This is a genomic window from Ancylobacter sonchi (assembly GCF_018390695.1).
Classification (GTDB): Bacteria; Pseudomonadota; Alphaproteobacteria; order Rhizobiales; family Xanthobacteraceae; genus Ancylobacter; species Ancylobacter sonchi.
On the sequence record NZ_JAHBGF010000028.1, the window covers coordinates 673115 to 784441 of the forward strand.

Annotated in this window: 111 protein-coding genes and 1 pseudogene (2 of these 112 only partly in view); 50 read left to right on the forward strand and 62 right to left on the reverse strand. The window is 68.1% G+C overall.

The genetic code is table 11. From position 1 onward, the window contains the following. Nucleotides 1-616, forward strand: the 3' portion of a protein-coding gene (locus KHC28_RS18485) for a CaiB/BaiF CoA transferase family protein (RefSeq protein WP_214009788.1). The gene continues 653 nt to the left of window position 1, outside the view; the window shows 616 of its 1269 coding nt (coding positions 654-1269); the start codon falls outside the window, past its left edge; its stop codon occupies nucleotides 614-616. Then, on the forward strand, nucleotides 613-1452 hold the full coding sequence (locus KHC28_RS18490; RefSeq protein ID WP_214009789.1) for an enoyl-CoA hydratase/isomerase family protein: 840 nt from the start codon (nucleotides 613-615) through the stop codon (nucleotides 1450-1452). Before KHC28_RS18485 ends, KHC28_RS18490 begins: the two co-directional genes overlap by 4 nt. Before the next feature lie 52 nt (nucleotides 1453-1504). On the opposite strand, the gene KHC28_RS18495 is transcribed toward KHC28_RS18490, so the two are convergent. After that, nucleotides 1505-2527: an LLM class flavin-dependent oxidoreductase gene (locus KHC28_RS18495; protein ID WP_214009790.1), complete on the reverse strand. Its 1023-nt coding sequence runs from the start codon at nucleotides 2525-2527 to the stop codon at nucleotides 1505-1507. Nucleotides 2528-2672: 145 nt separating this feature from the next. Then, nucleotides 2673-3560, reverse strand: coding sequence for a LysR family transcriptional regulator (locus KHC28_RS18500; RefSeq protein ID WP_214009791.1), 888 nt, complete (start codon nucleotides 3558-3560; stop codon nucleotides 2673-2675). A gap of 88 nt (nucleotides 3561-3648) precedes the next feature. On the opposite strand from KHC28_RS18500, the gene KHC28_RS18505 reads away from it, so the two are divergent. Together KHC28_RS18505 and KHC28_RS18510 are read left to right on the forward strand one after the other, a co-directional pair. Next, complete coding sequence (locus KHC28_RS18505) at nucleotides 3649-4065, forward strand: CidA/LrgA family protein (protein WP_214009792.1); 417 nt, start codon at nucleotides 3649-3651, stop codon at nucleotides 4063-4065. Beyond that, nucleotides 4043-4750, forward strand: coding sequence for an LrgB family protein (locus KHC28_RS18510; protein ID WP_214009793.1), 708 nt, complete (start codon nucleotides 4043-4045; stop codon nucleotides 4748-4750). Before KHC28_RS18505 ends, KHC28_RS18510 begins: the two co-directional genes overlap by 23 nt. A gap of 33 nt (nucleotides 4751-4783) precedes the next feature. On the opposite strand, the gene KHC28_RS18515 is transcribed toward KHC28_RS18510, so the two are convergent. Next, complete coding sequence (locus tag KHC28_RS18515; protein ID WP_214009794.1) at nucleotides 4784-6460, reverse strand: B12-binding domain-containing radical SAM protein; 1677 nt, start codon at nucleotides 6458-6460, stop codon at nucleotides 4784-4786. Between the two features lie 268 nt (nucleotides 6461-6728). Here KHC28_RS18515 and KHC28_RS18520 point away from each other — a divergent pair, with 268 nt between their 5' ends. From KHC28_RS18520 to KHC28_RS18555, 8 genes are all read left to right on the forward strand, one after another. Next, nucleotides 6729-7550 (forward strand): FadR/GntR family transcriptional regulator, encoded by an 822-nt coding sequence (locus KHC28_RS18520; RefSeq protein ID WP_214009795.1) that lies wholly within the window; start codon nucleotides 6729-6731, stop codon nucleotides 7548-7550. A 164-nt stretch (nucleotides 7551-7714) separates the two neighbouring features. Further along, nucleotides 7715-8914 carry a mandelate racemase/muconate lactonizing enzyme family protein gene (locus KHC28_RS18525; RefSeq protein WP_214009796.1) on the forward strand — a complete coding sequence of 400 codons (1200 nt, stop codon included), beginning with the start codon at nucleotides 7715-7717 and terminating at the stop codon, nucleotides 8912-8914. Between the two features lie 11 nt (nucleotides 8915-8925). Further along, complete coding sequence (locus KHC28_RS18530; RefSeq protein WP_214009797.1) at nucleotides 8926-9696, forward strand: SDR family oxidoreductase; 771 nt, start codon at nucleotides 8926-8928, stop codon at nucleotides 9694-9696. Between the two features lie 88 nt (nucleotides 9697-9784). Then, a complete protein-coding gene (locus KHC28_RS18535; RefSeq protein ID WP_214009798.1) occupies nucleotides 9785-10819 on the forward strand; it encodes a TRAP transporter substrate-binding protein in 1035 nt (344 codons plus the stop codon). Nucleotides 10820-10959: 140 nt separating this feature from the next. Then, on the forward strand, nucleotides 10960-11541 hold the full coding sequence (locus tag KHC28_RS18540) for a TRAP transporter small permease (RefSeq protein ID WP_214009799.1): 582 nt from the start codon (nucleotides 10960-10962) through the stop codon (nucleotides 11539-11541). After that, nucleotides 11538-12818 (forward strand): TRAP transporter large permease, encoded by a 1281-nt coding sequence (locus tag KHC28_RS18545; protein ID WP_214009800.1) that lies wholly within the window; start codon nucleotides 11538-11540, stop codon nucleotides 12816-12818. The genes KHC28_RS18540 and KHC28_RS18545 overlap by 4 nt, the downstream gene beginning before the upstream one ends. Nucleotides 12819-12871: 53 nt before the next feature. After that, complete coding sequence (locus KHC28_RS18550) at nucleotides 12872-13909, forward strand: L-idonate 5-dehydrogenase (RefSeq protein ID WP_214009801.1); 1038 nt, start codon at nucleotides 12872-12874, stop codon at nucleotides 13907-13909. A 198-nt stretch (nucleotides 13910-14107) separates the two neighbouring features. Continuing rightward, a complete protein-coding gene (locus KHC28_RS18555) occupies nucleotides 14108-14950 on the forward strand; it encodes a quinoprotein dehydrogenase-associated SoxYZ-like carrier (protein WP_214009802.1) in 843 nt (280 codons plus the stop codon). A 98-nt stretch (nucleotides 14951-15048) separates the two neighbouring features. Here the strand turns inward: KHC28_RS18555 and KHC28_RS18560 are convergent, their stop codons facing one another. The 11 genes and pseudogenes from KHC28_RS18560 to KHC28_RS18610 form a co-directional block, all read right to left on the reverse strand. Next, nucleotides 15049-15369 (reverse strand): hypothetical protein, encoded by a 321-nt coding sequence (locus KHC28_RS18560; RefSeq protein ID WP_312893271.1) that lies wholly within the window; start codon nucleotides 15367-15369, stop codon nucleotides 15049-15051. A 230-nt stretch (nucleotides 15370-15599) separates the two neighbouring features. Beyond that, the gene (locus tag KHC28_RS18565; protein WP_246564945.1) at nucleotides 15600-16313 is read right to left on the reverse strand and encodes a hypothetical protein; all 714 of its coding nucleotides are present in this window, start codon (nucleotides 16311-16313) and stop codon (nucleotides 15600-15602) included. 20 nt (nucleotides 16314-16333) lie between these two features. Further along, the gene (gene pqqE / locus KHC28_RS18570) at nucleotides 16334-17485 is read right to left on the reverse strand and encodes a pyrroloquinoline quinone biosynthesis protein PqqE (protein ID WP_214009803.1); all 1152 of its coding nucleotides are present in this window, start codon (nucleotides 17483-17485) and stop codon (nucleotides 16334-16336) included. Next, nucleotides 17482-18537: pseudogene (gene pqqC, locus KHC28_RS18575) on the reverse strand (pyrroloquinoline-quinone synthase PqqC). The gene pqqE and the pseudogene pqqC overlap by 4 nt, the downstream one beginning before the upstream one ends. Further along, on the reverse strand, nucleotides 18534-19478 hold the full coding sequence (gene pqqB, locus KHC28_RS18580; RefSeq protein ID WP_214009991.1) for a pyrroloquinoline quinone biosynthesis protein PqqB: 945 nt from the start codon (nucleotides 19476-19478) through the stop codon (nucleotides 18534-18536). The pseudogene pqqC and the gene pqqB overlap by 4 nt, the downstream one beginning before the upstream one ends. A gap of 57 nt (nucleotides 19479-19535) precedes the next feature. Then, complete coding sequence (gene pqqA / locus KHC28_RS28025; RefSeq protein ID WP_213354238.1) at nucleotides 19536-19613, reverse strand: pyrroloquinoline quinone precursor peptide PqqA; 78 nt, start codon at nucleotides 19611-19613, stop codon at nucleotides 19536-19538. A gap of 192 nt (nucleotides 19614-19805) precedes the next feature. Continuing rightward, nucleotides 19806-20507, reverse strand: coding sequence for a response regulator transcription factor (locus tag KHC28_RS18590; RefSeq protein ID WP_214009804.1), 702 nt, complete (start codon nucleotides 20505-20507; stop codon nucleotides 19806-19808). Further along, nucleotides 20504-22165, reverse strand: a complete 1662-nt coding sequence (locus KHC28_RS18595; protein WP_246564949.1) for a sensor histidine kinase — start codon at nucleotides 22163-22165, stop codon at nucleotides 20504-20506. Before KHC28_RS18595 ends, KHC28_RS18590 begins: the two co-directional genes overlap by 4 nt. Nucleotides 22166-22283: 118 nt before the next feature. Further along, complete coding sequence (locus KHC28_RS18600) at nucleotides 22284-22550, reverse strand: histidine kinase (RefSeq protein ID WP_246564950.1); 267 nt, start codon at nucleotides 22548-22550, stop codon at nucleotides 22284-22286. Between the two features lie 69 nt (nucleotides 22551-22619). Beyond that, entirely contained in the window at nucleotides 22620-23084 is a 465-nt protein-coding gene (locus tag KHC28_RS18605; protein ID WP_214009805.1) for a cupredoxin domain-containing protein, read from the reverse strand. A 230-nt stretch (nucleotides 23085-23314) separates the two neighbouring features. Then, nucleotides 23315-23512, reverse strand: a complete 198-nt coding sequence (locus KHC28_RS18610; RefSeq protein ID WP_246564951.1) for a hypothetical protein — start codon at nucleotides 23510-23512, stop codon at nucleotides 23315-23317. Nucleotides 23513-24045: 533 nt separating this feature from the next. Here KHC28_RS18610 and fae point away from each other — a divergent pair. After that, on the forward strand, nucleotides 24046-24552 hold the full coding sequence (gene fae / locus KHC28_RS18615) for a formaldehyde-activating enzyme (RefSeq protein WP_214009807.1): 507 nt from the start codon (nucleotides 24046-24048) through the stop codon (nucleotides 24550-24552). Between the two features lie 285 nt (nucleotides 24553-24837). On the opposite strand, the gene KHC28_RS18620 is transcribed toward fae, so the two are convergent. The 4 genes from KHC28_RS18620 to KHC28_RS18635 all read right to left on the reverse strand — a co-directional run bounded on the left by KHC28_RS18620 (nucleotide 24838) and on the right by KHC28_RS18635 (nucleotide 27887). After that, on the reverse strand, nucleotides 24838-25572 hold the full coding sequence (locus tag KHC28_RS18620) for an ABC transporter ATP-binding protein (RefSeq protein ID WP_312893253.1): 735 nt from the start codon (nucleotides 25570-25572) through the stop codon (nucleotides 24838-24840). Next, nucleotides 25569-26294 carry an ABC transporter permease gene (locus KHC28_RS18625; RefSeq protein WP_214009994.1) on the reverse strand — a complete coding sequence of 242 codons (726 nt, stop codon included), beginning with the start codon at nucleotides 26292-26294 and terminating at the stop codon, nucleotides 25569-25571. The genes KHC28_RS18620 and KHC28_RS18625 overlap by 4 nt, the downstream gene beginning before the upstream one ends. An 85-nt stretch (nucleotides 26295-26379) precedes the next feature. Beyond that, on the reverse strand, nucleotides 26380-27390 hold the full coding sequence (locus KHC28_RS18630; RefSeq protein ID WP_246564952.1) for an ABC transporter substrate-binding protein: 1011 nt from the start codon (nucleotides 27388-27390) through the stop codon (nucleotides 26380-26382). A gap of 11 nt (nucleotides 27391-27401) precedes the next feature. Next, entirely contained in the window at nucleotides 27402-27887 is a 486-nt protein-coding gene (locus KHC28_RS18635) for a DUF3280 domain-containing protein (RefSeq protein WP_246564953.1), read from the reverse strand. Between the two features lie 335 nt (nucleotides 27888-28222). On the opposite strand from KHC28_RS18635, the gene pedA1 reads away from it, so the two are divergent. The 5 genes from pedA1 (at nucleotide 28223) to KHC28_RS18660 (ending at nucleotide 33160) form a co-directional block, all read left to right on the forward strand. Next, nucleotides 28223-29467 (forward strand): lanthanide ABC transporter ABC transporter substrate-binding protein PedA1, encoded by a 1245-nt coding sequence (gene pedA1 / locus KHC28_RS18640; protein WP_214009809.1) that lies wholly within the window; start codon nucleotides 28223-28225, stop codon nucleotides 29465-29467. Between the two features lie 95 nt (nucleotides 29468-29562). Next, nucleotides 29563-30555: a PQQ-dependent catabolism-associated beta-propeller protein gene (locus tag KHC28_RS18645; protein WP_214009810.1), complete on the forward strand. Its 993-nt coding sequence runs from the start codon at nucleotides 29563-29565 to the stop codon at nucleotides 30553-30555. A 219-nt stretch (nucleotides 30556-30774) separates the two neighbouring features. Then, complete coding sequence (pedB, locus tag KHC28_RS18650; RefSeq protein ID WP_376772750.1) at nucleotides 30775-31587, forward strand: lanthanide ABC transporter ATP-binding protein PedB/LutE; 813 nt, start codon at nucleotides 30775-30777, stop codon at nucleotides 31585-31587. A 5-nt stretch (nucleotides 31588-31592) separates the two neighbouring features. Next, nucleotides 31593-32474 (forward strand): lanthanide ABC transporter permease protein PedC, encoded by an 882-nt coding sequence (pedC, locus tag KHC28_RS18655; protein ID WP_214009811.1) that lies wholly within the window; start codon nucleotides 31593-31595, stop codon nucleotides 32472-32474. Between the two features lie 26 nt (nucleotides 32475-32500). Further along, entirely contained in the window at nucleotides 32501-33160 is a 660-nt protein-coding gene (locus KHC28_RS18660) for a hypothetical protein (protein ID WP_246564954.1), read from the forward strand. Between the two features lie 31 nt (nucleotides 33161-33191). On the opposite strand, the gene KHC28_RS18665 is transcribed toward KHC28_RS18660, so the two are convergent. From KHC28_RS18665 to KHC28_RS18720, 12 genes are all read right to left on the reverse strand, one after another. Next, a complete protein-coding gene (locus KHC28_RS18665) occupies nucleotides 33192-33788 on the reverse strand; it encodes an HXXEE domain-containing protein (protein WP_214009812.1) in 597 nt (198 codons plus the stop codon). A 195-nt stretch (nucleotides 33789-33983) separates the two neighbouring features. Then, nucleotides 33984-34580, reverse strand: a complete 597-nt coding sequence (locus KHC28_RS18670; RefSeq protein WP_214009999.1) for a PQQ-dependent catabolism-associated CXXCW motif protein — start codon at nucleotides 34578-34580, stop codon at nucleotides 33984-33986. Nucleotides 34581-34657: 77 nt separating this feature from the next. Then, the gene (locus KHC28_RS18675; RefSeq protein WP_214009813.1) at nucleotides 34658-35509 is read right to left on the reverse strand and encodes a substrate-binding domain-containing protein; all 852 of its coding nucleotides are present in this window, start codon (nucleotides 35507-35509) and stop codon (nucleotides 34658-34660) included. 22 nt (nucleotides 35510-35531) lie between these two features. Next, entirely contained in the window at nucleotides 35532-36011 is a 480-nt protein-coding gene (locus tag KHC28_RS18680; protein WP_246565015.1) for a c-type cytochrome, methanol metabolism-related, read from the reverse strand. Nucleotides 36012-36393: 382 nt separating this feature from the next. After that, the gene (gene xoxF5, locus KHC28_RS18685; protein WP_214009814.1) at nucleotides 36394-38199 is read right to left on the reverse strand and encodes a lanthanide-dependent methanol dehydrogenase XoxF5; all 1806 of its coding nucleotides are present in this window, start codon (nucleotides 38197-38199) and stop codon (nucleotides 36394-36396) included. Between the two features lie 449 nt (nucleotides 38200-38648). Further along, a complete protein-coding gene (locus tag KHC28_RS18690) occupies nucleotides 38649-39638 on the reverse strand; it encodes a quinoprotein relay system zinc metallohydrolase 2 (protein ID WP_376772751.1) in 990 nt (329 codons plus the stop codon). A gap of 157 nt (nucleotides 39639-39795) precedes the next feature. Further along, entirely contained in the window at nucleotides 39796-40194 is a 399-nt protein-coding gene (locus tag KHC28_RS18695; protein WP_214009815.1) for a c-type cytochrome, read from the reverse strand. 206 nt (nucleotides 40195-40400) lie between these two features. Continuing rightward, nucleotides 40401-41195: a formylmethanofuran dehydrogenase subunit C gene (locus KHC28_RS18700; protein WP_214009816.1), complete on the reverse strand. Its 795-nt coding sequence runs from the start codon at nucleotides 41193-41195 to the stop codon at nucleotides 40401-40403. Further along, nucleotides 41192-42100 carry a formylmethanofuran--tetrahydromethanopterin N-formyltransferase gene (fhcD, locus tag KHC28_RS18705; protein WP_214009817.1) on the reverse strand — a complete coding sequence of 303 codons (909 nt, stop codon included), beginning with the start codon at nucleotides 42098-42100 and terminating at the stop codon, nucleotides 41192-41194. Before fhcD ends, KHC28_RS18700 begins: the two co-directional genes overlap by 4 nt. Then, nucleotides 42097-43767: a formylmethanofuran dehydrogenase subunit A gene (locus tag KHC28_RS18710; protein WP_214009818.1), complete on the reverse strand. Its 1671-nt coding sequence runs from the start codon at nucleotides 43765-43767 to the stop codon at nucleotides 42097-42099. Before KHC28_RS18710 ends, fhcD begins: the two co-directional genes overlap by 4 nt. A 93-nt stretch (nucleotides 43768-43860) precedes the next feature. After that, nucleotides 43861-45096, reverse strand: a complete 1236-nt coding sequence (locus KHC28_RS18715; protein ID WP_214009819.1) for a molybdopterin-binding domain-containing protein — start codon at nucleotides 45094-45096, stop codon at nucleotides 43861-43863. Between the two features lie 8 nt (nucleotides 45097-45104). Further along, nucleotides 45105-45485 (reverse strand): 4a-hydroxytetrahydrobiopterin dehydratase, encoded by a 381-nt coding sequence (locus KHC28_RS18720; protein ID WP_214009820.1) that lies wholly within the window; start codon nucleotides 45483-45485, stop codon nucleotides 45105-45107. 772 nt (nucleotides 45486-46257) lie between these two features. Between KHC28_RS18720 and KHC28_RS18725 the strand changes: the two genes are divergently transcribed. From KHC28_RS18725 to KHC28_RS18735, 3 genes are read left to right on the forward strand one after another with little or no spacing between them, the layout of a single operon-like run. Further along, nucleotides 46258-47154, forward strand: a complete 897-nt coding sequence (locus tag KHC28_RS18725) for an NAD(P)-dependent methylenetetrahydromethanopterin dehydrogenase (RefSeq protein ID WP_214009821.1) — start codon at nucleotides 46258-46260, stop codon at nucleotides 47152-47154. Nucleotides 47155-47193: 39 nt separating this feature from the next. Then, a complete protein-coding gene (mch, locus tag KHC28_RS18730) occupies nucleotides 47194-48150 on the forward strand; it encodes a methenyltetrahydromethanopterin cyclohydrolase (RefSeq protein WP_214009822.1) in 957 nt (318 codons plus the stop codon). Further along, nucleotides 48147-49094, forward strand: coding sequence for a RimK family alpha-L-glutamate ligase (locus KHC28_RS18735; RefSeq protein ID WP_246564955.1), 948 nt, complete (start codon nucleotides 48147-48149; stop codon nucleotides 49092-49094). Before mch ends, KHC28_RS18735 begins: the two co-directional genes overlap by 4 nt. Nucleotides 49095-49151: 57 nt before the next feature. Here KHC28_RS18735 and KHC28_RS18740 read toward each other — a convergent pair whose 3' ends face one another. Continuing rightward, nucleotides 49152-50105, reverse strand: coding sequence for a LysR family transcriptional regulator (locus KHC28_RS18740; protein ID WP_214009823.1), 954 nt, complete (start codon nucleotides 50103-50105; stop codon nucleotides 49152-49154). Nucleotides 50106-50291: 186 nt separating this feature from the next. Here KHC28_RS18740 and KHC28_RS18745 point away from each other — a divergent pair, with 186 nt between their 5' ends. From KHC28_RS18745 to KHC28_RS18790, 10 genes are all read left to right on the forward strand, one after another. Next, nucleotides 50292-51356: a class 1 fructose-bisphosphatase gene (locus tag KHC28_RS18745; RefSeq protein ID WP_312893255.1), complete on the forward strand. Its 1065-nt coding sequence runs from the start codon at nucleotides 50292-50294 to the stop codon at nucleotides 51354-51356. Between the two features lie 10 nt (nucleotides 51357-51366). Beyond that, entirely contained in the window at nucleotides 51367-52242 is an 876-nt protein-coding gene (locus KHC28_RS18750; protein WP_214009825.1) for a phosphoribulokinase, read from the forward strand. Between the two features lie 83 nt (nucleotides 52243-52325). Beyond that, on the forward strand, nucleotides 52326-54281 hold the full coding sequence (gene tkt, locus KHC28_RS18755) for a transketolase (RefSeq protein ID WP_214010003.1): 1956 nt from the start codon (nucleotides 52326-52328) through the stop codon (nucleotides 54279-54281). 11 nt (nucleotides 54282-54292) lie between these two features. Further along, nucleotides 54293-55378, forward strand: a complete 1086-nt coding sequence (gene fba / locus KHC28_RS18760; RefSeq protein WP_214009826.1) for a class II fructose-bisphosphate aldolase — start codon at nucleotides 54293-54295, stop codon at nucleotides 55376-55378. 115 nt (nucleotides 55379-55493) lie between these two features. Beyond that, on the forward strand, nucleotides 55494-56963 hold the full coding sequence (locus KHC28_RS18765) for a form I ribulose bisphosphate carboxylase large subunit (protein WP_214009827.1): 1470 nt from the start codon (nucleotides 55494-55496) through the stop codon (nucleotides 56961-56963). A gap of 29 nt (nucleotides 56964-56992) precedes the next feature. Next, nucleotides 56993-57412 (forward strand): ribulose bisphosphate carboxylase small subunit, encoded by a 420-nt coding sequence (locus tag KHC28_RS18770; protein ID WP_214009828.1) that lies wholly within the window; start codon nucleotides 56993-56995, stop codon nucleotides 57410-57412. A 208-nt stretch (nucleotides 57413-57620) separates the two neighbouring features. Further along, the gene (gene cbbX, locus KHC28_RS18775; RefSeq protein WP_214009829.1) at nucleotides 57621-58553 is read left to right on the forward strand and encodes a CbbX protein; all 933 of its coding nucleotides are present in this window, start codon (nucleotides 57621-57623) and stop codon (nucleotides 58551-58553) included. An 84-nt stretch (nucleotides 58554-58637) separates the two neighbouring features. Beyond that, nucleotides 58638-59333, forward strand: coding sequence for a ribulose-phosphate 3-epimerase (rpe, locus tag KHC28_RS18780; RefSeq protein ID WP_214009830.1), 696 nt, complete (start codon nucleotides 58638-58640; stop codon nucleotides 59331-59333). 4 nt (nucleotides 59334-59337) lie between these two features. Further along, a complete protein-coding gene (locus KHC28_RS18785; RefSeq protein ID WP_214009831.1) occupies nucleotides 59338-60054 on the forward strand; it encodes an HAD family hydrolase in 717 nt (238 codons plus the stop codon). Between the two features lie 231 nt (nucleotides 60055-60285). Next, complete coding sequence (locus KHC28_RS18790) at nucleotides 60286-62064, forward strand: methanol/ethanol family PQQ-dependent dehydrogenase (protein WP_214010004.1); 1779 nt, start codon at nucleotides 60286-60288, stop codon at nucleotides 62062-62064. Between the two features lie 128 nt (nucleotides 62065-62192). On the opposite strand, the gene KHC28_RS18795 is transcribed toward KHC28_RS18790, so the two are convergent. The 4 genes from KHC28_RS18795 to gloA2 form a co-directional block, all read right to left on the reverse strand. After that, nucleotides 62193-63416, reverse strand: a complete 1224-nt coding sequence (locus KHC28_RS18795) for a DUF1501 domain-containing protein (RefSeq protein ID WP_312893256.1) — start codon at nucleotides 63414-63416, stop codon at nucleotides 62193-62195. Between the two features lie 2 nt (nucleotides 63417-63418). Then, nucleotides 63419-64921, reverse strand: a complete 1503-nt coding sequence (locus tag KHC28_RS18800; RefSeq protein WP_214009832.1) for a DUF1800 domain-containing protein — start codon at nucleotides 64919-64921, stop codon at nucleotides 63419-63421. Nucleotides 64922-65021: 100 nt separating this feature from the next. Beyond that, the gene (gene chrA, locus KHC28_RS18805; RefSeq protein WP_214009833.1) at nucleotides 65022-66389 is read right to left on the reverse strand and encodes a chromate efflux transporter; all 1368 of its coding nucleotides are present in this window, start codon (nucleotides 66387-66389) and stop codon (nucleotides 65022-65024) included. A gap of 132 nt (nucleotides 66390-66521) precedes the next feature. After that, nucleotides 66522-66932 (reverse strand): SMU1112c/YaeR family gloxylase I-like metalloprotein, encoded by a 411-nt coding sequence (gloA2, locus tag KHC28_RS18810; RefSeq protein ID WP_214009834.1) that lies wholly within the window; start codon nucleotides 66930-66932, stop codon nucleotides 66522-66524. Between the two features lie 296 nt (nucleotides 66933-67228). Between gloA2 and KHC28_RS18815 the strand changes: the two genes are divergently transcribed. The 4 genes from KHC28_RS18815 to KHC28_RS18830 all read left to right on the forward strand — a co-directional run bounded on the left by KHC28_RS18815 (nucleotide 67229) and on the right by KHC28_RS18830 (nucleotide 72606). Then, nucleotides 67229-68803: a peptide ABC transporter substrate-binding protein gene (locus KHC28_RS18815; RefSeq protein ID WP_214009835.1), complete on the forward strand. Its 1575-nt coding sequence runs from the start codon at nucleotides 67229-67231 to the stop codon at nucleotides 68801-68803. 78 nt (nucleotides 68804-68881) lie between these two features. Next, nucleotides 68882-69805, forward strand: a complete 924-nt coding sequence (locus KHC28_RS18820) for an ABC transporter permease subunit (RefSeq protein WP_214009836.1) — start codon at nucleotides 68882-68884, stop codon at nucleotides 69803-69805. Then, nucleotides 69798-70961 carry an ABC transporter permease gene (locus tag KHC28_RS18825; RefSeq protein WP_376772753.1) on the forward strand — a complete coding sequence of 388 codons (1164 nt, stop codon included), beginning with the start codon at nucleotides 69798-69800 and terminating at the stop codon, nucleotides 70959-70961. Before KHC28_RS18820 ends, KHC28_RS18825 begins: the two co-directional genes overlap by 8 nt. Nucleotide 70962: 1 nt before the next feature. Next, complete coding sequence (locus KHC28_RS18830) at nucleotides 70963-72606, forward strand: ABC transporter ATP-binding protein (protein ID WP_214009838.1); 1644 nt, start codon at nucleotides 70963-70965, stop codon at nucleotides 72604-72606. A 60-nt stretch (nucleotides 72607-72666) separates the two neighbouring features. Here the strand turns inward: KHC28_RS18830 and KHC28_RS18835 are convergent, their stop codons facing one another. From KHC28_RS18835 to KHC28_RS18850, 4 genes are all read right to left on the reverse strand, one after another. Further along, nucleotides 72667-73443, reverse strand: a complete 777-nt coding sequence (locus KHC28_RS18835; RefSeq protein WP_214009839.1) for an SDR family NAD(P)-dependent oxidoreductase — start codon at nucleotides 73441-73443, stop codon at nucleotides 72667-72669. Nucleotides 73444-73630: 187 nt separating this feature from the next. After that, nucleotides 73631-76813 (reverse strand): efflux RND transporter permease subunit, encoded by a 3183-nt coding sequence (locus KHC28_RS18840; protein WP_214009840.1) that lies wholly within the window; start codon nucleotides 76811-76813, stop codon nucleotides 73631-73633. Between the two features lie 55 nt (nucleotides 76814-76868). Further along, a complete protein-coding gene (locus tag KHC28_RS18845; protein ID WP_376772760.1) occupies nucleotides 76869-78044 on the reverse strand; it encodes an efflux RND transporter periplasmic adaptor subunit in 1176 nt (391 codons plus the stop codon). Between the two features lie 147 nt (nucleotides 78045-78191). Further along, nucleotides 78192-79013, reverse strand: a complete 822-nt coding sequence (locus KHC28_RS18850; protein WP_214009842.1) for an alpha/beta hydrolase — start codon at nucleotides 79011-79013, stop codon at nucleotides 78192-78194. A gap of 170 nt (nucleotides 79014-79183) precedes the next feature. Here KHC28_RS18850 and KHC28_RS18855 point away from each other — a divergent pair, with 170 nt between their 5' ends. Both KHC28_RS18855 and KHC28_RS18860 read left to right on the forward strand, forming a co-directional pair. After that, complete coding sequence (locus KHC28_RS18855) at nucleotides 79184-80107, forward strand: LysR family transcriptional regulator (RefSeq protein WP_214009843.1); 924 nt, start codon at nucleotides 79184-79186, stop codon at nucleotides 80105-80107. Between the two features lie 116 nt (nucleotides 80108-80223). Beyond that, complete coding sequence (locus tag KHC28_RS18860; protein WP_214009844.1) at nucleotides 80224-81144, forward strand: LysR family transcriptional regulator; 921 nt, start codon at nucleotides 80224-80226, stop codon at nucleotides 81142-81144. On the opposite strand, the gene KHC28_RS18865 is transcribed toward KHC28_RS18860, so the two are convergent. The 3 genes from KHC28_RS18865 to KHC28_RS18875 are packed head-to-tail and all read right to left on the reverse strand — an operon-like array spanning nucleotide 81135 to nucleotide 82428. After that, entirely contained in the window at nucleotides 81135-81281 is a 147-nt protein-coding gene (locus tag KHC28_RS18865) for a hypothetical protein (RefSeq protein ID WP_214009845.1), read from the reverse strand. The two genes, KHC28_RS18860 and KHC28_RS18865, sit on opposite strands and share 10 nt — an antisense overlap. Further along, complete coding sequence (locus KHC28_RS18870; protein ID WP_214009846.1) at nucleotides 81281-82183, reverse strand: dihydrodipicolinate synthase family protein; 903 nt, start codon at nucleotides 82181-82183, stop codon at nucleotides 81281-81283. Before KHC28_RS18870 ends, KHC28_RS18865 begins: the two co-directional genes overlap by 1 nt. Nucleotides 82184-82197: 14 nt before the next feature. Beyond that, entirely contained in the window at nucleotides 82198-82428 is a 231-nt protein-coding gene (locus KHC28_RS18875) for a hypothetical protein (protein WP_214009847.1), read from the reverse strand. 200 nt (nucleotides 82429-82628) lie between these two features. Between KHC28_RS18875 and rocF the strand changes: the two genes are divergently transcribed. Next, nucleotides 82629-83558, forward strand: a complete 930-nt coding sequence (rocF, locus tag KHC28_RS18880) for an arginase (RefSeq protein WP_214009848.1) — start codon at nucleotides 82629-82631, stop codon at nucleotides 83556-83558. Between the two features lie 57 nt (nucleotides 83559-83615). Here rocF and KHC28_RS18885 read toward each other — a convergent pair whose 3' ends face one another. The 5 genes from KHC28_RS18885 to KHC28_RS18905 form a co-directional block, all read right to left on the reverse strand. After that, complete coding sequence (locus KHC28_RS18885; protein WP_246564956.1) at nucleotides 83616-84632, reverse strand: polysaccharide deacetylase family protein; 1017 nt, start codon at nucleotides 84630-84632, stop codon at nucleotides 83616-83618. 123 nt (nucleotides 84633-84755) lie between these two features. Beyond that, entirely contained in the window at nucleotides 84756-85868 is a 1113-nt protein-coding gene (locus KHC28_RS18890) for a hypothetical protein (RefSeq protein ID WP_312893258.1), read from the reverse strand. Between the two features lie 64 nt (nucleotides 85869-85932). After that, nucleotides 85933-86553, reverse strand: a complete 621-nt coding sequence (locus KHC28_RS18895; protein ID WP_214009849.1) for an Isoquinoline 1-oxidoreductase subunit — start codon at nucleotides 86551-86553, stop codon at nucleotides 85933-85935. An 11-nt stretch (nucleotides 86554-86564) separates the two neighbouring features. Continuing rightward, entirely contained in the window at nucleotides 86565-87077 is a 513-nt protein-coding gene (locus KHC28_RS18900) for a (2Fe-2S)-binding protein (protein ID WP_214009850.1), read from the reverse strand. Next, nucleotides 87074-89839, reverse strand: coding sequence for a xanthine dehydrogenase family protein molybdopterin-binding subunit (locus KHC28_RS18905; RefSeq protein WP_214009851.1), 2766 nt, complete (start codon nucleotides 89837-89839; stop codon nucleotides 87074-87076). The genes KHC28_RS18900 and KHC28_RS18905 overlap by 4 nt, the downstream gene beginning before the upstream one ends. Before the next feature lie 382 nt (nucleotides 89840-90221). Between KHC28_RS18905 and KHC28_RS18910 the strand changes: the two genes are divergently transcribed. Both KHC28_RS18910 and KHC28_RS18915 read left to right on the forward strand, forming a co-directional pair. Then, complete coding sequence (locus KHC28_RS18910; protein ID WP_214009852.1) at nucleotides 90222-90560, forward strand: hypothetical protein; 339 nt, start codon at nucleotides 90222-90224, stop codon at nucleotides 90558-90560. Nucleotides 90561-90590: 30 nt separating this feature from the next. Then, nucleotides 90591-90845 (forward strand): helix-turn-helix domain-containing protein, encoded by a 255-nt coding sequence (locus KHC28_RS18915; RefSeq protein WP_214009853.1) that lies wholly within the window; start codon nucleotides 90591-90593, stop codon nucleotides 90843-90845. Between the two features lie 70 nt (nucleotides 90846-90915). On the opposite strand, the gene KHC28_RS18920 is transcribed toward KHC28_RS18915, so the two are convergent. Next, on the reverse strand, nucleotides 90916-91287 hold the full coding sequence (locus KHC28_RS18920; protein ID WP_214009854.1) for a response regulator: 372 nt from the start codon (nucleotides 91285-91287) through the stop codon (nucleotides 90916-90918). Nucleotides 91288-91424: 137 nt separating this feature from the next. On the opposite strand from KHC28_RS18920, the gene KHC28_RS18925 reads away from it, so the two are divergent. Together KHC28_RS18925 and KHC28_RS18930 are read left to right on the forward strand one after the other, a co-directional pair. Next, on the forward strand, nucleotides 91425-91724 hold the full coding sequence (locus KHC28_RS18925; protein ID WP_214009855.1) for a DUF3572 domain-containing protein: 300 nt from the start codon (nucleotides 91425-91427) through the stop codon (nucleotides 91722-91724). A gap of 24 nt (nucleotides 91725-91748) precedes the next feature. Continuing rightward, on the forward strand, nucleotides 91749-93104 hold the full coding sequence (locus KHC28_RS18930) for a DNA polymerase IV (RefSeq protein WP_214009856.1): 1356 nt from the start codon (nucleotides 91749-91751) through the stop codon (nucleotides 93102-93104). Here the strand turns inward: KHC28_RS18930 and KHC28_RS18935 are convergent. Then, on the reverse strand, nucleotides 93061-93885 hold the full coding sequence (locus tag KHC28_RS18935; protein WP_214009857.1) for a cell envelope integrity EipB family protein: 825 nt from the start codon (nucleotides 93883-93885) through the stop codon (nucleotides 93061-93063). The genes KHC28_RS18930 and KHC28_RS18935 overlap by 44 nt on opposite strands. A 144-nt stretch (nucleotides 93886-94029) precedes the next feature. Here KHC28_RS18935 and KHC28_RS18940 point away from each other — a divergent pair, with 144 nt between their 5' ends. The 4 genes from KHC28_RS18940 (at nucleotide 94030) to KHC28_RS18955 (ending at nucleotide 97057) form a co-directional block, all read left to right on the forward strand. Next, the gene (locus KHC28_RS18940) at nucleotides 94030-94491 is read left to right on the forward strand and encodes a RidA family protein (protein WP_214009858.1); all 462 of its coding nucleotides are present in this window, start codon (nucleotides 94030-94032) and stop codon (nucleotides 94489-94491) included. Nucleotides 94492-94498: 7 nt separating this feature from the next. Continuing rightward, complete coding sequence (locus KHC28_RS18945; RefSeq protein WP_214009859.1) at nucleotides 94499-95260, forward strand: glycerophosphodiester phosphodiesterase family protein; 762 nt, start codon at nucleotides 94499-94501, stop codon at nucleotides 95258-95260. A gap of 85 nt (nucleotides 95261-95345) precedes the next feature. Then, complete coding sequence (locus KHC28_RS18950) at nucleotides 95346-96557, forward strand: GNAT family N-acetyltransferase (protein WP_214009860.1); 1212 nt, start codon at nucleotides 95346-95348, stop codon at nucleotides 96555-96557. Nucleotides 96558-96634: 77 nt separating this feature from the next. Beyond that, a complete protein-coding gene (locus tag KHC28_RS18955) occupies nucleotides 96635-97057 on the forward strand; it encodes an HIT family protein (protein WP_214009861.1) in 423 nt (140 codons plus the stop codon). 18 nt (nucleotides 97058-97075) lie between these two features. Here the strand turns inward: KHC28_RS18955 and KHC28_RS18960 are convergent, their stop codons facing one another. The 5 genes from KHC28_RS18960 to KHC28_RS18980 form a co-directional block, all read right to left on the reverse strand. Then, a complete protein-coding gene (locus KHC28_RS18960; RefSeq protein ID WP_214009862.1) occupies nucleotides 97076-97429 on the reverse strand; it encodes an AzlD domain-containing protein in 354 nt (117 codons plus the stop codon). Next, nucleotides 97426-98169 (reverse strand): AzlC family ABC transporter permease, encoded by a 744-nt coding sequence (locus KHC28_RS18965; protein WP_214009863.1) that lies wholly within the window; start codon nucleotides 98167-98169, stop codon nucleotides 97426-97428. The genes KHC28_RS18960 and KHC28_RS18965 overlap by 4 nt, the downstream gene beginning before the upstream one ends. A gap of 161 nt (nucleotides 98170-98330) precedes the next feature. Beyond that, entirely contained in the window at nucleotides 98331-100778 is a 2448-nt protein-coding gene (gene clpA, locus KHC28_RS18970) for an ATP-dependent Clp protease ATP-binding subunit ClpA (protein ID WP_214009864.1), read from the reverse strand. 31 nt (nucleotides 100779-100809) lie between these two features. Then, entirely contained in the window at nucleotides 100810-101142 is a 333-nt protein-coding gene (gene clpS / locus KHC28_RS18975; protein ID WP_214009865.1) for an ATP-dependent Clp protease adapter ClpS, read from the reverse strand. Between the two features lie 310 nt (nucleotides 101143-101452). After that, on the reverse strand, nucleotides 101453-101791 hold the full coding sequence (locus KHC28_RS18980; protein ID WP_214009866.1) for a phasin family protein: 339 nt from the start codon (nucleotides 101789-101791) through the stop codon (nucleotides 101453-101455). A 341-nt stretch (nucleotides 101792-102132) separates the two neighbouring features. On the opposite strand from KHC28_RS18980, the gene KHC28_RS18985 reads away from it, so the two are divergent. Continuing rightward, on the forward strand, nucleotides 102133-103878 hold the full coding sequence (locus tag KHC28_RS18985) for an SPOR domain-containing protein (RefSeq protein ID WP_214009867.1): 1746 nt from the start codon (nucleotides 102133-102135) through the stop codon (nucleotides 103876-103878). A gap of 10 nt (nucleotides 103879-103888) precedes the next feature. Here KHC28_RS18985 and KHC28_RS27495 read toward each other — a convergent pair whose 3' ends face one another. Together KHC28_RS27495 and KHC28_RS18995 are read right to left on the reverse strand one after the other, a co-directional pair. Further along, on the reverse strand, nucleotides 103889-104596 hold the full coding sequence (locus KHC28_RS27495; protein WP_246564957.1) for a DnaJ domain-containing protein: 708 nt from the start codon (nucleotides 104594-104596) through the stop codon (nucleotides 103889-103891). Continuing rightward, complete coding sequence (locus KHC28_RS18995; RefSeq protein ID WP_246564958.1) at nucleotides 104593-105351, reverse strand: vWA domain-containing protein; 759 nt, start codon at nucleotides 105349-105351, stop codon at nucleotides 104593-104595. The genes KHC28_RS27495 and KHC28_RS18995 overlap by 4 nt, the downstream gene beginning before the upstream one ends. Before the next feature lie 159 nt (nucleotides 105352-105510). On the opposite strand from KHC28_RS18995, the gene panC reads away from it, so the two are divergent. Next, nucleotides 105511-106362 (forward strand): pantoate--beta-alanine ligase, encoded by an 852-nt coding sequence (gene panC, locus KHC28_RS19000; protein WP_312893260.1) that lies wholly within the window; start codon nucleotides 105511-105513, stop codon nucleotides 106360-106362. Here the strand turns inward: panC and KHC28_RS19005 are convergent. The 4 genes from KHC28_RS19005 to KHC28_RS27770 all read right to left on the reverse strand — a co-directional run bounded on the left by KHC28_RS19005 (nucleotide 106359) and on the right by KHC28_RS27770 (nucleotide 108156). Continuing rightward, a complete protein-coding gene (locus tag KHC28_RS19005) occupies nucleotides 106359-106562 on the reverse strand; it encodes a hypothetical protein (RefSeq protein ID WP_214009869.1) in 204 nt (67 codons plus the stop codon). The genes panC and KHC28_RS19005 overlap by 4 nt on opposite strands. Before the next feature lie 68 nt (nucleotides 106563-106630). Beyond that, nucleotides 106631-107062, reverse strand: a complete 432-nt coding sequence (locus KHC28_RS19010) for a DUF1489 family protein (protein WP_214009870.1) — start codon at nucleotides 107060-107062, stop codon at nucleotides 106631-106633. A gap of 57 nt (nucleotides 107063-107119) precedes the next feature. Next, nucleotides 107120-107794: a glutathione S-transferase family protein gene (locus tag KHC28_RS19015; protein ID WP_214009871.1), complete on the reverse strand. Its 675-nt coding sequence runs from the start codon at nucleotides 107792-107794 to the stop codon at nucleotides 107120-107122. 236 nt (nucleotides 107795-108030) lie between these two features. Beyond that, nucleotides 108031-108156, reverse strand: coding sequence for a hypothetical protein (locus KHC28_RS27770; protein WP_255607342.1), 126 nt, complete (start codon nucleotides 108154-108156; stop codon nucleotides 108031-108033). Between the two features lie 278 nt (nucleotides 108157-108434). Between KHC28_RS27770 and KHC28_RS19020 the strand changes: the two genes are divergently transcribed. Together KHC28_RS19020 and KHC28_RS19025 are read left to right on the forward strand one after the other, a co-directional pair. Next, nucleotides 108435-109148, forward strand: coding sequence for a DUF599 domain-containing protein (locus tag KHC28_RS19020; RefSeq protein ID WP_246564959.1), 714 nt, complete (start codon nucleotides 108435-108437; stop codon nucleotides 109146-109148). Beyond that, nucleotides 109145-109444: a DUF3253 domain-containing protein gene (locus KHC28_RS19025; RefSeq protein WP_214009872.1), complete on the forward strand. Its 300-nt coding sequence runs from the start codon at nucleotides 109145-109147 to the stop codon at nucleotides 109442-109444. Before KHC28_RS19020 ends, KHC28_RS19025 begins: the two co-directional genes overlap by 4 nt. Before the next feature lie 15 nt (nucleotides 109445-109459). Here KHC28_RS19025 and KHC28_RS19030 read toward each other — a convergent pair whose 3' ends face one another. Together KHC28_RS19030 and KHC28_RS19035 are read right to left on the reverse strand one after the other, a co-directional pair. Further along, on the reverse strand, nucleotides 109460-110278 hold the full coding sequence (locus KHC28_RS19030; protein WP_214009873.1) for a YdcF family protein: 819 nt from the start codon (nucleotides 110276-110278) through the stop codon (nucleotides 109460-109462). Beyond that, nucleotides 110278-111327, reverse strand: the 3' end of a protein-coding gene (locus KHC28_RS19035; RefSeq protein WP_214009874.1) for a putative bifunctional diguanylate cyclase/phosphodiesterase. The gene runs 1206 nt beyond the window's last position; 1050 of the gene's 2256 nt are visible here — the last part of the coding sequence; its start codon lies off the right edge, out of view; its stop codon occupies nucleotides 110278-110280. Before KHC28_RS19035 ends, KHC28_RS19030 begins: the two co-directional genes overlap by 1 nt.

The window sequence follows — 111327 nt, forward strand, 5'->3', positions numbered from 1 at the left end:
CCAGTATATCGACGCCTCGCTGTTCGAGGCGGCGCTGGCCTTCTCGGTGTGGGACATCTCGGAATATTGGGGCCGCGGCACTGAGCCCATCCCGCTCGGCACCGCCAACCGCATGAGCGCGCCCTATCAGGCGGTGAAGTCCAAGGACGGCTATTTCGTCATGGGCGCCACCAACCAGAAGCTCTGGCTGCTGCTCTGCGACACGCTCGCTCGCCCCGAACTCGTCGAGGATCCGCGCTTCAAGACCAATCCCGACCGCCTCGCCCATCGCGAGGTGCTGATCGAGGAACTGGAGAAGACCTTCGTCACCCGTACCTCGGACGAATGGGTGGAAGCGCTGCTGGCCGTCGGCATCCCGGCCGGCACCATGTATACCTATCCCGAGGCGTTCGAGAGCGAGCACGGGCGCCATCGGCAGATGCGCATGGAAATCGACCATCCGAACGAGGGCAAGGTGTCGAATATCGGCTTCGCGGTGAAGCTCACCGGCACGCCGCAGGAGGTTCGCCGCCATCCGCCACTGCTCGGCCAGCACACCGACGAGGTGCTGAAGGAGATCGGCCTCGACAGCGCCGCCATCGACGCCCTCACCGCTCGCGGAGCCTTCGCGTCATGAACGCCGTCGCCAAACTCGAAGCCGCCCCCCCCGAAGCCGGCCAGCCGGTGAACCCCGCTCCCGAGGACGGCCAGGGTGCCGTCCGCCTCGTGATCGAGGGAGCGGTGGCCCGCCTCACCTTCGACCGGCCGGCGGCCCGCAACGCCATGACCTGGCGGATGTACGAGCAGCTCGCCGATGCCTGCCGCACCATCGCCGCCATGCCCGAGGTGCGGGTGGCGGTGCTGCGCGGCGCCGGCGGCAAGGCGTTCATCGCCGGCACCGACATCGAGCAGTTCCGCTCCTTTACCTCCGGGGCCGACGGCATCGCCTATGAGGAGAAGGTCGAGCACTATGTCGGCGCGCTGGAAGCGCTCGCCGTGCCCAGCATCGCCGTGGTGGAAGGCTGGGCGGTCGGCGGCGGCATGGCGCTCGCCAATGCCTGCGATTTCCGCGTGGCGACGCCGGGCTCACGCTTCGGCGTGCCGATCGCCCGCACGCTCGGCAACTGCCTGTCGGCGTCCAATGTGCAGCGCCTAGTAGCGGCGCTCGGGGTCAGCCTGGTCAAGCGCATGCTGCTGCTCGCCGAAACGCCGAAGGCCGAGGAACTACCGGCCGGCTATGTGACGGTGGTGCCGCCCGAGCAGATCGACGCTCATGTCGAGGAGCTCTGCACCCGCCTCGCCGCGCACGCGCCGATCACCCTGCGCGTCACCAAGGAGATGCTGCGCCGGCTCGCCCACGATCCCGATGCCGCCGATGCAGATCTGGTTCGCGAGACCTATGGCTCGGCCGATTTCCGCGAAGGCGTCGAGGCCTTCCTCGGCAAGCGCCCGCCGAACTGGTGCGGGGAATAGCGGCGGGTGGCGAGAGGCGCACGCCCCTCGCCGCGCCTTCTTCGCCCGTCGCTCAGCGCCAGCCCATGGCCGGCGCCACATGCGTGAGGATCGCTTCGATCACGTGGGCGTTGTAGGCGACGCCCAGCTGGTTCGGCACGGTGAGCAGCAGCGTGTCGGCCTCGGCGATCGCCTCGTCGGCCTTCAGCTGCGCGACGAGTGCGTCCGGCTCGGCGGCGTAGGATCGGCCGAAGATGGCGCGCGTCTTCTCGTCGATGAAGCCGATCGAATCCGCCTCCTGCCCGGAACGGCCGAAATAGACGCGGTCCTGATCGCTCACCAGCGCGAAGATGCTGCGGCTGACCGAGACGCGCGGCTCGCGTGCATGCCCGGCCTCTTTCCACGCCGCGCGATAGGCGCGAATCTGCGCCGCCTGCTGCACATGGAACGGCTCGCCGGTCTCGTCGTCCTTCAGCGTCGAGCTTTGCAGGTTCATGCCGCGCTCAGCCGCCCAGATCGCCGTCGCATTGGAGCCGGCGCCCCACCAGATCCGCTCGCGCAGGCCTTCCGAATGCGGCTCCAGCCGCAACAGGCCCGGCGGGTTGGGGAACATCGGGCGAGGATTGGGCTGGGCGAATCCCTCGCCCTTCAGCACTTCCAGCAGCGCCTCGGCATGATTCCGGCCCATATCGGCGTCGCCCTGCCCGTCGGGCGGCGCGTAGCCGAAATAGCGCCAGCCGTCGATCACCTGCTCCGGCGAGCCGCGGCTGATGCCGAGCTGCAGCCGCCCGCCGGCGATCAGGTCGGCGGCGCCGGCATCCTCGGCCATGTAGAGCGGGTTCTCGTAGCGCATGTCGATGACGGCGGTGCCGATCTCGATGCGCGACGTCCGCGCCCCGACCGCCGCCAGCAGCGGAAACGGCGAGGCCAGCTGGCGGGCGAAATGATGCACGCGGAAATAGGCACCGTCGGCGCCCAGCTCCTCGGCAGCGACCGCCAGCTCGATGGATTGCAGCAGCGTATCCGCCGCCGAACGGGTCTGCGAATGCACGGAGGGCGTCCAATGCCCGAACGACAGAAAACCGATCTTTTTCACGATGATCCCGCGACTGGGAAAAGGGAAAGTTCGCGCCAAGTCTAGGCCGGCGTCGGCACCGCGCCTATCCGGATCGCGCGAGCAACGGTGCACGGCAGGGATGCGCGCCAGGCATGCGCGTAAAGCATGCTCAAAGCGACTACGCTCAGGCCGGGCGGCCGTGTACCTCTCGCACCAGCGCCAGCCACGCCTTCGCCGCCTCCGTGAGGAAGGCGCCGCGTCGCCAGACCATCGCCATCACCCATGCGGTGCCGGGTTCGTCGAGCAGCACCTGCGCGACCGTCGGCGTGCGGCGCTGCTCGGCGATCAGCCGCGGCAGGAAGGCGACGCCGAGGCCGGCCGCCACCAGCTGCACCATGAAGTCGATCTGGCTGCTCTGTGCCACCACGTCCGGCTCGAAGCCGGACCGCCGGGCGGCGTCGAGGATGATGCGGTGCAGGGTGAATCCGCTGTCGAACAGGATCAGCGGCGTCTCCCTGAGGTCGCTCATGGCGAGGTTGTCGCGGGCGCCGAGCGGATGCGCCGCCGGCAGCAGCGCCACCAGCGGCTCGCCGCCGACCTCCTGCCATTCGAACTCCTCCGCCGTCGGCAGCAGCATGCCGGCGAAGTCGATCTCGCCGGCCCGCAGGCTCGCTTCCAGCTCGTCGCTGCCATGCTCGGTCAGCCGCACCTCGATGCCGGGGTAGCGGCGGCGATAGATGGCGAAGAGCGGGGCGAACAGAGTTGCGCTGCCGACCGGCGGCAGGCCGAGCTTCAGCACCCCGCGCTTCAGGCCGCGAATCTCGTCGAGTTCGGCGAGGAGATCGTCGCGGTCGGCGAGCAGCTTCACCCCCCGGCGATAGACCACCTCGCCCACCGGCGTCAGCACGCTGCGGTGGCCGATGCGGTCGAGCAGCGGCGTGCCGATCTCGTCCTCCAGCTGCTTCACCGCCTTGCTGACGGTGGACTGGGTGGCGAACACCGTCTTCGCGGCTTGCGAGAAGCCGCCCTGCCGCACGACCTCGACGAAGGCGCGAAGGGTTCGGAAATCCATGAAATTCCATAATGGAATAATTTGTAGTCAGTCAATTCATTTTGATCATGATGCATCGCGACATACATAAAGCGGCGAGAGGTATGTCATGTCGTCCCGCACCGTCATCGCCTACGCCACCCATGTGCTGCGTCACAGCGCGCCGCTGCAGGTCGGTGTCGTCATAGGCTTCTGGCTGGCCGGCGAGGGAATCGTGCGGCTGTTCGGCCTGCCTCTGCCCGGCGGCATCGTCGGGCTGGTGATCGTGCTGGCGCTGCTCGCCAGCCGGCGGATCAAGACCCGCAGCATGCGCCGGGGTGCCCAGTGGCTGCTGGCCGACATGCTGCTGTTCTTCGTGCCGGCGGTGCTCGCCGTGCTCGATCATCAGGAGTTGCTCGGCCTCACCGGGTTGAAGATCCTCGCGGTCATCCTCGTCAGCACCGTCAGCGTGATGATCGCCACCGCCTTCACCGTCGACCGCTGCTATCGCTGGAGGGCCGATCATGCCGGATCCGCTCCTCATTGATTCCGCCCTGCGCATCCTGCTGTGGTCGGCTGTCACGGTCGGCTTCTACTGGGGCGCCAAGCAGATTTATCGCCGCTGGCCGCGCTGGTGGCTGTCGCCGCTTTTGGTCACGCCGGTGCTGATCGCCGCCGTGGTGCTCGCGCTGCATGCGAGCTACCGCGACTATATCGGTGGCACGCACTGGCTGGTGCTGCTGCTCGGCCCGGCCACGGTGGCCTTCGCGATCCCGATCTACGAGCAGCGCGGGCTCATCCGCCGGCACTGGCCGGTGCTGCTGATCGGCATGCTGGTCGGCAGCGGCACCTCGGTGCTGACCAGCTGGGCGCTGGCGACGCTCGCCGGCCTCGACGGCCCGCTGCGGCTCAGCCTGCTGCCGCGCTCGATCAGCACGCCCTTCGCCATGGAAGTGTCCGGCGATATCGGCGGCATCCCTGATCTGACGGCGGTGTTCGTCGTGATCACCGGCATTGCCGGCGCGGCGATGGGCGACATCATCCTGGCGCGGGTGCCGATCGGCTCGGCGCTCGCCCGTGGGGCGCTGTTCGGCGTCGGCGCGCATGGCGCCGGCACCGCTCGCGCCGCCCAGATCGGCGAGACGGAAGGCGCCGTCGCCGGGCTGGTCATGGTGCTGGTCGGCCTGCTCAACGTGCTGGCGGCTCCGCTCGTCGCCCAGCTACTCCGATAGGGCTCGCCCCTATCTGAGGAGGAGCGGCCGCGTTCAGGCATGCGCCGCGTGCCGCCCGGGAACGGCGATCACAGGTTCCTCGATCAGTTCCGCCGGCATGATCGCCGGCTCGTGCCAGCGGTCGGCCTCGAGCTCGGCGATGCGGGCGTCGAGTTCGGCGATGACGTGGCGGGAGAACGGATAGAGGTGCAGGAACAGCACCATGTTCATCATCGCCGCCTCCAGCGCGTCGGGATTGCGGCGGGCGCAATCGATGAAGGTGGCCCAGAAGTGCCGGGCGATGTCGGGTCCCTGGAACGTCAGCCGCCCGCAGGCGCGCATCAGCACATGGAGCTCCTTCATCGCCTCGCGCAGGGGCGGCCTGGGGCCCAGCGGACGGCGCTTCAGCTTGCGGGTCATTTCCCGCACCCGCTCGAAGAAGGCCTGCGGCGTGTAGATCTCCTCGATCACCCGCCGATAGTCCTTCAAGATCTCGACGCGCGGACGCAGCGTGGTGAAGTTGAGCCCGCCGGTGCACTGGTCGCCGGCCTCGGGCAACGCGACATTGTAGCCCTCGAACAACCGCCCCTCGCGCCGCAGCCGCCGCATCAGCTGGGTGTTGGGCAGCGCGTGCAGCAGCCCGACCATGGCGACCGGAATGTTGCTGGACTGCACGCAGTCGATCATCGGCGTCGCCATGTCGCCGCGCTCGGTGTCGAAGCCGACGATGAAGCCCGCCGTCACATAGATGCCGGCGGCATAGATGCGCTCGACGCTGTCGGCGATGCTGCGCCGGGTGTTCTGCTTCTTCTGCATCGCGACCAGCGTTTCCTGGTCGGGGCTCTCGATGCCGGTAAAGACGACGAAGAAATTCGCCGCGCTCATCATGGCGAGCAGCTCGGCATCGTCAGCGAGGTTGAGCGACGCCTCCGTCGAGAACATGAACGGATAGTCGTTCGCCTGCTGCCAGCGGGTCAGTTCCGGCAGGAATTTCTTGATCGCCTTCTTGTTGCCGATCAGGTTGTCGTCGACGAAGTCGACATGCCCCCGGTAGCCCAGCTCGCGTAGCCGATCGAGTTCGGCCAGCATCTGGCCGTTGGTCTTGGTGCGGGGCACCCGGCCGTACAGCTCGATGATGTCGCAGAACTCGCAGGTGAACGGGCAACCGCGCGAGAACTGCACGCCGACATAGAGGTAATCGTTGAAATCGATCAGGTCGAAGCGCGGTATCGGGCTCGCCTCGACATTGGCCTTGAACTTCTCGGCGTCGAACCGCCCGGTCCGCGCCCCGCTCTCCCACGCCTCGACGAAGCGGTCGATGATGCCCTCGGCCTCGCCGAGGACGAGAAAGTCGGCACGGGCATAGACCTCCGGGTTGGAGGTCGGGTCCGGCCCGCCGAGGCACACGGGTTTGCCGAGCCCCTGGCAGCGATCGACGACCGCCAGAGTGTCGTTCTGCTGCGGCAGCATCCCGCCGGTGAGCACGAGATCGGCCCACAGTATGTCGTCGTCGCGCAATTCGCTGGCATTGCGGTCGACCAGCCGAAGTTCCCAGCTGTCCGGCAGCAGGGCGGCGAGGGTCATCAGGCCGAGCGGCGGCGCCACACTGCGGGCGCCGTAGAGCTCGTAGGCCGGCTTGAAGTTCCAGAAGGAATTCGGGTTGAAACGAGGAAAGACCAGCAGCACCCGCGGACTGGAACGAGCAATGCAGGCTGCGTCTTGTTCATGCATCTATTGACCTCAATGAAAAACACGGATCAACCGACTGCCAACATTTGCCGTCTTCCGAGGCAGCTTAACAGATTGCTCCTCGCCTCCTATCGAAAATGCATGGCTCGCGGATCACAACATACCGCGCGCCCTTTCCGGACACGAATAAATCGGCTCGGCCTTCCCCGTGCCTTCTGCGGGCGAAGGAGAACAACCAAAAGTGGCCGAAAGCAGCCCGTGCGACAAAGAGGGCTTTGACTCCTCAATCATCATACGTATGATGTTTCGCATGACGCTTTATCGCAGCACCCTCGCCCGGCTCGGCAAGGATATCTGCGCCGGGATCTACCCTCCCGGCCAGGTGATCCCGGCGGAGCCCGTGCTGTGCGTTCATCTCGGGGTCAGCCGCATCGTGGTGCGCGAGGCGATCAAGGGCCTCGCCTCGAAAGGCATGGTCGAGGCGCGCCGCCGCACCGGCACCGTGGTGCTCGACCCCAGTCGCTGGAGCCTGCTCGACCCGGAGGTGATGATCTGGCGCGCCGAGGCCACCGGCATCGACCGCGCGCTGGCCAACGACATCATGGAACTGCGCCGCATCGTCGAGCCCGCCGCCGCCCGGCTCGCCGCCGAGCGGGCGAGCGCGGCGGAACTGGCAGCGCTGCGCGCCGCCTTCGACGCCATGGCCGGCGCCGTCGCCAGCCAGCCCGACTATGTGGCGGCCGACCTCGCCTTTCACAACGTGATTATCCGCGCCTGCGCCAACCCCCTCGTCAGCCAGTTGCAGAGCGTGATGTCGACCGTGCTGCGCATCGGCTTCGAGCGGGTGGCCGCGACGCCCGGCGGCCCGGAACGCTCGCTGCCGCTGCACCGTACCGTCTGCGAGGCGATCGAGCAGCGCCGGGGCCTCGATGCCGAGGCCGCCGTGCTCGGGCTGCTCGACCTGGCGGAGAACGATCTGCGGCAGATTCTCGACGCCGAGGGCTCGATGAGCGCCGAACCGCCGCCCGCCGCGCGCAAGCGCGCCGCCCTATCCCCCCGCCGCCAAGCGGGTGCCAATAACGAAAAGAACAAATCCAGGAAGGAAACCCATGACGATGTCGTTCCGAGCTAGGCCCGCGCCGCCCTCCCGATGGGCCGCCTCTCCCACGGAAATCTTCAGCCGGTAATCGTCGCCGCGCGGCCGCCTGCGATGTCGCGCGTTCCGGTTGCCTTCGTCGGTCCCGCTGACGCGGTCGCGGGCCTGTGTCCTGTGCCGGCTTCACATTCGTTGCGAACATGAAAATCACCGCCATCGAGACCATACGCCTCGCCGAATTCGCCAATCTGCTCTGGGTCCACGTCCACACCGACGAGGGCGTGGTGGGGCTGGGCGAGACCTTCTACGGCGCCGCCGCCGTGGAGGCGCACATCCACGACACGCTGGCCGGCCGCCTCATCGGCCGCGATCCCTTGCGCATCGAGGCGCTGAACCGCGAGATGGTGAACCTGCCGCTGGCGCAGGCCTCGACCGGCGTCGAATACCGCGCCGCCTCCGCCATCGACTTCGCGCTGTGGGACATTTTCGGCAAGGTGTGCAACCAGCCGGTCCACCAGATGCTCGGCGGCCTCGCGCATGACAAGCTGCGGCTCTACAACACCTGCGCCGGCTACAAATATGTCCGCTCGATGAGCATCAAGCCGGTCTCCACCTGGGGCATCGGCGAGGCGGAGGGGCCGTATGAGGACCTCGACGCCTTCATGCACCGCGCCGACGAACTCGCCGAGAGTCTGCTCGACGAAGGCATCACCGCGATGAAGATCTGGCCCTTCGACCCGGCCGGCATCGAAACCGGCGGCAACTACATCACCGCCGAGCAGATGAAGGCGGCGATCGTCCCGTTCGAGAAGATCCGAAAGGCGGTGGGCGACAAGATGGAGATCATGGTCGAGTTCCACTCGCTGTGGAACCTGCCGACCGCCAAGAAGATCGCCCGCGCGCTCGAGCCCTACGCGCCGACCTGGTACGAAGACCCGATCCGCATGAACTCCCCGCAGGCGCTGGCGGAATATGCCCGCTCGACCGATGTCTGGGTCTGCGCCAGCGAGACGCTGGGCTCGCGGTTCGCCTATCAGGACTTCCTGAACGTCGATGCCGCCGGCGTGGTGATGGTCGATCTGTGCTGGACCGGCGGCCTCACCGAGGGCCGCAAGATCGCCGCGCAGGCCGACACCTATCATCGCCCCTTCGCGCCGCATGACTGCACCGGCCCGGTCGCCTTCATCGCGGCGATCCATTGCTCGTTCAGCCAGCCCAACACGCTGATCCAGGAATCGGTCAGGGCGTTCTATCGCGGCTGGTACAACGAGCTCGTCACCGCCATGCCACATATCGAGAACGGCTACGCTTATCCGATGGAGGGAGCCGGGCTCTGCGTCGAATTACGCCCCGAGGTCTTCAAGCGCGACGACCTCACCGTCCGTCGCAGCGCGCTCTGAGGGAGGGTCGCATGTCGCTCGAACTGTTCTCGCTCCAGGGCAAGACCGCCCTCGTCACCGGCTCGGCGCGCGGCCTCGGCCTCGCCATCGCGCGTGGCCTCGGCAAGGCCGGCGCCGCCGTCATCCTCAACGGCACCGATGCCGGCCGGACCGCCGCCGCCGCCGAGACCCTCGCGGCCGAGGGACTGGACGCCACCGCGCTCGCCTTCGACGTCGCCGACGACGCGGCGGTGCTGGCCGCCTTCGCGCGCCTCGACGCCGAGGGGCGCGAGGTGGACATACTGGTCAACAATGCCGGCATCCAGTTCCGCAAGCCGATGCTGGATCTCGATCCTGCCGACTGGCGGCGCGTCCTCGACACCAACCTCACCAGCGCCTTCCTGATCGGGCGCGAGGCGGCGCGGCGGATGATCGCCCGCGGCCGTGGCGGCAAGATCGTCAATATCGGCTCGCTGATGAGCGAAGTCGCCCGTCCGACGGTCGCACCCTATACGGCGGCCAAAGGCGGGATCAAACTGCTCACCCGCTCCATGGCCGCCGAATGGGCCGAGCATGGCATCCAGTCGAATGCCATCGGCCCCGGCTACATGGCGACCGACATGAACGAGGCGCTGATGAACGATCCCAAGTTCGACAGCTTCGTGAAGGGCCGCACCCCCACGCGGCGCTGGGGGTTGCCGGAAGAGCTCGTCGGCGCGGCGGTGTTCCTCGCCTCGCCGGCCTCGAACTACGTGAACGGCCAGATCATCTATGTCGACGGAGGCATGCTGGCCGTTCTCTAGACTACCGCGGCGCCACCGCGGAAAGACCCAGACCCAAAGACTGAAGACCCAAAAGAACAACAACAATATTCCCAAGGAGAGAACCCCGATGAAGTCCCATCTTGGCATGAAGCCCCATCTTGGAATGCGCGTCGCCTATGCCGCCCTGATCGCCGCCACCACCCTGCTCGGTGCCGGCGCGGCCTCGGCGGAGATCAAGGCGAAGATCGGCCACGCCATGCCGGATTCGCACCCGCAGGCGGCGGCGATGAACAAGTTCGCCGAACTGGTCGGCACCTACACCAATGGCGACGTGAAGGTGCAGACCTATTCCGGCGCCCTGCTCGGCAGCGACGAGAAGCAGCTGCAGGCGGTGCAGGCCGGCACCCAGGAATTCTACATCGGCACGCTGGCGCCGCTGTCGACCCGGGTGAAGGAAGTACAGATCTGGGATCTGCCCTTCATGTTCCAGAACACCAAGGAGGTCTATGCGGTCCTCGACGGCCCCTCCTCCAAGAAGATCTTCGAGAAGATCGAGCCGACCGGCCTCGTCGGCCTGACCTGGAGCGGCATGGGCTTCCGCAACCTGTCGAACAGCCGGCACGCGGTGACCAAGCTCGAGGACGTGTCGGGGCTGAAGCTGCGGGTGATGGCCAATCCGGTGGCGCTCGACACCTGGAAGACCATCGGCGCCAACGCCACCCCGATGCCGTTCTCCGAGGTGTTCCCCGCGCTGGAGGTGAAGGCCATCGACGGGCAGGAGAACCCGCTGCTGCACATGTACGCCAACAAGATGCAGGAAGTGCAGAAGTACATCTCGCTGACCAACCACGTCTACACGCCGGTGGCGCTGGTCGCCTCGAAGAAGTTCTGGGACAAGCTGACCCCGGCCGATCAGGACGGCATCCGCAAGGCGGCGGTCGAGGCCGGCCTCCTGCAGCGCAAGCTGCTCGACGAGGGCGACCGCGAGGTCATCGGCAAGTTCAAGGAGGCCGGCGTCGAGGTCGATGCGGTGCCGCCGGAGCAGCTCGCCCGCATCCAGGACCAGGTGAAGCCGGTGGTCGCCAAGTTCAAGGACCAGATCGGCGGCGAGTTCGTCGACGGCTTCTACGCCGAGATCGCCAAGGCGCGCGCCGGCAACTGAGCCGATCCGGGGAAGGGCGGCCCGCTCACGGGCTGCCCATCCCCTTCGTCTTTCCGATCGCCTGAGGAACGGCACGATGCCCACGGCATCGACGGCCGGGTCGGCGTGTCCGTGCCCCTCCCCACTCCCGAGGTGTTCCGATGAACCAGCTGCTGAAGGCGGCGGTCGCCGCGTTCTACCGCCTGCTCGAAGTCGTCATGGTCCTGTGCATGGTGGTCATGCTGGTCATGGTCTTCGGCAATGTGATGCTGAGGCTGTTCTTCAACAGCGGCATCGACCTTTCCGAGGAAATGCCGCGCTTCGCCTTTGTGTGGCTGACCTTCCTCGGCGCCATTGTCGGCCTGCACCGGCGCGCGCATCTCGGCGTCGACATGGTGGTCCGGGCGCTGCCGCTCATCGGCCGCAAGATCTGCTGGGGCCTCAGCCAGGCCATCATGCTCGTCTGTGCCGGCTACATCCTGTACGGCACCTGGCTGCAGCACGAGATCATCGCCGGCAACGCCTCGCCGGTGGCGCAGATCTCGACGCTCTGGGTTTATGGCGTCAGCTACGTCACCGGAACCGCCATCGCCATCATCTGCATCGCCAATCTCATCCGGCTGTCCCTCGGCCTGGTCGAGGAGCACGAGCTCATCGACGTCAACGAGGAAGGCATGTCGGAGGTGCAGGAGATCGAGCACGAACTCGCCGACCAGGCTGCGCACAAGGGAGCCGCCCGATGATCGTCTTCGTCTTTGTCGGCTCGCTGCTCGCGCTGATGGCGCTCGGCATGCCCGTGGCCTTCGCGCTGATCGGCTGCGGCCTCGTCATGATGTTCTACATGGGGTTCACCGACCCGCAGATCATCATCCAGAACATGTGGGACGGCGCCAACTCGTTCCCGCTGCTCGCCGTGCCGTTCTTCATGCTGGCCGGCGAATTCATGAACGCCGGCGGCATGACCCGGCGCATCATCACCATGGCGATGGCCTGGGTCGGGCACATACGCGGCGGCCTCGGCTATGTCGCGGTGATGGCGGCGGTGATCATGGCATCGCTGTCCGGCTCGGCGGTGGCCGATACCGCCGCGCTCGCCTCGGTGCTGGTGCCGCTGATGCGCAACGCCGGCTACGACGTCAACCGCTCCTGCGGCCTGATCGCCTGCGGCGGCATCATCGCGCCGGTAATCCCGCCCTCGATCGGCATGATCATCTTCGGCGTCACCGGCGGGGTGTCGATCACCAAGCTGTTCATCGCCGGCATCGTGCCGGGCATCCTGATGGGCGTGGCGATCATGCTGGCCTGGCGCTGGTGCATCAAGCACGACAATCCGCGCACCGAGCCCAAGCGCAGCATGGGCGAGCGGCTCGCCGAGACGCGCGACGCCTTCTGGGCGCTGCTGCTGCCCGTCGTGATCATCGGCGGACTGAAATTCGGCATCTTCACCCCGACCGAGGCGGCGGTGATCGCCGCGGTCTATTCGCTGTTCGTCGGCGTGGTGATCTATCGCGAGATCAAGCCGCGCGACCTGTTCCGCCTCATCTACCGCGCGGCGGAGACCACCGCCGTCATCATGTTCCTGGTCGCCGCCGCCGGCGTCTCGGCGTGGCTGATCACCACCGCCGACATCCCGCAGGCACTGGCCGGGCTCGTCGAGCCGCTCATGGGCAGCCCGATGCTGATGACGGCCGCGCTGATGGTGCTGGTGCTGGTCGTCGGCACCGCGCTCGACTTCACCCCGACGGTGCTGATCCTCACCCCGGTGCTGATGCCGGTGATCAAGCAGGCGGGCATCGACCCGGTCTATTTCGGCGTGCTGTTCATCATGAACAACGCGCTGGGGCTGGTGACGCCGCCGGTGGGCACCGTGCTCAACGTGGTGTGCGGCGTCGCCAAGGTGCCGATGAGCGGGGTGATACGCGGTGTGCTGCCGTTCCTGATCGCCCAGACCATCGTGATGTTCCTGCTGGTGCTGTTCCCGCAGATCGTCATGTGGCCGCTCGCCTGGATGACCCGGTGAAAGCCGGGCATCCACCTACCGTCACTTCCCTTCCCACCCAAGGACCTACGACCATGCGTGCCATCGTCCTCCATGCCCCGCACGATCTTCGCATCGAGCCGATGCCGGCACCGGCGCCGGGACCGGACGAGGTCACGGTACGCATGGGGGCGGGCGGCATCTGCGGCTCCGACCTGCATTATTTCCACCAGGGCGGCTTCGGCACGGTGCGGCTGATGCAGCCCATGGTGCTCGGCCACGAGGTCGCCGGCACGGTGGCGGCGCTCGGTGCCAACGTCACCTCGGTGGCGGTGGGCGACCGCGTCGCGGTCAATCCCTCGCGGCCGTGCGAGACCTGCGAGTATTGCCGGCGCGGGCTGCGCAACCAGTGCCTCGACATGCGCTTCTACGGCAGCGCCATGCGCTTCCCGCACATGCAGGGCGCCTTCCGGGAGGAGATGACCATCCCGGCGGCGCAGGCGGTCAAGGTCGGCGCCGCGGTCGATCTCGGCCTTGCGGCACTGTGCGAGCCCTTCGCCGTGGCGCTGCACGCGGTGGCGCAGGCCGGCCCGCTCGACGGCCGCACGGTGCTGGTCTCCGGCTGCGGCCCCATCGGCTGCCTGGTGATCGCCGCCGCGAAGCTCGCCGGCGCCGCCGCGATCGTCGCCACCGACATCACGCCCGAGCCGCTGGCCATCGCCTCCAGGCTGGGAGCGACGCGCTGCGTCGACGTGTCCGGCGGCACCGACGCCCTCGCCGATCTCGGGCAGGACAAGGGACAGGTGGATGCCGCGCTTGAATGCTCCGGCAATGCGCGGGCGCTGGCGGGGGCCATCGGACTGGTGCGCCCGCGCGGCACGCTGGTGCTGGTCGGTCTCGGCGGCGACCAGCCGCTGCCGATGAACACCATCGTCGCCAAGGAGCTCGCCATAAAGGGTAGCTTCCGCTTCGACGAGGAGTTCGCCCGCGCGGCGCGGCTGATCTCGGACGGCGCGGTCGATCTGCGCCCGCTGCTCACCGGCAGCCTGCCGATCGAGGAAGCCGAGGCCGCCTTCGCCCTCGCCTCCGACCGCAAACGGGCGATGAAGGTTCAGTTCCGCTTCGGCGACTGAGCTGTCGGGAAGAAGTCGCCCTCTCCGCTCTGTCCGCGTGCCGCCGCGCGAGGAACGCATGGCGCTGCCGTCGAAGGCGGCCAGCCCGGACCGGGCCGCAAGTCGATTTGACCTGCAATCCACGGCATGCCGGCCTATGATGGGAACTTGAACCGCCGGGCGGAAAACGACCCGGCGGGCATACCGGGAGACAAAGCCATGCGCCTCGCCAAGGCGACCTTCAAGGCGACCCTCGCCACTCTGGTTGTGGCGGCCACGCTGCTCGCCGCCTTCACCGCCGCCAGCTCGGCGCAGGAAGCGGGCGCCGACGCCACCTGGCAGGCCCTGAAGCCTGACGTGTTCGGCGAACGGCCGGTCGTCGACGCCGGGCCGCTGATGACCCTCACCGCGCCGGTCCGGGCGGAGGACGCCGCCATGGTACCGGTCGAGATCGCCGTGGCGCTGCCGGCCGGCGACACCCGCACGGTGCAGAAGCTCACCCTGATCGTCGACGAGAACCCCGCTCCCGTCGCCGCCACCTTCACCTTCGGCGGCGAGCGCCGCGACCTTACCCTCGCCACGCGCCTCCGGGTCAATTCCTACAGCTATGTGCGGGCGGTGGCGCAGCTGTCCGACGGCTCGCTGCAAATGGTGCAGCGCTTCGTCAAGGCGTCGGGCGGCTGCTCGGCACCGGCGATGAAGGATGAGGAAGCGGCGCTGCGAAACATCGGACAGATGAAGCTGCGGCTGGTCCAGCCCGGACAGCAGGGCGACGCCACCCAGGCGAACCGCTTCTCGCGTGTCCAGCTGATGATCCGGCACCCGAACTATTCCGGCCTGCAGATGGACCAGATCACCCGGCTCTACATTCCCGCCAAATATGTCGACCGCATCGAGGTGAAGCAGGGCGACGCGCTCATCCTGTCGATGGAGGGCGGCATCTCGCTGAGCGAGGACCCGAACCTGCAATTCTCCTACGAGCCGACCGGGCAGCAGATCCATGTCGATGCCGGCGACACCGACGGGCGCAGCTTCGAGGGCGAGCTGAAGCCGGCCGGCTGACGCACCGCGTCGCTCGCGACGCGTCGAAGATCACAGCTCCGCATAACGCGAACGGCGCCCTTCGCAGGAAGGGCGCCGTCGTCATTTGCAGCGGGCGATCAATAGAAGCAGGTCACCTCGGCCTCGGCCTGGGCGCGGCGCAAATCGGCGACGATGTCGCGGAACATGCCGGTGGCGCGGAACACCTCGGCCTGCTGGCCGGCCACCTGGCCGACGCTCATGATCGTCTCCGCCTCGACATATTTCTCGTAAGGCAGGATCGTCGCGATGGTGTCGATGGAGCAGGAGCACTTCTCCAGCGCCGGCCGGGTCTGGCCGTTGGCCGCCATGCAGCCGAACACATAGTCGGCCCGCGCCACGGTCGGGTAGTCGTTGATGAAGCCGGGCGGCACGTTGGCAACCGGCGCCGGCCGGCTCACCCCCGCCGGCCCGACCAGCAGCTGGGCGGGATCGTCGCCCGCCGGCGCGCCGGGCGCCGCGGCCGGGGATGGCGGCGCGCCCTGCTGGGCGGAGGCGGCGCCGCCGGCGAGGGACAGGCAAAGGCCGAAGGCGGCCGCGACCAGAATGCGCATGGCATGGCTCCCGTTCTTCGCCGTTGGCCGGCGTTCTGCGTTCTCCGGCCCGCGCGCGCGGGGCACGGGTTGAAGGCTCATTTCGCCGCCGGCGAGGCCGCGGCGTCGGAAAGCGTCATCTTGGTCTCGATGAGGTTGCCCTTGCCGTCCGCCTGCGGCGTCACCACCCGGATGGCGTAAAGCCCGCCCGGCACCGTCTCCGAGAACAGGAACTCGTAGCGCCGGTTGATGATCTCCGCGAGCTGCTGCTTGTGCGGGTCCTTGGCAAAGGGCTCCATGCTCATCTTCCAGCCCGAGACGGTCTTGCCGCCATAGTCGAAGCTGGCCGGCTCCACAGCCGCCTCGCCCAGCGCGGTGCGCAGGCGGTTGCGGATGTAGAACGGGCTGCCCTTGCTGAGATCGGTGATCTCCTTGGCCTCGCGCTCCATCAGCACCAGCGTCAGCGGGTTGCTCAGCGCGGGGAACGGGCCGGCGCCCTGGTCGGCGTTGCCGCGGCGTATGTCGACCTTGGCGACCTGCTTGGAGGCGTCCTCCTCAGCCGGCATCAGCGTCAGCTTCATCTTCTCGTCGAAGCTGTCGCCGAGATCCTTGCGCGCCGTGGTGTGGGCGTAGTCGTAGGAGAGCGTCGTGCCGCTCGGCAGCTTGGCGAGATAGGGGGTCTCGAAGAACAGCTCGACCGGGCCCGGCTGGGCGATCGCCGCCCGCACCGGCAGCACGGCGGTGCCCGCGAGCACCGGCAGGGTCGCGACGAGGGCGAGGCGGAGCAGAAGAGGACGGGACATCAGGCGCATGCGTATCTCCGGGGAAGGCGTCACTGCGCCCGGTCGGGCGCGGTGAAGCGGCGATAGTCGTATTCCTCGACGCCGGCAGCCGCGTCGGCCTCCGCCAGCGCCAGCAGATGGGCATGCAACGGCGATTTGTGGCAGGCGGGATCGGTGGCCGCCGCGTCGCCGGCGATCGCCATCGCCTGGCAGCGGCAGCCGCCCCAGTCGATTTCCTTGCGCTCGCAGGAACGGCACAGCTCCGGCATCCAGTCGGTGCCGCGAAAGGCGTTGAAGGCCGGCGAGGCCTGCCAGATCTCGGCGAGCGAGTGCTCGCGCACGTTCCAGAAATCGAGGCTGGGGATCATCTCGGCGGCGTGGCAGGGCAGCACCTTGCCCGAGGGGGTGACGTTCAGCGACTGCCGGCCCCAGCCATTCATGCAGGCCTTGGGGTATTTGGCGTAATAGTCCGGCACCACCGCGTCGATGGTCAGCACGCCCTTCAGCCGTACCCGCGCCTCCTCCACCACGTCGAGCGCCTTGAACACCTGCTCGCGGGTCGGCATCAGCGCGCCGCGGTTGCGCAGCGCCCAGCCGTAATATTGCGCATGGGCGATCTCGATGCGCTTGGCGCCGAGCGACAGCGCCAGCTCGAGGAAGTCGGGGATCTGGTGGATATTGGCCCGGTGCACCACCGAATTGATGGTCAGCGGCAGGCCGAGCCGGCGCACCTCGCGGGCCACCGCCAGCTTGCGCTCATGCGCGCCCTTGAAGTTCGACACATGGTCGGTCACTTCCGGCGTCGCGCCCTGGAAGGACAGCTGCACATGGTCGATGCCGGCGTCGGAGATCGCCTGCAGCCGCTCCGGGGTGACGCCCACCCCGGCGGTGATGAGGTTGGTGTACAGCCCGACCTTCACGCAGTGGCGGATCATCTCCTCGAGATCGCGGCGGGCGGTCGGCTCGCCGCCGGACAGGTGCACCTGCAGCACGCCGAGCTTCGCCGCCTCCGAGAAGACGCGCAGCCACGTCTCGGTGTCGAGCTCGACGTTGCGGCGGTCCAGCTCGACCGGGTTCGAGCAATAGGGGCACATCAGCGGGCAGCGATGCGTCAGCTCGGCCAGCATGCCATAGGGGATCGGCAGCGGCGCCCGGAGCGGCGCCGGCTCGGCGTGGGGAGCGACGTTCACCCTCTCATTCATGGGCTCACCTCCACCATGCCCTTCTCGACGAGGCCGGCGAGGAAGGCGTCGACATCGGCGGCGACGCGCCCGCGCTCCACCGAGAAGGCGAGAATCAGGTCGTCGATGATGGCCTCGATGGTGCGCTCGCCATCGACCCGCTTGAGGATCTCCACCGCCACCGGGTCGGGCTGCAACACCCGCTCGGGCGCCAGCAGCACCCATTGGCCGCGCGCCTCGTCATGGCGCAGCCGCACGCCGCGGGCGAGCTTGGGGACGCCGTTGGCGGGGAGCCGGGTGCTGGTGGTTTCCGCGGTCATTCAGGCCTCCAGTGCAACCCGCGTGTCCTCCGCCGCGAAGGCGCCGGGATAGGGCATCGCCGGATCGACATAGGCGAAGTAGAGCGCGTCGAGCTGCACCCACAGCACGTCGCATTTGAATTCCAGCGCCCGGATCGCCGCCTGCTGCTCTTCCGGCGTGCGGGCGTGGCGCTTGACGTAGTCGAGCGCGAAATCGGCATCGCGCGGCGCCTCGGTGAGGCGCTTGTCGAAATAGGCCAGCGTCTCCTTGGAGACGAAATCATAGTTCTTCAGCATGCCGGCGACACGCTCGCCGATGATGCCGGGCGAGAACATCTCCGTGAGCGAGGAGGCGATGGCCTCCAGCAGCGACTTGTCGCGCACGAAATGCACATAGGCGTCGACGGCGAAGCGGGTGGCCGGCAGCAGCCCGGCGAGCGAGGTCACGTAGTCGCGGTCGAGGCCGAGCCCGTCGGTCAGCTTCAGCCAGCGGGCGATGCCGCCCTCGCCTTCCCGGTCGCCGTCATGGTCGATGATGCGCTGGCGCCAGATGCGCCGCAGCTCCGGGCTCTCGATCCGCGCCAGCACGGAGGAATCCTTCACCGGGATCATCGCCTGATAATAGTAGCGGTTGAGCGCCCAGGCCTGCACCTGTCCGAAGCTCAGCTCGCCGCCATGCAGCAGCTTATGGAACGGGTGCAAATTGTGATAGCGGCGCCGGCCAACGTCGCGCAGCCGCGCCTCCAGTTCCTCCGGCGAGAGCAGCGTCGTCATGATGCGGTCTCCATCGTCGTGCGCGCCGGCACGACCTCCAGGCCGTCTTCGCCGATCTCCCATCCCGCCGCCTCAGCGGCGAGGCGTTCGGGCGAGCCCTCGATCAGCACGGGGTTGGTGTTGTTGATGTGCACATAGATCTTGCGGCCGACATCGAGGCCGGCGAAGGCGGCCATCGAGCCGCCCGCCCCCGACATCGCCATGTGGCCCATGCGGGCGCCGGTCTTGGTGCCGACCCCGGCGCGGATCATCTCGTCGTCCTGCCACACCGTGCCGTCGAACAGCACGGCATCGGCACCGGCGATCCGTGCCGCCAGCGCCTCAGTCATCCGCGCGCAGCCGGGGATGAACAGCACCCGCGAGACGCCGTCGCTGAGCTCGACGCCCACCGTCTGCTCGCCTTCCAGCGTGGTGTCCACCGCGCCATGCGCGGCGATCTCGCCGGCTTCCAGATAGAGCGCGATCTTGCCCGGCACCGAAAAGATCTCCGCCGTCACGCCCTCGACCAGCTCGAAGGCGGTATCGAGCCCGACGGGCCGGCGCGTCACCACACCCTCGGCGAGAACGTCGAAGACCGGGTTGGCGCGCAGCCCGCCATGGATCGCCGCCGTCGCCAGCAATGCGAAGGGCTGCCCCTCGCGCAGGCTGAGCAGGCCGGCGACATGGTCGATGTCGGCATTGGTGAGCAGCACGGAGGCCACCGGGGTGTGCCGGCGGCCGCGTTGCGGCTGCAAGGCCGGCAGGGACTGGATCTGCGACAGGATCTCGGGCGCGCAGTTGATAAGCGCCCAGCTTTCACCGTCGGCGCTCACCGCGAGGGAGGTCTGGGTTCGCCGTCGGACGCGCGGGTCGCCTTGCCAGGCGAGCGTGCAGACCGGGCACCGGCAGTTCCACTGCGGGAAGCCGCCACCGGCCGCGGAGCCGAGAACCATCAGCCGCAAGCGGGGCGAGCGTTCGGGCATGATGCTGCCTCGGAGGCCCGCCCCGCCCCTTTGAACTCAGAAGTCCGCCGGCATATAGGCGTTGACTTCGAGACCGACGCACACTTCGACGATACGCGGGGTGTTCCAGGCCATTTCCACTTCCTCCAGGTTAAACGTCTCTCTATACTTTTCTAAGAAGTTTATAAGAGACAATCGCCACTTATCTTTCGCGGCGAGAACAATATTAGTGTGATCACTTCGACAGTCGACGTCAAGAAGAAGTCTGGAACTCTTCGCGTCTTCCCCTGGCACCGCAGTGCAGCAGCCTTACACCACCGCGCGCCGTCAGCTGGCCTTCGGCTCGGCTTTCGGCTCGAACATGAAGCCGCGGCCGCGCACCGTTACGATCAGTTGCTCGCCGCCGGCCAGCGCCTCGCCGAGCTTGTGGCGGAGATAGCCGACATAGACGTCGACCACGTTCAGCGACGCCCCGCCATGGCCGGCCCACAGCGCGGCGAAGATATCGGCGCGGGCCAGCGGCTCGCCCTCATGGCGCATCAGCAGGGCGAGCAGTTCCACCTCGCGCTCGGTCAGCCGCACCCGCGCCTCCCCCGCCTGCACCTGCCGCACCTCCAGGTCGAGGGTGAGCGGCCCGACGGTGAGCAGGCGCGGCTCCTCGTCGCCGGCGCTGCGGCGCAGCGCCTGCACCTTCACCCGTGCCAGCAGTTCCTCGAAGGCGAACGGCTTGATGATGTAGTCGTCGGCGCCGGCGAGCAGCCCCTCGGTGCGCTCGTTCACGCTGGAGCGGGCGGAGAGCATGATGATCGGCGCGGTCTGGCCGGCGGCCCGCAGCGCCTTGCACACCTCGATGCCGGAGCGGCCGGGCAGCATCACGTCGAGGATGATCGCCTCCGGCACCTTGCCGTTGGCCGCCTTCAGCGCGAGGTCGCCGTCGCCCACCAGTTCCACCTGGTAGCCCTCCGAGGCGAATCCCCGGCGCAGCAGCGAGCCGATATCGGCATCGTCCTCGACGATCAGGATGGTCATTGGGCAGGCTCCAGCGTGACATGCGGCAGGATGGCGGGCAGGCGGATCGCGACGCAGGTTCCCGGGCCATCCCCGGCGGACGGGCCGCCTTCGTCCGGCGCCAGCGGTGCGCCTACCCGGCTTTCGATGGCGATGGAACCGCCATGCCGCTCGACGATCCATTTCGCAAGTGCGAGACCGATGCCGAAACCGCTGCCCTCCCGGCCACTACCCGTACCGCGCCAGAAGCGTTCGAAGACGTGCGGCAGCTCGTCGCGGGGGATGCCCTCGCCCTGGTCGCGCACCCTCAGCACGACCTCGCCGGCCTCTTCCGCCGCCTCCATCCGAATCGTGCCGCCGGGAGAGGAATGCCGCACGGCATTGGCGACCAGCCCCTCGATCACCTGCCGCAGCCATTCGCGGTCGGCCTCCACAGTCAGCCCGGCGGCCTGCGCGCGCTCCAGCGTCAGCTGGCGGGCGGCGGCGAGCGGCGTCACTGTCTCGGCGGCTTCGGCGAACAGGGCGGCGATCGCCACGGGACGGCGCTCCAGCTCGATCTGGCCGGTTTCGGAACGGGCGATGCGCAGGAGATCCTCGACCCGTCGATGCAGCCGGCGCGCCCGCGCCTGGATCACCTGCAGCGCCGCGCGCATGTCGTCCGGCCGCGGCGCGGCGGGGCGCAGCGTGACCTCGGCCTCGCCGAGGATGACCGTCAGCGGGGTGCGCAATTCGTGGCTCACATCGGTGAAGAAGCGGCGGCGGGCGAGGTCGACATTCTCCAGCCGCTCATTGGCGCCGCGCAATTCGGCGGTACGGGCGTCGACGATCTCCTGCAGCCGCTGCTGGTCGGCGACGAGGCGGGCCTCGCGACGGGCGAGCTGCATCGCCATGCGGTTGAAGCGCGCCATGGCGAGGCTGAGCTCGTCATGCCCGGTCACGGTGAGGCGGGTATCGGTGCGGCCGCGTGCGACCTCGGCGGCGGCGGCGGAGACGTCGGCCACCCGCCGGATCAGCGAGCGGCCGAGCCGGTGATAGATCAGCGCCGCCAGCAGCAGCGCGAGCACCACGCCGGCGATGCCCCAGCGCAGCGTACGGGCGCGCAGGTCGCGCACCGCCTGCTGCGCCGCCTGGGCGGCGGCACGCTCCTCCTCGATGGCCTGGCCGAGCGGCGCGCCGAAGCCGGCGGCGAACACGTCGAGCGCCACCCGCACGCCGACGGCGCGCTGCGGCGTGATCATCGCCGCCTTGACCCGCTGGTCGAGCATCTCGAACTGTGCCCGGAGGCGGGCGATGGTGCGGCTGCGCGCCGCCATCAGGGTGCGCTGCTCCTCGTCCGCCTGGCGCGCCACATCCTCGCCGAGCGCCATCCCGAAGCGGCGGAACGCCTCGCGGGCGCGGTCGCCGGCGGCCGGCAGATTGCCGAGGCCGTCCGGCGCCTGCGCGGCCTGCAGCGCCACCAGCGCGTAGTCGCCGATGCGGCCGGAAAGGCCGGAGAGCAGTTCCAGCCTCTGCTGGGCGGAGGCCAGCCGGTCGACCTCGCCATTGACGAAGCCGAGCACGGCGACCAGCGCGGCGGCCGAGACCGCCGTCACCAGTACGGATACCGCAAGCAGCAGCGCCATCCGCGCACGCAGCGCGGACAGGCGCATCCGCAGCGGAGAGAGGGATAGGCGCGGCATTCAGGCAGCTTCCCGGATCGAGCTCCTCTCGCGAGGAGTTCCGATGATTTCATGTCCGGCGAGGCAACGCACGCTGCGGCGCAGCACGCGCGACCTCACCTCATCCGGGGTGCCGGCGTCAGCCCTTTACCGCCTTCTTGCCGTCGTTCACGAAGTCGAGGCACTCGTCATATTCCTTCTCGCCGAGCTCGCGCTCGGCGCCCTTGAGCGCCTTGTTGATCTTGTCCAGCGTCGCCTTGGGCGGGTTCTTCGCCGCCTCGGCCTTCAGCAAGGCGATGCCGGCCGAGCAGTCCTTCGCCTCGTCCGCCGAGGCCGTCAGCGTCAGGCCGAGGCCGAACGTCGCCGCCAGCACGGCTCCGGCGGCATAGCGCGTGAAAAGTCGCATCGTATCCTCCCCGTCCGCCGGTCTTTGCCGGCGCGTGCATGTCATTGAGCGGAACAGGCGGCAGCGCGGCTATTTCACCGTCAGCGTGCCGTGCATGCCCTTGTCCTTCAGGCCCTCGATCCACCACTCGAAGGTGCCGGTGCGGATCGGCACGAATTCGAGCGCGATGGTACCGGCATCGTCGAACTCGATGTGGTGCGGCGCGCCATAGGGATGGATTTCGAGGTGATTGATGACGATCTGGTTCATCCAGATGTTCCGGAAGAATTCCGGCGCCATGAACTTGTATTCCTTGCCGCCGTTCGACGTCACATTGAGACGGTACGACTTGCCGCCTTCCATGGTGATGTCCTTCACCGGCACGGTGAAATCGTTGCCGTTGGTGTCGCCGAGCACGATTTCCGGCAGGTCCTGCCGTCCCTTGGCGAGATCTCCCGCCATCGCGCCGCTCACGGTCGCCACACCGGCGGCTAGTCCCAGCAAGCCGGCAGCGATCAAGCCAATGGCCGCGCGACGGCCATGCCCGTCCTTCATAGCTTCCTCCTGACGTTTTCTTGGCACCGAACCCGCGCGCCGCCGTGACGGCGGGACGAGTCGAGCCGGGATATATTTCCCGTCAGGGAGCCTATGAGGGAGCCGTACTCCTGTCTAGAAGATTGATTCTTATGAATATTTTATGATTTCGCCTCGGACGTCGTCTCGGCCGGGACCGCCTGGCATCCCCCCGCCCGATGCCGTGGCACCGGGTGGGGCGAGGGTCGGCGTCAGATATCCTTGCCGGCGGCGCCCGGGCGGCCGCAGCGCCACTTGGTCACGCGCCATTTGGGGTGGCTTTCCGACCATTCGGCGATCACGGGCTGGGCGCCCATGATGCATTGGGTGGGGAGGGAAACCTGCTCGACATTCAAGGACACGGCTTCTTCCTTGCACACGCCGGGCGAGGCGATCAGGCAGATGGACAAAATGAGCTCCATAGCGGGACCCTTTAAAGTGTGGACCTGAGCTACCCGAGCGTTTCCCCTTAGACGCTTCGTCGATTAGCAAATGGCATGCCAGCAAAACGAGCCTGACCAAAGCCGCGCGCTTTTGCCCCGGACACCGTACCCCGACGCCGTATCGGCGCGCCCGTCCCCCGCCCCCCGGCGCGGTCGTGCGGACGCCCGGCCGGCGGCGATCAAGGATTGGGCGCACCCCATCGCCCCCTGACTAAACGCTGATCACGGCCGAAATGCGCGGCCTATGGTCGCGACACGACCGCCGCATCGGCGCGCCTGCGGCGAAACCTCGTCGCGAGCGGCGCAAAAGCGGCTCAAAAGCAACGATTGCAACGACGTCCCCCTTGCGGGAAGTCGCGAAGCGGAACTAGTCTTCGCCCGTCTGGTCGCGCTATCGGGCCAACCGGTTTGGTGTTTCAAACGCTGCAACAAAGATAGCCGGGACATCGGAGAGGGGCACCCCGCCCTTCTGATGAGCAACCCCGTTTGGGAGGATTAAGATGGCCAAGATCAACAAGGTTCTGATCGGTGAATCGCTTGTCGGCGACGGCAATGAAGTGGCCCACATCGACCTCATCATCGGCCCGCGCGGCAGCGCGGCGGAAAGTGCCTTCGTCAACGCGCTGACCAACAACAAGGACGGCTTCACCTCGCTGCTCGCGGTGGTGACCCCCAACCTGCTGGCCAAGCCCAACACCATCCTGTTCAACAAGGTCACCATCAAGGACGCCCGCCAGGCCGTCCAGATGTTCGGCCCCGCCCAGTACGCCGTCGCCAAGGCGGTGGTGGATAGCGTTGCCGAGGGCGTCATTCCCGAGGAAGAAGCCGACGACCTGTTCATCTCGGTCGGCGTGTTCATCCACTGGGAAGCGGCCGACGACGCCAAGATCCAGCAGTACAACTACCAGGCCACCAAGGAAGCGCTCGCTCGCGCCATCAACGGCCAGCCGACGGTGAAGGAAGTCGTCGCCGGTGCCGCCAGCGCCAAGCATCCCTTCGCGGCTTAGATCGGAAGCAGCCCTGAGCAGAAAATACCTCCGCCCGCGGCTCCTTTGCCGAAGGGCCTGCTTCAGCGGTTGGCGGCGATCTTCCTCGACAAATGAGGGTGGTCCGCCACTCTCGGCTCGTGCGTAACCAAAGCGGCCCAGCCGCTTGAATGACCGCCGACTTCCGGGCCCGGGGTTTCGACCTCGGGCCCTTTTCATATGCGTTGGCTGATAGATAACCGGAATTTCTGAAGTCCGGCCTGAACCAGGCCGACCGTGCCGCCGTGCCCGGTTCCCGCCGCGGGCTCAGCCGAACACCGCCCGGCGCCGCTCCTCCACCGCCTCGGGCAGGCGCCGTTCCTCCGCGCTCAGCCCGACCGGGATGTCGGCGACGATCCGCGCCGGCACGCCGTCGAGCCGCACGATGCGGGTGCCGAGTTCGACCGCCTCGCGGCTGTCATGGGTGACGAACAGCACCGTCGCCGGCCGCCGCGCCAGCAGCCGGCGCAGCAGGTCGCGCAGCCGCGCCGCACCGGCCTCGTCGAGCGAGACGAAGGGTTCGTCCATCAAAAGCACGTCGGGATCGAGCACGAAGGCGCGCGCCAGCGCCACCCGCCGCTGCTGGCCGAGCGACAGCCGCTCGGGAAAGGCCTCCGCCTGCTCCTCCAGCCCGACCTCGCGCAGCATCGCCATCGCCTTTTCCGCCGCCTCAGGATCGCCGCCGAGCGGCAACGCCACATTGTCGCGCACCCGGCGCCAGGGCAGCAGCCGCGGGCTCTGGAAGGCATAGGCGATGCGTGGTCCCTCGGCGGAGAACGACCGGCCGGGTGGCGGCTCGAAGCGTGTGCTGCCGGCGAAATCGTGGTCGAGGCCGGCCACCATGTTGAGCAGCGTCGTCTTGCCGAGGCCGGAGGGAGCCAGCAGCACGAGGAAACTGAACGGCACCACTTCCAGCCGGAACTGCTGATAGACAAGCCGTGCCGGCCCGCCGGCGGTGGCCGGGAAGCGCTTCTCGGCGATATCGAGGATGATGCCGGTCACCGGCGCCACCGGTTGGCGTGGCGCTCCCAGGGCTGGATCAGCGCCAGCTCGATCAATTGCACCACCACGGTGAAGGCCAGCGCATAGGCGAGCACGGTGGCGACGTCGAACAGCTGGAACGCAGTCTGCAATTCGAAGCCGACGCCGTTGGAGCGGCCGAGCAGTTCCACCACCAGCACGATCTTCCAGGTGAGGGCGAGGCCGGAACGCGCGCTGGCGGCGAAGAACGGCGCGAGCTGCGGCAGCACCACGTGGCGCAGGGTGCGCAGGCGCCCGAAGCGGTAGACCAGCGCCATCTCGTCGAGCTCGCGCGACAGCGCCGCCGCCCCCTCGCGCAGCGTCACCGCGACATTGGGGATCTTGTTCACCGCCACGGCGGTGATCGCCGCCGCCTCGGTGAGCCCGAACCAGACATAGCAGAGGATGATCACCACCAGCGCCGGCAGGTTCAACAGCACGATCAGCCACGGGCCGAACACCCGGTCGAGCGCGCGGGAGCGGCCGAGCGCGATGCCGATCGCCGAGCCCACCACCATGGCGACGAGGAAGCTCGCCGCCACCCGCCCGAGCGTGATCAGGATGTTGCGCGGCAGGGCGTAGTCGGCGCTGGCGCGCAGCATCGCCTCGGCGACCGCCGGCGGGCCGGGCAGCAGCGGCGAGGCGACGATGAGCGCCGCCACCTGCCAGGCCAGCGCCAGCAGCACCAGCGAGACCAGCGTCATGGCGGTGCCACTAATGCCGGAGCGTGCCGCCTCCCGGCGCTCGTCGCCGGCGCTGGCCGTGCCGCTGCGCAGGAAGCTCACGGTCTCAGTCCTTCGACAGCGCGAACAGCCCGGCGTCGAAACCGGGCTTCGGCCCGACCAGCTCGGCCCCGCCGATGCCGGCCAGCACCTCGTAGAGCTTGGCGCAGGCGGCGACGCCGGCCGCGTCGAACGGTCCGGGCATGCCGGCGCGGTAATAGTCGCGCAGTTTCACGAACTCCGCCTCGTCGGCCGCCTGCATCAGCGGACGAAGGCGCTCCCACGCCGCATCGGAGGACGCCAGCACACGATTGGCCGCCGCGCTCGCGCGGAAGAAGGCGGCGAGCTGCCCGCCCTTGGTCGTGGCGGTCCGCTCGCGCCAGACGAAGCCGACCAGCGGCGGCGTGGGCGCGATGCCGAGTCCGGCCACCACGTCCTTCATGTCGATCAGCCGGGAGAAGCCCTGCGCGTCCAGCCGCGCGGCGAAGGGCCAGAAGGTCAGCGCCGCGTCGATGCGCCCGAGCGAGAGCTGCTGGTTGATCAGCGGCGGCGCGCCATAGACCGGCTCGGCGTCCTTGGCGAGGTCGAGGCCGGCCGTGCGCTGCGCATAGGCGCGCAGCAGCAGCCAGCTCTTGTCGAGCGCCCCGCCGGCGACGCCGATCTTGCGCCCCTTCAGGTCGGCGATGGCGCGCACCGGGCCGCCCGCGGCCACCATCAGCGCGCCCAGCGCGTTGGAGAACGGCGCGAAGCGCAGATCCTCGCCCTCCTGCCGGCGCCGCATCGCCCACAGCCAGTCGCTGACGATCAGGTCGATGTCGCCGGCCTGCAGCGCCACCGTGGTCGCCTGTCCGCCGGCGAAGTCGATGGTCTCCATCGCCAGCCCCTCGTGGGCGGCGATGCCCTCGGCGCGGATGGTCTCGGTGAGCCAGTTGAGCGTGCCGAATTTCAGCGAGCCGATGCGCAGCGCCGGCTCCTCGGCGGCGCGCGCCCCACGCGGCGCCAGCGCGAGCAGCAGCGGCGCCGCGAGCAGCGCCCGCCGGCTCGGCCGGATAGTGTTCATGGCGCCCTCGCCCTTCATGCCTTCGTTCCTCACGGCGCCGCCCTGCCGGTCAGCGGCGGATCGAGCAGGCGGTTGCGTATCAGATAGGAGATGCCGCGCATCCAGGATTCGTCGGTGTTGTTGCGGATATCGGCGCTGCCGGCGCGCAGCACCTTGCCGGTCTCGACATCGCGCAGCTGGAAATTGATGTTGAGGATGAGGTTGGACACCTTCTGCACCAGCCCGATCACCTCGATGTCGGCGCCGAGCGCGCGGGCGATCGGCAATTCGCAGCTGTTGCAGTTGCGGAACGGCGCGGCATCCTCGATTCGCGCCGCCTGCGGGGCGAGGTCGATCACCTCGTAGCCGGCGGCGGCGAGGCGCTGGCGCATGTCCTGGGTGATGAGGTCGAGCCGGTGCCGCTCCTCCGGCTTCGGCCCGCCGGGGCCGGCCTCGCCGCTGGTGTCGAGCAGTTCGAAGCCGAACACCGCGACCCGCGTCGCCGCCTCGGCCGGCGCGGCCAGGGGCAGGGACATCAAGCCGAGGCCCATGGCCAGGCCGCATGCCGCCCGGAGCGAGCGTAGGCGGCGATTGGACGGTCGTTGAGGGTTCATCGGGCGACCTCCCGCTCAGCTGCGCCTGTTGTCGCGGTGATCATATCCCGGCGCCGACCGGCGGCAAGACATCCGCTTCACTTTTCCGTCAGGAAGCCGGGTGATTTCCAAATATAGCGGAGAAATTCTTCCCGCTTATTAATTTCTTATGGAACTTAAACTGTTGAAGACTTCCGGGCGTTTGATAATCTTCTTTCAAAGATAACCAAAGGTCAGGCGCATGAACGCTTGGCCGGAATAATACGGGACGGACGCTCATGAAACGGATGGTCGGCGCTGCGGCGGCCAAAGCCGTGCTGGCTGTTGCCATACTGGCGATGGCCGGCATGCCCCTGCCCGCCTCGGCGCAGCAGGAAACGCCGGCGCCCGCCCCGACGGCACCCAAGCCGGCCGCGGCGGCGACGCAGAGCTTCCGCATCGGCCTCGTCCGCCAGATGCCGGAGCTGCCGCCCTGGATTGCGCCGCTCACCGCGCCGCCGGAGAATCTCGGCGTCGCCGGCGCCGAGCTCGGCATTCGTGATGCGCTCGCCTCCGGCCGCTTCCTCAAGCTCGACTACACGCTCGCCACCGAGATCGTGCCGACCGATGGCGATCCGCTGCCGGCGGCGCAGCAGCTCGCCGACGCCGGCAATGGCTTCATCCTGCTCGACGTCCCGGCCGCCCAGCTCATCCGCATCGCCGACGCGCTGAAGGACAAGGACGTCCTTTTGATCAATGTCGGCGCGCCGGACGACAGCTTGCGCCAGCAGGATTGCCGCGCCAACGTGCTGCACGTCGCGCCCAACCGCGCCATGCTCACCGACGCGCTGGCGCAGTTCCTGATGACCAAGCGCTGGCGCAACTGGTTCCTGTTCACCGGCCGCACCGAAGGCGACAAGCTCTATGCCGAGTCGGTGCGCAATTCGGCGAAGAAGTTCGGCGCCAAGATCGTCGCCGAGAAGGTCTGGGACTACGGCCCGGACGCCCGCGCCACCGCGCAGTCGGAAGTGCCGCGCGCCACCCAGGTCGGCGAGTACGACATCCTCGTCGTCGCCGACGAGCAGGGCGAGTTCGGCGACATCCTGCCCTACAACACCTGGCTCGCCCGCCCGACCGCCGGCACGCAGGGGCTGATGTCGCTCGCCTGGCACCCGACCATGGAGAACTGGGGCGCCTCGCAGCTGCAGAACCGCTTCTTCAAGCAGCACCAGCGGATGATGCAGCCGCTCGACTTCCAGATGTGGGAGGGCGTGTTCGCCGTCGCCTCGGCCGGGATGAAGACCCGTTCCAGCGAGGTCGGCAAGATCCGCGCGCAGCTCCTCGCGCCCGACTACGACCTGCCGGTGTTCAAGGGCGTGGCGGCGAGCTTCCGCCCCTGGGACCACCAGCTGCGCCAGCCGATCCTGCTCACCCACGCCACCAACACCGTCACGCTGTCGCCGCAGCAGGCCTATCTGCACCAGCGCACGCCGCTCGACACGCTCGGCTTCGACCAGCCCGAGAGCCGCTGCAAGTTCAACTGAGACCATTCAACTGAGATCTCGCAACCGAGCCTTCGCCCGAACAGAAGCCGCAGGACGAGGCGCCAACCGAGAGCGCCGCTGCCAAGGAGGAAACGATGACACGCCGTATCTTGCTGAGCGCCGGCCTCGCCGCCACCGCGGGCCTGATGGTGATGGCGGAGACGCTGCCGGCGCAGGCGCAGGTGCGTGCCTTCGTCACCAATGAGCGCGACCACACCATGAGCGTCGTCGATCTCGACAGCCTGAAGGTGATCGAGACGGTGAAGACCGGCCGCCGTCCGCGCGGCATCACCGCGAGCCCGGACGGCAAGCTCATCTATGTCGCCGCCTCCGACGACAACCGCGTCGAGGTCTATGATTCCAAGACCTTCAAGCTGGTGAAGACGCTGCGCTCCGGCCCGGACCCGGAGCTGTTCGTGCTCGCCCCCTCCGGCAACCCGCTCTACATCGCCAATGAAGACGACAACATGGTCACGGCGGTGAATGTCGAGAACAACGAGCTGGTCGCCGAGATCCCGGTCGGCGTCGAGCCGGAGGGCATGGGCGTCTCGCCGGACGGCAAGTATCTCGTCAACACCTCCGAGACCACCAACATGGCGCATGTCATCGACACCGCGACCAATGAGGTGATCGAGAACATCCTGGTGGATTCGCGCCCGCGCGTTGCCCAGTTCAACCATGACGGCACGCAGCTCTGGGTCTCGGCCGAGGTCGGCGGCACGGTGGCGGTGATCGACCCCAAGGACAAATGGAAGATCATCAAGAAGATCGGCTTCGAGATCCCCGGCGTGAACAAGGACGCCATCCAGCCGGTCGGCATCCGCATCACCAAGGACGGCTCGAAGGCCTTCGTGGCGCTCGGCCCGGCCAACCGCGTCGCCATCGTCGACACCAAGACGCTGGAGGTGGAGAAGTATCTGCTGGTCGGCCAGCGGGTCTGGCAGCTCGGCTTCACGCCCGACGAGAAGCTGATCCTGTCCACCAACGGCAATTCCAACGACGTCTCGATCATCGATGTCGGCGCCGAGAAGGTGACGAAGTCGGTGGCCGTCGGCCGCTCGCCCTGGGGCGTCGTGATGGTGCCGTAAACACGGAGAGGGCTGGTGTGGGCGCTCCATCGCTCCGCAATGTCGTTGCCGCTCACCGAACCGCTCCGCTGACCGCCTCCCCCGATGGGGAGAGGAGAGGAAAAGGCCGCTGCCCCCGGAATTAAGTCCCCGCCTCATCCCACCGCCCCTTTCCATCCCCGGCCCTGCGCCGGGGATGATAGTTTGGTGCAACGCCCTCTTCCGCTGCGGAATGCCGGAATGATGCCGATCGACCTCGCCGCCATCGCTTCCCCGGAGACGCCCGCCGTCGACCCGGCCCCTGCCCTCGCCATCGATGGCGTCACCCACGCCTTCGGCGCCCGCAAGGCGCTGGACGATGTCAGCCTCACCGTCCCGCGCGGCAGCTTCACCGCGCTTCTGGGGCCGAACGGCGCCGGCAAGACCACGCTGTTCTCGCTGGTCACCCGGCTCTACGACAATCGCAGCGGCTCGATCCGCGTGCTCGGCCACGATGTGCGCCGCGAGCCGGCCGCCGCGCTGTCGCGGCTCGGCGTGGTGTTCCAGGCCCGCACCCTCGATCTCGACCTCACGGTGATGCAGAACCTCGTCTATCACGCCACCCTGCACGGCATCGGCTTTCGCCGGGCGCGGGCGCGGGCGCTGGAGGTGCTGGAGAGCGTCGGCCTCGCCGACCGGGCCAAGGACAAGGTGCGCCAGCTCTCCGGCGGCCAGATGCGCCGGGTCGAGATCGCCCGCGCGCTGATGCACGGGCCCGAATTGCTGCTGCTCGACGAGCCGACGGTGGGACTGGATATCGGTTCCCGCGCGGCCCTGCTCGCCGAGGTACGCCGGCTGATCGCGCGCGAGGGCATCGGCGTGCTGTGGGCCACCCACATCATCGAAGAGATCGAGGCGAGCGACCGCATCGTGGTGCTGCACAAGGGGCGAATCCAGGCGCAGGGCTCGCTGCCCGACGTACTGGCCGCCGGCCACGCCGCCGACATCTCCGCCGCCTTCCTCGCGCTCACCGGCGCGGCGGAGGCCAGCGGGCCGCGCGGCGAGGAGGGATGATGAACATGACACCGTCTCCCTCCCCGTCCGCCGCTGGCGCCGCCGCTTCCCCGGCGCGGCATCCCGCCCGCCTGCCGCTCTCCGGCTATGTCGTCTGCATGGCCGGCATCTGCTGGCGCGAGGCGCTGCGCTTCATGGGCCAGCGCGGCCGCTTCCTATCGGCGCTGGTGCGCCCGCTGGTGTGGCTGTTCATCTTCGCCGCCGGCTTCCGCTCGGTACTGGGCGTGTCGATCATCCCGCCCTACGAGACCTACATCCTCTACGAGGTCTATGTGGCGCCCGGCCTGGTGGCGATGATCCAGCTGTTCAACGGCCTGCAATCCTCGCTGTCGATGGTCTATGACCGCGAGGTCGGGGCGATGCGCATCCTGCTGGTCAGCCCCTATCCGCGCTGGTACCTGCTGCTGTCGAAGCTGGTGGCTGGCATCTGCGTCTCTTTGCTGCAGGTCTATGCCTTCCTCGCCATCGCCTGGTTCTGGGAGGTGGAGGCGCCGCCCATCGGCTATCTCACCGTGCTGCCGGCGCTGCTGCTGTCCGGGCTGATGCTCGGCGCCATGGGACTGTTAATGTCCTCGCTGTTCCGGCAGCTGGAGAACTTCGCCAGCGTGATGAACTTCGTCATCTTCCCGATGTTCTTCACCTCCTCGGCGCTCTACCCTCTGTGGAAGGTGCAGGAGAGCAGCCTGCCGCTCTACTACATCTGCCTGCTCAACCCGTTCACCTATGCGGTGGAGCTGATCCGCTTCGCGCTGTACGGCCAGTTCGATCCATTCTCGGCGATGGTTGTGGCGGGCTGTGCGGTCGCATTCCTCTGCGCCGCCATTGTCGCCTATGATCCTTCCGCCGGACTGATGGGCCGCCGCGGCGGGCCGGAAGCGGTCAAATGACAAGAACGAATGCCCGGGAGACGCCTATGCCCTTCTACCCCCTGACCCTGGCGGGGCGCGCTGCCGCGCCGCTGCGCGCCGGTCTGGTGACCGGTCTCTTGGCCGCGCTCCTGATCGCGGCACCCATCGCCGAGGCCGCCAGCCCTGCCGGCGGGCTGTGGCCCTGCATCCAGCCGCGCGTCGACAACCTCGCCGCGGCGCAGATGTGGGACGGCCCGCCGATCGACGGCCTCGCCTGGCGCGACGACGCCGCCGTCGCCGATCTGGTGCCGGTGCTCGCCGCCCGTCGCACGCCGATCGAGGAAGCCGGCACGCGGGTCGAGGACTTTGCCCGCCAGGCCGGCGCGGACAAGAACAAGCGCCTCACCTTGCTGTTCGCCGGCGTGTTCGACCAGATCAACGGCCTGCGCACGCGCATCCTCACCGGCATCGAGCGCTATTCGAAGCACCAGATCGGCCTGTCCGACCGCATCCGCGCCGAGAGCCTCGAAGTGGCGAAGCTGAAGAAGGCGGCCAGCACCGACGCCGACAAGACCAAGGCGGCCGATGCCGAGAAGCAGTTGCTCTGGGACACCCGCATCTATGACACCCGCGCCCAGGCGGTGAACGCGGTGTGCGAGAGCCCGGTGATTCTCGAGCAGCGCGCCTTCGCGCTCGCCCGCGCGATCCGGGCGCAGATGGACTGAGCCGGGAGCCGCGACGCTCGCCCCTCGCCGGTCAGCCGGAGACGGTCCGGTCCCGGCGGGTGGCGAGCCGCCAGCCCACATGGAGCACGATCAGCAGGTGCAGCAGCACGGCGAGTGCGAGCCCTGTCAGATGCGCGCCCGCAGGCGCGTCGACGAGCGCCAGCGTGACGAGGCCGAGCGGAACGAACAGCAGCAGGCTGGTGATCAGGCCGGGATTGTAGGCCCGCAGCTTCACCGCCCCGACCACATGGATCGCGGCGTTGACCAGCGCCGCATAGGGCGCCACCAGCCCGGCCGCCGGCCCGCACAGCAGAGCGGCGTAGAAGGCGGCGAGGTTCAGCCCCCAGACCAGCGGCAGGTTGACCACCAGCACCGTCGCCACGCTCAGCCCGTCGCGGCCGTGCAGCAGCCGCCCGTTGACGAAGCGGCGGAAGCGGTCGCCGGTGTGCTCTTCCACCTGATGCACCATGTAGACCGGGCTGTGCAGCAGGATCAGCAGCAGCGGCAGGTCGAGCACCCGCGCCAGCATCGGCACCAGCACCAGCACCGCCGCCGCCATGAAGCCGGCGCCGGCGACCCAATGCTGCGCCACCCAGTACACGACACGGCGGCCGAGATGCCGGTCCATATGCCCCTCCCCCGTCTTGCCAATTCTACCGCGACGCGGGCGGATGAACAGCGCCTGCCCGATGTGGGGCGCGACCGGTGCGCTCCGGTGGTCCCGCGCGGCGCGGCAATGGATGGAGGCGAGGGATTGGCGCCGTCGCCGGGAACGCGCTCGGGCGCTTCGGTGTTCAGCCGTAACCTCAGGCCACGGCCCGGCTCACTCGCGTGGCGTGGCGGGCTCCAGCGGCAGGCCGGCCTTGGCCCAGCCATCGCTGCCCTGCGGATACCAGGCGACGTCGGTATAGCCATAGGCCATGGCCCGCTTGGCGGCGTTCCACGACATCCAGCAATCGGTGAGGCAGTAGAATGCCAGCGGCGCATCGCGCCGGCCCTCGGTCAGCACCTCGAGGCTGCGGCGGAAATAGCCGTCCATCGGTTCGCTGAGCGTGCCGTAGCCGACATTGGGCAGCCAGGTGCTGCCGGGCAGATGGTCGCGCGGCTTGTCGCGCCAGATGGTGCCGGGGGCGAGGTTGGCCGGCTTCACGTCGCGCGGCAGCACGTCGACGAACAGCGCCGCCTTGGCGCGCCACAGCCGTTCCGCCTCGCCGGTGTCGATCACCCGGGCGCCCTTCAGCGTCGCCGGGGTCGGCGCGCGAAAGCCGTCCATGCGGTAGCCTTCCGGCTCGGCGACGGCCGGCTGCGCCTGTCCGGCCGCCGGCGTCGAGCCGCCGGCCGGGTTCTGCGCCCTCGCAGGGGTGAAGGCGATGAGTGCCACTGCCAGCCCGGCCATGCCGAGCCAGGCGAGACGCACCATGGGCGAGCGGGGCAACAGGCGGTCGGCGAGCGCCACCGCCCTGCGGGACGGCGCCTCCCGCGGGACCGCGCGCGCGGTCATTTGCCCGCCTCGATCGGCTGGTTGCGCTCGTCGAGCAGCGGCACGCCGAAATCCAACAGAATGCGATTGATCTCCGGCTGCTCGCTGGCGATGAACTCGTTGAGCTGGTGCTTCCAGTTCAGTTCGCCGGGACGGATGCCGAAGGTGATGCGGTAGGTCATCTGCGGATCGCCGCGTTCCTTGGTGAGCGGCACCACCGAGAGCGGCGACTCGGAACGGCGGGCGTAATAGCCACCGATCGGTCCCCACAGGATGCCGGCGTCGATGGTGCCGGCATTGATGTCGGCGATCATCTGCTCGGCCGGGCTCTCGTAGCGGCGGTCGACCATCAGCGCATAGGGACGGGCAAAGCCCATCAGCCCGTTGCGCTGCAGGTGATCGCCCGGCGGCGAGCCGGCGACGATGCCGATATGCAGGCCCTTGAGGCGTGGGTCGGCCAGCGACTCCACCCCGTCGAGCGGCCCGTCCTTGCGGGAGATCAGCACCCAGGCGGACTTGTAATAGGGGTTGGTGTTCAGCACCGGATCGCCGCCCGCGACATAGCCCATGACGATGTCGCAGCGCTTGGAGCCGAGCGTCATGCGGTAGAAGCCGGTCGCCTGCGGGAACCAGGTGTAGTCCAGCGGCACGTTGAGCTTCTTGGCGAGCAGGTCGGCGATGCGGTTCTCGAACCCGTCGCCCTTCTCGTCGGTGAAGGGCATGTTGGCGGGGTCGGCGCAGACGCGCAGCGTCGAGCGGTCGACGAGGTCGGAGACCTGCGCCGACGCCGGCCCGGTCGCCGCCGGCAGCAGCGCCGCGACGACGAGCCCGGCGAACGCCGCCGCCCGCGGACCGGCGGGGCGGGTCATCCCGCCAAGCCGGCCCATCCGGCTATTTCCGGCCGAAGCACTGGTTCTCATTGGCGCCGTACTCTTTCGTCTTGTCCTCGCGCTTGCTGGGGCGCGTGCGGTCGAGCGCGCCGTCGGCGCGGGCCTTGAGGTAGACGTAGAGGTCGTCCATGTAGCACATGACGTTCAGGTTCTCGCCGAAGGCCGGCATCACCTGGTCGGCCGTGCCGACGCCGATCGTCTTCTTGCCGTTCACCACCGTCTCCATGAACTGCTCATAGGTGAGCGTCTTCAGGGAGTTGGCGAGCGCCGGCGCATAGGTCGAGCCCATGCCGTCCGGGCCGTGGCAGACATGGCACTCGGCGTGATAGCGGCGGTAGCCGGAATAGGTGAACCAGTCCATCGTGCCGTCGGGAGCGATGCGGTAGGTCGGCGTGCCGTCGGGCAGCGTGTACTTGCCGAGATCGTCCTTGCTCGCTTCCTGGCCGCCATGGGTCTTCGACCCGTCGGGCGCGGTGCCCATCGTGTTCGGAACGGCGGGCTGCTCCTGCGCCATCGCGGCGACGGGCAGGACGGCGAGGCACATGACCAGCGGAGCGATGGCCAGCAACGCGGACGGCGTACGCCCCGCGGCGCGCCGGGGCGCCGGGCTGAGGTTCGACCGTCCGTAAGCGGAATTCGTCATGGGGTCACTCCCGAAGGCACCAGGCCAGAATTGAGGGTCGGAATGCACCGTGATGGCGATGGCGACGCGCAGCCGGCACACGACCTGGGATGATTCTAAGATTCTCATAAGGCGCGATGTCCCGAGACACGGGGGCCTGGCTCATCGCCTTGACGATGGCCAGGCCCCCAATGCCGTCGGTAGATGAAGGCGCCGCCGCTGGGACGGCGCCTTCCCGGTGTCAGTTCGGAAGAGCGAAGACGGTGAGCTGGCCGCCGAGGTTGGTGTAGTTCGACAGCGCGGCGTAACCACCCACGGCGCCGAGGCCGGCATTCGGGTCGGTCAGGCCGGCCGCAAGGCCGATGCCCGCCCAGCCGCCAACACCCGAGAGGACGGCGATGTACTGCTTGCCGCCATGCTCGTAGGTGGTGACGTTGCCGATGATGCCCGACGGGGTCTTGAACTTGTACAGTTCCTTGCCCGTCTTGGCGTCGACCGCCTTCAGGTAGCCTTCCAGCGTGCCGTAGAACACCACGTCGCCGGCGGTGGCGAGAGCGCCCGACCACACCGAGAACGGCTCGGGCAGCGACCAGACGATCTTACCCTTGGTGTTGTCCCAGGCGATGAAGTTACCCATGCCGCCATGGCTGTTGGGCGCCGGGAACATCGACAGCGTCGCACCGACATAGGGCTGGCCCGCGGTGTAGCTGACGCGGAACGGCTCGTAGTCCATGCAGACGTGGTTGGTCGGCACGTAGAACAGGTTGGTCTTGGGCGAGAAGGCCGCCGGCTGCTGGTCCTTGGAGCCGAGAGCCGCCGGGCAGACGCCCTTGGTGTTCACGTCCTCGCCGTTCTGCTGGGTCGAATACTGGGCAACGACCAGCGGACGACCGAAGGTCTTGCTGTTCTTGTCCATGTCGACCTTGGTGGCCCAGTTCACCGCCGGGTCATACTTCTCGGCGACGAGCAGTTCGCCCGACACGCGGTCCAGCGTATAGCCGAAGCCGTTGCGGTCGAAATGGGTCAGCAGCTTGCGCGGGGCACCGTTGAACTGCTGATCCGTGAGGATCATCTCGTTGATGCCGTCATAGTCCCACTCGTCGTGGGGGGTCATCTGGTAGACCCACTTGGTCATGCCGGTGTCGGCGTCACGGGCGAAAATGGTCATGGACCACTTGTTGTCGCCGGGGCGCTGGGCCGGGTTCCAGGTCGAGGGGTTGCCGGAGCCGTAATAGACGAGGTTGGTTTCCGGGTCGTAGGAATACCAGCCCCAGGTACAGCCGCCGCCGATCTTCCACTGATCGCCTTCCCAGGTCTTCAGCGAACTATCCTTGCCGATCGGCTTGCCGAGATCGGTGGTCTTCTCCGGGTCGACCAGCAGATCGCTGTCCGGGCCCATCGAATAGCCACGCCACACCTGCTTGCCGGTCTTGGTGTCATAGGCGGTGACGTGGCAACGCACGCCGAATTCGCCGCCGGAGATACCGACGATGACCTTGTCCTTCACCGGCAGAACGGTGGCGGTGTTGGTCTCGCCCTTCTTGGGATCGCCGTTGAGCACCGACCACTTCTTCTCGCCGGTCTTGGCGTCGAGCGCGACGAGCGTGGTGTCGGCCTGGTGGAGGTAGATCATGCCGTCGGAATAGGCGAGGCCGCGGTTGACCGTATCGCAGCACATCACCGGGATGACGTTCGGATCCTGCTTGGGTTCGTACTTCCAGATGATCCGGCCGTCATTATTGAGGTCGAGCGCATACACGATGTTCGGGAACGGCGTGTGCACATACATTGTGTCGCCGATCACCAGCGGACCACCTTCGTGGCCGCGCAGCACGCCGGTGGAGAAGCTCCACGCTACCTGCATCTTGCCGACATTGCCGGCGTTGATCTGATCGAGCTTGGAATACCGGGTGTTGGCGTAGTCACCGGTCTGGATACCCCACTGTTTGGGGTCCTTAATGATCTTGGTCAGTCCGTCATTGGCCGCGGCAGGCCAAGCATAGACGGCAACACCCAAAAGCAGCGCCGCACAGGCAAGCTTGCGCATGCGTATATCTCCTCCTCAACGCGTTCCTCCGGCCACGGGGGCTGTGTATCCAGCCGTGCCATGATCGGTTTATTATTCTCTTTTCACGTTCATCTCCGACAGCGTGTCACGACCGGCTGGGGGGAGAACAGCCGGAAATCACGGGGGCCTCGCCCCAAGCTGGCCTACGAAGTGAATTTCGAGGTTTTGGGCCCCGAAAATCATTGAAGCCGGAGATGTGGTGACCCTAGACCGATTTTGAACAACACGCAATAAGAACCGCGCCGCCGAAACTCTCTTATTATGAAATTGCTGCAGGCGCTTAGCCGTTGCTGCATCTGCGAAGTGATGTACTGTATACCAGAGAGGAATACTTAAATTTTCGCCGATTTCGTTGGATTTCCGCGAAATGCCTTCCCCTCACCGTCCTGCCGCACCGCCGCACCGGTCGCGGGCCATGCCCCGCCGGCTCACTCCCACTCGAATTCGTGATAGGCGGCAATGGCGTTACGGGCGTTGAACTCGTCGAAAAGCGCCCAGGAATCACGCTCCGACAGCCCGGCCCGCTCGGCCGCCTCCCCCATCGGGACACCGTCTGCGATGAAGCGCCGCACGTCGGCGGCGAGCGTCTCCAGATAGCGCCGCTCGGCCGTCGCGGCACCCGGCCAGTCGGTGCTCGCCGGCCCGTGGCCGGGCACGGCGCGGGCGGCCTTGCGGGCCGTCAGCGCGTCGAGAACGCCGAGCCATCCCTTCAGGCTGCCGTCGAGAGTCGGCACGTGGCCGACGAACAGCAGGTCGCCGAGGAACCAGCTGTCGCTCGCCGAATCGCGAATCGTCAGGTCGTTGTCGGTATGCGCGGTGGGATGCGCCTCGAGCTCCAGCACCCGGCCGCCGAGGTCGAGCACCAGCCGATCCTCCACCAGCAGATCCGGCAGCACGATGGTGGTGCCCTCCCCGGCCGGGCCGAGCAGGCGCTTCACCTGGTCGAGATAGGTGTCGGCCCGCACCGAGAGCGCGCGCGGCAGCTTGCGGTGGCCGACGAAGCGCACCCCCTCGCCCTGCAGGGCCGAGTTGCCCAGCACGTGGTCGGGATGCATGTGGGTGTTGATCACGTAGCGCAGCGGCCGGTCGGTGACCCGGCGCACCGCTTCGCGCAGGCGCTGGCCGGCAATATGGCTGTTGCCGGTGTCGATCACCGCCGCCGCCTCGGTGCCGACCACAAGGCCGACATTGGCGATGGCGCCGTCATTGTCGGGGGCCAGCAACTCATAGGGAGCGCGGTGGACGAACACGCCGGGCGCGATCTCGCCGAGCGTGATCTCCCGGTCCGGCGCGGCAAGGGCGCAGCCGCAGAACGGCATCGCACCCTCGACCAGCACGCCACCGGCGGCGAACGCCCCGAAGGCGAGCGCGGCGCGGCGGTTCAGAACGGGAAACCCTGGCGGAAACCTTGTGGCCATGCGGCTGCCGGTCGCCTCCCTTGTCTCGCCCGGTCCGTGGGGGCCGGGACGTCGCGACCCGCGCCGGCCGCCCTTCTGGCGGGGCGGCGCGGGGTCCGCCGATCGGAAAACCCGATCAGGATTGCCCGATCAGGGCCAATCTATCAGGTCTAAACCATCACGGCTTCTTGGCGCCGGTCTCGTCATACTGCGAGAGATAGGCGATCAGGTCGGCGCGGTCGTCGTCCTTCGGCAGGCCGGCGAACACCATCTTCACGCCCGGCATGCTCTGGCGCGGATTGGTGAGATAGGTGCTCAGCTGCTCGGCGGTCCACACGTCGCCCTTGGCGTTGTGCTCCTTGAGCGTGTCGGAATAGTTGAACCCTTCCACCGCGCCCATCTTGCGGCCGACGATGCCGTTCAGCTCCGGGCCGACCTTGTTCTTGGCGCCCTCGCCGACGGCATGGCAGGCCATGCATTTCTTGAACACGTTGGCGCCCTTGGTGGCGTCGCCATCGGCGAGCGCGGCGGTTGAGCCGAGGGCAAGGAGAGCGGCGGCGGCGAGAAGACGGTTCATGGGAGTCCTTCCTAAGTGTTTGTCATTGAACGGCGCCGTCGCTGCGGCGCTTGACCCGGTTGAAGCTTAGCGTCTTGCCTGGAACGATCCTAGACTGAGGATGGCTCACAACCCCGGCAAGGCTTTGACAATTCGCCGCATATCCCTCGGTAAGCCGGCTCTGCCGATGTGCGTCACGGCGTCACGCGGGGATGCGGCGGGGCTTTCTAGAAGACCAGCACCTCGCCCAGCCCGCCCTGCAGCCGGTCGCCGACCAGGCGGCGGGCGGTGACGGCGGAGCCGATCAGCGCGGCGAGATCGGGGACGCGGCGCGCCATCAGCCGCAGCGCCACGAGGTCGTGCGTGCCGGTGTCGGCGAACCCCTCGGCGAGGTCGGGCACGGCGCGCGCGAGCAGCGTGCCGCGCTTCATGCCCCGCCCGGTGCCGGTGCCGAACCGGCCGGCCACCGCCAGCGTACCGGCGATCATGTCGGTCGCCGCCTCGTCGCCGACGTCGCCGCCGACGAGGATCAGCCCGCCGCGCTGCCGTTCGCCGGCGCGGATGCCCGCGCTGCCGCCGATCGCCACCACGCCGCCCGCCATGCCGCGCCGCGCGCCGGAAGGCGCCGCGCCGACCCGCGCGCCGGCATCGCCGGCAAGCTCGATCCGCCCGCCGGTCATGCCGGCCGCCAGTTCGTCGCCGGCATTGCCGGAGATGCGCAGCAGGCCGCCCGCCAGGCCGCGCCCGGCATGGGCGCCGACGTCACCCTCGACGACGATCTCGCCCGCCGCGAGGCCGGCGCCGACACCGTCGAGCCGGGCGTCGCCGCCCTCGATCACCAGCCGCCCTTCGCCGCCCGCGCGCACCGCGAACAATTCGCCGAGCGGCACGCTGCGCCCGCCATGCGGCAGCGCGAGCGCCTCCACCTCGGCGAGAGCCTTGCCGGCCAGCGCGGCGGGCGTCACGCCCTCGAGATCGAGCCGCGCGGCAAGCGGCGCCTTCAGTCGCAGCACGACGCTCATGCCACGCCTCCCATGATGTCGCGCAGCTTGAAGTGGAACGGGCCGAGATTGCCGCCGTAATTGCCGGCGTCGATGGCCACCACGCCGCCGGCGCTGCCGACCGCGCACACCGCCTCGATGCCCGCCCGCGTCGCCGCGGCCACGGCGTCGAAGCTCACCCCGTCGATGACGATCTCCATCACGCTGCCGACCTCGTCGGGCAGCGCCGAGGCGGCCGCCACGCCGCGCAGCGTCGGGCAGTAGGAATCGTTGGTGGAGGCGAACAGCGCCTTGTATTTCGAGCCGACCTTGGAGCCGGAGCGCACCACGCCGCCGGGGAACGGCAGGATGACGCCTTCCACCTGGCTCATCGCCTTCACCGCCTGCTCGGCGGCATGCAGCGCCTGCCCCCGCGAGCGGGCGAGGATCAGGATGTTGCCGCCGCCGACGCCTTCCACCGAGCCGGTGTCCTCGTCGCAGACGAACTCGCCATCCATCACCGGCAGGCGCCAGAAGCGCTCGTCGCCGAACTTCTTGGAGATCTGGTAGCCGTCGGAAAAGTAGCGGATGGTCTTGGCCAGCGGCACCCGCTTGCCGCCCTCGATGCCGGCATAGCAGGCGGTGGTCGGGCAGGTGAGGATGCATTGGCCGAGCCGCAGCGGCACCACGGTCTTCAGGCTCTTGAAGTCCATGGCGAAGATCAGGATCGCCACCCCCGGCCGCCCGTCGGGCGTCTCCTCGGGAGGGATGACCCGCTCCACCCCTGCCTCGCAGCCGCAGCCGATGACCGAGGTGGCGAAGCCGGTGGTGACGCGCCCGGCCGTCATCGCCCAGTCCGGCGTGTCGGCGGTGATGATCAGCCTTGTGCCCACCATCGGGAAGGCCTCGGCGAAGCTGTCGCGGATGTCGACGCCGTTGATGATCACGACGCACCTCCCACGCAGTTCAGCACCGTCGGGCCGCGCCCGCCGCGCAATTCGCCGTCGGAGAGGCGGAAATGCTTGGCCTTCAGCCCCACCGTCCGGTCGAACCAGGCGTCGAGCTTGCCCTCGATGGCGGTGTCGAACTCCGTGCGCACCACATGGGTGGTGCCCGGCGCGAGATCGACCACCTCGCCGTCGCGGACGATCAGCCGGCCGTCCTTGAACACCAGTTTCGCCTTGGAGAACATCGCCTCGCGGTCGGCGTTCTCGTCATGCACGGCGATGTCGGCCACCGCGCCCGGCGCCAGGTGGCCCTTGTCGGCCAGCCCGAGAATGCGCGCCGGCGCCGCCCGCGTCAGGATGGCGATCTCCTCCAGCGAATATTCCCGGGTGATCTGCCCCAGCAGCGTGTGCGCCTGCGCCGTCTTGTTCAGCGTGGCGAGTTGTGCGTTCCGGAAATCGCGGTCCATCAGCAGCCGGATCAGGTGCGGATAGGTGGTGAACGGCCCGCCATTGGGATGGTCGGTGGTGAGGAAGATCCGCCAGGGATCCTCGACCAGCAGGAACAGTTCCAGCCCGATCGCCCATTGCAGCGCGTTGACGAAGTTCTTGTCGCGGTATTCGAACGGCACCACGCCGCAACCGGCATCGAGCTCGATGTCCATGCCGATCGATTTCTTGGGATTCGCAAGACCACGGTTGCGGTATTGCGACATGTAGTCGGCCGACGCCGTCACCGTCTGGCCGAACATCACCTGCCCGACATCGACGGAGATGTTCGGATTGGCGTTCACCATCTCGGCGATGCGCGCGGCGGCGGAAGAGAACCGCCGGTCGCCCTCGGTGCCGTAGGAATGGAACTGCAGATGCGTCAGGTGCAGCCGCCGCCCCTCGGTGGCGGCGATGGTGGCGAGCGTCGTCTCGTCATTGCCGGGCACGCCGAGATTGCAGCCATGCAGGTGGATCGGGTGCGGCACGCCGAGTTCGGTCACCGCGCGGATCAGCGTGGTCAGCACCTTGCGCGGGGTGACCTCGTAATGCGGGTTGGCCTCGTCGAGGTCGAGCTTGCGGGCGTTGAACTTGAAGGCGTTGATGCCGCCGGGATTGACGATCTTGATGGCGAAGGCCTGCGTCGCCTTCAGCATCCAGCCGACATAGGCGTTGATTTCTTCCTGCGGCGCGCCCTGCGCGATCTGCCGCAGGATGAAGTCGTCATTGCCGAGCACCAGATAGGCGCCGGTGTCGAGATTGGGGATGTCCGCCATCTCCAGATGCGCGGCCCGGGCGTTCGCCCCCAGCATTGCCGGCTCGAAGACGGTGGTGTAGCCAAGCTCGGCATAGCGGCAACCGGTGGCGTGGGCGGTCGGCACCGCCCGCCCGCCGCCGCAGCCGCAGAACGACCCGGACATTTGCGGCAGGATCTTCTCGGGATATGCCCGCCGGTCTTCCTGCATCAGCAGCCGGGCAAGGTTCATCTTGCCGCCGGCAATGTGGCTGTGCAGGTCGATACCTCCAGCCATGACGATGGCGCCGCCGAGCTCGTATTCCGCGTCGGCCCTCTCGCCTGTCGGCGCGACGACGCGGCCGTCGACGAACTCGACGTCGCGCGCCACCGCGTTCTCGCGGTTCGCCGGGTCGAGCACCCGCCCGCCCCGCAGCCTGATACGCATGTCGTCCCCTCCCGCTCGGAACCCCTGCCCTGCCGGCGCGAACGCCGGACGGATAGCGGGGCTCTCGGTTGAACGGCCGGGTCCTGTCCCCTGCTAGCGGACGGGCACCAGCCGGCGCACAGCCTCGGCGACGCTGGGGAGCGTCGCGACGCGCAAGGCGCCGAGCGGCAGGCTTACAATTGAATCCATTCTGAACACGGTGCCGGCGTGGTCAACTCCCGGCGTGCCGACCGGAATGAACACATCCGGCGGCGTGGCGCACTCGATATCGGGATGGCCGATGACGATCACCGGCCCGTCGAAGGCCGGCGGCGGCTCCGGCCGGAACGCCGAGACCCAGACCAGCAGGTCGGCGTCCTTCAGCGCCGCCCCTGTGGCGTAAAGCGAAGCGTCGTGTTCGGACGCCTCGCCGCGTATCGCGGTGCGCAGCGGGTAGCCGAGCCGCCAGAGCAGCAGCTGGTTGATGCCGGTCACATTGTCGCGCCCGCCGAGCGGGAACACCCCGGCCCGGGTGGTGACGTTCAGTGCGTCGACAAGTCGCGTCGCCCGCTCGGCGATCAGGTCGGCCGGATCGAGCGCGGCGGCGTTCCACACCGCCACCGCATAGGCGGCGCCCTTCAGCGCCGCTGCCGCCTCGGCGAGAGCCTCCGCCGTCGCGCCGCCGAAGGAGGCGCCGCGCGGCGCCGGACCGGACACCATCTGCCCGAGCGCCGCCAGCGCCGCCACCGGATCGTCGGCAGCCAGCTCCGTCACCGTCGCCCCGCCGAGCTGCCGCCGGGCCGAGGCCCCGAGACTGCCGCCGAGCACGATGACGTGGCGGGAGGCCGTGAACAGCGCCTCGGCCGGCAGCGCCCGCTCGAAGAAGCGCCCGAAGGCCGCCGTGGGATCCTCGCCGATCACCAGCAGCACGTCGCAATGGTTGCGGACCTCCGCCAGCGTCGTCGACAGCCAGCCGGTGCGCTGAACCGCCGCATAGTTGGCAAACAACCCGTCCGAGGCGGCATGATCGAGCACGCCGCCATGACGGATCGCGAGATCGAGAATCGCCCGCCCGCCGTCGATGTCGGCGCCGAGGCCGGCGAAGACCGGCGCGCGCGCCGCGTCGAGCAGCCTTCTGGCCCGATCGTACACCTCATCGGCCGCCGGGCCGGCCTCGTCGGCGGTATCCAGGCGCCGCAGCAGCCTAGCCGCCTCCGGGCACACCGAGGCCTTGGGGCGCACCTCGCGACCCGCCACCTCGACGACGAGATCGTCACAACCGAGCCCGCAGAAGCCGCAGACCACGTCGTTCACAATTAGCGGAGCACCCGCGCTCGTTTCACTGCTCATCGCTGCGCTCAATCATGCTTGATGTAGGCAAAGCGGAGGTCGCCTTCCGGCGTCCCCGCCAATGCGCTTCCCTCGACGGCACCCGGCCGCCAGGAGATGAAATCCTCAATCTTCTTCGCGAGTTGGAAGTCGCGCTCCGTGACGCCCTTGGCATCGTGGCTCATCAGCCGCACCTCGACCCAGGCATAGGACGCGGTGATGTCGGGATGGTGCCACGCCGCCTCGGCCAGGTGGCCAACGGCGTTGATCACCATCAGCGTGCCCTTCCAGCTCGACGTGCGATAGGTGCGCCGGATCCAGCCATCCTCCAGTCGCCACTTCGGGAGATCGGCCTTCAAGCGCTCCACTATCTCATTGTCGGAAAATGTCTTTTTAGGATCGATCGCCATCGCGCCTCTCCTCCCGGTCTTTGTGGCCCGTTCTGTCGCGAACCGATTTCCCGATTCGGTATCACGCCAGAGGCCGCCGCCGCAAATGCTCTGATCATCTTCCGCACGGTTCCGCTTGTCGGCGAAAGCCGGCTGGTTTTACCATGAAGGTGAGGAAACGCTCGTGAACAACACAACGCTCACCTTCGAAGCGGCGCACGAGACCGGTCGGAACACAGCGGCGCGCGCCGCTGTCATGGCTCGTTCGCGCCTTGCTTTCATCGACGTCCGGGCCCTGCCGGGGTTGCCGCCGGCCGGGGGCCGCTGCTTCGGCATGCCACGCGGCACGCCGCCGCCGGACCGGCTCCAGCGCCGAGGGCGTACGCGGTCGAAAATGCCGCACGTCGCCGGGGGGACCCGTGCAAAACCTGCGGCATTTCGGCAAGGCGTGCGAAGAAATGCGAAGAATTCCCGGCCGGCCCTATGCAGGCGTGCAGGCGGGCCGCTATACGAGCCATCGGATCGTCGAGTGATGCGATGGCTGTCTCATGCCGTTCTCGCCGGCGTCGACCGGCCGAGGTCGGACGACTGACGATCGAGGCCGGCGCGCGTTTCCGCGTGTCGCCTCCCTTGGCCTTCGACCGCCGGCGCGGCAGCAATGCCGGAGGCGGAGCGAACGGCTTGCCTGCCACGGGCAGCGCGGAGCGGCGGTTTGGCGGAAGCCCGCGTCGCTAGTCTTCTCTCCCGATCAGAGGCCGCAACGGCCCGATTCCACCTAGGAGATTGAAACGCCATGGCGGACATAGCGCCGATTCTTCACATCGTCTCGCCGCTCCGGCACGTCAGCCCCTTCGACGTGAACATGGCCGTGGATGCCGGCTACACGACGATCCTTCCCTATTCCGGCGTGAAGCTGGAGGAGATGGTCGACCTGACGCAGGACATGATGTTCTCGCGTCCGCCGGACCATGCCTCGCGCACCGGCCTGTTCATCGGCGGCAAGGACGCCAGCCTGGCGCTGGACATGGCCAAGGAGGCCCGCTCCGCGCTGTTCCCGCCGTTCCAGATCTCCGTCTTCGTCGATCCGGCGGGCTCCTTCACCACCGCCGCCGCGATGATCGCCGAGGTGGAGCGCAAGCTGCGCGGCCGGCGGCCGGGCGGCCTCAAGGGGGCGAAGGTGCAGGTCTACGGCGCCACCGGCGTCGTCGGCGGCATCGCCGCGGTGATCGCTGCGCAGGCCGGCGCCGAGGTTACGCTCGTCAGCCATCGCGACGTCGACACGGTGCGGCTGAAGGCGGCCGACTTCAAGGTCCGCTTCAACGTCGATCTGCTCAGCGCGGTCGCGCGCGACGACGCCGAGAAGTTCAAGCTGCTGCCGGAAGCCGAGGTGGTGCTGGCCTGCGGCAAGGCGGGCGTGCAGATCCTTAACCCCGATCACCTCGCCGAGGCGCATGGCCTTCTGGTCGCCGCCGACGTCAACGCCGTGCCGCCCTCGGGCATCGCCGGGATCGATGCGCTCGACGACGGCAAGCCGATCGGCGGCGGGGCTCTCGGCATCGGCGCGCTCGCCATCGGCCATCTGAAGTATCGGGTGCAGCACGAGTTGCTGAAGCGGATGCGTGCGACCGACACCGCCTTGACCATCGGCTTTGAGGATGCCTTCGAGCTCGCCCGTTCGCTGGCCGCCTGAGGCGGACACGCGGGACAGCCGTCGAAGAGGGAGGGAAACATGAGCGAGCATCGCCCAAGTGTAGCCGCGCTGTCCGCGCCTCTGGTCGAGGCGCTGGTCGCCGACGCCGGGGTGCTGAGGCTTGGGGTCAGCCGCAGCCCCTGCGGCGCCCGCATCGTCGATGGCGGCATCACCGCGCGCGGCGGCATCGAGGCCGGCCGGCGCATCGCCGAGATCTGCCTCGGCGGCCTCGGCCATGTCGGCATCGCCACCAGCGGGCGGTTCCCGCGCTGGGGCACCATGATCACGGTGACGACCGCTGATCCGGTCACCGCCTGCCTCGGCAGCCAATATGCCGGCTGGAGCCTGGCGGAAGGCGACTTCTTCGCCCTCGGCTCCGGCCCCGGCCGCGCGCTGTGGGCCAAGGAGAAGCTCTATGAGGAACTCGGCTACCGCGACAGCGCCGACCATGCGGCGCTGGTGCTGGAGGTCGACCGCACGCCGCCGGACAGCCTCGTCGCCCGCATCGCCGAGGAGTGCGGCATTTCGCCTGACCGGCTGACGCTGATCCTCACCCCGACCTCCAGCCTCGCCGGCACGGTGCAGATCGTGGCGCGCGTGCTGGAAGTGGCGCTGCACAAGACGCATGCGCTGCATTTCCCGCTCGACCGGGTGGTGGACGGAGTCGGCTCCTCGCCGCTGCCGCCGCCGGCGCCCGATTTCGTCAGCGCCATGGGCCGCACCAACGATGCCACGCTCTATGGCGGCGACGTGCAGCTGTTCGTCACCGGGCCGGAAAGCGAGGCGCGCGAGCTGGCGGAAGGCCTGCCCTCCTCCTCCTCGCGCGACCATGGCCGCACCTTCGCGGAGATCTTCACCGCCTATAAGGGCGACTTCTACGCCATGGACCCGATGCTGTTCTCCCCGGCCCGCGTGACCGTCACGGCGCTGGAGACCGGACGCAGCTTCACCTTCGGCGCCTTCCACGACGAGATCCTGGAGCGTTCCTTCGCATGAGGCCGATGGGGCAGAACTTCGGGCAGGACGCGACGAGCGACGTGGCGCGGGATCTGGTCGTCATCTTCACCGAGGATGCCGACTGGCACACCCGCACGCTGTGTCGCGCGCTGGAGCACGAGGGCCTGCGGGTGCTCGTGCTCTCGCTCAACGATTGCGGCTTCGCCATCGGCGAGACCCCGCACGGGTTGCTGCTGCCCGGCCTCGACGGCCAGCTGCCGGCCGCCGCCTTCGTGCGGGTGATCGCCAAGGGCAGCACCGAGCAGATCACCATGCGGCTCGGCGTGCTGCATGCGCTGCGCGAACTCGGCGTGAAGGTGATGAACGACGCCCGCGCCATCGAGCGCTGCGTCGACAAGAGCATGACCAGCTTCCTCGTCGCCCGCGCCGGATTGCCGACGCCGCGCACCTTCGTGCGCGAGGACGCGGCGGCGATGCAGGCATTGATCGACGCTGCGCCCGGCGACACCGTGCTGAAACCGCTGTTCGGCGCACAAGGCAAGGGACTTCGCCGCATCGGGCCGCGCCAGCCCCTGCCGGAGCCGGAAAAGGTCGGCGGGGTCTATTATCTGCAGGAGTTCGTCGAGGGGCGCCGCCACGACGGCCTGTTCCAGGACTGGCGCGTCTTCGTCGTCGGCGGCCGTGCCGTCGCCGCGATGGTGCGCCGCTCGGAACGGTGGATCACCAATATCCACCAGGGTGCCGCCGGCGAGCCCGCCCCACTCGACGGACCGGCGGCCGATATCGCCATCGCCGCCACCGCCGCCGTCGGCGCCGACTATGCCGGCGTCGACCTGATCGAGGAGGCGGGCGGCGGCTTCACCGTGCTGGAGGTCAATTCGATGCCGGCCTGGAAGGGCTTGCAGAAGACCACCGAGACCGACGTCGCGGCAGCCATGGCGCGCCATCTCGTCGATTGCCTGCACCCCGTATCGGTGGCGTGAGGCGCGTCCCCGCCGGGTCGTGCGGCGCGTCGTCGCGCCGCACCCATCACGCTCCCGTCAGTCGACCGGCTCGGCCGGCTTGCGGCTGCCGGCAATAGCCGGCTTGATCGGCTTCGGCAGGAATTCCGAGCCCCGGTCGGAGAGGAATTCGTTCAGCGCGGCCGCCGGCGGCGTCAGCCGCTTTGCCGAGCGCTTCACGACGAACCACTGCCGCACCACCGGCATGCCCTCCACGTCGAGCACGGCGAGCCGGCCATCGGCCACCTCCGCCGCGATGGTGTGGGCGGAGATGAAGGAAAGCCCGAGCCCGGCCATCACCGCCTGCTTGATGGTCTCGTTCGAGCCGATCTCCATGCCGATCTTCGGCACCACGCCGGCATCCTGGAAGAATCGCTCCATCAGCGTGCGGGTGCCCGAACCCGGCTCGCGGACCAGGAAGGTCGAGCCGGCGAGCAGGTCGGGCGCGATTCGACGCCCGAGCAGCGGATGGTCGATCGGCGCGATCATCACGTGGGGGTGTGGGCCGATCAGCGTCTTGTCCACCTCGATGTCGAGCGGCGGCCGCCCCATGATCGCGACGTCGATCACGTCGCCCCTCAGCGCGGCGATGATGTCTTCGCGATTGCCGACCACCAGCGCCACGTCGATGCCGGGATGAGCGCGGGCGAACACGCCGAGGGCGTTGGGCGCGAAGTACTTGGCGGTCGAGACGATGCCGACGCAGACGCGGCCGGCGTCCAGCCCCTTCATCGCGTCGAGCGAGGCGCCGCAATCGGCGAGCGCCCGCTCGATTCGCGCCACGGCGGCGAGCACCTCGCGGCCGGCGTCGCTGGGCTGGAAACGCTCGCCGGCACGATCCAGCAGCGGCAGGCCGAGCTGCTCCTCCAGAAGCTGGATCTGCATGGTGACCGCCGGTGGGGTGACGTTGAGCTGACGCGCCGCGGCGGTGACGGTGCCGGTGTCGATCACCGCCGCCAGGGCGCGCAGCTGCTTTAGCGTGACATTCCGCATGATGTATTCCAGCACTCAGAAATACTAAAAACCTAGAAAAGAATATTCGAATTTCCTTACGCCGCAAAGTCAGGCAAGGTAGCCTCAATGAAAGGCGTCCGCCGCTTCGGGTCCCCCACTCGAAGGCCATACGGAAACGACACGCCACAAAGGTCCGAAGACCAAATCAAGCACTGGGGAAACGCCGTGACACACGAGACATTGCAGGACCACCTCGAGAGGTGGGCCGAGACCGATTCCTTGCGTCAGGGAGTCGCAGCGACGGTGCTTGCCCTGGCAGGCGCGGGCATCGCCATATCCGAGCTCATCGCCGCCGGGCCGCTTGCCGGCGCCATGGCCGCGGTTCGCGGCTATCACGAGGATGGCGACAGCCAGAAGGAACTCGACGTCCTCGCCGACCAGCTGGTGATGGACGCGCTTCGCACGGCGCCGGTCGCCGTGCTCGGCTCGGAGGAGCTGCCGGAGCCGGTCGCTCTCGACCCGCGCGGTACGCTGGCGGTCGCGGTCGATCCGCTGGACGGCTCGTCCAACATCGACATCAACATCTCCGTCGGCACGATCTTCTCGATCCTGCCCTTCACCGGCCCCAACGCGCTGCTTCAGCCCGGTGCCCGGCAGCTCGCCGCCGGCTTCCTGGTCTACGGCCCGCAGGTTGCGCTCGTGCTCACGCTCGGTGCCGGCACGCATGTCTTCATCCTCGACCCGGCCTCGCTGCGCTTCGTGAAGGTGCAGGATCCGGTCCTGCGGAACCCGGTGTTCCTGAAGGTGCGCGACAGCGTCATCGTGCCGCCGGAGACGACGGAATACGCCATCAACGGCTCCAATGCCCGCCATTGGGACAATGCGATCCGCTACTATGTCGAGGATTGCCAGGCCGGTGCCGAGGGTCCGCGCGGCAAGGACTTCAACACGCGCTGGACGGCCTCGATGGTCGCCGAGGCGTTCCGCATCCTCACCCGCGGCGGCGTCTATCTCTATCCGGGCGACGCCCGCAAGGGTTACGCGAACGGCCGGCTGCGGCTGGTCTACGAGGCCAATCCGATCGCCTTCATCATGGAGCAGGCGCGCGGCAGTGCCACCGACGGTCGGCGGCGCATCCTCGACATCATCCCCTCCGAACTGCATCAGCGCATCCCGCTGGTGTTCGGTTCGCGGGCGGAAGTCGACCGCATCGCCCGCTACCACTGCGATCCCAGCCAGCTTCCCGAACGCTCGCCGCTCTTCGGACGGCGCGGCCTGCTGCGCGCCTGAGGGGGACGTAATGTCGATCCATCATCCGATCATCTCCGTCACCGGCTCGTCCGGTGCGGGCACCACCTCGGTGCGGCGCATCTTCGAGCAGATCTTCCGGCGCGAGGAAGTCGACGCCGCCTATATCGAGGGCGACGCCTTCCACCGCTACGACCGCGCCGAGATGAAGCGCGTCATGGCCGAGGAAGCCTCGCGCGGCAACCATCACTACAGCCATTTCGGGCCGGATTCGAACCTGTTCGAGGAGCTGGAGGAGACCTTCCGCGCCTACTCCCAGACCGGCACCGGCAAGACCCGCCACTATGTCCACGACGCCAAGGAGGCCGAGGAATATGGCGGACCGCCCGGCACCTTCACCGCCTGGGAGGACATCCCCCGGCCGACCGACCTTCTGTTCTATGAAGGCCTGCACGGCGCGGTGGTGAGCGGCAACATCGACGTCGCCCGTTATGCCGATCTCAAGATCGGCGTGGTTCCGGTGATCAACCTCGAGTGGATCCAGAAGATCCATCGCGACCGCTCGCATCGCGGCTATTCGACGGAGGCGGTGACCGACACCATCCTGCGGCGTATGCCGGACTACGTGAACTTCATCTGCCCGCAGTTCACCCACACCGACATCAACTTCCAGCGCGTGCCGACGGTCGACACCTCGAACCCGTTCATCGCCCGCTGGATCCCGACCGCCGACGAATCCATCGTGGTGATCCGCTTCAAGACGCCGCGCGGCATCGACTTCCCCTACCTGCTCTCGATGATCCAGGGCAGCTGGATGAGCCGCGCCAACTCCATCGTGATCCCGGGCGGCAAGCTCGACATCGCGATGCAGCTGATCCTGACGCCGATGATCCTCAACCTCGTCGACAAGAAGCGGCGTGCCGCGTGACCCCGGAGGAAACCATGCTGACCAAGACCACAGTTCCGGTCCTGTGCCCGCAGGATGGGGCGACCGAGATCCCCTATGGCGACATGGCGAACGCGCTGCGCGCCCTCACCATGGACGCCGTCGAGAAGGCGAAGTCCGGCCACCCCGGCATGCCGATGGGCATGGCCGACGCGGCGACGGTGCTCTTCACCCGCTTCATGAAGATCGACCCGACCCAGCCGCACTGGCCGGATCGTGACCGCTTCGTGCTCTCCGCCGGGCACGGCTCGATGCTGCTCTACTCGATCAACCATCTGCTCGGTTATGCCGACATGGACATCGAGGCGATCAAGCGCTTCCGCCAGTTCGGCTCGACCACCGCCGGCCATCCGGAATACGGCCACACGCTCGGCGTCGAGACCACCACCGGCCCGCTCGGCCAGGGCCTCACCACCGCCGTCGGCATGGCGCTGGCCGAGCGCATGATGAATGCCCGCTTCGGCGACGATCTCGTCGATCACTACACCTATGTGATCGCCGGCGACGGCTGCCTGATGGAGGGCATCTCCCACGAGGCCATCGACCTCGCCGGGCATCTCAAGCTCGGCAAGTTGATCCTGCTGTGGGACGACAACGGCATCTCGATCGACGGCTCGACCTCGCTGTCGACCTCGACCGACCAGCTGGCGCGCTTCGAGGCGGCGGGCTGGGACGTGTTCCGTGTCGACGGCCACTCGCATCACGCGCTGATCGACGCCATCGCTAAGGCCCGCAACACCAAGAAGCCGTCGCTGATCGCCTGCCGCACCACCATCGGCTTCGGCGCACCCAACAAGGCGGGCACCGAGGCGGTGCACGGCGCGCCGCTCGGCGCCGCCGAGATCGAGGGGGCCCGCGACCGGCTCGGCTGGCCGCACGCTCCCTTCGAGATCCCGGCCGGCATCCGTTCGGCCTGGGAGCAGATCGCCGACCGTGGCCGCGAGGCGCGCGAGGCGTGGGAGGACCGGCTGCGGGCCTCCGACAAGCGCCAGGCCTTCGAGACGGCGCTCGCCGGCAAGCTGCCGGCCGATTTCGACGACAAGCTGCGCGCCTACAAGCGCGGGCTTTCCGAGAGCGCGCCGAACGTCGCCAGCCGCAAGGCGTCCGAAATGGCGCTGGCGGTAATCAACGAGGCCACCGAGCTGACGGTGGGCGGCTCGGCCGACCTCACCCACTCCAACCTCACCCTGACCAAGGGGCTCGCCTCGGTCGCGCCCTGCAAATATGCCGGCCGCTACATCCACTACGGCATTCGCGAACACGCGATGAGCGCGGTGATGAACGGCATCGCGCTGCACAAGGGGTTCATTCCCTATGGCGGCACGTTCCTGGTGTTCGCCGACTATGCCCGCGGCGGCATAAGGCTCTCCGCCCTGATGGGGCAGCGCGTCGTCTATGTGTTAACCCATGACAGCATCGGCCTCGGCGAGGACGGCCCGACCCACCAGCCGATCGAGCATCTCGCCATGCTGCGGGCGACGCCGAACCTGCAGGTGTTCCGCCCGGCCGACGCGGTGGAGACGCTGGAGGCCTGGCAGATCGCGCTCGCCTCGGAGGGCACCCCCACTGTTCTGGCGCTGTCGCGGCAGAACCTGCCGACCTTCCGCACCGAGCACACCGACGAGAATCTGAGCTCGCGCGGCGCCTATATCGTGCGCAAGCCGCAGAAGTGGCGCGACGTCACCCTGCTGGCCACCGGCTCCGAGCTCGACATCGCCTTCAAGGCAGCCGACCTGCTGGCCACCAAGGGCGTCGACGCCGCCATCGTGTCGATGCCGTGCTGGGAACTGTTCGAGAAGCAGAGCGAGGACTACCGCCGGCAAGTGCTCGGCACCGCGCCCCGCGTGGCCATCGAGGCCGCCGCGCGGCTCGGCTGGGACCGGTGGATCGGCGATCGCGGCCGCTTCGTCGGCATGGAGGGCTTCGGCGCCTCCGCCCCGGCCCCGACCCTGTACGAGCATTTCGGCATCACGCCGGAGGGGGTGGTCGCCGCCGCCTGTGACCTCCTGACCTGCGCCTGAGGAGACGGAAAATGGCCCGTATCACCCTTCGCCAGCTTCTCGACCACGCGGCCGAGCACGGCTACGGCGTGCCCGCCTTCAACATCAACAACATGGAGCAGGGCCTCGCCATCATGGAGGCGGCCAACGCGGTCGACGCTCCGGTGATCATGCAGGCGAGCCGCGGCGCGCGCTCCTACGCCAACGACATCATGCTCTCGAAGATGATCGAGGCGCTGGCGGAGATGTACCCGCACATCCCGCTCTGCATGCACCAGGACCACGGGAACAACGAGGCGACCTGCCTCTCGGCGATCCAGCACGGCTTCACCTCGGTGATGATGGACGGCTCGCTGAAGGAGGACGCCAAGACCCCGGCGGACTACGACTACAATGTCGGCATCACCCGCCGCGTCGTCGACGCCGCCCACTGGGTCGGCGCCTCGGTGGAAGGCGAGCTCGGCGTGCTCGGCTCGCTGGAGCACGGCGCCGGCGAGCAGGAAGACGGCCACGGGGCGGAAGGCACTCTGTCTCATGACCAGCTGCTGACCGACCCGGACCAGGCGGTGGATTTCGTCGCCCGTACCAAGGTCGACGCGCTCGCCATCGCCATGGGCACCTCGCACGGCGCCTACAAGTTCTCGCGCAAGCCGGACGGCGATATCCTCGCCATGAACGTGATCGAGGAGATCCACCGCCGCCTGCCGAGCGTGCATCTGGTGATGCACGGTTCCTCCTCGGTGCCGCAGGCGCTGCAGGATCTGTTCAACGCCTCCGGCGGCGAGATGCCCCAGACCTGGGGCGTGCCGGTGGAGGAGATCGTCCGCGGCATCCGCCACGGCGTGCGCAAGGTGAACATCGACACCGACTGCCGCCTCGCCATGACCGCGCAGTTCCGCAAGGTCGCCCAGGCCAACAAGGCCGAGTTCGACCCGCGCAAATTCCTTAAGCCGGCTATGGATGCAATGCGCGATCTGTGCCGGGAACGTTTCGAGCAGTTCGGCACCGCCGGAAATGCCTCGAAAATCAAGGTCCTGCCGCTCGCGGCAATGGCCAAGCGCTATGCCAGCGGCGCCCTCGATCCGGTGATCGGCGGCGCCAGGGTTGCCGCCGAATAACTGTGGCGGCGCAGTGAACCACCCCCTCTGCTGAGGGACCGCAACGACCAACGACGAAGTGATCCCAGGCGCCAGCATCGCTGCGCGTCGACGGGAGAGCCATGGGAGTAGCCCGATGACCACGCTCGAGACCACCAAGCCCACCGAGAAGAAGCGCGACCGCTACAGCGCTGGCGTCATGGAATACCGTAAGATGGGCTATTGGCAGCCCGATTACGAGCCGAAGGACACCGACGTCATCGCCCTGTTCCGCGTCACCCCGCAGGACGGCGTCGATCCGATCGAGGCCTCGGCGGCGGTCGCCGGCGAAAGCTCCACCGCCACCTGGACGGTGGTGTGGACCGACCGCCTCACCGCCTGCGACAAGTACCGGGCGAAGTGTTACCGCGTCGATCCGGTGCCGAACACGCCGGGCTCCTGGTTCGCCTACATCGCCTACGACCTCGATTTGTTCGAGAACGGCTCGATCGCCAACCTCTCGGCCTCGATCATCGGCAACGTGTTCGGCTTCAAGCCGCTCAAGGCGCTGCGCCTCGAGGACATGCGCCTGCCCGTCGCCTATGTGAAGACCTTCGACGGCCCGGCGACCGGCATCGTCGTGGAGCGCGAGCGCCTCGACAAGTTCGGCCGCCCGCTGCTCGGCGCCACCGTGAAGCCGAAGCTCGGCCTGTCCGGCCGCAACTATGGCCGCGTGGTCTATGAGGCGCTCAAGGGCGGCCTCGACTTCACCAAGGACGACGAGAACATCAACTCGCAGCCCTTCATGCACTGGCGCGATCGCTTCCTCTACTGCATGGAGGCGGTGAACAAGGCGCAGGCTGCCACCGGCGAGGTGAAGGGCACCTATCTCAACGTCACCGCCGGCACCATGGAGGAGATGTACGAGCGCGCCGAATTCGCCAAGCAGCTCGGCTCGTCCATCGTGATGATCGACCTGATCATCGGCTACACCGCGATCCAGTCCATGGCGAAGTGGGCGCGCAGGAACGACATGATCCTGCATCTGCACCGCGCCGGTCACTCGACCTATACGCGGCAGAAGAGCCACGGCGTGTCGTTCCGCGTCATCACCAAGTGGATGCGCCTCGCCGGCGTCGATCACATCCATGCCGGCACGGTGGTGGGCAAGCTCGAAGGCGACCCCCACACCACCAAGGGCTACTACGACCTCTGCCGCGAGGATTTCGTGCCGCAGAACCTGGCGCACGGCATCTTCTTCGACCAGGACTGGGCCTCGACCCGCAAGCTGATGCCGGTGGCCTCCGGCGGCATCCATGCCGGCCAGATGCACCAGCTGATCGACCTGCTCGGCGAGGACGTGGTGCTGCAATTCGGCGGCGGCACCATCGGTCACCCGATGGGCATCCAGGCCGGCGCCATCGCCAACCGCGTCGCGCTGGAAGCGATGATCTTCGCCCGCAACGAGGGCCGCGACATCGTCAACGAAGGTCCGGAGATCCTGAAGGCCGCCTCCAAGCACTGCCTGCCGCTCAAGCAGGCGCTGGATACTTGGAAGGACGTCACCTTCAACTACTCCTCGACCGACACCCCCGACTTCGTCCCGCAGGTCACCGCGGCCGAGTGACGACAACACGAGACCAAAGGGAGACCACCATGCGACTGACTCAGGGAGCCTTCTCCTTCCTGCCCGATCTGACCGACGCGCAGATCGCCAAGCAGGTCCAGTACTGCATCGACAAGGGCTGGGCGGTGAACATCGAGTTCACCGACGACCCCCACCCCCGCAACACCTATTGGGAGATGTGGGGCATGCCGATGTTCGACGTGAAGGATGCCGCTGGCATCGTGTTCGAGCTGAACGAGTGCCGCAAGGCGCATGCCGGCCACAACTACATCCGCGTCAGCGCCTTCGACTCGACCCACACGTGGGAATCGCTCCGCCTGTCCTTCATCACGGACCGGCCGGCGGACGAGCCCGGCTTCGCCCTGGAGCGCCAGGAAGTGGATGGCCGCGCCATTCGCTACACCACCCGCTCCTACGCCGCCCAGCGCCCCGAGGGCACCCGTTACTGAGACTGAGGACGACCCGACAGGTGTTTGTCTTCATGGCTGACTGGTTCGCTGATTGATCCGTTCCTCCCACGGCAGCGAACCGACCGGTCCGGGATCCCGCGCTCCCGGACCGGTCTCTTTTTTCTCCGTGCGGGCCCGCCGCGGCGACCGGGAAGCCCCTCGCGACGCAGCGGTACCGTCCGGCCGAAGCGGAACGGAGTGATGTCCCATGAATGCCTTGATCGACGACGTTAAGACCGCCGACGCCACCGAGGCTGTGGACCTCGCGGCCGAGTTCAACAATTCCGGCCTCGTCGAGGTGTTCGACGAGCTCGACCGCGACCTCATCGGCCTCGCCCCGGTGAAGAAGCGGCTGCGCGAGATCGCCGCGCTGCTGCTGGTGGACCGTGCCCGCGCCCGCTTCGGCCTGAACGCGGTGAGCCCGACGCTGCATATGAGCTTCACCGGCAACCCCGGCACCGGCAAGACCACCGTGGCCCTGCGCATGGCGGAAATCCTCCACCGCCTCGGCTATGTCCGCAAAGGCCACCTCGTCACCGTCACCCGCGACGATCTGGTCGGCCAGTACATCGGCCACACCGCGCCGAAGACCAAGGAAATCCTCAAGCGCGCCATGGGCGGCGTGCTGTTCATCGACGAGGCCTACTACCTGTACCGCCCGGAGAACGAGCGCGACTACGGCCAGGAAGCCATCGAGATCCTCTTGCAGGTGATGGAGAACCAGCGCGACGACCTCGTCGTCATCCTTGCCGGCTATGCCGACCGGATGGAGCGCTTCTTCATGGCCAATCCCGGCTTCCGCTCGCGGGTGGCGCATCACATCGACTTCCCCGACTATTCGCAGGGCGAGCTGTTCGAGATTGGCGGGCGCATCCTCGCCGGCATGAACTACAAGCTCAGCGCCGAGGCCGGCGAGGCCTTCACCCGCTACATCGAGCTCCGGATCCTGCAGCCGCACTTCGCCAATGGCCGCTCGGTACGCAACGCACTCGACCGCGCCCGACTGCGCCAGGCCAACCGCCTGTTCGCCGCCGGCAAGCCGGTCACCGCCGAGGACCTCGTCACCATCCTGGCCGAGGACATCCTGGTGAGCCGCGTCTTCTCCGGCGGCATCGACAGCTATCCGCCGATCCGGAGCTGAACCCGGCGCCGGCGGAGGCGTCGGCGCGATCCGCTTTCCTTTAAAGTGCCCTGCCCTCTTGGGGCGGGTGACGAGGACACCGCCATGACCTTTCCGCTGATCGCCCCCTCGATGCTCGCCAGCGATTTCTCCCGTCTCGGCGAGGAAGTGCGCGACGTCGTCTCGGCCGGCGCCGACTGGATCCATCTCGACGTGATGGACGGCCATTTCGTGCCCAACATCACCTTCGGGCCGGACGTCATCAAGGCGATCCGCCCCTACACCGACAAGGTGTTCGACGTGCACCTGATGATCTCCCCCGTCGAGCCCTATCTCGAGGCCTTCGCCAAGGCCGGCGCCGACATCATCACCGTGCAGGCGGAAGCCACCGACCATCTCGACCGTTGCCTGCAGGTGATCCGCTCGCTGGGCAAGAAGGCCGGCGTCGCGCTCAACCCGGCGACGCCGGAGAGCGTCGTGCAGTACATCCTCGACAAGGTCGACCTCATCCTGCCGATGACGGTCAATCCCGGCTTCGGCGGCCAGGCCTTCATCGCCGACGTGCTGCCGAAGGTGGAGCGGCTGCGCGCCATGATCGGCGACCGTCCGATCCATCTGGAGATCGACGGCGGCGTCAATCCGGAGACCGGCGCCCGCTGCGTCGCCGCCGGCGCCGACGTGCTGGTGGCCGGCTCGGCCGTCTTCAAGCCCAGCGGGAATGTGGGCGGCATCGAGGGCTATCGCGCCAACATCGCCGCCATCCGCGCCGCCGGCGCCCGCGCGCAGGCGAAGGCGGCCTGAGGCCATGCGCGCCGAGGCGATCATCTTCGACGTCGACGGGACGCTGGCCGAGACGGAGGAGGTCCACCGTCTCGCCTTCAACGAGACCTTCGTCCGCTTCGGCTTCGACTGGTACTGGAACCGTCCGCTCTACCGCCAGCTGCTCGACGTCACCGGCGGCAAGGAACGCATCCGCGCCTTCGTCGCCGGCCACCAGCCGCCGGACGGGACGCGGGCGCTCGAACGCGTCGCCGAGATGCACGCGGCCAAGACGGAGATCTACACCCAGCTCATCGCCGACGGCGCCGCCCGCCTGCGGCCCGGCGTGATGCGGCTGATCGGCGAGGCGCGGGACAAGGGCGTGCGCCTCGCCATCGCCACCACGACCAGCCTGCCCAATGTGGAGGCCCTGCTCCAGGCGGCCTTCGGCGCGCCGGCGTCCAGCATCTTCGAGGTGATTGGCGCCGGCGACATTGTCCCGGCGAAGAAGCCGGCGCCGGATATCTACCGCTACGTGCTGGACGAGCTGCGCATGCCGACCTTCGCCTGCATCGCCATCGAGGATTCGCGCAACGGGCTCGATTCCGCGCGGGCGGCCGGCCTGCCGACGCTGGTCACGCCAAGTGTCTACACCAATCACCAGAGCTTCCCGGGCGCCATGGCCGTGGTTCCCGATCTCGACACGCCGCCGGTGTCGCTCGACACGATCGCCAAGTGGCGCGCCGCCGATTCCGGCTGGTAGGCGGCCGGCCCGACGAACGCCTGCTTGAGACGGCCGCCCATCCGACGGCCCTGCGGCGTCTCGCCCTGCCGCGACGGCCGCGCCGCCCGTTGCCTTCCCCTGCGTGTCGCATGGTATCGCTTCGGCGAAGGGAGCGACGCGGCGATCCGCCACTCCCCCACTGCGGCACAGCCATGGAGGGCGGGCGTGACAGCGAGGATCGGCAGGACGGCGAGGTTCTTGGCCGCGACAATGCTGCTGCTCGGCGCGGCCGAGGCGCGCGCCAATGACGACGTGCTGCGCCGCCTCGCCGATCCCGGCACGCAGGTGATCCAGACGCTGGACTACGCCAATACGCGCTATTCCCGCCTCGACAAGATCACCGCCGCCAATGTCGGCACGCTGCAGGTCGCCTGGACCTTCTCCACCGGCGTGCTGCGGGGGCATGAGGGCGCGCCGCTCGTCGTCGACGGCGTGATGTATGTGCACACCCCCTTCCCCAACATCGTCTACGCCCTCGACCTCGCCCATGACGGGCGCATCCTGTGGAAGTACGAGCCGCAGCAATCGCGTGACGTCGCGGCCATCATGTGCTGCGACCTCGTCCATCGCGGCCTCGCCTATGCCGAGGGCATGGTGTTCCTCCAGCAGGCCGATACCACCATCGTCGCGCTCGACGCCCGCACCGGCGCGGTGCGCTGGCGGGTGGCGAATGGCGATCCCCGGCAGGGTGAATCCAACACCGCCACGGTGATGCCGGTGAAGGACAAGCTGATCGTCGGCATCGCCGGCGCCGAGTTCGGCGCGCGCGGCCACCTCAGCGCCTATAATCTCAAGGACGGCACGCTGGCCTGGCGTGCCTATTCCACCGGCCCGGACACCGAGATGCGGATCGACCCGGACCGGACCACCGAACTCGGCAAGCCGGTCGGCAAGGACTCCTCGCTCGCGACTTGGGAGGGCGAGCAATGGAGGATGGGCGGCGGCGCGCCCTGGGGCTGGTTCGCCTACGACCCGGCGCTGAACCTCGTCTATTACGGCAGCGCCAATCCCGGCACCTGGAACCCCTCGCAGCGTCCCGGCGACAACAAATGGTCCAACGCCATCTTCGCCCGCGACGCCAACACCGGCATGGCGCGCTGGGTCTACCAGATGACGCCGCACGACCAGTGGGACTATGACGGGGTCAACGAGATGATCCTGACGGACCAGTCCGTCGACGGTCGCACGCGCCCGCTGCTCACCCATTTCGACCGCAACGGCTTCGCCTACACGCTCGACCGCGTCACCGGCGACTTGCTGGTCGCCGAGAAGTTCGACCCGGAGGTGAACTGGGCAAGCGGCATCGACATGGACAAGGCGAGCCCGACCTATGGCCGGCCGATCCTCGACCCGAAATACGGCACCGAGGCCGAGGGCGAGGACGTCACCTATTCCGGCATCTGCCCGGCGGCGATCGGCGCCAAGAACCAGCAGCCGGCCGCCTTTTCGCCGCTCACCAGCCTGTTCTACGTCCCGACCAGCCGCCTCTGCATGGATTACGAGCCATTCCACGTCGACTACGCCGCCGGCCAACCCTATGTCGGCGCCACCCTCACCATGTATCCCCCGCCGGGTGGCGACGGGCAGACCGGCCGCTTCATCGCCTGGGACAATCTGAAGGGGCGCGTCGCCTGGTCGGTGCCGGAGCGGTTCTCGGTATGGTCGGGTGCGCTCGCCACCGCCGGCGGCGTGGTGTTCTACGGCACGCTGGAAGGCTATCTGAAGGCGGTGGACGCGGCGACCGGCAAGGAGCTCTACCGCTTCAAGACCCCGTCCGGCATCGTCGGCAACGTCACCACCTATGCCTATGGCGGCCGGCAATATATCGCCGTGCTATCCGGCATCGGCGGCTGGGCGGGCATCGGGCTCGCCGCCGGCCTCTCCGATCCCAATGCGGGATCGGGAGCCAAGGACGCCTATGCGGCGCTGAGCAGCTACACCGCGCTCGGCGGCCAGCTGACCGTCTTCGTCCTGCCCGGCACGCCCTAGAGCATTTTCGAGTGAGCCAGGTTGCGGCTCGCGTGAGAAAAATGCGTATCGACAGAGACGTGGAGCAATGTCGGCGGACGGAGCTCGCCAGAATTTGCTCCGGCGCGGACGCCGCGACGGCGAAAACCTCACGCCACGAGGTCCCTGAGCGGCGACAGGCCCGCCGTATCGGGGAACACCTCGCGCGCGAGATAGCCCGCCGGTGCGCCGAACAGGTCGGCGAGGATGCCCTTGGCCACGGCGCGCACGTCGGTGGTCGGCCGCAGGTCGCGCCCGTCGAGCAGCGCGGCGTCCGACAGGCCCGGCCAGTCGGCGATCACCCGGCCGCCGCGAATGGCGCCGCCGGCGAGCAGCACCACCGTGCCGGTGCCGTGGTCGGTGCCGCGCGTGCCGTTGATGGCGGCGGTGCGGCCGAACTCCGTCACCACCATCACCGCGGTGTCCCGCCATTTCGGGCCAAGCGTCCCGGCGAAGACGCCGATGGCGTCGTCGAGGCCGCGCAGGCGGTTGGCGAGCTGTCCCTTCACCCCGCCTTCATTGGCATGGGTGTCCCATCCCTCGAAGGCGAGGCCGGCGATGCGCGGGCCGTCATCCTGCGCCAGCAGGCGAGCGGCGCCGAGCGCGGTCCGGCTCATGCCCTTCGGATCGGCGGGGCCACCCTCGCGCCGGATCGCCGGCCCGTTCATGGCGATGAGGTCCTCGGTCTTCAGCCCTTCGATCAACATGCGGTGCAGCGCCGGATCACGCTCGGCATAGAGCGCGACGAGACGGTCGGCGAGGTCGTCGCCGGCCGGCGGCAGCACCGCCGGGCTCCAGCCCAGCACCGGCGCCGGCCCGCGCACCACCAGCGGCGCCACCGGGCCGACCCCCAGCGCGCCCGCCGAGGCGACGCGCTCGCCGGCCGGCAGTCCGGCGAGGAAGCGGTTCAGCCAGCCGGTCTCGGTGCGGCCCGGCGCCGGCTGGCCACTCTCCAGCACGTCCTGACCGTCGAAATGCGAACGCTCGCGATAGCCGGTCGCCGCCGCATGAACGACGCTCGCCTGCCCGGCCTTGTAGAGCCGGGCGAAGTTCGGCATCGAGGGATGCAGCGCGAAGAAGCCGTCGAGCGGCAGCGCCGGGATCTCGCCATCGAGCGACAGGGCGAGGTCGCCATGCAGGCCGGCATAGGCGGGATCGCCGACCGGCGCCACCGTGGCGAGCCCGTCCAGCGCCCCGCGCAGCACGATGCAGACGAAGCGCGCGTCCCGCCCGCCCGCCGCGAAGGCGAAGCGCGGCATGAAGGCCCAGGCGAACAGCGCGCCGGAGGTGCCGAGCACCGCGCGACGGGAGAGCGAGGTCTCGCACAGATCCACGGCTATCTCCTCTGGAACTCCGGAGCCATCAGCAGGAGCGCGATGGCCTGCGGCCGGCTCTCGGCGCGGCGCACCGCCCGCAGCGTCTCCTCCGACGCCGTCGCCCCGAAGGCGGCGGTAGCGAGCGCCAGCGGCTCGGTGGCGCCGGCGGCCCGGCCGATCTGGTCGGCGACGTCGAGGCGCGTCTTGATGCCGGTCGGGGAAAGCCAGTCGTCGCTGCCATCGGCATATCCCTTGGGACTGCCGGGATTCCACATCGGCTGCCCCATCGCGACGAGCTGACCGAGCGCGGTCTTCAGCTGATCGGGCTTGCCGGTCAGCCGCACCGCCGCGAACAGGAACTCCTGCGGCGAGCGCATCTTCGTCGCCGCCGCGTCCCAGGCTTCCGGGGAATCGATCAGCACGCGGGCGAGCTCCCCGAGATCGCCGCCGCTGGTGCGGAAGCTCGTGGCCAGCCGCTCCACCAGCGCCGGCGGCGGCGCGTCAGCGACGAAATGCGCGGCGAACTTGCGGGCGATGTGGCGGGCGGTCGCCGGATGTGCCGCCAGCGCCAGCAGCGCCGCCTCCCCCTGCCCGACCCCGTCATCCGGATAGCTCCGGCCGAGCAGCTTCTGCTCGCCGGGCTCGTGACGAACCGGAGCGAAGGTGAAGCTTCCGCCATGGAGCGCGTCCTCGTCGGCGGAAGCCACCGTCCAGCCGGTGAGGATGCGGGCGAGCGCGGTGACGTCCGCCTGCGTGTAGCCGCCGTCGACGCCGAGCGTGTGCAGCTCCAGCATCTCGCGCGCCAGGTTCTCGTTGAGCCCGCGCCTGTTCTTCAGCGCCGCGTTGGAGGTCGGGCCGATCGACTGGTTGTTGTCGAGATAGAACAGCATCGCCGGATGCTGCTCGGCCGCCTTCAGCATGTCGGCGAAGCGGCCGAGGATATGCGGGCGGATCGCCTCGCGCTCGAAGGGCCCGGCGGCGCTCCGCACCGGCCCGTCCTTCAGCGCGATGGCGAAGTGATTGGCCCAGAACATCACCAGCCGCTCGGTGAACCCGACCAGGGCGTCATGCACGCGGATCAGCCGCGCGGCCACTTCCTGTTCATAGAGCGGCACGTCGGGCGACGGGCCGGCGCCAATGCCCGCCATTCCGGGCGGCGTCATCCCCGGCGGCGCCGTCTCCGCCGACATCTTGCCGGACAGCGCGCTCCCGCCACCCATTGCCGGGGCGGCCATTCCCGGTTGCGCCTCGCCGCGCAGGGCTACCGCGGTGGCACCCGCCCGTTCCTCTCCCGGCGCGCGCTGCTGGCGGGCACGCGACACCACGCGCTGATGGGCCGCGTAGCGGGCGATCGCCTGCTGGCTGGTCGGCAATTGGGGATCGTCCAGCCGGATGGCCGCCGGCCGCGCCAGTTCATCGAGGAGCGCGCCCCGCGGATCAGAGCGAAGCCGGGCCAGATCATCCGGACGGGGACCGAGACCGAAGCGGCACAGGGCGGTCAGCGCGGCGCGGTCATCGGACATGCGAACGGCCCCTCGATGGACGCGCGGGACTTCCCGCGGCACCCGTCTCGCCCTGCCTGGAACGGTGCGGGGCATTTGAGGCGATTTGGCGACCGTCTCCCTAAGCCGGCAGCAGCCGCAAGGCGATGCCGGCGAGCGCGCAGCCGGCCAGCGTCGCGAACAGCCCCAGCCGGAACCACAGCATCGCCACCAGCGCGCCGACGGCAAGAAGCGCCGCGCGCCAGTCGATCGAGCCCGGCACCGGCAGATCAGGCTGCAAGCCAAGAAACGCGACGCTCTCCACTTGGCGGAAGATCACGTGCAGGGAAAACCACAAGGCGAGATTGAGGATGACGCCGACCACCGCCGCGGTGATCGCCGACAGCGACGCCGACAGCGCGCGGTTACCGCGCAACGCCTCCACATAGGGCGCGCCGAGGAATATCCAGAAGAAGCAGGGCGCGAAGGTCACCCACAAGGTCAGCAGCGCCCCCAGCGTGCCGGCCAGCAGCGGATCGAGCGTGCCCGGATTGCGGAACGCCGCCAGGAAGCCGACGAACTGCACCACCATGATCAGCGGGCCGGGCGTGGTCTCGGCGAGGCCGAGGCCGTCGACCATCTCGCCCGGCGCCATCCAGCCGAAGCCGTCCACCGCCGCCTGCGCCACATAGGCGAGCACCGCATAGGCGCCGCCGAAGGTGACGACCGCCATGACGCTGAAGAAAGAGCCGATCTGCGTCCAGACGCTGGAAGAGCCGGTCAGCGCCCACAGCAGTGCCACCGGCGCCAGCCAGAGCGGCAGCCAGAGGGCCGCGACGCGCAGCGCCCGGCTCCGCGAGGGCGCGGCATGGGCGAGCTCGCCGCGCTCGAACAGCATGTCGACCACGCCGGGCGGATCCGCCACGCCTCCATTCGCCCCCATCCCGGCCGGCGCGAACCATGACGGCGCGTAGCGATTGCCGATCCAGCCGGCGAGGCCGGCCAGCAGGATGATCAGCGGAAACGGCAGGCGCAGGAAATACAGGCCGAGAAAGGCGGCGGCGGCGATGCCGACCATCAGCCGGTTGCGCAGCGCCCGCCGGCCGATCCGCAGCACCGCCTGCACCACGATGGCCAGCACCGCCGCCTTCACCCCGAAGAACAGCGCCTCGACCAGCGGCACGTGGCGATAGAGCGCGTAGAGGGCGCTGAGCGCGAGCATGACCACGGCGCCGGGCAGCACGAACAGCAGGCCGGCGACCAGCCCGCCCGCCGTGCGGTGCAGCAGCCAGCCTATATAGGTGGCGAGCTGCTGCGCCTCCGGGCCGGGCAGCAGCATGCAGTAGTTCAGCGCGTGCAGGAAACGCTGCTCGCCGATCCAGCGCCGGTCCTCGACCAGCACCTTGTGCATCAGAGCGATCTGCCCCGCCGGACCGCCGAAGCTGAGCAGCCCGATCTTCGCCCACACCCGGAAGGCCTCCGCGAAGGTCGGAACGGCCGGGGGCGACATGTCGGGGGGCACGGGTTCGAGGGACGGCGATGGGGTCATGGCGATGCGGTCACGGCGATAGGAGTAACGGGGGCGGCTTGGCCTGATGGCAGGGCGCCGGCATCAGAACCCCGGCAATATGACAGGGCGACGTCAGCCGCCGCCCTCCCCCGGCCCGCCGGCCGCCGGCTCCTCATAGAGCTCCAGCGGCAGCCCGTCGGGATCGGCGAAGAAGGTGAATCGCCGGCCGGTATAGGGATCGGTCCGCACCGGCTCCACGGCGATGCCGAGGCCGGTCAGCCGGGCGATCTCCCGGTCGAGCGCGTCGGTGGCGAAGGCGAGGTGGCGCAGCCCGCAGGCCTCCGGCCGGCTGGGGCGAGGTGGCGGGTCGGGAAAGGAGAACAGCTCCAGCCGGGCATTGCCGGCATCGAGGTCGCATTTCCACGAGCCGCGCTCGGCGCGGAATACCTCGTTGAGCACCGGAAATCCTAGCGTCTCGCCATAGAAGCGCCGGGAGCGCGCATAGTCCGAACAGATGATCGCGATGTGATGAATGCCCCGCATGCATGGAGCTTACCCGGAGTCGGCTGGGCGGGACACCAGGGTTACAATTGCAACCACGTGGCGCGCGAAAGGGCTTTCCTGCCGGAAGCGGCGACGTGAAGATCATCCTCCACGAGGCGGGCGGATGACGGGATTCGCGGCTGTCGCGGGGGCTCCGGCATCCGGCCGGTTATCCACCGATAGTTGCAGGAACGCCCGGCTTCCGTGCGAATTCGCAACAAGCCACTTCGCACAAATCGTCGTCGTGCACTAGAACTGTGCAGGCGACGCCAATCTCGCGTGAAAGGAGTGTTCATATGAACTGCTTCCGATCCCTTCTCATCGCCACGCTGATGCTCGGAGCGGCTGCACTGCCGGCCGCCGCCGAGTCCGTCTACAACCGCGGCAACTCCGCCGACCCGGAATCGCTCGACCCGCACAAGACCTCGACCATCTACGAGGCGCATATCCTGCGCGATCTCTATGAAGGCCTGGTCATGCCGAACGCCACCGCCGGCCTCATTCCCGGCGCGGCGGAAAGCTGGACGGTCTCGCCGGACGGCAAGGTCTACACCTTCAAGCTGCGCGCCGACGGCAAGTGGTCGAACGGCGATCCGGTGACGGCCGACGACTTCGTCTACTCGTTCCGCCGCCTGGAGGATCCGGCCACCGGCGCCGAATACGCCTCCATGCTCTACGTCATCCAGAACGCCGAGGAAGTGAACACCGGCAAGGCCAAGCCCGAGCAGCTCGGCGTGCGCGCCATCGACCCCGCGACGCTGGAAGTCACCCTGAAGGCGCCGACGCCGTATTTCCTCGAGATGCTCACCCACCAGTCCACCTATCCGGTGAACAGGAAATCCATGGACGCGCTCGGCGCCGACTGGATCAAGCCCGGCAAGATGGTCTCCAACGGGCCGTTCACGCTGGCCGAGTTCGTGCCCAACGATCACATCAAGCTGGTGAAGAACCCGACCTTTCACGCTGCCGGCGAGGTGAAGCTCGACGCGGTGAACTACGTCCCGACCGAGGACCGCTCCACCGCCATCAAGCGCTTCGAGGCCGGCGAGCTCGATTCCAATGACGACCTGCCCACCGAGCAGCTCGCCGATCTCAAGAAGAAGTTCGGCGACCAGGTGAAGGTCGGCCCCTATCTCGGCACCTACTATTACGCGATCAAGACCGACAAGGCGCCGTGGAACGACCCGAAGCTGCGCCGCGCCGTCTCCCTGCTGATCGACCGCGACTTCCTCGCCGAGAAGGTGTGGCAGAACTCCATGATCCCGGCCTATTCCATGGTGCCGCCGGGTATCGAGGGCTACACGCCGTCCGAGGCGGACTACGCCAAGACCTCCCAGTTCGACCGCGAGGACGAGGCGAAGAAGATCCTGTCCGATCTGGGCTACGGCCCCGGCAAGCCGCTGAAGCTGGAGATCCGCTACAACACCTCGGAGAACCACAAGAACACCGCTGTGGCGATCCAGGAGCAGCTCAAGCCGTTCGGCATCGAGGTGTCGCTGATCAACACCGACACCAAGACCCATTACGGCCTCTTGGAGCAGAAGGGCGACTACGACTATGCCCGCGCCGGCTGGATCGCCGACTACAAGGACCCGGAGACCTTCCTCGGCATCTCGCGCAAGGCGAGCGGCAACAACTACTCGAACTTCAGCAATGAATCCTTCGAGAAGCTGATGGGCGAGGCCGCCGCGGCCGGCGGCGACGCCAAGGTCCGTATGGCCAAGCTCGCCGAGGCCGAGAAGGTGCTGATCGATCAGCTCGGCAACATGCCGCTGCTCTACTACAGCTACCACAGCATCGTGTCGCCGAAGCTGCAGGGCTGGCAGGCGAACGTGATGGACATCCATCCCTCGCGCTTCATCAGCAAGTGAGCCCCCGGCCGGCAGCGCGACGACCGGAACTGGTCTTCGCGCTGCCGGCCGCCCCTCCCCGACACGAGGACGACTCTCTTGCTGCGCTATGTGCTGCGGCGGCTCCTCACCGCCATCCCGACGCTGTTCCTCATCGTCACCCTGTCCTTCTTCCTGCTGCGGGTGGCACCCGGAGGGCCGTTCAGCCAGGAACGCGGGCTGAGCCCGGAAGTGCGGGCCAATCTCGAGCGCGTCTACCAGCTCGATGCGCCGCTCTGGCGGCAATATCTCAACTATCTGGCCGACTTGCTGCAGGGCAATTTCGGCCCGAGCTACAATCTGCCGGACTTCACCGTGGCCGACCTGTTCCGGGTCGGGCTGCCGGTGTCGATCCAGCTGGGCGCCTCGGCGCTGATCCTCGCGCTCATCCTCGGCTCGGCGCTCGGCGTCGTCGCCGCGCTCAGGCAGAACCGGGGGGTTGATTATGCCGTGGTGGCGCTCGCCACCGCCGGCTCGACGATCCCGACCTTCGTCATCGCGCCGCTCTACCAGCTGGTCTTCGCGCTCACTTTGTCATGGGTGCCGGTCGCCGGCTGGGGCGGCGGCGCACTGGTCAACAAGATCGGCCCGGTGCTCACCCTCGCTTTGCCGCAGATCGCCATCGTCGCCCGGCTGATGCGCGGGGCGATGATCGAGTCGCTGCGCGCCAACCATATCCGCACCGCCCGCGCCCTCGGGCTCGGCGGCTGGTCGGTGGTGGTGCGGCACGCGCTGCGCGGCGCCCTGCTGCCGATCATCTCCTATGCCGGGCCGGCGGCGGCGGCGCTGCTCACCGGCTCGGTGGTGGTGGAGACCGTCTTCGCCATTCCCGGCGTCGGCCGCTACTTCGTCGATGCGGCGCTGAACCGCGACTACACGCTGGTGATGGGCACGGTGGTGGTGATCGCCGTGTTCGTCATCGTGTTCAACCTGATCGTCGACCTTCTCTATGCGCTGGTCGATCCGCGGGTGCGCTATGACTGACACCGTCCTTCCAGGCCCTGCGGCCACCCCGCCCGCCGCCGCTCCGCCGGCCGCGTCCCCGCCCGCGAAAGGGCGTTCCTTGTGGATCGACGCCTGGCGGCGGCTCGCCGCCAACCGCGCCGCGGTGGTCAGCGCGGTCTATCTGCTGCTGATGGCGGTCGCCTGCCTCGGCGGCCCGCTGCTCACCGGGCACGCCTACACCACCATCTACACCGACTATGTCCGCGTGCCGCCGAGCCTCTCCGCCTACCCCAAGCCCGACCAGATCTCCGGCATGCTGGACGAGGTGATCCGGCGCATGCGGGTCGAGCTGGTGTCGTGGAACGAGCAGGACGATCGCCTCACCATGACCATCCGCTCGTCGCGGCCGATCGATCCGCGCGTGGTGCGCTATTTCGACCGCTCGTCGAGCTTCGCCGACCCGAAGGTGGAGACCACCTCCCCCGACGGCCAGACCATGACGCTGAGCACGGCGGTGGCGAAGCATCATTTCCTGTTCGGCACCGACAATACCGGCCGCGACCTTCTCACGCGCACCCTCATCGCCGGTCGGGTATCGCTCGCCATCGGCCTGCTCGCCGGGCTCACCGCCGTGATGATCGGCGTCATCTACGGCGCCACCGCCGGCTATCTCGGCGGCCGGGTCGACGACGTGATGATGCGCATCGTCGACGTGCTCTATTCGCTGCCCTTCATCTTCCTCGTCATCATGCTGGTGGTGTTCTTCGGCCGGAACTTCGTGCTGATGTTCATCGCGGTCGGCGCGGTGCAATGGCTCGACATGGCGCGCATCGTGCGCGGGCAGGCGCTGTCGATCCGCCGGCAGGAATATGTGCAGGCCGCCACCGCGCTCGGCGTCTCCTCCGCCGGCATATTGTGGCGGCACGTGGTGCCGAACACGCTCGGCCCGGTGGCGGTCTACATGACGCTGCTGGTGCCGCAGGTGATCCTCCTGGAGAGTTTCCTCTCCTATCTCGGCCTCGGCGTGCAGGAGCCGCTGACCAGCTGGGGGGTGCTGATCGCGCAGGGCGCGAAGAACATCCCGGCCGCCAACTGGCTGCTGCTGTTCCCCTCGCTGTTCCTGACCTCGACGCTGTTCGCGCTGAACTTCCTCGGTGACGGCCTGCGCGACGCCCTCGACCCGAAGGACCGCTGAGATGACCGCTGAGACGACCCGCGGGACGACAGCCCTCCTCGAACTCGCCGGCCTCGACGTGCGCTTCGACACGCCGGACGGCGAGGTGCACGCGGTGCGTGGCATCGACCTCGCCCTGAAGTCCGGCGAGACCCTTGCCGTGGTCGGCGAATCCGGCTCGGGCAAGAGCCAGGCGATGATGGCGGCGATGGGCCTTCTGGCCAAGAACGGCCGCGCCGGCGGGAGCGTGCGCTATCGCGGCCGCGAGATCCTCGGCCTCTCCTCCCGCGCGCTCGACGAGGTGCGGGGCGCGAAGATCGCCATGATCTTCCAGGAGCCGATGACCTCGCTCGACCCGCTCTACACCATCGGTAGCCAGCTCGCCGAGCCGCTGGTCCGCCACAAGCGGCTGAGCGGGCGGGCCGCCCGCACCCGTGCCGTCGAGTTGCTGACGTTGGTCGGCATACCCGAGCCGGAACGCCGCCTGCGGGCCTATCCGCACGAACTGTCCGGCGGCCAGCGCCAGCGGGTGATGATCGCCATGGCGCTCGCCGCCGAGCCCGAGGTGCTGATCGCCGACGAGCCGACCACCGCGCTGGACGTCACCGTGCAGGCACAGATCATCGAGCTCCTGCGCTCGCTGCAACGGCGCTTCGGCATGGGCATCGTGTTCATCACCCACGATCTCGGCCTCGCCCGGCATTTCGCCGACCGGGTGGCGGTGATGCGCTACGGCAAGGTGGTTGAGGAAGGCCCGGCGGGCGAGGTGCTGACCCGGCCGGCGCACGACTACACCCGCATGCTGCTCGCCGCCGAGCCGACCGGCACCAAGCCACCCCCACCCGGCGACGCCCCGGTGGTGCTGGAGGCGCGCGGCGTCGACGTCACCTTCCAGATCGGCGGCGGGCTGTTTGCGGGCCCGTCGCTGGAGATCCACGCGGTGGACAAGGTCAGCCTCACCCTCAGGCAGGGCCAGACCATCGGCATCGTCGGCGAGTCCGGATCGGGCAAGTCGACCCTCGGCCGCGCACTGATCCGACTGGTCGACGCGAGGGGCGACATCAGCCTCTTCGGCCACTCCACTGGCCTCATCGACGCCGCCGGATTGCGCGCCCTGCGCCGGCAGGCGCAGATCGTTTTCCAGGATCCCTATGGCTCGCTGTCGCCGCGCATGACGGTCGGCGAGATCATCGCCGAGGGCCTGCGCGTCCACGAGCCGGGGCTCGACGCCCGCGCCCGCGAGCGGGCGGTGATCGCGGCGCTGGAGGACGTCACCCTCGATCCAGCCCTGCGGAATCGCTACCCGCACGAATTCTCCGGCGGCCAGCGCCAGCGCATCGCCATCGCCCGTGCCCTGATCCTGAAGCCGCGCGTGCTGGTGCTGGACGAGCCCACCTCGGCGCTGGACCGCTCCGTGCAGAAGGGCATCGTCGAGCTGCTTCGCCGGCTACAGAAAGAGCACGGCTTGTCCTATCTCTTTATCAGTCATGATCTTTCCGTCGTGAGAGCCCTCTCCGACTGGATCATGGTGATGCGTCACGGGCAGCTGGTGGAGGCCGGGCCGACCGAGGAGGTCTACCGCGCGCCGGCGGCGGACTACACCCGCGCGCTGATCGCCGCCGCCTATGGACTGGACGGCACGGCACCGGACGCCCGCATGGCCTGATCCCGCAAGACGGGCAGTCCCCTGCCCGTCCCATGTCGGCCAGCGTCCTGTTTCCCCTGATCAGACGATGAAGTCGACCAGCCCGCCATCGACGCGCAATGCCGCGCCGGTGGTGGCGGAGGCCAGCGGCGAGGCGATGTAGACCGCCATGTTCGCCACCTCCTCCACGCTGGCCGGCCGCCCGATGAGCGAGCCCGGCCGGTGCGCCTTGACGAAGTCGGCACCCGCCTGCTCCAGCGTCTTGCCGGCCGCCACCTCATCCTTGAGCATCGCCGCGACGCCTTCCGACAGCGTCGGCCCGGGCAGGATGGAATTGACCGTCACCCCCGTGCCGGCCATGCGCTTCGCCAGCCCGCGCGCCACCGCGATGTCGGCGGTCTTGCTGACGCCGTAATGGATCATCTCGACGGGGATGTTGAAGCCGGATTCCGAGGAGAGGAACAGCACGCGTCCCCAGCCCCGCTCCGCCATGCCCGGCAGATAGGCGCGCGCCACGCGCACTGACGCCATCACGTTTACCTGCCAGTGGCGCTCCCAGACCTCGTCGTCGGCCTCGAAGAAATCCAGCGGCTGGAAGATGCCGAGATTGTTGACCACGATGTCGAAGGCCGGCTCGGCGGCGACCAACGCCTTCGCGCCTTCCGCGGTGGCGAGGTCGATCGCCTGGCCGCGCGCGCTTCCGCCCAGCCGCGCCACGGCGGCGTCGACCTTGGCCTGCGTGCGCCCGTTGACGACCACCGTGGCGCCCGCCTCGTGCAGGCCCTTGGCGATGGCGAACCCGATGCCCTCGGTGGAGCCGGTGACGAGGGCGGTCTTGCCCGAAAGATCGATCTTCATGATCTGGTCCCTGTTGCTGCGGAGGTGAGAAAGTCCGGCCCGTCGGCTCGCCCGCTCACCGGACGATGTCCTGACCATAGTCCTGCATCCGGCCGGTGGATTGCCACCTCGCAGCCTCGTGACCCGATAAAAAAAGGCCCGCCGGGTCCAGGGACCGGGCGAGCCTTAAGTTGCGGTCGAACTCCGCCTATTCCGCCGGGTGCGGCACGGCGATGATGGCGTGCCCGTGCTGGCGCAGCGGCCGGTTGCCGGTGAGCCGCCGCAGCAGCACGTAGAACACCGGCGTCAGGAACAGGCCGAAGAAGGTGACGCCGATCATGCCGGCGAACACCGCCACGCCCATGGCGTGCCGCATCTCGGCGCCGGCACCGGTGGAGAGCACCAGCGGCAGCACGCCCATGATGAAGGCGAAGGAGGTCATCAGGATCGGCCGCAGACGCAGCCGCGCCGATTCCACCGCCGCCTCCACCGGACTGCGGCCGGTGAACTCCAGCTCACGAGCGAACTCGACGATCAGGATCGCGTTCTTCGCCGACAGTCCCACCAGCACCACGAGGCCGATCTGGGTGAAGATGTTGTTGTCGCCGCCGCCGAGCCAGACGCCGAACAGCGCTGCGAGCAGCCCCATCGGCACGATCATGATGATCGCGATCGGCAGGGTCAGGCTTTCATACTGCGCCGCCAGCACCAGGAAGACGAGCAAGAGGGCGAGCGGGAACACCAGGAAGGACGAATTGCCGGCCAGGATCTCCTGATAGGTGAGGTCCGTCCATTCATAGTCGAAGCCGGGCGGCAGCACCTCGGCGGCGATCCGCTTGGCCGCGTCCTGTGCCTGGCCGGACGAATAGCCCGGCGCCGGCGAGGCGTTGAAGTCGGCGGTGAGGAAGCCGTTATAGCGCATGGCGCGTTCCGGCCCCGCCGTCATCTCCACCTTGAGCAGCGCGGAGAGCGGGATCATCTCGCCCGAATTCGAGCGCACCTTCAGCTTGCCGATGTCCTCGGGCTTGGCGCGGTAGGGCGCGTCCGCCTGCACACGCACCGAATAGGTGCGGCCGAACTTATTGAAGTCGTTGACATAGAGCGAGCCGAGATAGACCTGCAGCGTCTCGAACACCGACTGGATGGGCACGCCGAGCTGGCGGGCCTTGGTGCGGTCGACATTGGCGAAGAGCTGCGGCACGTTCACCTGGAAGGTAGTGAACTGGCCGACCAGTTCCGGCGCCTGCATCGCCTTGGCCATGAAGGCGTTGGTGACGCGGGCGAGCTCCTCGAAGCCGCGGCCGGCGCGGTCCTCGATCTGCATCTTGAAGCCACCCACCACGCCGAGGCCCTGCACCGGCGGCGGCGGGAACATGGCGATGAACGCATCTTGGATCGCGGCGTATTTCCGGTTCAGCGACATGGCGATGGCGCCGGCGCTGAGCGAGGGGTCCTTACGCTCCTCGAAGGGCTTCAGCACCGAGAACACGATGCCGGCGCTCGACGAGTTGGAGAAGCCGGCGATCGACAGGCCGGGGAAGGCCACCGCATTCGCCACGCCCGGCTCGGCCAGGGTGATCTCGGTCATGCGGCGGATGACCTCCTCGGTGCGGTCGAGCGTGGCGCCGTCGGGCAGCTGGGCGAAGCCGACCAGATACTGCTTGTCCTGCGCCGGCACGAAGCCGCCCGGCACCGCCTGGAACAGCCACCAAGTGGCGCCCAGCATGACGGCGTAGAACAGCATCACCACGCTCTTCACGGTGAGCACGCCGCGCACGCCGCGGCCATAGCCGGACGAGCCGCGGGTGAACACATAGTTGAAGCCGCGGAAGAACCAGCCGAACAGCGCGTTGATGACCCGCTGCAGGCGGTCCGGCTCGGCATGGTGCCCCTTGAGCAGCATGGCGGCCAGAGCCGGCGACAGGGTGAGCGAGTTGATCGCCGAGATCACCGTCGAGATGGCGATGGTGAGCGCGAACTGCCGGTAGAACTGGCCGCTGAGGCCGGTGATGAAGGCGAGCGGCACGAACACCGCCACCAGCACCAGCGCGATGGCGATGATCGGACCGGACACCTCGCTCATCGCCCGGTAGGCGGCGTCACGCGGGGACAGCCCGTCCTCGATGTTGCGCTCGACATTCTCCACCACCACGATGGCGTCGTCGACGACGATGCCGATGGCCAGCACCAGTCCGAACATGCTCAGCGCGTTGATCGAGAAGCCGAAGACATACATCACCGCGAAGGTGCCGACGATCGACACCGGCACGGCGAGCAGAGGAATGATCGAGGCGCGCCAAGTCTGCAGGAACACCACGACGACGATGACCACCAGCAGCACCGCCTCGAACAGCGTGTGCACCACGGCCTCGATGGAGGCGTCGACGAAGCGGGTAGTGTCGTAGACGATCTCGTAGCCGACGCCATCCGGCATGGTCAGCTTGACCTCGTCCATCGTCTTGCGGACGTTCTCGGCGATTTCCAGCGCGTTGGAACCCGGCGCCTGGAACACGCCGATGCCGACCGCCTGCTTGTTGTCGAGCAAGGCCCGCAGCGCATAGTCGGAGGCGCCGAGCTCCATGCGGGCAACGTCGCGCAGGCGCACGACCTGTCCGTCGGCACCGGTCTTCACGACGATATCGCCGAACTCCTCCTCGGTCTCCAGGCGGCCCTGGGCGTTGACGGTGAGCTGGAGCTCCACCCCCTGCGACGCCGGCGAGGCGCCGACCGTACCGGCAGCCGCCTGCACGTTCTGGGCGCGGATCTCGTTCACGACGTCGCCGGCCGACAGGCCGTGCTCGGCGATCTTCTGCGGATCAAGCCAGACCCGCATCGAGTAGTCGCCGGCGCCGAAGATATCGACCTGACCGACGCCGGAGATGCGCGCCAGCCGGTCCTTTACGTTCAGCACGGCGTAGTTGCGCAGATAGGTGGTGTCGTAGCGGTCATTGGGCGAGACGAGATGCACCACCATGATGAAGTTGGGTGAGCTCTTCGCCGTGGTCACGCCGAGGCTGCGCACCTCTTCCGGCAGGCGCGGCTCGGCCTGGCTGACGCGGTTCTGCACCAGCTGCGTCGCCTTGTCCGGGTCGGTGCCGAGCTTGAAGGTGACGGTGAGCGTCAACGCGCCGTCGGTCGTGGCCTGCGAGGACATGTAGAGCATGTCCTCGACGCCGTTGATCTGCTCCTCGATGGGCGTTGCCACCGTGGCGGCGATGACCTTCGGGCTGGCGCCGGGATATTGAGCGCGCACGATGACCTGCGGCGGCACGACCTCGGGATATTCCGAGATCGGCATCACCCGCAGCGCCAGAAGGCCAGCCACGAAGATCAAAACGGAGATGACGCCGGCGAAGATCGGCCGGTCGATGAAGAATTTGGACAGATTCATAACGTCCTCCCCCCAAAGGAGGCGAAAAACGGATCGGGTGCGAACGCGGTCGGCGTTACTGCGCAGCGACCGTGGCAGGGTCCGTCGCCTTGGCGGCGGAGGCGGTTTCCATGGGCACGACTTCCGGCGCCAGCAGCGCGCCGGGGCGCACCCGCTGCAGGCCCTTGACGACGACGCGCTCGCCGTCCTTCAGGCCGCTCGCGACCACGCGCAGCCCCCCGGTGGGCGGGCCGAGCTTCACTTCGCGATAGGCGGCCTTGCTGTCGGCATCGACGACGAAGACGAACTTCTTGTCCTGGTCAGTGCCGACGGCGCGCTCATTGATCACCAGCGCCGGCTCGGTCTTGGCCCGGCCCATCCGCACGCGGGCGAACTGGCCCGGCACCAGCCGGCCCTGCGGGTTGTCGAACACCGCGCGCAGGCGGAAGGTGCCGGTGGCGGCGTCTACCTGGTTGTCGACCAGCTGAAGATGGCCGCGCATCGGCTCGCCGCCGGTGGTCGCGGTAACGATCTCCACCGGGATGCGGTCGATGCTGCCGAGCACGTCGCCATCGCCGATGGTGGCCAGCGCTTGGCTCACCACGCCCTCGTCGGCGTCGAAGCTGACATAGATGGGGTCCACCGACACCAGCGTCGTCAGCACCGGCGAGGTCGGGCCGGCGGCGACGAGATTGCCGACGGTGACGTTGAGCCGGCCGACGCGGCCGTCCACCGGCGCGCGCACCTCGGTATAGTCGAGATCGAGCTTGGCGGTCTGCACCGCCGCCTCGGCCGCCTTCAGATTGGCCTCGGCCTCGCGGAAGCTGTTGGTGCGCTGGTCGAGGTCGCGCACCGACACCACCTTGTTGTCGACGAGCTGCTTGCCGCGGTCGAGTTCGCTGCGGGTGAACTCGACCTGAGCCGCCGAGGCCTGGCGCAGCGCCTCGGCGCGGTCGAGCGCCGCCTGGAACGGATCGGGATCGATGGTGACGAGCAGGTCGCCCTGCTTGACCAGCGCGCCCTCGCGGAAATGCACCGTCTTCACGGCACCGGCGACGCGGGGCCGTACCTCGACGCGCTCGACCGCCTGCAGGCGGCCGGAGAACTCGTCCCACTGCATGGTGTCGCGCGCCTTGAGCACGGCGACCGACACCGGCGTCGCCGGCGGCTGCTGCGCCTGCCCGGCCGGCGGATCGGTGGCCAGCGCCTCGGTGATCGGCCAGGCGAGCCAGACGGCGGCGGCGGTCGCCATGCCGGCAAGGCTGAAGGCGAGCCCAGCCTCGCGCCAGCGGCGGCGACGCGGGGTCTCCCCGGCACGTGCCAGTTCGGCGCGGACGATTTCCGGTACGGCGGAATGATTACGAGCGTGTTCGGTGCTCATGCGGCGATCTCCCGGCCCTCAGGCCTGAACGGATTCGGCGGCGGCGATCGAGTGCCCCGCCAGAAAGGAAGCGAACAAGGGCCGCAGTTCCTGCGCCCAACGGGGCAGGCTGTCGGCATCGGCAGTGTCTTGCGGCCAGTCCGAGGTTTCGGCGACGACATGGCTCTCGACCGGCACGCCGCAGCCCTGCAGGCGGCGGACATAATCGAGGCTCTCGTCGCGCATCGGGCAGTCGTCCGAGGTGATGATCAACGCCGGCGCCACGCCGCCGAGACGGCGCGAACCGAGCGGCGCGGCATAGGGGTGTGCCCCCTTGTCGGCCGAGCCGAGATAGGAATGCCAGCCATCCGCCCATTTGCAGCCGGCGGCGCCGGCCTCGGCGGCATGGATGGAGCCGGAGGCCAGGCTCGGATCCAGCATCGGCGAGATCAGGATCTGGCCGGCAACCGGCGGCTGGAGCTGGTCGCGCGCCATCAGGGTGAGGGCGGTGGCGATGTTGGCGCCCGCCTCCTCGCCGGCAACGAACAGCTTGGCGCCCCGTCCCGCCCAGCGGGACCGCTGACGATGCAGCAAGCCGAGCGCGGCGAAGCTGACATTCAGCGCCGCGGGAAACGGATGCTGCGGCGCCAGCGGATAGTCGGCCGACACCACGACGGCGCCCGCTTCCGCCATCGCCCGGCAGATCAGCGCGCTGCAATCGAGATCGCCGCAGGTAAAGGTGCCGCCATGCAGGTGCAGGACAAGCGGCGCCGGCCGCGCCAGCACACCGGAACGGTAGACGCGGATCGGCAACACCGTCCCGTCGAGATCCAACCTGTCCTCGGTCCACAAAGCCGACATGCGATTACCCTGGAAAAATGGAGGCCGCACAGGCCACCCGATTTCATCCCTGCTGCGGTGCAGCGAGATTTAGTCTCCCACTGCCGGCGAAAAAATACCCAAATCGGGATTTCATTATTCACACAGGGAAACAATATCGTATTTCAATCGTCACACACGCCGAGGGCACCATGGATCAGATCGCGGCAATGCGGGCCTTCGTCCGCGTGGTCGAGGCGGGGAACTTCACCCGCGCCTCTGACCTGCTCGACATGCCCAAGCCGACGGTGACCAAGCTGATCCAGCAATTGGAGGCGCATCTGCGCACCAAGCTGCTGAACCGCACCACGCGCCGGGTCGGCGTCACCCCCGACGGCGCAGCATACTACGAGCGCGCCGTCACGCTGCTGTCCGATCTGGAGGAGCTCGACGGCTCGATGATGCGCTCGCAGGCCAGCCCGGCCGGGCGGCTGCGCGTCGACATCAGCACCTCGCTGGCGCTTCACGTGCTGATCCCGGCGCTGCCGGATTTCCATGCCCGCTATCCCGACATCCAGCTGGATCTCGGCGTGTCGGACCGCCCGGCCGATCTGGTGGCGGAGAATATCGACTGCGCCATACGCGGCGGCGATGTGCTCGATCCCGGCCTGATCGCGCGTCGGGTCGGCGAGATCGAGCTCGTGCTGTGCGCCACCCCCGGCTACATCCAGCGCCACGGCATGCCCCAACATCCGAACGATCTGGAGAATGGCCACCAGACCATCGCCTATTTCAGCCCGCGCACCGGCCGGCGCCTGCCTTTCGACGTCATGCGCGGCAAGGAGGCCTACGAGCTCGACCCGCCCTATGTGCTGGCGGTGAACGATTCCACCGCCTATCTCGCTGCCTGCCTGACCGGGCTCGGCATCGCGCAGTCGATCTATTCGCTGATCGAGCCGCATCTGGAGGCCGGCCGGCTGGTGCGGGTGCTGCCAGAGTGGACATCGGCGCCGATCATCCTGCATGTCGTCTATTCGCCGAACCGCCATCTCAGCAGCCGCCTGCGCGTCTTCGTCGACTGGGTGGCGGAACTGCTCGCCACCTCGAACGCGCTGCGACGCCGGCCAGCCTCCTAGATCCGGAGAGCCCATCAGGATCCACCGATCGGATGCACTGCCGCCGGGGCTTGTCCCTGCCGATCAGCCGGGCTTTGATGAACCCGCCTCAACGATGATCGGCTCAGAGTTCACACATGGCTGCCTTCTCGCGCTCCGACCTCGCCGATCTCAGCACCTTCGCCGCCATCGTCCGCCACCGCAGCTTCACCGGCGCGGCGATCGAGATGGGGCTGACGACCTCCGCGCTCAGCCACGCCATCCGTCGGCTGGAGGCGCGGCTCGGCGCGCGGCTGCTCAACCGCACCAGCCGATCGGTGGCGCCGACGGCGCTCGGCCTCACCCTCGCCGAGCGGTTGGGTGAGGGCTTTGACACCATCGCCGCCGCGCTGGACGAGGCTGCGGGCGAACGCGCCGCCGCGCTCGGCGAAATCCGTCTCAACATCCCCAGCGACGCCGCGAACCTGCTGCTGCACCCTGCCCTGCCGGACTTCGTCGCCCGGTTCCCGCAGACACGGCTGTCGGTCGCCGTGGAGGACCGGCCGGTCGACATCGTCGCCGAGGGCTTCGATGCCGGCATTCGCTACGGTGACACCGTGCCGGAGGATATGGTGGCGATGGCGCTCACGCCGCCGCTGCGCTGGGTGACGGTGGCCTCCCCGGCCTATCTGGCCCGCGCCGGACGCCCGGACGGGCCGGCGCAGCTCGCCCATCACAGCTGCCTGCGGCTGATGCTCGGCAACAATGCGGTCTATCGCTGGGAGCTCGGCGACGGCGCGCGCCTCGTCCGCCTCGATCTGCCGGGTACCCTCACCTTCAACGACACCGCGACGACCATCGACGCCGCCGTGCGTGGCCTCGGCATCGGCTATGTGCTGGAGGAGCGGGTGCGCCCGCATCTCGCCGACGGCCGGCTCGAAGTGGTGCTGCCGGACTGGGCCTCCACCGGTGCCGGCTTCGCCATCTATTACCCGAGCCGGCGGCAGAACCATGCGGCGCTGCGCCAGCTCGTCGAGATCATCCGCGCCGCCTGGGAGCGGCGGGCGGCTCAGGGGTGAACCAGCCGGCTCAGCGCCATGGCAATGACGAACACCAGGCTGAGAATGACCGCCATATGAGTGATGAACTCATGGCCATGGCGCCAGCGGCCATCCGGCCGGCGGCAGGAACGTCGCATCCGAAGATCGGTTTTCATCACATGAACTCGCTATGCAGGCATTTATGCGCCCTCGCCAGCCCGGCCAGGGCGGCGCGAATGGCGGCCGCGCAATCCGCATCCGGCTCGGTCAGTGGCAAGCGAGGCAGATGGCCGAAGAGTGGGTTCACCAGCGACACGGCATATTTCAGCCCCGCCGGCTCGGGCGCGAGATCGAGCGCCCGTTGCAGCCGGACCAGCACCGCCGCCAGCCGCGCCTCCTCCTCGACCCGGCCGGACAGCCGCTTCTCCCACAGCGAGACACACAGCTGCGGGTCGATATTGGCGAGCGGCGCCAGACAGGCACGCGGCGCCCGCAGGCCCGGCGCGAAGGCCGCCTGCCCGCTCGGCGCGATCCGCCACAGCCGCTCTGCGCAGACCTGCGCCAGGGCCGCGCTGCGGCTTGGGCTGTCATCCTCGTCGAGCAGCGCGAACAGGCCGGGCAACTCGGCCAGCCGGCGCAGCGTCGCCGGCGCCAGGCTTATATTCGTGCGCTGGGGCACATTGTGCAGCGCCAGCGGCAGCGGGCAGGCCTTCGCCACCGCCTCGACATGGCGGAACAGCCCCTCCTGCGAGGGCTTGTTGTAATAGGGCGTCACCAGCAGCGCCGCCGCCGCGCCGGCATCGGCGGCCGCCTGCGTCGCCTGGATGGTCGTCGCGGTGCAATGGGTGCCGGTCGCGGCGATCACCGGCACCCGGCGATTGGCGACCGCCACCGCGATGCGAACCAGCCGCACCAGCTCGGCCGGCGCGAGGGTCGGCCCCTCGCCCACGATGCCGCCGACGACGAGCCCGCCGACGCCGCCGGCCAGCATCCGCTCGATATGGTCGGCATAGCTGTCCGCATCGATGGCCGCGCCGAGGAAGGGGGTAACCAGCGGGACCAGGGTTCCGCGCAACATCTCACCCTCCCGGTTCAGAACGGCGGAGACAGCGGGCGGCGCGCGAGGCGCACGGCGCTGCGCCGGCCGCCGCATTCGGTCATCGCGTAGTGCAGCGCAGCTTCCTGGCTGCGGAAGAAGCCACCCGCGCGCCCCTGCAATTCGAGGGCGACCCAGCGGCCGAAGCTGTCCTTGCCGACGGCGAAGCGCAGCTTGTTGGCGATGGGGGCGATGCGGGCCGCCACGGCATTCCTGAGACGTTTCATGATGCTTCGCGAGTTACCCGGCGCGGGATCGTGCGCCGCAACGGAAAGCTAGGAGCGACGGCATCAGGATGCGATTGCGATCGAAGGGGTGTCGCATAAGGCCGACATAAAGAGCGGTCCCAACGTCAGGCCGGTGGCACGTGACGGCGGGCTTGGATAGGCTGCGGTCCTCCACCCATCCGCCGACGAGGGAGGCCGCGATGACGACATGCATCCTGCTGGGGGCTCCGGTGCAGGAGGGCACGGGGCGGCTCGGCTGCGACATGGGGCCAAGCGCCTTCCGGGCGGCCGGCCTCGCCGCCGCGCTCAGCGATCTCGGCCATGTCGTCCTCGACCGCGGCAACCTGTTCCCGTCGCCGGAAGCGTGGCCCGATGTGCGCCACGGCAATGCCGTCATCAAGTCGCTGCCGGAAATCGTCGCCTGGACCGAGTTGCTCGCCACCGCGACCTACGAGGCCAGCGCCGAGGGCATGCCCATCACCCTCGGCGGCGATCACAGCCTCGCGGCCGGCACGCTGTCGGGCCTCAGCCGGCGGGCCGCCGAACTCGGGCGGCCGCTCTTCGTACTGTGGCTCGACGCCCATCCCGACCTACACACGCTCGACAGCACCGAGAGCGGCAATCTCCACGGCGTGCCCATGGCCTATGCCACCGGCCAGCCGGGCTTCGAGGGCATCTTCCCGCCGCTCGCCGCACCGCTCGACCCCTCCCGCATCTGCATGATGGGGATACGCAGCGTCGACCCCGCCGAGCGGGCGCGGCTCGCCGCCGGCAAGGTGATGGTGCACGACATGCGCGCCATCGACGAGCACGGCATCTCGGCCCTACTCCGCGGCTTCATCGAGAAGGTCGAGGCGGCGCAGGGCCTGCTGCATGTCAGTCTCGACGTCGACTTCCTCGATCCCGACATCGCGCCGGGCGTCGGCACCACCGTGCCGGGCGGGGCGACCTTCCGCGAGGCGCATCTCGTCATGGAGATGCTCTGCGACAGCGGCCTCGTCACCAGCCTCGATCTCGTGGAGCTGAATCCGTTCCTCGACGAGCGCGGCCGCACCGCCCGCCTGATGGTCGATCTGGTGGCCAGTCTGATGGGTCGGCGCGTGCTCGACCGGCCGACACGCAGCCATTAGCGCGGAGACGTACACGAGCTCCGGAGACCTGCCGCTTTCAGGAGGCCGGCGGTGCGTTCAGCGCGCCGCCTCGAAGATCGCCTGCGTATCGGTCAGCCACACCGGATCGAGCGACTTCGCCACGTCGAGCACCCGCCGCATGGCGGCGGCGCCCGACGGCGTGCCGACCACGAAGGGATGGATGCCGATCGCCACCACCGTCGCCTCGCGCGACGGATCGGCTGACGCCTCGCGGGCGAGCTCGCCGATATAGTCGGTCCACAGCCGCTCGAGGTCGCCCGGCTCCATGCCGCGCAGCAGATAATGCCCCATGTCGACGGTGACCGCCGGATAGGGAATCTGCAGCAGTGGGCCGGTCGGCGTCTTCAGCTGGGTGAGATTGTCGGAATCCATCGCGTCGAGCGTGTAGCGTATGCCCTCGGCGGCGGAGGCGGCGAAGGTCTCGCCATCGGGATAGACGCTCGGGCTGGACCAGCCGACGGGACGCTCGCCGGTATCGTGCTCGATCATGTCCAGCGTGCGGCGGATATAGGCCCGCTGCGCCGCCGGCCCTTCGGCAAGCGGCAGCATCTGCGTCGAGTTGTTGAGGCCGTGACCGAGGATCGGCGCGTTGGGCTGAACGGCGCGCAGCGCCTTCCACACTTCGGGATGCGCGGCGGGGAAAAGCGCGTTCAACGCGAAGCTGAGCGGCACCCCCTCATCCTTGAACAGCCGGCCGACCCGGGTGAGGCCGAAATCAATGGCATATTGCCGGAACGCCTCATTCACCACGTCGGGGCGGCGCTCGGTCATGTCCGGGCGCAGCACCGGGCCATGCCCGACGCCCCAGTCCTCGACATAGAGCACGAAGGCCACCGCGACCTTCTTGCCATTGGGCCACGCCGTCACCGGCACCGCCTCGCGCGGCAGGCCAGTGATAACGTCCTGCACCGCCCGCGCCGGACCGGAAGCACCCGGCAGCACAGTGGCCGCCAGCAGGCCGAGCAGCAGTGCCCGGCCTGTGGCCGCACGCCATCCTCCCCGCCCGCCGCGACACGGCCTGATCGGATCGGCGGTGAGATGAAGCCTGTCCATGGTCGCCCCCGCTTTTCTTCGCCCTGCCATCGATCCCGAGCGGCCACGGCGGCCAGGCCGCCGCAGTGACGTGCCCTCTCCCACCCTCGTCCAGCCGTCGCGATGCGACGACATGTGGAGCGACTACGGCAGGTCGGCCAGCGACGCCGGGCCGGGACCGGGGGTTATCAGCGTCGGCCATTGATGCGAGCCGAACGGCACCTTGGGCGGCAGGTTGGTCGGCAGCCCCATCGCCTTGGTCTGCGCAACGATGGAATCGCGGGCATCGCCCCCCATCAGCTCGTAGTCCATCAAATAGCGGCTGCCGAAGAAGGTCTCGCCCACCGTGCGGTCGGCGATGATGCGGGTGAGCGAATCCAGCATATCGTTCGGCGTGGTGGTGAAGGACACCGTCTCGATCAGGATCAGCCGGGAATTGATGTCCTCCGGCGTGAAGAACTGCGCCAGCACGCTGTAGAGCACGTTGTTCTGCCGGGCGACATAGATGGTGTTGGACGCGGCATAGACCTTGTCCCAGTCGGGGCCAAGGTCCTTCTTCCAGCCGGCCAGCACGCCCATCCAGTGCTTCACCTGCGTGTCGGCCGCCCACTGGATATTGAGCTTCAGCCGGTTCTTCTGCTTCGCCGCGAAGGCCTGCACATCGGCGAAGCTCACCGTCTCGCCGGCTGCCACCTTGTCGATGAAGGCGATGTTCTCGGAGATCAGCTCGCGGTTGTTGGCGCGCCACTCCTCCGGCATCGAGGTCTTGTCGAGGCTATCCAGCGCTGCCTTGAGCCGCACGCGATAGGCCTGCACCTGGGGTTGCCAGGAGCCGTCGTCCTTCTTGGCGATATGCGGCCCGACGACGACGCCCAGCGCCATCACGCTGTGGCCGACCGATTTCAGCAACTGGTACACTTCCGGCACCGGCGGGCCTTCCAGCGGCGGCTGGCCGGGACGGTAGAGGATGAAGCGGCCGCCGGCACCGGAGAACAGTCCGAGGATCACCGGGTGCTGGGCGAGAATGCTCGCCTGCACCAGCTTGGAGGCGTCGGAATACAGGTCGAACATGCCGGTATTGAGCGCCAGCACATTGTTCTTGGCGACCGTGGCGGCGTCCGGCACCTTGGCGCCGACGATAACGTCCATATAGGCCGGGATGTCGGACTGCGCCTGTGCATGGGCCGGCGCCCCGGCAAGGCCAGTCAGCGCGGCACCCGCCAGCAACGCCCGGCGAAGAGTGACGATACGGTTCACGGCGTTCTCCCCTCGCGGCCTCCGCCGGCCGCTGTTTTGTTGATGGACTGCGGCCCCCGGTCGGTCAGGGACAATAGGCCCCCGATTCCACCCAGGCCTCGACCAGCGCACCGGCCTGTTCCTGCGTGCCCGGCAGGGGCGTGCGGCCCGGCCCCGGATGCCACGCCCAGCCGACCAGCGTGTCCTTGCCGATATGCTCGATCAGGTCGGTCAGCTTGCGGTTGCCGTTGCGCTTCGGGTCCTTGATCTGCTCGCAGATCTGCGAAACCGTCTTGCCTTCCCAGGCCATTTCCGCCGGCGCCAGATGCCAGGCCTCATGGCCCGGCATGCGGGCGGGATCGAAATTGGCTTTGCCGTGGCAGGAATTGCAGCGCATCGTCTCCAGCCCGAAGCCGTCGACGCCGCGGAACACCGGCGGCTGGTGCGGGCGCGCCTCGTCGCCCTGCCGCGGCCGGTCGGTGACCGGGTGGCAATTGGTGCAGCGCGGATTGGTGACCACCTTGCCGAGCTCGGTGAAATAGGCCGCCGAGCGGGCCTTGGGATCGACGATGCTGGCGAAATCGGCCGGGGCTGCCAGCGTCCCCGCGCCGGTGGCCGACTGGCCGGGATCGCTGAAACCCGTCGCCACCGCGCTCGCCAGCACGGCGACCGCCATCAGGGCGGGAAGGCGCCATTCGCGGATCATGTGCCCCCCGCTCAGGTGAGATAGCGGCCGGCATCGGCCAGGACGACCGCGCGCACCGCTTCGTGGTACTTCACATAACCGGAGCAGCGGCACAGATGCCCGTCCAACGCTTCGGTGATGGTGCGCTCCAGATCCGCGCGCGGGATCGGGTCGCGCGCCAGCCGCTCCAGGAGCACCTGTCCCTCATTGAGGAAGCCGGGGGTACAGTAGCCGCACTGGAAGGCGAAATGCTCGATGAAGCTCACCTGCAGCGGAGTGAGCCCGCCGCCGGTGGCGTGGCCTTCCACCGTGCGGATGCTCAGGCCGTCGAAGTCCACCGCCGGGGCGATACAGGTCGGGCGGGTGGCGCTGATACCACCATCGTCGACGATGACCGCGCAGCTGAGGCATTGCGCGGCGCCGCAGCCGAACTTGGTGCCGGTCATGCCGAGCACCTCGCGCAGGAAGTCGTTCATCGAGAGGTCGTCGCGCACCTCGATGGGGCCGATGGCCCGGCCGTTGATGGTGAGGCTGAGCGCGGTCACGCGAGGACTCCCTTGATCATCTGCGGCGTGACCGGCAGCGACTGGAAACGATGCCCGGTGGCGTCACAGATGGCGTTGAGCAGCGCCGGCACCACCGGGATCATCACCACTTCGGCCATGCCCTTGGGCGGCTCGCGCGGCGACAGCGGCGGCAGGATCTCCACCTCGAGGTCGTGCAGCGGCAGGTCGGAAGCGCGGGCGACGACGTAGCGGCCGAGATTCCACTGGCCGTTGCCGGGACCGTCCTCATAGAGCGGCAGGTTTTCCAGCAGCGCATAGCCAACGCCCATGGCGAAGCCGCCCTGCGACTGGCCGCGCACGATCTCCGGCACCAGCGCCTCGCCGCATTCGACCACGCTATAGGCCTTGGCGATGGTGAGCCTGCCGGTGGCTCGCTCGATCTCCACCCGCAGCGTCGTGCCGCACATGGAGGAGAACGAGGTGCCGATGCGGTTGTAATCGGCGGGCGGGAACGCCACCGCCTTGCGGTCGAGCCGCGTGAACTCACCGGAGCCATGCCGGAGTGCCAGAGCATCGATGTCGGCGGTCCACGACTCGCCGGCGACATCGAAAGTGGCCTGCGCCCATGCCCAGCGAGAGAAGGCGTGCGTCATCGCGCCGGTCACGCCGCCCATGGCGTGTGCCTTGGCGGCGATCGCCTTGAGCGGCAGCGGGTTGAGGCCGGAAATAACCAGCGTCTCGCCCTGCCAATAGGCCTCGCCATGCTGCTTCGCGCGCGGATCGCCCGGCGCGATGCCCCAGATCGCCAGCGCCGCCGGCCACAGGCCGAAGCGGAACAGGATCCGCGCCGCCTCGGCAGCCGCATGCGTGCCGACATGGGCGCCGATGGAAGCGCTGGTCGCCGAGGAAATCTCCGGCACCCAGCGCGGATCGGCTGCCGCCTTGTCCTGTGCTTCCTGGGTGATCGAATAGGGATCGCCGGACTTGAACAGCTCGAGTTCGTCGAACACGTCGACCTGCGCCACCGTCACCTCGTCGGCAATGCCGCCGATATGGCCGGCGACGCGGTTGGCGAGCGCGGTGCCGATGCCGTTGCCCATTTCCACCGCGTCGGAATGGATGGAGATCCGTCCCTCGGCGTCGATGCTCACCGAGCCCAGCGAGCAGTCGGCGCCAGTGCCATAATCCTTCGCGGCAACGGCAACGCCGGTACCCACCAGCACGCCGGGTTTCGCCTTGGTCTTCTCGGCCGCACGGTCGCGCCAGATGGCGTGGGCGTCGAGCTTGTCGAGGATATCCGGCGCGCGCACCGACACCGAATAAGGGTTGCCGGTCATGGTGCGGCCGCCGACCTTCAGCGCGTTGCGCCGGCGAAATTCGATCGGGTCGAGCGGCAGGGAGGTGGCCGCCTCGTCGACCAGTACTTCCAGCGCCGTCATGGTCTGCAGCGTGCCGTAGCCGCGCATCGAGCCGGCAGTGACGCCGCGCGAATGCAGGGCGACCGTCGTCACGTCGACCTTGGGGACATCGTACATGCCGATGGCGGCGGTGGCGCCGACCACCGCGACACTGGGCGAGTAGTTGGCGAGGCCGCCACCGTCGAGTTCGTGATCGGCGGCGAAGGCGGTTATCAGCCCGGTGGCGCGGTCAACGCCGATCCGCGAGCGCATCTTGAAAGCGTGGCGCTTGATGCCGCCCTGGAACTGCTGGAAGCGGTCATGGGCGAGCCGCACCGGCTTGCCGGGGAAATACAGCGCGGCCAGCGTCATATAGAGCGGGAACGGCGTGTGGTCGCGACCGCCGAAGCCGCCGCCGACATAGCAGAACTGCGCATCGATCTTCGCCGGGCGAAAATCGGGCTGCGCCTCGCCGACCAGATACGCGAGGGCCTCCGCCGCCTCGAAGGGCGACTGGACGCCGAGCACGATCTCCAGCTTCTTGCTACCCGGCTCGTACCAGGCGAGGCCGGCTTCCGGCTCCAGGAACATCGGGTCGATGGACTGGGTCTCGAATTGCCGATCGATCACCAGCGTTCCGGCAGCCGGCTTGGCGAGCTCGTCGCGGATCTGCGTGCCGAAATTGGCACCCTTCACATATTCGCCGCCGGAGGCGACCGGCAGTGGCTCCCAGATCGGTCGGCCGGAGCCTTCGAAGAAGCCGGGACGGATCCACCCCTCCTGAATGGGCGAATAGAGGTCCGGCCCGTTCGGGTCCGGGCCGGCGACGCGGGTGAAGCGGAAGGCGGCGTAGTTCGGCCCGACGATCGGGCCGGTCTCGGCACCGAATTTCAGATGCGGATTGTCGCGCAGGAATACCCGGGCGCGGTCATAGGCATCGAAGCTGTCGAACAGCAGCAGCGCCACCGGCTGGCCGAGATAGAGCGGTGTCTTGCCGACCGGGCAGAACAGGTCGCCCGTATAGAAGGCCGGCACCCGCAGGCCGATCTTGGCGACGTCCTCGGCGGTGACGATGACCGCTGGACGGGCTGACGCGTCCAGCCCGTCCAGCGCGAGCCCTTCATAGAGATGGCTGGCGTCGGGCGTGCGCAGCAGCAGTGCGTGATGCGTCTCGGCGGGCCAGCCCGGCAGATCGGCGGCGCGGAAATCCGAGGCGTAAAGCTTGGCGCCCGTTACTTTGGCGACGCCGTCGACGCGCCCTGCCGCGGGGTGGACGACACCCCTGCCCGGCAATGTCTCGCGGTCGAGAAAATTGGGGGTTTGTGCGCTGGCCATGCGCGAAAGGCTGAGCGAGATGCCCCCGGCCGCGCTCCACTGCAAAAATTCGCGCCGCGAGGGACGCATGCTCTGCTCCTACCCGATCGAAATGCACGATATCGTCGCGACAACGGCATCCCGCGAAACAATTCCACGAAAAACCTTGCGCCACAGGGCGGATATATTTCTTTTAGGGAGACACTACTTACTAATATAGTCGCATGACGCAGGTGCCACCATGTCAAGCCGATATAAGCAAGCTATTGCCTGCTCAAAACGACGGTACACAGGCGCAGGCTGGCTGGCAAGTTCAGTTTAGATATGTTTCAATTTTATCGTTTTTTTGGGCTGGAACAATAGGCATGGCATCTCGATCTAGAGGTTCTGCGCTTGATCCTGCATCTCCACTGGCGAGGCGGCCGGCCGGCAAACCGGCATCCTGACGGAGCGAACCACCGCAGGCATCCCGGTGAAGGAGCGGCTGGATTACTGGTGCCGTGCCGTGCTGCATCGCGTCGAACTGCTCATCCTCGCCAATGGCGCGCGGCTCTCCAGCCGGATGGTGCATATTTCCAGGGTCGAATGCGACTTCCTGGATCACACCTCAGATGCCATCCACACGCGCCGCGACACCCAGCGCCTGAAACGCGACGATTACGACGAGATCATCACCAGCCTCGTCGGCCGGGCCGGCTCGATGCATCTCAACCATATGGCCAGCGTAGCCTGCGCGGCGACGACCTGTGCATCGCCGATTTCAGCCGGCCGATCGAGCAGGTACGCTCGCGCCATCAGGACATCACGCTGATCTTCAAGCGCGAGCGGCTCGCCGAACTGCTTGAGGGCGACGTCTCATTGCTCGCGCGCCACCTCGTACCGGGCGTTCTCCGGTCACGAGACGAGCATCGCCGAAACCATCTGGGCAGAGCGGCTGGAGCATGCCCACCAACTGCTGGCCGCGCCGGAGCACACCGGCCGTTACATCAGCGACGTCGCCATGCAAAGCGGCTTCGTGGACATGCCGACCTTCAACCGGATTCTCGGGAAGCGGTTCGGCCGCACGCCCGGCGAAGCGCACTTCGGTTCGGGGTGAGACGCACCGCACACCCCGGCGCCGGCCTCGGGCAGCATAGCCACGATCGAGGGGAGCGGTCGCGTGGCCCTTAGTCGAGCGGTACGAAGTGACGGACCGTCTCCAGGAATTTCGCCACCGAGATCGGCTTGGAGAGATAGGCTTCGCAGCCGCCCTGGCGGATCCGCTCCTCGTCGCCCTTCATGGCGAAGGCAGTGACCGCCACCACGGGTATCGCCTTCAGCTCCGGATCGGCCTTCAGCCAGGCGGTGACCTGCAGGCCGGATACCTCCGGCAGCTGGATATCCATCAGGATCAGGTCAGGCTTGTGCCGGCGGGCGAGTTCCATCGCCTCCACGCCGTGACGGGTGGCGAGCGTCGTGTAGCCGTGCGCTTCCAGCAGATCGCGAAAGAGCTTCATGTTGAGCTCGTTGTCTTCCACGATCAAAACGGTCTTGGGCATGTGACGCTCGATATGCGATTCTCTGTGGCCCGACCTTGAGCAGTTCGACGATGCGCCTGCGAGATGTCGAGAATCTCTCGGCCGGACGAACGTCCGACCCTCGCGAACCTAGCCTGCCATTCCTTACGGAACCACAAATGCGAAGCTTCAAATCCAAGCCACTCTCCACCCGGCAGGCCGCCCAGGAAGTCGCCCTCGGCGTCCTCGGGTTCATGGCCGGCGATCCCGAGCGGATCGGCGCCTTCCTCGCCGAGAGCGGCCTGTCGCCGGCCGACCTGCGCGGCGTCGCCGGATCACCGGCTTTCCACGTGGCGCTGCTCGATCACCTCATCAACCGGCAGGATCTGCTGCTCGACTATGCGGCGCAGGCGAAAATCGATCCCGGCCATGTGGTAGCCGCGCGCGAAATCCTCGCCCATATCGGCAGCGAGGACTGACGCGAGCCGGGAGGGTTTCGCACCATGGCCGCCTTCTGCCGCGACTGCCTGAGCGATGTGTCGGCGGGGATGCGTTGCGCCCGCTGCGGCAGTCCGCGCGTCATCCGCCATGACGAGCTCGATATGCTGCATATCGGCCATATCGATTGCGATGCCTTCTATGCCGCGGTCGAGAAGCGCGACGATCCGGCGCTGCGCGATGTTCCCGTGATCGTCGGCGGCGGCAAGCGCGGCGTCGTGTCCACCGCCTGCTACCTCGCCCGGGTGAGGGGCGTGCGCTCGGCCATGCCGATGTTCAAGGCGCTGGCGCTGTGTCCCGAGGCGGTGGTTGTGAAGCCGAACATGGCGAAATACGTGGCGGTGGGACGCGAGGTGCGCGAGCGCATGCGCCGCCTCACCCCGCTGGTCGAGCCGCTGTCGATCGACGAGGCCTTTCTCGACCTCGCCGGCACCGAGCGGCTGCATGGCGAGAGCCCGGCACGCAGCCTCGCCCGGCTGGCGCGGGACGTCGAAACCGAGATCGGCATCACGCTCTCCATCGGCCTCGCGCCGAACAAGTTCCTCGCCAAGATCGCCTCCGACCTCGACAAGCCGCGCGGCTTCGCGGTGATCGGCAAGGAGGAGGCGGCGGCGTTCCTCGCGCCGCGCCCGGTCGGCACGATCTGGGGCGTCGGCCGGGTAACGCAGGAGCGCCTGGCCAAGGAAGGGTTCCGCACCATCGCCGACCTGCAGGTGGCCGGAGAGGCCACCCTCGCCCGCCGGCTGGGTAATGAAGGCCTCCGCCTCGCCCGCCTCGCCTTCGGCCGCGACGAGCGCAAGGTGAACCCCGAGCACGAGACCAAGAGCGTCTCCACCGAGACCACCTTCGACACTGACATCGCCGAGTTCCGCGAGCTGGAGCAGGCGCTCTACGCGCTGTGCCGCAAGCTGTCGGACCGGTTGAAGGTCAGCGGCCATGCCGGCCGCACCATCACGCTGAAGCTGAAGACCGCCGATTTCCGGCTGATCACCCGCGCCCGCTCGCTGGAGGACCCGACCCGCCTCGCCAACCGGCTATTCGATCACGGGCGCGACATGCTGCGCGTCGAGGCAAACGGACGGCGCTTCCGGCTGATCGGGATCGGCGTGTCGGACCTCGCCGATCCCGCGACCGCCGACCCCGACGATCTCATCGATACGCGCGGTACCAAGGCCGGCAAGGCGGAGATCGCCGCCGACCGGCTGCGCGAGCGTTTCGGCCGCGGCATCATCGAGCGCGGCATCCTCATCGATGCCGGACGGCCGGGACGGCGCGAGGAGGAATCCGCCGCCCCGGATGGCGTTACTTCGAGCAGCTCTACTTCGAGCAGCTTTCCTGCGGCAGCGCCTCGTAGGAAGTGAGCGTACCGCGCAGGGCGAAATCGCCGTAATCCAGCTTCAGCGCCCGGCTGACGCCGTTGTCATAGAGGTCGAAGCTGATCGTGTAGTCCGGCGACTGCTCCTGCGAGCCGCGCTCGTAATAGCTGATCACCACCGGGTAGCGGGGACGGCCGGCGAGGTCGCCGCCGCTGGCCGACTGCTCCAGCCCGGCGCCGCCGGTGAGCGGACGGCCGATGACCGACAGCGTGTCATAGATCTTCCGGGCGTCCGGCGAGCCGTCATAGACCGGCGCCTCCAGCACCGCATCGCCCTGCTCGGCGGCGTCGAGCACGCGGATCATGTGCTGGGTCGGCAGCAGCACGCCCTTGGCCAGCTCGATGGTGCCGGCCTCCGGCTTGGTGGCCTTCACGATCAGCCGGCCATCCTTGCGCTCGGCGACGCCGTCCGCTTCCTCCGGGCGATCGTCGTTGACCGTGTTCTCCACCCGGAAGCGATAGGAGTTGCCGTCACCGTCCTCCCAAGTGGCCGTGGTGATGGCGCTGCTCATCCGCCCGCCCTCGGTCTCCAGATTGGTGCTCTGGCGCAGTTGCACCGAATAGCCGTCGCAGGCATTGCCGCGCAGCTCGTAGACGATGGTGCCCTCGGCAGCGTTGACGTTCTTCGCGGGCTTGCCGCCATCGAGCGACAGCTCATAGGTCGCGCGGTGCGGCTCCAGCCGGATCGCCGCCGCGGCCGGCAGCGCCAGCGCCAGGAGCGAGACGCCGGCGAACGCGCAGATCTTGAGGGTCGCGGGCACAGTCATAAGTTCCAGCTCCTTCCGGAAGGCGCGGCTTGCGCGCGTCGGATCGATAGGCCAAACATCGCTACCCTCAGCGAAGGCGACAAGATGGGCAAAATTTGGAGCGCCCGCCTCGTTCGCCCGCATCCGTCGCCAATGGAGACACAGATGTCCGGCACCGTCGAATCCAAGCTCGCGTCCCTCGGTATCACGGTGCCGGTCGCCACTGCGCCCGCCGCCAATTATGTGCCAACGGTGATCAGCGGCAACCAGCTGTGGGTGTCCGGCCAGATCTCCATCGCCGACGGCAAGCTGATCACCGGCAAGCTCGGCGTCGACACCGACATCGACGCCGGCAAGGCGGCGGCGCGCCAGTGCGCGATCAACATCATCGCCCAGATCAAGGCGGCGCTCGGCGATCTCGACCGGGTGACGCGGGTGGTGAAGCTCTCCGGCTTCGTGAACTCGGCACCCGACTTCGTCGACCAGCCCAAGGTGGTGAACGGCGCTTCCGACCTGTTCGTCGAGGCGTTCGGCGATGCCGGCCGGCATGCGCGCTCGGCGGTGGGCGTGGCCGCCCTGCCATTCGGCGTCGCCGTCGAGGTCGAGGCGGTCGTCGAATTCGCCTGATCGCGTCATGAGCGCTCCCGCTTGGCTGACCGCCCGCCCCGTCGCCCACCGCGCGCTGCACGATGCGGCGCGCGGCATCATCGAGAACACCGCCTCGGCGGTGGATGCCGCGCTGGCGCGCGGTTTCGCCATCGAAGTGGACATCCAGCTCGCCGCCGATGGCGAGGTGGTGGTGTTCCATGACGACGATCTCGACCGGCTGACGGCGGCGAGCGGGCCGGTGCAGGCACTCACTTTGGCGCAGCTGCGCCAGGTGCTGGTGCGCGGCACCGCCGACCGCATCATGACGCTCGCCGAGCTGCTGGCGCGCGTCGGTGGCCGGGTGCCGCTGGTCATCGAGCTCAAGAGCCGCTTCGACGGCGACACCTCGGTGGCGATCCGCGCCGTCGAAATCCTCTCGTCCTATGCCGGCCCGGCCGCGCTGATGTCCTTCGACCCGGATCTGGTGGCGGCGGTGCGTGCGCTCGGCCCCGCCATTCCGCGCGGCTTCACCATGGAGCGGCGCTATGACGACCCGGAATGGGACTTCGTCAGCCCGGCGGACAAGTTCGCCTGGGGTAACCTGCTGAACTTCCCGCGCATGCAGCCGGACTTCCTCGCCCATTACGTGAAGGACCTGCCTTCGCCGGCGGTGTCGCTGGCCAAGCGGACCACCGGGCTGCCCGTGCTGACCTGGACGGTGCGCACGCCGGAAGACCGCGCGATCGCGGCGCGGCACGCCGACCAGATCATCTTCGAAGGCTTCGTGCCCGATATCGAATCGGCGTGAGCGCCCCTTTCCGGGAGCGGATCGGAGGCGCACATTGTGCGTTGCGGCGCTCCGCCGCACTTCGGCCCAAGGTTTCGCGACGCCCATGAGTTCCGACACCATCCGCCTGCGCGTTGAGAGCAACATCACCGCCCTCCCCGCCGCACAGTGGAACGCCTGCGCCAATCCGACCAATGACTTGGATGGCGTACCTCATGCGAAAACTAAGAAAAGTCCCGGCAATCCCTTCGTTTCGCATGAGTTTCTCTCCGCCCTGGAAGAATCGGGCACCGTGAGCGCCCGCGCCGGCTGGCACCCGCAGCACCTGGTCCTCGAAGGGGAAGACGGCCAGCCGCTCGCGGTGTGCCCGGCCTATCTGAAGTCGCATTCGCAGGGCGAGTACGTCTTCGACCATGGCTGGGCCGACGCCTATGAGCGTGCCGGCGGGCAGTATTACCCGAAGCTGCAAGTCAGCGTGCCGTTCACCCCGGCCACTGGCCCGCGCCTGCTGACGCGCCCCGGCCCCCATGCGCCGACGGCACGGCGAGCGCTGGCGCAGGGGCTCGCCACACTGTGTGACATGCGCGGCGCCTCCTCGGTGCACGCCACCTTCCTCACCGAGACCGACGCCGCGGTGTTCGACGCCGAGGGCTGGCTGGCGCGCATCGACCAGCAATTTCACTGGACCAACCAGGGCTATGGCAGCTTCGAGGATTTCCTCGGCGAGCTCGCTTCGCGCAAGCGCAAGGTCATCCGCCGCGAACGGCGCGACGCGCTGGCCAACGACATCGAGATCCGCTGGCTGACCGGCAAGGACATTACCGAGGCGGATTGGGACGCCTTCTTCGCCTTCTACATGGAGACCGGCTCGCGCAAATGGGGCCGGCCCTATCTCAACCGCCGCTTCTATTCGCTGATCGGCGAGCGCATGGCCGACCGCATCCTCCTGGTCATGGCGCGCCGCGCCGGCCGCTGGATCGCCGGGGCGATCAACTTCATCGGCGCCGATACGCTCTACGGCCGACACTGGGGCTGCATCGAGGACCACCCCTTCCTGCATTTCGAGGTCTGCTACCATCAGGCCATCGACTTCGCCATTTCGCGCGGCCTCTCGACCGTCGAGGCCGGCGCGCAGGGCGAGCACAAGCTGGCGCGCGGCTATCTGCCGGTCACCACCCGCTCGGCGCATTTCATCGCCGATCCCGGCTTCCGCGAGGCGGTGGCCGCCTATCTGGAACGCGAGCGCGCCTATTCGCAGGAGGCGCAGGCGGAGCTCGCGGCGCATGCCCCCTTCCGGCAGGACACGGACGAGCCTTGACCGACGCCTGCCGGCTTGCCATCCAACCCCGGCACATGGGAAGCCGATATTTGGGAAGCCGGTGCTTGGAGGGTGAGATGGCCTACGATCCGAACAACATCTTCGCGAAGATCCTGCGCGGCGAGATCCCGTCGCACCGGGTTTACGAAGACGACAAGGTGCTTGCCTTCCTCGACATCATGCCGCGCGCGACCGGCCACACGCTGGTGATTCCCAAGGCGCCGTCCCGCAACCTCCTCGACGTCGAGGCCGACGACCTCGCCGCGGTGATGGCTGCGGCGCAGCGCATCGCCCGCGCGCAGCTCGGCGTCTTCGAGGCGGAAGGCATCACCCTCACCCAGCACAACGAGCATGCCGGCGGGCAGGAAGTGTTCCACCTGCATGTGCATGTGATTCCGCGCCGCCTCGGCGTCGAGCTGCGCCCACCGCTGTCCTACAAGGAAGCGCCCGAGGTGTTGGCCGAGCAGGCGGCGAAGCTCAAGGCCGCGCTGCAGGACTGAGACGGTCGCGCGGCGGCGTCAGCCCCCGACACCGAGCCACCAGGCGCCGGCGACCAGCACCGCCTCGGCGGTGAGGACGCCGGCGAGCACCGAGCGCCGTATCAACAGGAAGCCGGCGACGCCTGCCGCCACCGCCCCGGCGCGCAGCAGGAACGGCAGCGCCACCAGCGTCCCGCTCGGGGTGAGGAGTAGGCGCGCCACCACCGCGGCCAGCAGCGCGGTCGCCACCGCGCGCACCCATTGCATCCAGGCGCTGTTCTCGTCGAGCCCGCGCCCCAGCACGACGCCGAGCACGCGCCAGATCTCGTTCGGCAGGAAGCCGACGACGATCACCACCAGAATGGCGGTCATCTCGTCTGGGAACAGCGTCATGTCCGCTCCGCCTTCCAGAGCCGGGCGATGAAGAAAGCGAGCGTGCCGCCGCCGACGCCGCTCCAGAACAGGTCGAGGCCGCCGGGCGTATTGGCCACCAGCGGCGCCAGCGCCGAGCCGAGCCCGATGGCGAGCCAATCCACCCGCTCGCGCGCATTGCGCACCAGGAGAATGGTGAAGGAGATCGGGGTCAGCAGCAGCAAGGCGACAGCCAGCGGTCCCGGCAACGAGCCGGTGAGGTAGAAGCCGGCGGCGGTGGCGACCATGCTGGCGGCGGTCAGCCCGGCCCCGAGCCCGATGGCGTAGGAGGGACGCCCCTCCACCGGCACCTTGGGCAGCAGCCTGAAGCCTTCCACCCACATGGTGACGGCGACAAAATGCGCCGCGATCAGTTCCAGCCACATATGGGGACGCCTGCCGCGCATCAGCGGCATCAGTGCCACCACCATGGGCATCAGCCGCACGCCCGAGAGGCACACCGCGACCGCCAAAGCCGGCAAGGCGGCGCCGGAGGCGATGCCGCCGACCATGATCACCTGCGCTGGAAGCGCCCAGACCAGCAGGGTCGACACCAGGCCGGCGCCGATCGGAAAGCCGACGTCGTGCAGCAGGCCGCCAAAGCCGAGAAAGGTCGCCATCAGCACGCAGCCGGGCACGGAGAAGGCCCCGGCGACGCCGCGCAGGAAATAGCCGGTGCGAAAGGCGGGGCCCGTGTCGGCGTCTGTCTCGGATGGCTGCATCGGCGCACTCATGACGGCCGTTGATCGACCGGTGCGCCGCCGCGGTCAAGATCGACCTTCGGAAGATTCGCGCTGTTCGGCCGAACCGGCCGCGATAGGACGCAAAAGAAAACCCGCCCGCCGAAGGATCGGCGGACGGGTTGTGTTTGGCACGGGAAGGTTCAGGCCTTGACCAGCGGCACCTTCGGCACCCGCGAGCCGCCGGAAGGACGGCCGCCACGGCTACCGTCGCCCGGGCCCGCCTTGCGGGCCTTGGCCGTGGCCGGCTTGCGACGCGGGGCGCGCTTGGCCTTCACCGGCTCGATCTTCTCCGGCTTGGGCGTGACCGGCCCCTCCGGGAACTCGAAGCCGAGCGTGCTCTCGTCCGTCTCGTCAGGGGTGACGACGACGCGGACATGGCCCCCATTCTTCAGCTTGCCGAACAGCACCTCGTCGGCGAGCGGCTTCTTGATGTACTCCTGGATCACCCGGCCCATCGGACGGGCGCCCATCTGCTGGTCGTAGCCGCGCTCCACCAGCCACTGAGTCGCCTCGTCCGACAGCTCGATGGTGACGTTGCGGTCGGCGAGCTGCGCCTCGAGCTGCAGCACGAACTTCTCCACCACCAGCCCGATGATGTCGCTGGTGAGGTGCGCGAAGCCGATGATCGCATCGAGGCGGTTGCGGAACTCCGGCGCGAACAGCCGGTTGATCGCCTCCACGTCGTCGCCTTCCCGCTTCGAGCGAGTGAAGCCGAAAGCCGACTTCGACAGATCGGCGGCGCCCGCATTGGTCGTCATGATCAATATGACGTTGCGGAAGCTCACCTGCTTGCCGTTGTGGTCGGTCAGTTGGCCGTGGTCCATCACCTGCAGCAGGATGTTGAACAGATCCGGGTGCGCCTTCTCGATCTCGTCGAGCAGCAGCACGCAATGCGGATGCTGGTCGACGCCATCGGTGAGCAGGCCGCCCTGGTCGAAGCCGACATAACCGGGAGGCGCGCCGATCAACCGCGAGACGGTGTGGCGCTCCATATATTCCGACATGTCGAAGCGCAGCAGCTCGACGCCGAGCGACGACGCCAGTTGCTTGGCAACTTCGGTCTTGCCGACCCCGGTCGGGCCGGAGAACAGGTAGGAGCCGATCGGCTTCTCCGGCTCGCGCAGGCCCGCCCGCGCCAGCTTGATGGCGGAAGCCAGAGCCTCGATGGCCTTGTCCTGGCCGTAGACGACGCGCTTAAGCGTGGTCTCCAACGCCGCCAGCACCTCGGCATCGTCCTTCGAGACCGTCTTGGGCGGGATGCGGGCAATGGTGGCGATGGTCGCCTCGATCTCCTTCACGCCGATGGTCTTCTTGCGCTTGGCCTCGGGCAGCAGCATCTGCGCCGCGCCGGACTCGTCGATGATGTCGATCGCCTTGTCCGGCAGCTTGCGGTCATGGATGTAGCGCGCGGAGAGCTCCACCGCCGCCTTGATGGCGTCGTTGGTGTAGCGCAGCCGGTGATAGTCCTCGAAATATGGCTTGAGGCCCTTGAGGATCTCGATGGCGTCCGGGACGGTCGGCTCGGCGACGTCGATCTTCTGGAAGCGACGCACCAGGGCGCGATCCTTCTCGAAGTACTGGCGGTACTCCTTGTAGGTGGTCGAGCCGATGCAGCGCAGCGAACCGGAGGCCAGTGCCGGCTTCAGGAGGTTCGAGGCATCCATGGCGCCGCCCGACGTCGCGCCCGCACCGATCACGGTGTGGATCTCGTCGATGAACATGATGGCGTTGGGATAGGCCTCGATCTCCTTCACGACCTGCTTGAGGCGCTCCTCGAAATCGCCGCGATAGCGGGTGCCGGCGAGCAGCGAGCCCATGTCGAGCGAGAAGACGGTGGCGGTACGCAGAACCTCGGGCACTTCGCCGTCGACGATGCGACGGGCCAGCCCCTCGGCGATGGCGGTCTTGCCAACGCCGGGGTCACCAACGAAAAGCGGGTTGTTCTTGGACCGGCGGCAGAGCACCTGGATGGTCCGCTGAATCTCGCTATCGCGGCCGATGAGAGGGTCGATCTTGCCCTCGCGCGCCTTCTTGTTGAGGTTCACGCAATAGGCGTCGAGCGCATCGGCCTTCTTCTTGGTCTCGTCCCCGGTCTTCGTCTCGGTCTCCTCTTCGGCACCGCGCACCGGCCGGCTCTCCGACATGCCCGCGCGCTTGGCGATGCCGTGGCTGATGTAGTTCACCGCATCGTAGCGGGTCATGTCCTGCTCTTGCAGGAAATAGGCCGCGTGGCTCTCGCGCTCGGCGAAAACCGCAACGAGAACGTTGGCGCCGGTCACTTCCTCGCGCCCGGACGACTGGACATGGATCACCGCGCGCTGGATCACGCGCTGGAAGCCGGCGGTGGGCTTGGAGTCCTCGCCGCCATCCTGCACGAGGTTGTCGAGCTCGGTGTCGATGTACTCGACGAGATTGCGGCGGAGCTTCTCGAGATCGACGTTGCAGGCCCGCATCACCGCCGCGGCATCCTGGTCGTCGACGAGGGACAGCAGCAGGTGCTCGAGGGTCGCGTATTCGTGGTGACGTTCGTTGGCGAGCGCCAGGGCCCGGTGAAGCGATTGCTCGAGGCTGCGGGAGAAGGTGGGCATGAGGACCTCTTCGTTTAGCCGCTGCGGAGCGTCACTTCTTCTCCATGACGCACTGCAAAGGATGCTGGTGCTTTCGTGCGAAGTCCATCACCTGAGTGACCTTTGTTTCGGCCACCTCGTAGGTGAAGACGCCGCACTCCCCCACGCCGTGCTGATGCACATGCAGCATGACGTGAGTGGCCTCCTCCCGGTTCTTGTTGAAGAACTGCTCCAGCACGTGAACGACGAACTCCATTGGCGTGTAGTCGTCGTTGAGAAGCAGCACCCGATAGAGACTCGGCCGCTTGACCTGCGGCTTGGTCCGCGTGATCACCGCCGTTCCGGGCATGCCATCCCCGCGGCGACGACGCTCGTCGTCGGCCATGGTGGTTTCGACAGTTCGGGAAGGCGTCGTCACTGACATGAAAGGCTCACCTCGCTCGGCTAAGCTTGCCGGGCTGCACGATATAATAGGTACGCTCGGCTCACTCTGCCAGAGTAGCGGGAGCACGAGCCGGTCGCAATGAGTTGACCGACGATCGGCGCAGCCCGGCACCATTCGACGCGGAAAAGTCCTGCGGCAAACCAGCCCAAACGAAAAAGGCCCGGCATATTGCCGGGCCTTTCTGGCGCATGAAAAAATCGTCTGCAGCCGCGGAACACGGCCGCACTCGCGGCGAGCTAGAACGCCGGCATCACTTTACGGTCGGCAGCTTGCCGAGGATGCCTTCATACGGCTTGTAGGTTTCCTTGGCGAGATCGGCATAGAGCTCACCGATCTTGGTCGCCTGGGCAACGAAGCCCTCATAGGCGCTCTTGAAATATTCGGACTGGATCTCGACGGCCTTGTCGAGCGTCTTGGCGCCGAACAGCTTCTCGGCGGTGGCAGTGCCCTCTTCGAAGGACTTCTTCGAATAGTCGGCAACCTCAACGGCGATCGCCTGCACGCCCTTCGACACGGTGCCGAAGCTCTTCATGGCTAGGTCGAGATTGTCTTTGCCCAGCTTCTGGATCTCGTCGATGTTCTGAATCATCAGGTCGCCCTCCACACACTTCATGCGCCGACATGAATGAACCGCGCGCCGTCAGCATGGCTGCCGCTGGAAAGAGAAATAATGCGCCGCAGCATCGGCGTCAACGATTTTTGTGCGGCGCAACAAGACAGCATCACTGACCCAGTTTCAGCGACGCCCGCGAATTGCCTCGCTTACGCCGGGATTTACGAGTTCGTAACCGCACTCTCCGTAACATTATGGGAGTGATTGTCCGGCAACGGTCAGCCTGGAACGGATCGCCCAAGGGCGCCGCACCAGCCCGTGACGGCTTCATGCAAATGACCGGCGCGGGTCGGCAAATTTAGTGACGGGACGGGTTCATGCGGCTTCCGGGGTTTGTCAGCGCGCAGATGTTGCGTGCGGGGGTGGCCATTCTGGTGCTGTCGGTCGCGGGTACCGGCGTGGCCGATGCCGCGGCAAAGAAAAAGAAGGTCAGCCAGCGAAAGCCGGCGGCCACCCAGGTGGTGGATACGCGATGGCAGACCGGTTATGCCGACATCGTGATCGACGCCAATACCGGCCGCGTCCTCCACGAGGACAATGCCGACGCGCTGCGCCACCCGGCTTCGCTGACCAAGGTGATGACGCTCTATCTGCTGTTCGAGCAGCTTCAGGCCGGCCGTCTCCGGCTCGATTCCCGCCTCCCTGTCTCCGCCTATGCCTCGCGGCAGTCGCCGACCAAGCTCGGATTGAAGGCCGGCTCGACCATCTCGGCCGAGGATGCGCTGCAGGGTCTCATCACCCGCTCGGCCAATGATGCCGCCGTCGTCATCGCCGAGGCCATTGCCGGCGACTCCGACACCTTCGCCGCGCTGATGACCCGTCGCGCCCGCCAGCTCGGCATGTCGCGCACCACCTTCCGGAACCCGAACGGCCTGCCCAACCCGCAGCAGGTCACGACCGCCCGCGATCTCGCGGTGCTGGGCCGGGCGATCCAGGAGCGCTTCCCGCGCTACTATGAATATTTCTCGATCCGCTCGTTCAATTACCAGGGCGTGGCGATCCGCAACCACAACCGGATGTTCGGGCGCCTCGAAGGCGTCGACGGTATCAAGACCGGCTACACCAACGCTTCCGGCTTCAACCTGCTGACCAGCGTCAAGCGCGACGGCCGCTACGTCATCGGCGTCGTGCTCGGCGGCTCCACCGCCGCCTCGCGCGACAACCGCATGGCCCAGCTGGTCACCGGCACCTTCGACAAGGCCTATGCCGGCCGCCAGATGGTCGCCCGCATGTCCTCGCCCCCCTCGGGCGGCGGCGACGTCGAGGAGGTTGCGGTGGCGCAGGCGGCGCCAGTGCCCACGCCGACCGCGGCCCCAGCGCCTGCGATCATCCCCGTGCCGGCCGGCCGGCCGAACCTCGCCATGGCCTCGGTCGTCGACACTTCCGCGACGAACGAGATCGACGAGGACACCGCCGAGCAGGCCAGCGAGGCGGATCCGGTCACCACCGGCGCCCTGCCGCCGCAGCGCATCGCCATGGTCGCCCCGGCCATGCCGGAGCCCGCCCCTGCCCGCTCGGCACCGCTGCCGCCGCCCGCTCCGGCCGTCGGCTCGGTCGCACCGATCGTCCCGACCGCGGTGAAGACCGTCGCGGTGCCAAAGCCGTCCGCTCCCGTCGCCGGCTTCTCCAACCAGCCCGGCATTCTCGGCACGCTGTCCTTCTCGCCGACCACATCGATCGGCCAGGGCCTGCCGCCGCAGATCGCTCAGGCTCCCAAGCCGACGCCCGTCGCCAAGCCGGTGCGTCTCGCCAGCGCCGACCCGGCGGAGATTCCGCGCCAGATCGCCGAGACCACCTCCCGCGCCACCGCCGCGCCGCGTTCCGGCTGGGCGATCCAGATCGGCGCTTTCGGCAGCGAGGCGGATGCCCGCGCACAGCTCGCCAAGGCCAAGGCCAAGGCCGGCTCGGCGCTCGCCAAGGTCGACCCCTATACCGAATCGGCGACCAGCGGCTCGTCGACCATCGTGCGGGCCCGTTTTGCCGGTTTCGATCAGCAGTCCGCGGCACAGAAGGCGTGCAAGGCGCTGAAGGGCCAGTTCGGCTGCATGGTCTTCCGCAACTGAGCGAGGCGGATCAATGGCTGCGGAGCAGGATGTCCTTGGCTTCGTTAACCCGGGCGGCGAGATAGTTCGACCCGCCCTGGTCGGGATGGAGTTTCTTCATAAGGGTGCGGTGAGCCTTTCGGATCTCGTCCGCCCCCGCCCCCGGCTGAAGCCCCAGCACTTCGTAGGCTTGCTGTTCCGTCATCGCTCCGCCCTGCGGCGGCGCAGCGCTCCGCCGGCCCGTTTCGCCCTGAGCGTGTTCACGCCAGCCGGGCGACCGGCGGTCCAGATAAGCTTCAAGTAGCTGCCGGCTTTCGGCATCCAGCGTCAAGGCCTGCCGCGCGATATCTCCCACGGGCAGAGTGTCGAGATCGCGCCCGGCCAGCGGGCCGATGAGGATGCGGCCGGCGAGCCGGCCGCTGTCATGGTCCAGCACCATTTCCAGGCTGGCGGTCCGCACCGTCGAGGAGTTGCCGGCGCTGCGGCGTAGGCGCGACCAGGGCGAGCCGCCCTTGCCGGTGCCGAGATTCCAGCCGAGCAGCGACAGGCCGAAAATGCCGAGCGGCAGCGCGGTCTCGATATGGCCCCGCGCGCCCAGAAAGCCCGCCAGCAGCACGGCCAGCCAACCGCCGACGCTGCGCGACAGGCGGGCGAGGCGCTTGGGATCGGTGCGTGCGAAGAATTTCAGTCCGTAATAGAGCAGCGCGACGATGGCCGCGCCGGCCAGAAGATTGATCATCGCCCCCCCGATTGCGGACCGGACATTGCCGCCAGCAAATGCCGGGCGGCCGGCGAGGAATCCGCCAGCGTCGTCAACGCCTGCCGTCCGCCGGCGGCGTAGCGCGCTGCCGCGCGCAGCAGCGCCGCGAGCTGTTCCGCCGCGCCGGCATCGAAGCGGCACCAGGCGCCGCCGGTGAGCCGGGCGATCTCGCGGAAACCGCGCTCGGCCACCGGATCGCGGCCTTCCTGGAACAGGAAGACCGGCACGCCGCGCAGGGCGAGGGGACCGGCCTGCGCGCAGAGATCGTCCAGCGTCTCCTCCATGGCATCGCCGACGAAGACGACGGCCCCGACGCGGCCGCGGCCGGCTTCCTTGCCAGCATGGGCGAGCACGCGCCCGATCTGCGTCCGCCCGCCGCGACAGTCGATCCGCGCCATCAGCTCGCCCAGCCGCCGGCCGTCGCCCACCCAGCTGGAGGCTCTGCATTCCTGGATGCCGCGATAATAGACCAGCTGCATGTCGAGCCCACCGATGGCGGCGGCCTCCTCGAACATGCCGCCCTGCAGCGTGCAGGCGAGATCCCATGTCGGCTGGCGACTCATCGTGGCGTCTAGCGCGAAGATCAGGCGCCCGCGCCCCTCTCCCGGAACCGGAGAGCGGGCCGCCACTTCGGCAAGAAACGCGTTCACCGCCGCACCGGCCGGGACGGTCGACGGGGCGATCTTCGGTCCAGTGACCGGCGGCTTCGAGGTGGGATGTCGGTCAATGGCCATGGGGTTCAATCGCGATTCGGCGGAGATACTAGACCGGCTCTGGCGTTACGTGGGAGGCGGGTGCCGCAGGAGCAAGGCGCGGTTGACGGGCAGTTGACCGCCCGGGCGCCGCTGCTAGGTTCCCCGCCCGCATTCAGGATCGCAGGGACGGGCCTAGTCGTGACCGACATCGAAACCCTTCACACCGTCGCCGAGCTTCGCGCCCGGGTTCGCGCCTGGCGAGCTGCCGGCGAACGCGTCGCCCTGGTGCCCACCATGGGCGCGCTTCATGCGGGACATGTCGCGCTGATGGATGCCGCGCACCGGCATGCGGACCGGATCATCGTGTCGATCTTCGTCAACCCGACCCAGTTCGCCCCCACCGAAGATCTCGCGCGCTACCCACGCACGCTCGACGCAGACCGGCAGAAGGCCTCCGCCGCCGGCGTGGACGTCGCCTTCGTTCCGGATGTGGCCGAGATGTACCCGGACGGCTTCGCCACCACCATATCGCTCGCCGGGCCGGCGCTTGGTCTCGAGACCGATTTCCGCCCGACCCATTTCGCCGGCGTCGCCACCGTGGTGGCCAAGCTGTTCACCCAGACGGCACCCGACGTCGCCCTATTCGGCGAGAAGGACTACCAGCAGCTTGCCGTCGTCACCCGCATGGCGCGCGACCTCGACCTGCCGGTGGAGGTTGTCGGCGTGCCCACCATGCGCGAGCCGGACGGCCTCGCCCTCTCCTCCCGCAATGTCTATCTCAGCGCAGAGGAGCGCCGCACCGCACCGCTGTTGCACAAGGCGCTCACCGATGCCGCCCACGCCATCCGGTCGGGTGCGGCAGTCGCGGAGGCGGTTCAGGCGGCGCGCCGGACGGTCGGCGACGCCGGCTTCGCGGTGGATTATCTGGAAGCGCGCCACGCCGTGACGCTGGCGCCGGTGGCCGCCCTCGGCGCCGGACCGATCCGCCTTCTCGTCGCGGCGCGGCTGGGCGCGACGCGGCTCATCGACAATATCCCGGTGCCCGACTAGACGCTCAGATACGTCACCATCATGCCGATGACGACGAGAAGCAGGCCGATTCCCAGCACATAGCGCATGGGACGGACTTCGGTCGCCTGCCGCTCCCTGGTTTGCGCCGTGACGACGACGTGCCCGCTTTCCACCACCTGACGCTCTTCCGAGACCGCCTGGCCTTCCTTCAGTCCGGTGTCGTCGATTTTCTCGGCCATATCTGCCTCCTCCCGACGGATTTCCGCAGGGACAACGCATCAAACGGCCGTTTCGGTTCCCTTCCGCCTCAGAGCAGCCCGAGCGACCTCAGCTCCCGGCGCAGTTCGTCGGGCATGGCCGCCGCCTGCTCGCCGGCAAGATCCACCGGCGCGTCCTTGGGCTGAAGGTAGCGCCATCCCTGGAAGGGACGGCTCGGGCGCGGCTCCACCCGGTGCAGCACCGGCTCCAGCACGAGGTGGCAGCGGCGGATGCCGTCGGAATCGACGAAGGGACGGATGGCGGTCAACTGCTGGCGGCACGCCACCTCGCCCTTGATCACCCAATAGAGCGAGCCGCCGTCGAGCAGTTCCTCGGTGCGGGTCGGCACCATGCGGGTGGTGTGGGTCTGCTCGACGGGAAGGCCACGCGCATCCCGCGCGGCCAGCGTCTCGGCGATCCACTCCTCGAGATCCTTGATCGATTCGGCTCCGACACAGAGCTTGAGAAGGTGCAGCGGCATGCGGGGCTCGGAAAGCGCGACGGAAGGGCCGCGCGACAATGGCCGGCGGAGGCCCTCCTATACGCGCTTCACCACCGGCCAGTCGACCTCGTCCTCCGGCAACAGCTGCTCTTCCTTCAGGGCAGCGGCCTTCCATTCGACAAAGGCTGGATGCGCATGGATCGCCTCCACATAGGCGCCGACCACCGCGTCGACCGGCAGGTCATAGGTACGGATGCGAGTGGCGACCGGCGCATACATCGCGTCGGCGCCGCTGAAGGCACCGAACAGGAAATCACCGCCGGCCCCGAAACGCTCGCGCGCCGTACGCCAGCGGGAGGCGATGCCGGCGAGATCGGCGGCTGCCTTGTCGGAAAGCGCAAGCGACTCCACCGGCCGCCACAGATTCATCGGCACGGCCGAGCGCAGGGCTCCGAAGCCGCCATGCATCTCCGTGGCGATCGAGCGGGCATGCGCACGCGCCACCGGCTCAGCAGGCCAGATCGCCTTGTCGGGAAAGCGCTCGGCGACGTGTTCGATAATGGCCAGCGATTCCCACACCGCCGCCTCGCCGTCGAGCAGCAGCGGCACCCGCTTTGCCGGCGAATGCACGCCGATCCGGGCCTTGAAATCGGGGTCGCCGAGCAGCACCACTTCTTCGGCGAAGGGGATGCCGAACGCCTTGAGCAGCAGCCAGGGCCGCAGCGACCAGGACGAATAATTCTTGTTTCCGATCAACAGCTTCAGTGCCATGAGCCCCTCCTCGCGCCATCCCCGCTTCATGCCAGAGTGGAGCGACATGCTGTCTCGGACAAGCGAAGAGCTGTCATGGCGCCCATCAGCGTCGATGATGCATTGCATGAAGATTGGGCGCCAAGTCTCGGCTGGCAGCCCTCGATCGTCCCGGCCCGCGGCCCCGAACAACGGGCCCTCGCACAGCGGCCGCTGTCAACGGCCAGCACCGTGCCGGATCAGTTCGGGATCGGCGATCAGCCGACCACCGCGTTCGCGCCGCCGAAACCGCCGAACAGATAGACGAGGGCAATGCCCGCCAGGAAAGCGACGACAGCCCAACGCGCAACTCCCCAACAGGAGCGCTCGGTAAGGGAATTCATTCTTAACTCCGGATATTCCCGTTTCACCGCTCGAAGGCCGGAATAAGACATCGGCCATATGCGGATTGTTTCAATATTTAATGAAACGTTACTGCCCGTGCAATCGCGTTACGGAAGCCGCGCACTGCATAATGCACATATCTGGTGCGCAAATAACGCATGCCCGCTTTTTGCACATCCGCCTTTTGCGATTGTCTTGAAAGCCCTTTGGGAGCTTATCACGATGGCATCGGCAGGCGGCGGGTTCGCCGAATCGGCTTCAGGGAATCACATCGGAAATGGAAGCCAAGTCCGTGATCGGTTTTTCCTATCTCGACTATGGCGCGCTCGCGGTCTTCGCCCTGGCCTGGTTTGCCTATCACCAGCTGATGGAGGGCCACTGGGCGGAGGGCCGCACGCTCAACCAGCGCATGGACGCCTTCCGGCACGAGTGGATGCAGCGGATGCTGGCGCGGGAAAATCGCATCGTCGATACCCAGATCGTCGCCGCACTGCAGAACGGCACCGCCTTCTTCGCCTCGACGTCTCTGCTCGCCATCGGCGCCTCGCTGGCGATCCTGCGCTCCACCGAGGAAGTGCTCGCCATCTTCTCGCACCTGCCGATGGTGCAGATCGACCGGGCCGGCTGGGAGATCAAGACGCTGGGCATCACCCTCATCTTCGCCCATGTCTTCTTCAAGTTTGCCTGGGCGTATCGGCTGTTCAACTACACCGCGATCCTGCTCGGCTCGACGCCGCCTCCCGCGGAGGCCGCGACGCCGCAGGCACAGGCGCATGTCGCCAGGCTGGCCCGCATGGCCACCCTGGCCGGCCGGCACTTCAACCGGGGGCAACGCTCCTTCTTCTTCGCCATCGCCTATCTCGGCTGGTACATTAACGGCTGGGTACTCATCATGGGGACGATCGCGATCTTCGTGGTGATGCTGAACCGCCAGTTCGGGCGCGACTCGCACTGGGTGCTCGACGAGACCGCTACCTTGGAAAACTCATGACCGACGCCGCGCCTTCCACCCTGCCCTCCGAAAGCGACATCGAAGCTGCAATCCGCGCCGCGCTGGACGGTGCCGCCCGCACCATAGGTCCGGAAGCCCCGGCGCGTGCCCTGATGCCGGACGGCAAGTGGCAGGCCGTGTTGCCGATGGTGCGGCGGGTAGCGGTGCGTCTGGCGAAGGAAGGCGCGCTCGGCATCTACCGCAAGGGCAAGCCCGTCGATCCCACCGACTTCCGCGGCGTCTACCGGCTGGGACCGCCGGCGGCGGCGACGACGGAAGCTCCCACGCAGGACTGATGCGCAGAGCGGCTGCTACGTGGTCGGCCCGGGAAACAGGGTGCCGATGCGCCCGGTCATCCGATAGGCAACGAGGCCGATCCATTCGCGCAATGCCGCGTCGGTCATTTCCAGTCCCTCGCTGACCCGGGCGAAGAGGCGCGTCCATTGCGGCGTCCCCTCCGTGCGGTAGTCCACGGGATAGGCGACAACCGGGAAACCGGCCGCCTCGAAGCAGCCAATGGCACGCGGCATGTGCAGCGCCGAGGTGACCAGCAGCCAGCGCTCGCCGGGCGCCGGGCGTACCAGATCCCGCGACAGCGCAGCGTTCTCGGCGGTATTGCGCGAGGCAGCCTCGAACGTGACCCGCGCCGGATCGACGCCGAGCTGCGGCAGCACCATGCGCACGACATCAGCTTCCGACAGGGAGGGCCTCTCAAAGTCGCCGCTGCCGCCGGAAAACACGATGCGCGCCTGCGGGTAGCGCCGCGACAGGTCGGCGAGCGCCATCACGCGCTCCCCCGCCTGGGTCAGCGCCGGCTGCCCCCGCGCGGCGGTGACGTCCGGCCGCTCGCTGCCGCCCAGCACCACCACACCAGTGATGGGACGGCCGTCATCGACGAAAATCGGGAAGCGGTTCTCCAGCGGCACCGCCAGCGCCCGGCCAACAGGACCGAGGCCGCAGATCAGCAGGCCGAGAATACCGAGCGTCGTCAGCCAGTAGCCGGCGCGGCGATGGCGCAGACTCACCAGCAGGCCGAGCCCGGCGAAAAAGACCAGGGCACTGGAGGGCACCGCCAGCATCCACAACAGCTTGGCCGTATAGAAGAAGGCGGAGCCGGCCGCGCCCTCCATCACACTTCCGCGTGGCGGATCACGGCATATTCGCGAACCCGCTTCACCTGGTCGAGATAGCGGCCGAGGCTGCTCACCGGCATCGGGCTGGCCAGCAGATAGCCCTGCACGTGGTGGCAGCCGACCGACTGGAGGTAACGCAGCTGCTCGCGCGTCTCCACACCTTCCGCGGTCACGGTGATGGCGAGCGCCCGGGCGAGGCGTACCACGCAGTCGATGATGGCGGCTGCGTCGTCGGTCTGGCCGATGTTCTGGATGAAGCTGCGGTCGATCTTGATGGTGTCGACGCGGAAGCGGCGGAGATAGCCGAGCGAGGAATAACCCGAGCCGAAATCGTCGAGGGCGACGCGCACCCCCATATTGCGCAACGCCGTCAGTGAGGCGAAGGCCTCCGGCTGGTTGCCGAGCAGCAGGTTCTCGGTGATCTCGATCTCCAGCCGCTCGGCGGGAAAGCCGGTCTCCTCGAGGATCTTCCGCACCGCGCCGGCGAGGTCGCGCATGCGGAAGTCCACCGGCGAGAGATTGACCGCCACCCGCGCCGCACCCCAGTCGCCGGCCTGCTCGCAGGCGCGCCGCAGCGCCCACAGGTCGAGCTCGCTGATCAGCCCCGACTGTTCGGCGACCGGCACGAATTCTCCCGGCGAGATCAGCCCGCGCGAGGGATGGATCCAGCGCAACAGCGCCTCGAAGCCGATCACGGTGCGGCCGTCCGCCGAGAATTGCGGCTGGTAGAACAGCGTCAGCTCGTTGTCGCGCATCGCCCGCTGCAGGTCGGTCTCGATCTCGCGCCGCTGGCGGACCTCATGCTCCATGCGCGGCTCGAACCGTCGCATCACGCCGCGTCCATCCGCCTTGGCGCGGTACACCGCGATGTCAGCCAACCGGATCAGTTCGCTGGCCTCGCCGCCGTCGGCGGGTGCGACCGTAGCGCCGATCGAGCCGCCGACCACCAGGGCCTGGCCGCCGATCGAGGTCGGCCGTCGGACCGCCTCCAATATGGTGTTGCCGATCGCCTCCACCTCGCCGGGTGTGTCGCCGACCGGCACCAG

Coding starts and splice junctions, on each gene's coding strand:
- KHC28_RS18660 (WP_246564954.1), top strand. CDS start 32,501: ATGCCCTTCTACCCCCTGACCCTGGCGGGGCGCGCTGCCGCGCCGCTG.
- gloA2 (WP_214009834.1), bottom strand. CDS start 66,932: ATGCGGGGCATTCATCACATCGCGATCATCTGTTCGGACTATGCGCGC.
- chrA (WP_214009833.1), bottom strand. CDS start 66,389: ATGTCGCCCCCGGCCGTTCCGACCTTCGCGGAGGCCTTCCGGGTGTGG.
- KHC28_RS19025 (WP_214009872.1), top strand. CDS start 109,145: ATGACCGACGCCGCGCCTTCCACCCTGCCCTCCGAAAGCGACATCGAA.
- KHC28_RS19010 (WP_214009870.1), bottom strand. CDS start 107,062: ATGCCGCTGCACCTTCTCAAGCTCTGTGTCGGAGCCGAATCGATCAAG.
- KHC28_RS18525 (WP_214009796.1), top strand. CDS start 7,715: ATGAAAATCACCGCCATCGAGACCATACGCCTCGCCGAATTCGCCAAT.
- KHC28_RS19005 (WP_214009869.1), bottom strand. CDS start 106,562: ATGGCCGAGAAAATCGACGACACCGGACTGAAGGAAGGCCAGGCGGTC.
- KHC28_RS18925 (WP_214009855.1), top strand. CDS start 91,425: ATGCGAAGCTTCAAATCCAAGCCACTCTCCACCCGGCAGGCCGCCCAG.
- KHC28_RS18770 (WP_214009828.1), top strand. CDS start 56,993: ATGCGACTGACTCAGGGAGCCTTCTCCTTCCTGCCCGATCTGACCGAC.
- KHC28_RS18815 (WP_214009835.1), top strand. CDS start 67,229: ATGAACTGCTTCCGATCCCTTCTCATCGCCACGCTGATGCTCGGAGCG.
- KHC28_RS18785 (WP_214009831.1), top strand. CDS start 59,338: ATGCGCGCCGAGGCGATCATCTTCGACGTCGACGGGACGCTGGCCGAG.
- KHC28_RS18930 (WP_214009856.1), top strand. CDS start 91,749: ATGGCCGCCTTCTGCCGCGACTGCCTGAGCGATGTGTCGGCGGGGATG.
- KHC28_RS18625 (WP_214009994.1), bottom strand. CDS start 26,294: ATGACGCTGGTCTCGCTGGTGCTGCTGGCGCTGGCCTGGCAGGTGGCG.
- KHC28_RS18865 (WP_214009845.1), bottom strand. CDS start 81,281: ATGAAAACCGATCTTCGGATGCGACGTTCCTGCCGCCGGCCGGATGGC.
- pedA1 (WP_214009809.1), top strand. CDS start 28,223: ATGAAACGGATGGTCGGCGCTGCGGCGGCCAAAGCCGTGCTGGCTGTT.
- KHC28_RS18750 (WP_214009825.1), top strand. CDS start 51,367: ATGTCGATCCATCATCCGATCATCTCCGTCACCGGCTCGTCCGGTGCG.
- KHC28_RS19030 (WP_214009873.1), bottom strand. CDS start 110,278: ATGGAGGGCGCGGCCGGCTCCGCCTTCTTCTATACGGCCAAGCTGTTG.
- rocF (WP_214009848.1), top strand. CDS start 82,629: ATGACGACATGCATCCTGCTGGGGGCTCCGGTGCAGGAGGGCACGGGG.
- KHC28_RS18965 (WP_214009863.1), bottom strand. CDS start 98,169: ATGCAGCCATCCGAGACAGACGCCGACACGGGCCCCGCCTTTCGCACC.
- mch (WP_214009822.1), top strand. CDS start 47,194: ATGAGCGAGCATCGCCCAAGTGTAGCCGCGCTGTCCGCGCCTCTGGTC.
- KHC28_RS18545 (WP_214009800.1), top strand. CDS start 11,538: ATGATCGTCTTCGTCTTTGTCGGCTCGCTGCTCGCGCTGATGGCGCTC.
- KHC28_RS18950 (WP_214009860.1), top strand. CDS start 95,346: ATGAGTTCCGACACCATCCGCCTGCGCGTTGAGAGCAACATCACCGCC.
- KHC28_RS18735 (WP_246564955.1), top strand. CDS start 48,147: ATGAGGCCGATGGGGCAGAACTTCGGGCAGGACGCGACGAGCGACGTG.
- xoxF5 (WP_214009814.1), bottom strand. CDS start 38,199: ATGCGCAAGCTTGCCTGTGCGGCGCTGCTTTTGGGTGTTGCCGTCTAT.
- KHC28_RS18845 (WP_376772760.1), bottom strand. CDS start 78,044: ATGGCGACCGCCGCCGCCGTCTGGCTCGCCTGGCCGATCACCGAGGCG.
- tkt (WP_214010003.1), top strand. CDS start 52,326: ATGGCGAACGCGCTGCGCGCCCTCACCATGGACGCCGTCGAGAAGGCG.
- KHC28_RS18935 (WP_214009857.1), bottom strand. CDS start 93,885: ATGACTGTGCCCGCGACCCTCAAGATCTGCGCGTTCGCCGGCGTCTCG.
- KHC28_RS18630 (WP_246564952.1), bottom strand. CDS start 27,390: ATGAAGGGCGAGGGCGCCATGAACACTATCCGGCCGAGCCGGCGGGCG.
- KHC28_RS18955 (WP_214009861.1), top strand. CDS start 96,635: ATGGCCTACGATCCGAACAACATCTTCGCGAAGATCCTGCGCGGCGAG.
- KHC28_RS18920 (WP_214009854.1), bottom strand. CDS start 91,287: ATGCCCAAGACCGTTTTGATCGTGGAAGACAACGAGCTCAACATGAAG.
- KHC28_RS18835 (WP_214009839.1), bottom strand. CDS start 73,443: ATGAAGATCGATCTTTCGGGCAAGACCGCCCTCGTCACCGGCTCCACC.
- KHC28_RS18960 (WP_214009862.1), bottom strand. CDS start 97,429: ATGACGCTGTTCCCAGACGAGATGACCGCCATTCTGGTGGTGATCGTC.
- KHC28_RS18905 (WP_214009851.1), bottom strand. CDS start 89,839: ATGCGTCCCTCGCGGCGCGAATTTTTGCAGTGGAGCGCGGCCGGGGGC.
- KHC28_RS18885 (WP_246564956.1), bottom strand. CDS start 84,632: ATGGACAGGCTTCATCTCACCGCCGATCCGATCAGGCCGTGTCGCGGC.
- KHC28_RS18895 (WP_214009849.1), bottom strand. CDS start 86,553: ATGATCCGCGAATGGCGCCTTCCCGCCCTGATGGCGGTCGCCGTGCTG.
- KHC28_RS18540 (WP_214009799.1), top strand. CDS start 10,960: ATGAACCAGCTGCTGAAGGCGGCGGTCGCCGCGTTCTACCGCCTGCTC.
- KHC28_RS18510 (WP_214009793.1), top strand. CDS start 4,043: ATGCCGGATCCGCTCCTCATTGATTCCGCCCTGCGCATCCTGCTGTGG.
- KHC28_RS18505 (WP_214009792.1), top strand. CDS start 3,649: ATGTCGTCCCGCACCGTCATCGCCTACGCCACCCATGTGCTGCGTCAC.
- clpA (WP_214009864.1), bottom strand. CDS start 100,778: ATGCCCACCTTCTCCCGCAGCCTCGAGCAATCGCTTCACCGGGCCCTG.
- fba (WP_214009826.1), top strand. CDS start 54,293: ATGGCCCGTATCACCCTTCGCCAGCTTCTCGACCACGCGGCCGAGCAC.
- KHC28_RS18665 (WP_214009812.1), bottom strand. CDS start 33,788: ATGGACCGGCATCTCGGCCGCCGTGTCGTGTACTGGGTGGCGCAGCAT.
- KHC28_RS18825 (WP_376772753.1), top strand. CDS start 69,798: ATGACTGACACCGTCCTTCCAGGCCCTGCGGCCACCCCGCCCGCCGCC.
- KHC28_RS18860 (WP_214009844.1), top strand. CDS start 80,224: ATGGCTGCCTTCTCGCGCTCCGACCTCGCCGATCTCAGCACCTTCGCC.
- KHC28_RS18590 (WP_214009804.1), bottom strand. CDS start 20,507: ATGACCATCCTGATCGTCGAGGACGATGCCGATATCGGCTCGCTGCTG.
- KHC28_RS18980 (WP_214009866.1), bottom strand. CDS start 101,791: ATGATTCAGAACATCGACGAGATCCAGAAGCTGGGCAAAGACAATCTC.
- KHC28_RS19015 (WP_214009871.1), bottom strand. CDS start 107,794: ATGGCACTGAAGCTGTTGATCGGAAACAAGAATTATTCGTCCTGGTCG.
- pedC (WP_214009811.1), top strand. CDS start 31,593: ATGACACCGTCTCCCTCCCCGTCCGCCGCTGGCGCCGCCGCTTCCCCG.
- KHC28_RS18945 (WP_214009859.1), top strand. CDS start 94,499: ATGAGCGCTCCCGCTTGGCTGACCGCCCGCCCCGTCGCCCACCGCGCG.
- KHC28_RS18680 (WP_246565015.1), bottom strand. CDS start 36,011: ATGGGCACCGCGCCCGACGGGTCGAAGACCCATGGCGGCCAGGAAGCG.
- KHC28_RS18675 (WP_214009813.1), bottom strand. CDS start 35,509: ATGACCCGCCCCGCCGGTCCGCGGGCGGCGGCGTTCGCCGGGCTCGTC.
- KHC28_RS18595 (WP_246564949.1), bottom strand. CDS start 22,165: ATGCCGCGCCTATCCCTCTCTCCGCTGCGGATGCGCCTGTCCGCGCTG.
- KHC28_RS18690 (WP_376772751.1), bottom strand. CDS start 39,638: ATGGCCACAAGGTTTCCGCCAGGGTTTCCCGTTCTGAACCGCCGCGCC.
- KHC28_RS18565 (WP_246564945.1), bottom strand. CDS start 16,313: ATGCGCCTGATGTCCCGTCCTCTTCTGCTCCGCCTCGCCCTCGTCGCG.
- KHC28_RS18490 (WP_214009789.1), top strand. CDS start 613: ATGAACGCCGTCGCCAAACTCGAAGCCGCCCCCCCCGAAGCCGGCCAG.
- pqqA (WP_213354238.1), bottom strand. CDS start 19,613: ATGGCCTGGAACACCCCGCGTATCGTCGAAGTGTGCGTCGGTCTCGAA.
- KHC28_RS18600 (WP_246564950.1), bottom strand. CDS start 22,550: ATGCGACTTTTCACGCGCTATGCCGCCGGAGCCGTGCTGGCGGCGACG.
- KHC28_RS18515 (WP_214009794.1), bottom strand. CDS start 6,460: ATGCATGAACAAGACGCAGCCTGCATTGCTCGTTCCAGTCCGCGGGTG.
- KHC28_RS18555 (WP_214009802.1), top strand. CDS start 14,108: ATGCGCCTCGCCAAGGCGACCTTCAAGGCGACCCTCGCCACTCTGGTT.
- KHC28_RS18500 (WP_214009791.1), bottom strand. CDS start 3,560: ATGGATTTCCGAACCCTTCGCGCCTTCGTCGAGGTCGTGCGGCAGGGC.
- clpS (WP_214009865.1), bottom strand. CDS start 101,142: ATGGCCGACGACGAGCGTCGTCGCCGCGGGGATGGCATGCCCGGAACG.
- KHC28_RS18985 (WP_214009867.1), top strand. CDS start 102,133: ATGCGGCTTCCGGGGTTTGTCAGCGCGCAGATGTTGCGTGCGGGGGTG.
- KHC28_RS18535 (WP_214009798.1), top strand. CDS start 9,785: ATGAAGTCCCATCTTGGCATGAAGCCCCATCTTGGAATGCGCGTCGCC.
- KHC28_RS27770 (WP_255607342.1), bottom strand. CDS start 108,156: ATGAATTCCCTTACCGAGCGCTCCTGTTGGGGAGTTGCGCGTTGGGCT.
- KHC28_RS18700 (WP_214009816.1), bottom strand. CDS start 41,195: ATGAGCGTCGTGCTGCGACTGAAGGCGCCGCTTGCCGCGCGGCTCGAT.
- KHC28_RS18720 (WP_214009820.1), bottom strand. CDS start 45,485: ATGGCGATCGATCCTAAAAAGACATTTTCCGACAATGAGATAGTGGAG.
- KHC28_RS18995 (WP_246564958.1), bottom strand. CDS start 105,351: ATGGCCATTGACCGACATCCCACCTCGAAGCCGCCGGTCACTGGACCG.
- KHC28_RS18670 (WP_214009999.1), bottom strand. CDS start 34,580: ATGGTGCGTCTCGCCTGGCTCGGCATGGCCGGGCTGGCAGTGGCACTC.
- KHC28_RS18855 (WP_214009843.1), top strand. CDS start 79,184: ATGGATCAGATCGCGGCAATGCGGGCCTTCGTCCGCGTGGTCGAGGCG.
- KHC28_RS18840 (WP_214009840.1), bottom strand. CDS start 76,813: ATGAATCTGTCCAAATTCTTCATCGACCGGCCGATCTTCGCCGGCGTC.
- KHC28_RS18850 (WP_214009842.1), bottom strand. CDS start 79,013: ATGTCGGCTTTGTGGACCGAGGACAGGTTGGATCTCGACGGGACGGTG.
- fae (WP_214009807.1), top strand. CDS start 24,046: ATGGCCAAGATCAACAAGGTTCTGATCGGTGAATCGCTTGTCGGCGAC.
- KHC28_RS18645 (WP_214009810.1), top strand. CDS start 29,563: ATGACACGCCGTATCTTGCTGAGCGCCGGCCTCGCCGCCACCGCGGGC.
- KHC28_RS19020 (WP_246564959.1), top strand. CDS start 108,435: ATGGAAGCCAAGTCCGTGATCGGTTTTTCCTATCTCGACTATGGCGCG.
- KHC28_RS18695 (WP_214009815.1), bottom strand. CDS start 40,194: ATGAACCGTCTTCTCGCCGCCGCCGCTCTCCTTGCCCTCGGCTCAACC.
- KHC28_RS18550 (WP_214009801.1), top strand. CDS start 12,872: ATGCGTGCCATCGTCCTCCATGCCCCGCACGATCTTCGCATCGAGCCG.
- pqqE (WP_214009803.1), bottom strand. CDS start 17,485: ATGAATGAGAGGGTGAACGTCGCTCCCCACGCCGAGCCGGCGCCGCTC.
- KHC28_RS18715 (WP_214009819.1), bottom strand. CDS start 45,096: ATGAGCAGTGAAACGAGCGCGGGTGCTCCGCTAATTGTGAACGACGTG.
- KHC28_RS18830 (WP_214009838.1), top strand. CDS start 70,963: ATGACCGCTGAGACGACCCGCGGGACGACAGCCCTCCTCGAACTCGCC.
- cbbX (WP_214009829.1), top strand. CDS start 57,621: ATGAATGCCTTGATCGACGACGTTAAGACCGCCGACGCCACCGAGGCT.
- pedB (WP_376772750.1), top strand. CDS start 30,775: ATGATGCCGATCGACCTCGCCGCCATCGCTTCCCCGGAGACGCCCGCC.
- KHC28_RS18870 (WP_214009846.1), bottom strand. CDS start 82,183: ATGTTGCGCGGAACCCTGGTCCCGCTGGTTACCCCCTTCCTCGGCGCG.
- KHC28_RS18710 (WP_214009818.1), bottom strand. CDS start 43,767: ATGCGTATCAGGCTGCGGGGCGGGCGGGTGCTCGACCCGGCGAACCGC.
- KHC28_RS18740 (WP_214009823.1), bottom strand. CDS start 50,105: ATGCGGAATGTCACGCTAAAGCAGCTGCGCGCCCTGGCGGCGGTGATC.
- KHC28_RS27495 (WP_246564957.1), bottom strand. CDS start 104,596: ATGATCAATCTTCTGGCCGGCGCGGCCATCGTCGCGCTGCTCTATTAC.
- KHC28_RS18520 (WP_214009795.1), top strand. CDS start 6,729: ATGACGCTTTATCGCAGCACCCTCGCCCGGCTCGGCAAGGATATCTGC.
- KHC28_RS18605 (WP_214009805.1), bottom strand. CDS start 23,084: ATGAAGGACGGGCATGGCCGTCGCGCGGCCATTGGCTTGATCGCTGCC.
- KHC28_RS18800 (WP_214009832.1), bottom strand. CDS start 64,921: ATGTCCGATGACCGCGCCGCGCTGACCGCCCTGTGCCGCTTCGGTCTC.
- KHC28_RS18635 (WP_246564953.1), bottom strand. CDS start 27,887: ATGTCCCTGCCCCTGGCCGCGCCGGCCGAGGCGGCGACGCGGGTCGCG.
- KHC28_RS18790 (WP_214010004.1), top strand. CDS start 60,286: ATGCTGCTGCTCGGCGCGGCCGAGGCGCGCGCCAATGACGACGTGCTG.
- rpe (WP_214009830.1), top strand. CDS start 58,638: ATGACCTTTCCGCTGATCGCCCCCTCGATGCTCGCCAGCGATTTCTCC.
- KHC28_RS18530 (WP_214009797.1), top strand. CDS start 8,926: ATGTCGCTCGAACTGTTCTCGCTCCAGGGCAAGACCGCCCTCGTCACC.
- KHC28_RS18875 (WP_214009847.1), bottom strand. CDS start 82,428: ATGAAACGTCTCAGGAATGCCGTGGCGGCCCGCATCGCCCCCATCGCC.
- KHC28_RS18725 (WP_214009821.1), top strand. CDS start 46,258: ATGGCGGACATAGCGCCGATTCTTCACATCGTCTCGCCGCTCCGGCAC.
- KHC28_RS18940 (WP_214009858.1), top strand. CDS start 94,030: ATGTCCGGCACCGTCGAATCCAAGCTCGCGTCCCTCGGTATCACGGTG.
- KHC28_RS18765 (WP_214009827.1), top strand. CDS start 55,494: ATGACCACGCTCGAGACCACCAAGCCCACCGAGAAGAAGCGCGACCGC.